The sequence below is a fragment of the Verrucomicrobiia bacterium genome (assembly GCA_035629175.1).
GTDB lineage: Bacteria > Verrucomicrobiota > Verrucomicrobiia > Limisphaerales > DASXHY01 > DASXHY01.
Genome location: DASPIL010000001.1, coordinates 1 through 115343, shown reverse-complemented (window position 1 = coordinate 115343; position 115343 = coordinate 1). Strand labels below are relative to the sequence as shown.

The following is a 115343-nucleotide window of genomic DNA, read 5'->3' as shown; positions in this document are numbered from 1 at the left end:
TAACTTCATAAAAACCTCCTGCCGGACTGGCCGGCGTTTGTTTTGGTAAGCAAAAGGCGCGAGGACTGACCTCGCGCCCGGTCAACACTCAAGCAAACACGTTGCTTGTGCGTTCAAACTTAATCGATTTTGTCCTGGATGCTTTCACCCGCATCTTCCATATCTTCGCCAAAACCTTCGGCGGTGCGGCATCCAGTGAAAGTAGCCGTCGTGGCAGCGAGCAACGCGAGGCACAGGATCATTTTCTTTATGGTTTTCATTTTACCTTTCTGTTCGTTGTTGTTGGTTTTATTTCCGACACGGATTCCTTCATAGCCTTCCAAGAAGCGCCAGAATGATGATCACTACCAGCAGCAGTCCGACGATCCCGCCCGGAGCGTAGCCCCATCCCGAACTGTAACCCCACGTGGGCAACACGCCTATTAGCGCGAGAATCAACAGAATCACCAGTATTGTTCCTAGACTCATATCTTTCCTGTCGTTTGGCCGGTCAGGGTTAATCATTACTTGACCAACCGATATTACGATACGCCCGCCATCCCAGACAGCCATAGGGTCTCATGCCCAAAACCCCCGTAAAACCGCATTAATCGAAGGCAGGTGTTACATCAACCCAGCAGGTGAAAGAAAAACGAAGAGGAGGAGTCTTGAAGTTTCCAGAAATGCCGCATCCTGACCTTAGGCGGGATCGCGGGCGCTTCACATGGCTTCGCGCACGAGGGCGTGAAAAACGCGGACGCGGCGCCTGGAACGCCGCGGCCGCAATTCGATCAGCTCTTCTTGAACAGGTACTCGGCCTGAAAATCACGACCTCCCTCGTCGTGAGTTACTTTGAAGCCCACCTTCTTGCTTACATGCTGCATGCCGAAATTATCCGCCATGATCATGGCCGTGATCCGCTTCAGCTTCTCGTCGCGGCCAATCTGCACGAGCCGCTTGAGCAACTCGGTTCCGAGACCATGCTTTTGCCAGGGGTCCCCGACGATCAGCGCGAATTCCGCCTCATTGCGTCCGCGCGCCTTGCTTAAGCGTCCGACCCCGATGATTTGCCGCTCCCGCGTTTTCGGATCCTTGAACTCGGCGACGAGCGCAATTTCGCGATCGTAATCGTTGAAACAGATCCTGACCAAACGCTCATGCGCAATCCGTTGGTCGAGTTTGATCTGGCTGAAATAACGGTGGTAAACGCTTTCCTCCGAGAGCGTCTGGTGGAACTTCACCAGGAGCGGCTCGTCTTCCGGCCGGATGGGGCGAATCAGCACAGATGTCCCATTCCTCAGTTTCCACGGCGTCGAATACTGCGTCGGATACGAGCGAATCGCCAGTTTCGGCAGCGCGTCTTCCTTGGTCTTTGCATCGTGCAGGATAACGCGGGCGTCCAATGCGACCAGGTCGTCGGCCGACGCAAACATTGGGTTGATGTCGATTTCCTTGATCCACGGCTGTTCCGCAACCAGCTGGCTGAACCCGACCATCAAGCGTTCCAGCGCTGGGAGGTCGACCGCCTTGCGTCCCCGAACTCCCTTCAGCGCCTGATAGATCTTTGTCGTCTCCATCATCCGCCGCGCCAGGGTGGTATTCAGCGGGGGCAATCCAAGCGCCTTGTCCTTGAAGATCTCCACCAGCTGACCGCCCATCCCAAAAAGGAGAACGGGGCCGAACTGGGGATCGATGCTGCTGCCGAGGATGATCTCATAGCCCTCGCTGAGCTTGATCATTTTCTGAACCGTGACGCCCTGGAAATGCTCGGCGCCGGCTTTTTCAGTGCAAGCGGTTTTGATGGCCTTGAACGCACGGCGCACGGCGTCCTCGTCCTTCAGGTTCAACTGCACCCCGCCAACATCGGTTTTGTGCGTGATGGTTTCTGAGTACAGTTTCAACACGGCCGGAAACCCGATCTCGCCTGCGATCTTCGCTGCTTCGCCCTCCGTTTTTGCAACGCGCGTGACCACGGTTGGAATGCCATAGCAGGCCAGCAATTCCTTGGATTCGGACTCCGTCAGGATCGTGCGCCCTGTCGTCTTCACCGTGTCCAGCAATCCCCTCGCCTTGGCACGCCCTGAGTCAAGGTCATCGGCATCCGCTGACGGCAGTGGCGTTTCGTAAAGCGAGCGCAGATTATCGGCGTAACGCCACATCTGGCTGAATACTCTGGCTGCCGTGTCGGGATAAGGAAACGTGGGGATTCCCGCTCGATTCAAAATGGCTTCGCCTTCCGCCACATCCTTCCCGCCCATCCAGCTCGCCAGCACAGGCTTGCCTTCGATGTGCCCGAACGCCTTGAGCTTCTCCGCCGTGGCCGTGCAATCCGTCATTGCCTGCGGCGTCAGGATCACAAGCAATCCATCACTGTTGGGATCGCGGCCCGAAATCTCCAGAGTCTTCGCGTAAGTTTCGGCACTCGCGTCACCCAGCACATCGATCGGGTTATTGTGCGACCACGCCGATGGCAGGATCTTGTTCAGCTCCTCGATGGTCTGTTTTGAAACATCAGCAAGGGCGCCGCCGCTCATGAGCAGAGCATCCGTTGCCAGCACGCCGGGGCCGCCGGCATTCGTAATCATCGTGAGCCGGTTGCCCCTGGGGCGCGGCTGGCGGCCGAGAACTTCCGACATGTAAAACAAATCCGAGATATTGTTCACGCGCAGCACTCCGCATCTCTTGAACGCGGCGTCGAGCACATCGTCACTGCCCGTCAGGGACCCCGTGTGTGAAGCCGCTGCTTTTGCAGCGCCGGCAGTGCGGCCCGGCTTGATCACGATGATGGGCTTGGTCAACGCCACTTCGCGCGCCGCGGAAAGGAATCCCCGGGCATCGCCAATGGTTTCCATGTAAATGACGATGCTCTTGGTGGCGGGATCGTCGCCCAGGTAATAGATGAGGTCGCCCCATCCCACATCGAGCATCGAGCCGATGGACACGAACGCGCTGAATCCAACGTTTTCCTTGAGGCTCCAATCAAGAACTGCGGTGCAGAGGGCGCCGCTCTGGCTGAGGAACCCGACATTGCCTGGTTTCGCAATGGTGGTTGCGAACGTTGCGTTCAACCCGTGCTGCGGCACCATTACGCCGAGGCAGTTCGGCCCCACGATCCGCATTCCAGCTTTCTGTGCGTCGGCGAGAATTTGCTTCTCAAGGGCAACTCCCTCCGCGCCGGTTTCCTTGAATCCCGCTGAAATGATAACGGCGCCGGGAATGCCTGCGCGGATGCATTCCTGGATGATTCCGGGAACCGTTTTGGCCGGCGTGCAGATGACTGCAAGGTCCACGCGCTCGGGCAGGGCTGACACACTGGGATACGCCCGGACGCTCAACACGGAGTTGCGCTTGGGATTGACCGGATACACAACGCCCTGGAAACCGCCGCGGCCCAGGTTCTGAAAGATTGTTCGGCCGACGCTGCCGGCATTTTCAGTGGCGCCGATCAGCGCGACGGACTGCGGCGCGAAAATGGGATCCAGCGGATGCGAGCGCGCGTGAAGAATGTCATGTGCGGACTCAACCGGCGAATTGGGTTTAACGATTTGCATGCTTCAAAAAACTTTCTGTTCATTTCCCCGGGCCATTAGCCTGAGGCGCACGTGAAAGGACACTGTGGGCCAAGTCCGTGCTGCGGGAAAGACTGTGGCGACCCTCCGCAGGGCGGGACTTCACCCCGGTTGGCAAACTTTGAACCCATATTGCCGGAATGTAGCCACACCGCAGCAAAATCTGCAAAGGAAGTCATCCGCCGATCGCGGGTTCCTCTCTTCAATTCGCGAAAATTTGGGTAATTCCCGTAAACCCGTTTCGTCTTTCCCGATTTGCGTCAAGAAGAGCGAAAAGAAGTTGCCTCACAGGCAGGGCAGGAAGAGCGCGAATAGAAGACGTTTAACAGGAGCACGCAGAGGTAGCAGAGAAAAGCAAAGAAGGTCGTTCCGATCCGTGTTCACCCGTCGTTCGATTTCATTTTCCACTGCTCTCTTTTCGTGTGGTTCGTGTGATTCGTGGTTAAGTTCCTCCCTTCAATTCGCGAAAATTTGCGCAATTCGCGTAAACCCGTTTCGTCTTTCCCGATTTGCGTCAAGAAGAGCGAAAAGAAGTTGCCTCACAGGCAGGGCAGGAAGAGCGCGAGTAGAAGACGTTTAACAGGAGCACGCAGAGGTAGCAGAGAAAAGGCAAAGGAGGTGGTTCCGATCCGTATCGATCCGTCTTTCGATTTAATTTCCGCTGCTCCCTTTTCGTGTGGTTCGTGTGATTCGTGGTTAAGTTCCTCTCTACAATTCGCGAAAATTTGCGTAATTCGCGTAAACCCGTTTCGTCTTTCCCGATTTGCGTCAAGAAGAGCGAAAAGAAGTTGCCTCACAGGCAGGGCAGGAAGAGCGCGAATAGAAGACGTTTAACAGGAGCCCGCTGAGGCAGCAGAGAAAAGCAAAGAAGGTGGTTCCGATCCGTGTTCACCCGTCGTTCGATTTCATTTTCCACTGCTCCCTTTTCGTGTGGTTCGTGTGATTCGTGGTTAAAGTTCCTTTCTTCAATTCGCGTAAATTTGCGAAATTCGCGGAAACCCGTTTTCGTCTTTCCCGATTTGCGTCAAGAAGAGCGAAAAGAAGTTGCCTCACAGGCAGGGCAGGAAGAGCGCGAATAGAAGACGTTTAACAGGAGCACGCAGAGGTAGCAGAGAAAAGGCAAAGAAGGTGGTTCCGATCCGTATCGATCCGTCGTTCGATTCAATTTCCGCTGCTCCCTTTTCGTGTGGTTCGTGTGATTCGTGGTTAAAGTTCCTTTCTTCCATTCGCGTAAATTTGCGAAATTCGCGTAAACCCGTTTTCGTTCCGGCCCTGCCGCACTGTGTGATTGGTGGCCGCACTGGACATTCTGCGGCGGCTTTTGTATCAACGCTGCACGTTCCACCTGACAGCGAGACAAACCGGCAGTGGCGCCTATGCGCGGCGTTGCATCGCAAAACCCATATCATACATGAACCAGCCTTCCCGGATTCTGCAGAAACTCATCGCCGCTCTCTCGGTTCTCATCGCGCAAGCGGCGCTGGCCGCACCCTCCCCCGCCCAGGTGCCAACGGCACTGCATCGCATGCCGCCGAAGTATCCTGTCCCCTATGGACCGACGAACGCCGCCGCCATCACTGAAGTCCTTCAGCGAATTCACGGGTATCTGGAAGCCAACACTCCCATTCGCGTGGTGAACCGCGAAACAGGCGCGGAGATCACGGATTTTTCGCAACCAGACCGGCAGGCGACGGTGGAGCGAGGGCATTTTCCAATCATCAGTTACGAGTGGGGAGTCACCTATTCGGGCATGTTGCTGGCGGCCGAAACCACAGGGGATTCACGATTCACCGATTACGTTTCGAAACGCCTGAAATTTATCGCTGCAAGGACACAGTACTTCCGCGCTCTCGACGAGGCGGGGATGACGGGGGAGCGCAATCCATTCCGTGCGGTGCTCCATCCCGGCGCTCTGGATGACGCGGGCTCGATGTGCGCGGCGATGATCAAGGCCGGGCGTGCGGGCCTGGTTGAGGCGCGGCCGTTGGTTGACCATTGGGCCGACTACGTGTTCACCAAACAGTTCCGCCTGGAGGACGGAACTCTCGCGCGCAAGCGTCCAATGATGAATTCCCTTTGGTTGGACGACCTGTACATGGGGGTGCCAGCGCTCGCGCAAATGGGCAGCCTGACGGGGGATGCGCGTTACTTCGATGACGCTGTAAAGCAAATCCGCCAATTTTCTCAGCGCATGTTCAACCGTGATCTCGGCGTTTACATGCATGGCTGGATCGCAGGGATGTCCGTGCATCCAGAGTTTCGATGGGCGCGGGCGAATGGATGGGCATTGCTGGCGAAAACGGAACTGCTCGACGCACTGCCGGAAAATCATCCGGGCCGGGCATTCGTGCTGGACCTCTTCCGCGCGCATGTCCGCGGCCTGGCGTCCTATCAGGGGCACAACGGACTCTGGCACCAGCTTCTCGACCGCAATGACTCCTATCTGGAGACCTCTGCATCAGCCATTTACACCTATTGCATTGCGCACGCGATCAACCGGGGATGGATCGATCCACTCGCGTACGGTCCCATGGTGCTGCTGTCATGGAATGCCGTTTCAACCAAGGTCAATGCGGCGGGGCAGGTCGAAGAGGTATGCGTCGGCACGGGAATGGGATTCGATCCCGCGTTTTATTATTACCGGCCCACAAGCGTTTTTGCCGCTCATGGTTATGGACCGGTGCTGCTGGCGGGCGCTGAAATGATCCGCCTGATAAAGTCGGATCGAGCAGTCATCAACGACAGCGCAGTCCAGTTTGATCGCCAGCCGGCCGACATGCGCAATGCGCATTGAGCGGTTTGACCGCCGCCCATTCCCCGCCATCGCGGCTTACTTGCCGATGGGCATCATCAGGCTGCGGTTCATGACCAGCCCCATGCGGCTGTTCTCAATGGCCTGCTTGCGAAATTCCTCAAAGCTCTTCAGTTCCTCGGCTGAGAGGAACGAGGTACTGCGCGCTGCCACCTTTTCGTAAACTCCCGAAAGGAGCTGGAGGCTTCGGTCTGCTTCGTTCTCGAAAGCAATGTTCCGGAAGTTGAGAATGGGGAGCAGTTGATAATCCTGCGGCAAACCAGCCTGCGTGAGCGCAGCGCGAGTCTCCTCGAGGAGAAGGTTGTAGAGCTGCTGTTTCTTCGCGTCCTTATCCTCGTTCTCGCCCGTGAGCTTGCCTTTGAACTGTTCCGAGCTCAGCAGCCCCACCAGGTTGCGCGTATATTCCTCGTACTCGGCATAGGCTTCAGGCTCGAGCATCGATTTCACTTTGTCCTTCAGACCCGCCTCCAACGCTGCAAACTTTTGCTCAACCTCCGCGGGCGTTCCTCCATCGCGCAGAACCGTCGTGATCAGGTCGACGTTTTCCATGATGTTGTCCGCCAGAAGATCGTTGAGCTGATCGGCCTTCTCCTCGGGCAGCTTGACGCGGCGTCCGAGCTCCTTGTAAAGCATGGACATCCCGGCCTTCTGTTGTTCGCGCATGAACTTGCGCGCCTCGGGGGTCTCGGTTGCCTTGCTCAACGCGGCGGTCCGCCCGAGCGTTGATTTCTCCTCCTGCAAACGGCCCACTTCGCCGCGCAGTTTCAGAACTTCGGAAGGTTTCTTTTTCAAGGTGTCGTTCTCCTCCGAAAGCGAAGCCAGCACTTGTTTCGCCTCGGCCTGTTGCTGTTCCAGTTGCGCGATCTGCGCCTGCAATGGTGCCTGTTTTTGTTCCAGCGCGGCAACTTCCTTCCGAAGCGCCGACGCTTGCTTAGCCTGGTACAGGCCTGCGCCAATCGCAACTGCCAACGCAGTCGTAATAATGGTTTTTTGGACGGTAGTCATAGCAATGATTTGTGTTGTTGTGGCAGCAGAAGCAGCGGTCCCCCCGAGAGCAGCGGCGCCCGACACTGCCAGGGCGAGCCCAGCCGGCGCCGCGTGAACAGCATGGACGCCCAGGATGATTCCCAGTGCCGCGGCAGTGGAAGTCACTCCCCTGCGGCGCAATGCGCCCTCCAGGCGTTCGAGCGCGCGATTCACCCGCATGCGCGCGGCATCTTCATTGGCGCCAATTGCCTCGCCGACGGCGCGGAAATCACGATGTTCAAAAAAACGCAAAACAATCGCGGTGCGATCCGCCTCGCTGAGTTCGTTGATCGCTTCGTCAATCATCGGCGCCATGGCAGAAAACTCCGGGCCGCCTGGATCACTGTGCAACGCATTCATTTCAACGGCATGCCTTTCCCGAATCTGACGGCGGCGCTCGGTCCGCATGATGTTCGAGGCGACAAAACAGGTGTGCCGATGCAGCCATCCGCCGAGCAGAACGTCCGGAGGCAGTTTGGAGGCCTTGCGGGCAAGATCGGCAAAGACGGTCTGGGCAACATCCTCGGCGCGGTGCGCATCGCCATCCACGAGCCGGCGCGCCACCGAATACACGAGGTCAATGTAGCGGCCGGCCAGTTCGCGAAAGGCGGTTTCCGAACCGGTTTCCCGAAAATCCGCCAGCAAGGCCTGGATGTCCGTCGTTTTCAATCACCAGTAAAGAGCCGCCCGTCATGCAAACCGAACAAACAAAGTTGCAGCTACAAATTTTGCATCTGCCGCGCATTCAACGCAAGACGGCGGCGGACCATCTCCCGGTTCCGCGCATCATGGAACTCAACCGGATTGTAGTCGTCGGTGAGCACACGGCCGTGCCCGGGATCCGTGCTCACCAGCGTCTGGAAGGCGGTCATGGCATCACCGCGGGCCTGTGGATGCATCGCGGCAAAATCCGGCGTTCGCAACGCCTGCGGCTCCGTCCTTTCCGTGGCGACGAAATATATCTGGCCCCCGCCAAAATGCATCCGCACGCCCTTGAACACGGATTGCAGCGTCTGGTGCAGCGAAGCCGCAAAGAAATCACGCCCCGGTTCGAGCTCGCAGAATGCGTTGATCACCAGCGTGCCACCCGGACGCAACACCCGCCGAATCGACTCAAACGCCTCCCGTGTCATCAAGTGCGCGGGCGACGAGTCTCCCAAAAATGCATCCAGAATGACGGCGTCGTAATCGTTCGTTGCGCGATTCAGAAAGTGCCGCCCGTCGTCAATTATGATCGTCATTTTTGATGGCTCCAGGTCGAAGAAGCGTTCCGCCACGGGAACGATCGCTGGATTGATTTCAACGACTTCCACACGGGAGCCTTCCCGCGCGAACTCCATGGGCACGATGCCGACGCCCATTCCGATGCACAGCACGCTGGATATGTTGGTCGTATAGGCGCGGGCCAGTCCTGACAGCATGTAGGTGAATGTGGAAACGCTCTGCCGCCGCACGGGATCATAAGTGTTCTGCACCAGATTATCGTTCGAATAAAACCGCAACTGGCCGTCGCGACGTTCAATGACAACGATCTCACCGAAATGAGAATTGCCATGAAACCGTTCCACGAAGGTGCCGTACTGTCGCCGTCCCTCCGTGAAGAAGAGCGCAGCCACCACAGCCAGGGATGCCGCGACCGCAACCACCGGCCGTTTCGAACCGCTCCGATAACGCAGAAAGTAAAAACCCGCCACGATCAGCAGCAGGGAGGCGGTGAGGTACATCGACGTCGAATTGGGAATCCACGGGAGCATGACATAACTCACGAGCAATGTTCCAAGGAAGCTGCCAACCGTTCCCACCGCCGTAAGGCGGCCCACGTTGCTGCCGACGCCGGCGACGTTTGACGTGATCACGCGCACAAGGAACGGGCCAGTCATCGCAAGCAAACCGAGAGGAACAAAGAACAAGAATGCGGATGCGAGCAAGGAGCCGACGGCGAGGTTGAAGTCGAGACACCAGTAAGCGACGGGCTCGCAGACGAGGACCGTAAGGACGAGGTAAACGGCTGCGCCAATGATTGCCCAGTAAAGGGTGTGCAGATCCTGCGATTTGTCTGCAAGCCGGCCGCCCGCGTAATAGCCGCAAGCAAGGGCGACCAGCGTGACAGCAATCTGCGCTGTCCAGACGAAGTGCGAGGTGCCGATGAACGGCGACAACATTTTTGCGCCCAGGATTTCCACGACCATGATTGCCGCACCCGTCATGAACGCGGTGAAGAAAAGGAACCAGCGTGGCGTGAGGGGCGCTGGCGAGGCACTGGGCACAGGGGTTTTCACGCGCCGAGTTTAGAAGAGCAACCCGCCCGGGCAATGTTTTCCGCTGTGGCGCACGGCGGACAATTTGCCTGCTCGGCTTCGACTAAACCCTGCGAGTTTGGAACCGCGCGACAGCCCGTCCTCCGTAGCAGCCTGCTGCAACGGTCAGGACAGGTGTGAAACCTGCGACACGACTTGTCCGAATCGCGGTAACCGAAGAGCGCCGTATCTCACCCGTTCCTAATCAAGCCCATCTCCGGGGGCGCGAACGCTGCAGACTTGCTGCTGCCGCCTGTGCATCTTAGTTTCCGGCCATGGTTGAACCCGGCGAATCCTTGCAAAGAAATAATTATCCGGGCGGTGCGTTTGATCCGAGCCTCGAGGGCGGGAGTGCGTCCGGCACAATCACACTCTCTGAAACGTTGGTGAACTTCGAATCGGGGAAAGGAACTGTTTCCCTGCCAGCTGACGCAATGAACGTGGAGGTCGGCGGCGTCAGCGGTGAAGTCGTTTTCTTCAAGCATCCAGCGCGTCCGCAGACCGTTATTCACACGCGAGAACGGGCCATCCTCGCGCACCCGCTTCTTGCGAATCGGTCCGATCTTGCAACGCAAAACCGAAACGATCGCCGCCGCCGCCGCACGCTTCTGACCGTCGCGCTTACTATCGCCCTGCTGTTTGTGGCAACAATCGTCGTGCTGATCGCCTCGAAGGACCGCATCGTCTCAGGCATTGCGGACTCGATCCCTGTTGAATGGGAGGTGAAGTTCGGCGACCAGGCCTTCGCGAGTTTGATCTCAGGCAAACGCGAGATTACGGATCCCGCAATCCAGCAACAACTCAAGCTGATCACTGCGCCACTGCTTGAAGGGGTGAAGGATGCGCCCTACTCCTTCCGATTCCATATCATCGAGGATCCCACGCTCAATGCATTTGCGGTTCCTGGCGGGCATGTCGTGATTCACACCGGCCTTCTGCTTGCCTCCGATGCACCGGAGGAGGTCGCTGGCGTGCTGGCGCACGAAATTGCCCATGTCACGCGGCGTCATGGGTTTCGCAACGTGATATCGACGCTCGGCCTTTATCAACTGGTTCAACTCGTGGTGGGCGACGCCAGTGGCATCATTGCCGTGCTGGCGAGCAACAGCACGTTCCTGCTCGAACGAAAGTTTTCCCGCGATTTCGAGCGTGAGGCGGATGATGCGGGATGGGATTACCTCATGCACGCCAACATTCGCCCGGATGGAATGATTGAGTTCTTCCGGAAGATGCGCAAGGAAGAGACCAAAGCTGCGGGGGCGGACAGCGGTGCGATGGCGTTGATGAGCACGCATCCAGCCACGGCTGAACGAATCGCAAATCTCGAGTCCCGCTGGCGGAACGTGGAAACCAAAAGCGGCTTTCACGCGTTCCCGATCAACTACCGGGAGTTCAAGGAACAGGTCCAAAATGCAGTCCGCAAGTGAAGCCCGGCTCAGGGAGATGGGCGGTTCCTGTATCGCTCGTAAAGCCGCGTATGCCGCGATTCGAGACTCACCTCGCGTCCGCCAATCCACATTCGCGTCACCCGCGAGCGCACATCAAAAATGCTGCCATCGCTCACAAAGAGGGTCGCCAATTTGCCTGCCTCAATGGATCCGAGCCTGTCCGCGACGCCAATGATTTCAGCAGGATGCAGCGTCAGCGCCTTCAGCGCTTCCCCCTGAGGCAAACCGAACGCGATCGCGTGCGCCGCCGCATACGGCAGATTGCGAAGCGAAGTGTTTGCAAATCCACCCGATCCGAACGCAAAGGCAACCTTCACGCCAGCTTGCCGCAACAGTTCGGGCGCGCTGAACTGCAGGTCATAAGCATCGGTGTCACGCGCCGGTTGGATAAATATACTTTCGTAAATCACCGGGACGCCGTTGGTCGCGAGCAAATCCGCGATGCGAACAGCGTCACGCCCCCCAGCTATCGCAATGCGGATCTGATTGGTGGCAGCCCAGCCAATGGCGCTGCGAATCTGTCGCACTTCATCAGCATGCACAAAAACCGGCAACTCGCCGCGCACGTAGGGAATCATCGCCTCCCACGCGGGCACCTTGGACACCGCCCCGCCATTGTCTTTCGCTGCCGCAGCTTTTGCGTAGGCCTTCGCCTCTTCAAAAAAATCCTCCATCGATTTGAGCCGCGAACGCCGCTCCTTCGCCTGGTCTTCAAGCGACTTCCACTTGCCGGTTTCGCGCGTTCGCTCCATCGGGCTGGTGTTTAACTCCATGCCTGGCCACGTCAGATGCAAGGCGGCGGGCGCCTTGAAAGTCATCTCCTCCGTCGTCCAGCCGCTGGCGGCCATCAACGCGGATTGGCCCGCCACGACGTTGCCTTTCGGAATGGGCTGGAAATACGCGATGCCATTTGCGCGGGCTACCGGAATCAATTCAGAATCCGGATTCACCGCAACCCACGAAACCACATCGGGTGTGTAATCGCCCACCTCACTGGAGTCCCGCGTCGCGCGAACGGCTTCGATTTCCGTAAGTCCCACGCCTGTGTCGAGCGCGATGATTCCTGGGTAAACGTGCTGTCCCTTTAGGTCGATGACTGTGACGCCGGCCGGGGCGGCAAAATCGGCCCGCAGTTCCGGCAGTTCGCGGATGCGATCACCTTCAATGGAAATCGCGTGGTTTGTCAGCACTCCCGATGTGACCGTGTGAATCACCGCATTGGTTAGAAGCAATGATTGCGCGCTGGCGAAAGGGGAAAGCGACACGCACAACGCGCCAACGCAGATGGCAAACCTCTTCAACCAGCGCGTTCTATTCACCGTCACACCTCCAGGAATGCTCGTGGCGCTGCTCCAGCGATACCTCAAAGAATGACTTTCCTCCCGCGGGGGCTTCGCCTCCGGCGCCTCCTGCATCGGATGCGCGGCGCGCCTTTGCGACGAGCGCGTCTCGTTCGCGACGCAACTGCTCAATCCGATCGGCGTCCGCTTCGCGATCGAAATAGCGGCGGCCCTCAATCCATGTCTGCAAACAAACCGTCGTGGAATCGAGCGGGGAGCGCGACCAGATCGCAAAATCCGCATCCTTGCCAGGTTCGAGCGAGCCAGTGAACGAATCGATGCGTAATTGCCGCGCGGGGTTGATCGTGATGAACTTCAAGGCCTCGTGCTCCGGCGTTCCTCCATATTTCACAGCCTTGGCGGCCTCGACATAAAGCCTCCGGGCCAGTTCGGAAAAATCCGAGTTGAACGACACCAGCAGGCCGCGCTCGCGAGCCACCGACCCGTTGTAAGGAATAGCGTCAAAGAGTTCGAATTTGAAACCCCACCAGTCGGAGAATAGTGACACGCCGATGTTTGCCGCAGCGAGTTCATCCGCAATCTTATATGCCTCAAGCGCATGCTGGAATGTGGCAATCTGAACTCCGAATCCCTGCATCAGGCGCGTGAGCATCAACATCTCATCCTGCCGATACGCGTGGCAGTGAATCCAGCGTTCACCGCGGAGAATGTCGGCGATCGCCTCCAGTTCAAGATCCCGCCGCGGCTCCGCCACACCCCCACCATTCGCGGCGCGAAACTTGTCCCAGTCGGCCTGGTACTGCTGCGCAGCGACGAACCGGTTTTGGATGAAGGTGCGAACGCCCATGCGGGTCTGCGGAAAACGCGTGGTGAACCGGTCTCCCCAGTTGGCCTGCTTTACGTTTTCCCCAAGCGCAAACTTGATTCCCGCGGGCGCATTCGTGAACAGCAGTCCGGCGGGCGGCTGGCCGTCGCGCAGCTTGATCACGCAACTCTGTCCGCCAATCGGGTTCGCCGATCCATGCAACAGGTTGATCGTTGTCACTCCGCCTGCAAGTTGCCGATATAAATTCTCAGACTCGGAGTTCACCACGTCGGCTATCCGCACCATCGCGGAGGAAGGAACTCCCATTTCATTGCCATTGCCGAGAATCGCGGCGTGACTGTGACAGTCAACAATTCCAGGCGTGACATGCAACCCGGCGCCGTCGATTACGAACGTGCCTTGGGCGACTTCGGTTTTGAAATGCCCGGCCTGCTGAATCTTCCCGCCGGAAACGAGAAGGGATCCATTGGTCAAAATTCCCTGCGGACCCGCAGTCCAAACTGTAGCGCCGCGGATCAGAAGTGATCCCGGATTCGTCGTGGCACCGCGCCGCTCAAGCGGCGAACGCGCGACACGTTCCTTTAACAGCTCACGCGGCGTGAGCTTCCGTTCCGGTTGAGCGGCTGCCGTCGCGCCCGCCGCGGAATTCGTCGCTGCAGCCGCAGTATCGGATGTTCCCGCCGGCCTGGGATGCGCCTCCGGCTCTTCCCGCGACGGCGTTGCATCCGGCTCCCGCGTTTGAACCGGCCTCGCCTTCTCGGTTTCGCCTGCGATCGGTTCACTGACGTCGCTGGGATAGATGCGCCCATCGATCCAGACCGCGCGCACTCGATTTTCGGGATTGAAGTAATTCGTTCCGTGGACCACCACGAGGTTGGCGATCTTGCCCGGCTCGATCGTTCCCAACATTTTATCCACTCCACAGATTCTCGCTGGAATCGTCGTCAACGCCGCCAGCGCATCCATCTCGCTCAATCCGCGATCAAGGGCCAGTTGCAGGTTTCGGCGAAAATGCTTTCGATCGTCAAGTCCATGCGTCGTCAATGCGACGCGCGCCCCGCTCTTCGCAAGAATTGCAGGGTTTTCGGCGGCCCAGTCCCATGCGCGCAACTGGTCGAGCGAGATCTGCTCCCAATCGTCTTGCGCCGGCAATTTCGGAGCGGCCGGAAAATTCACGGGAACAATATAGGCCGGGCCGTTTGTTTGAAGGAGGTCGGGCCTCCGCCATTCCTCTCCCGAGGCGACGAGATGATATGGAATTCCGAATTCGTGCGCGACCTGCGCCGCGCGTTCGTTCATCAGCGCGCTGCCCGCCTCGAACACCGCGGGAGCGCGGCGCTCCAAAGTTGCAGCAAGCGCTTCGAGGGAATCATCAAATGAAACGGAAAACGTTCTTGAACCGTTTGCGGCTGTGGTTCGAGCCTGGTGCTGCGCGTTGAAGAATGTCTGGCGCACGCTTGCGATCACGCCCATGAGCGACGCTGGGTAGACATTGGGTTCATTGTTCGATGTATCAAATGCAATGTGTTGAAACAGATCCGACTTCAGCACAACACGGCTCACGCTGTCCTCCCGCAATGAAACCAGGGAACTTCGACCGCGCAGGATTCCCTTCCCCGGCGCGAGCACTGCCGCGGTAAAACCCAATTCTCGAAGCGGCCTGAGAGAATCGCTGCTGGCGGTGTAACCATCGACTGAGCGCCGCTCTGGAACGAATCGCTCGTTGCCCTGGGTGGGCTCGTTCGGCCGTTCGTTCTGAACACCCGGCGCGCCATAGAAACGAGTGCCGCCCGCAGCCAGCGAGCTTTCATTCACGGGGAACGCCTCGGACGTCGACACCGGCGCGCCGCCCGCGTTGAGAATCAGGTAAGGTTCGATGAATCCTGCATAGATCGTCGTTCCTTGCATCGGCCACACCCGCGCATCCGCAGGCACCGCCAGGTTTGTGTTCACGGAATCGAAACGTCCGTCACGAATGACAATGGTAGCGGATTCCAGCACGGTCCCCGGCCGGACAACTACGGTCGCGCCGACCAGCGCGTGAACGCCGTGAGGCAAGGGGCGAAAGCCTGGAGGCAGCAACTCCGCGGCAGCGACACTGACTTGGCTGGCGCCAGAGAAGGCCATCCAGGCGAGCATCGCAAACCCGGTTTGGGCAATCGGAATCATCGCTGGCAAGTCTGTGTGCGCCGCAGCACGAGGGCAAGACGGATGCAGGAAGGTTGGTTTCGGATCGCAAAGGAGGAGTGCCTCTGCCGTCGAGTGTGCCCGCGCGGCAAAGTCATTCCAGATCTTCGACTTCGAGGAATCCGTGAAGCTGCCGAATGCGCGTCGGGTGCCGCATCTTTCGCAGGGCCTTGGCTTCGATTTGGCGGATGCGTTCGCGTGTCACGCGGAACTGTTTGCCGACCTCCTCAAGCGTGCGCGAGTAGCCGTCGCCCAACCCAAAACGCAGTTCCAGCACCTTGCGCTCACGCTCCGTCAGGCTGCAGAGCACGTCGGTCAACTTGTCCTTGAGCAGGCTGAAGCTTGTTACGTCGGAAGGATTCTCCGTCGATTTGTCCTCGATGAAATCTCCGAAGTTGGTGTCTTCGCTATCGCCCACGGGAGACTGCAGCGAGATGGGCTGCTGAGCCATCTTCAGCACGGCGCGAACGCGATCCACTGGCAGCTGCATTTCATCAGCCAGTTCCTCCGCGGTGGGTTCCCGTCCAAAATCCTGTATCAATCGCTTCTGCACGCGCATCAGTCGATTGATCGTTTCGATCATGTGAACCGGGATGCGGATCGTGCGCGCCTGGTCGGCAATCGAACGGGTGATGGCCTGGCGGATCCACCACGTCGCATACGTGGAGAATTTATAGCCGCGGCGGTATTCGAATTTCTCCACCGCCTTCATCAGGCCCATGTTGCCCTCCTGGATGAGATCGAGGAACGAGAGGCCGCGGTTGGTATATTTTTTCGCGATGGAAATCACGAGGCGCAGGTTGGCCTCCACCATCTCGGTTTTCGCCTGGAGCGCCTTCAACGCAAAAACCTTCAGCAGCTCGTACGCGCGCAAATAATCCTGGAAGGGCATCCGCACGAATTCCTCCAACGCCTTCACCTTGCGTTGCTCGGATTCAATGATCGCGCTGCTGGAAGGGGAAGGCCGGGTCTCGAGATCTCGGATCGTGCGAATGCTGAGCTGAATCTTGTCGTGAATGTTCTCGGCAACGAGCGCCATTTCCTCAATGACCTTCTGTTTGTAGCAGAACTTGTCGAAAGTCTTTTGCAGCTTCTGGTCGGCCCTGCGGAACTCGGCGTGCGCTGCATCGCGTTTGCCTTCCGGAGCCACCTGCCATTCGGCGAACTGCTCATCCACCTCCTGGTCGAGTTCGCGCACATGCTTCATGAGCTTGCGCAGGAATTTCACGTGCGACTCGCGCGTCTCCACTTTCTTGTCAATGACAACGCGGTCAAATCGTTCCTTCGGCGGCTCGGAGACAAGCTTCTCGGCAAGCGCAATGTGTTCCTTCCCGGAAAATCCAAAACCGTAGAGCACCTTCTTCGCTTCGTTTTCCGCGTCCTCGATCCGTTTCGAAATCTCCACCTCCTGCTCGCGCGTCAGCAGCGGCACCTGCCCCATCTGCTTGAGATACATCCGGACGGGATCGTCAAGGATGTCGAGCCGTGATTTATCCTCCTCCTCCTCGGGCTCGGGCTGCTTGACGCGGTCCACTTCAGCCTGGTCCACGATTTCAACATCGAGATTGCGCAGCTTGACCTGGATCTCATCGAGCTCCTCGGGAGAGACGAGCGTGTCCGGCAATGTGTCATTGATGTCGCCGTAAGTGAGATAACCCTGTTCCTGGGCGAGGCGGACGAGCTCCTTGATTTTTTCGGTGATCTCGGCGGCTTTGTTCTGTGCGACCGCTGTCGCCGGCTGGCCGTTCGTGGAACCGAGGTGTTGAACGACTGCGTCGGCAGCCTGGTCCGCTGTGAGATCCCGGTGATTCGCGGTGATGTCGGAGTTGCCCGCCTTCAATTTCTTCGTGCTTGCGCTCTGCACCGGCTTGCGGGCCTTGGGCTTCGACATACGGATCTTTGTTTCTAAAGGCTTCTACCCACGGAATCGGATGGCAATATGTGAACGCACCAAATGACAGTCAAGCCGGTACGGTTAAAAGTTTCCGCACAAGAATTTCCGAGTCTGATCGAGAAATTTTTCCGGCTGCTCTGCATGCACCCAATGGCTCGCCGATTCAATCGTCGCGATCTCCGCATGTGGAAAAAATTTCCGGATCAATGGCAAATCCTCGTGGCGCACGTAATCGGATTCGCCGCCGCGGATGAACAGCGCGGGACGATCGCACACGCGCCCGCCAGCGACCGCTTCCGTAAGTTCGCCGTAGCGTTGAAACAAGACCGGGAGATTGAAGCGCCACCGAAAACGTCCAGGCTCATCCTGCGCAAGCCCCTTCAACAGGAAGCGGCGGACGGCAAGGTCGGGAATATCTCCGGCCAGCGCCTGCTCGACTTCGGCGCGCGTCCTGAATGCTTCCAGTCGCAGCGCGAGAAGCGCCTGGAAAATTTCGTCATGACGCCGCGGATAACCGCGCGGGGCCATGTCCACCACCACCAGCCGATCGACATTTGCACACTCGCTCAAGGCAAACTCCATCGCCGCCTTGCCGCCCAATGAATGTCCGAGAATATGCGCCCGCTGAATATGATGTTCCTTCAGAAACTCCGAAACATCCCGCGCGAGGACCGGGAAGTTCATGTCAGGACTGTGCGGCGAGCTGCCGTGGTTGCGCTGGTCCAGCGTGAAGACCTTGAAGTTTTCGGACAGTTGCTGCGCGATGTGCGCCCAGTTCTCCAGCGACCCAAACAGGCCGTGCAGGATGATGAGTGGCGGACCTTCGCCCTGTTCTCGAAAGTTTAATGTCATCGCCGTGGCGATCACTTGCCGCTCGCGGCGGGCATCGGTGTTTTTGCCAGCGCTGTTGCGGCAGGAACGCGTTGGGCACCATAACCAGACATAACGCGTTCGTAAACCTCGAGCGTCCGGGAAGCTGTTGTATTCCAGTTGAACTGCTGCGCCTGTTCGAGGCCCGCGCGGCGCAACTGCTCGCGAACTCGCTCGTCCACCGCTACCGCAATCATCTGTTCGGCTATCGACTCCTCACGTTCGGGATCCACGAGGGCTGCTGCTTCACCCACAACCTCGCCGAGGGAACCGCGCGTGGAGCAGATCACAGGGCAGCCGCACGCCATGGCCTCAGTGGGCGGCATGCCAAAACCTTCATACAGCGAGGGATACACAAACGCGCCGGCTGCGCGATAAAGATCCGGCAACTCGCCATCCGGAACAAAACCGAGAAACCGAATATCCCCTGCGCAGGACGATGCGCGCGCGCGTTCGTGGATGGCTTCGGCACCGTGCCAGTCACTGCCTCCAAACACGAGTTGCCAGTCCAATCCAGTGGCCTCGCGAAAGCGCTCGAACGCGGCAATGACGCGCACGTGATTTTTTCCAGGATGCTCAAGCCGCGCCACATATAGAAAGAACGGCTTGCTCAACTGATGTGTGTGCGATGCCCATTCACGGGCCTTTTCACGCGAACCCGGATTGAAGCGGTCGTGCTCAAGGCCGTTATGAATCACCGTCGTGCGTTCCGGGCGAACCCTGAAGAACCTGCGCACGTCGTTCGCCGTATTCCCGCTGATTGCGATCACATGGTCCTGACGCGCAGCCAGAACCCGCGCCACCCACCTGCCATAAAGCATCCGCTTCCAATCATACTTTCCCGCGACATGAAAGGGCGCGAGATCGTGAATCGTCGCAACGAGGCGGCAGGGTCGCGGAAAAAGCATGCGGCGATAACTCGGCACATGCAGGACGTCGAGCTCCCATTCGCGAACCAGCCGCGGCAGATGAAACTGATGCCAGAAAATGTTCCTCACAGGAGGCCGGTACTGCTCCTCCACTGGAACCAGCCGCATGGCGGGGCGAACGAAATCGAACAGCGGCAGGTCGCGCTCGAGGACAAACAAGGTGAACGAATGCCCCGATTCGGTCCGAGCAAAACCGCGCAGCAGGGCGAACAGGTATTGCGCGATTCCAGTACGGCCCTGCTGAATGACAGAAGTGGAAATCCCGATGCGCATCGGAATCACTCGGCGAAGGCCCGTTCGGGTTCGCCGTTATGAACAGCATGAGTTTTGGCTGCTCGTGCGGCAACAGTGGGGTCGATCCGGCAGCAGCGAAGCACGCTCAATACAGCTGGAGACATCCCGGTAAATACCACCTGCCGCCCCGCCCGCACTGCCGTAGAGCACAAACGACGCATCGCGGCGGCTCCCGTGCTGTCGATGAAGCGCACCTGCGACAGATCCACTTTCACCTTTTCGGACGCCGCAAGGAGGCATCGTTCGCTCAGCGTCAGCACCTCGTCCGCGTTCGTGACCGTGATCTCCCCGCGCCACACAATCGGATTTTGCCCAACGACGGGAGCTGCCTTCTCCTGCTGCAGTGAGTCCTTGATTCGTTGCGCCTCGTCCAGGGTTTCGGCAATCCGGAAGAACTCGGTCAGCCGCATGAATTCAAGTTCGTTTCGCACGGAACGACTGGGGGCGAGCAGCACAAGTGTGCGCGAATCTTTGCGCAAGGCCCTTTGCAAATGCATCAACGCCGCGATCCCCGTGCTGTCAATGAACTTCACCTGGCGCAAATCAAGCAGGCAGTGCCGCGTCCCGTCGATCGCCTGCTTGAGCACGGACCCGTTCAGCCGAACCGCCTCGACATCGAAATGCGCCGGCAAGCCGACATGCTGCCAGTTATGCGTGCGCATTGTTCCGGCGCAGCCGCGTTCCCTGTCGCGCAACCACACGGCGCTCGATCGAAACCATTGGCAGAGAAACTGGGTGCCGAACACACCCATGTCGACGGCATAACGCTTGAACAGCCGCCGCGGCTCCTGCATCAGCCGATAAACCCACTCGAGCCCCGATCGTTGCATCCATCGCGGAGCGCGCTTCATCTGGCCTCCCAGAAAATCGATCGTCGCACCCACCCCAATCGAGACAGGCACGTTAAGCGACTGGTAGTTCATCGAGATCCACTTCTCCTGTTTCGGACAGCCGAACGAGACAAGCAAAATGTCGGGTTTCGCATCGCGAATCCGGCGGTTGATGTCATCGTGATCCATTTCAAGCAACGGCTTGAACGGCGGCGAATAGTGTCCAGCGATCTGGAGGTTTGGATGCTGGCGCCGGAGGTTCGCAACAGCGCGCTCTGCGGCCTCGGGTGCGGCTCCGAGAAGAAACAGGCGGTAGCCTTTTTCCGCCGCAACCCGGATCAATTCGGGAACCATGTCCGCGCCGGCCACTCGTTCCGGCAATGGATTGGCCAGCAGACGAGAGGCCCAAACCAGCGGCGTGCCGTCACAGAGAACGAGGTCAGCCTCGAAAAGGATTCGCCTCAACTCAAGGTCGGCCCGCGCCTGCACCACAAAGTCCATGTTGGCGGTTGCAATGTAATGCGGCCGGCGCGATGCAATCATATCCTCGATCCGCTGCAGGGTCTGCGGGAGCGTGACGGGATCGAACACCACACCCAGCAAAGCGACAGGGGCGCTGGTCGCGTCGCTCGGCAAAGCGGCGGGCAATGTTAGAGTTGCAGAAAGTTCACCGTTCATCGCGACCGATTCTGCATGGTCGCTTCAGCCACTTGCAGGGGGTGAATTGCGTGGGGTATCCGTCTGCCGCCGGATGGGGAACAATACTCCCTGCGCCTAATTGTTCCCCGATTGAAACACGGTCTTCAGGTAGGCTGAGTTGGCGCCGAAGTTGCCTTTGACATTGCGGGAGTCACTCGCCTTGCGCGATCGCTCAATCACAAGCCAGCCACGCCATCCCATGTCATCGAGAGCCGCCTTGATCTTCTTCATGTCAACGGCTGGGTCATCCTGCAACCAGACGCCGTCCTGGTTGGTGCAATGAATCTGGCAGATGCGGTCGCGCCCCAGAACGCGCAGCTCTTCGGAGACGTCGCGGCGATTCTGTATGGCATTGGCAAAGTTGTAATAGATCTTGATCGCGGGTGAACCAACATCGTCGAGCAACTTGACCTGCTCGGATGCCGGAAGCTCGGTTTCGATTCCGATGATCACCCCCGCTGCCTGCGCCTTTTCGCCCGCCATTTTCAGGCGTTCGACGACTGCCGCGCGCAGGTTCGGATGCCGCGCAGGATCACTCATCACACCGAGCGGCAGGAATGCGACCTTCACGTTCATCTCCTTCATCGTCGCAATCGTGTCGTCGATCATCCGCGGCACAGTCGGCCGTTCAGCAAACGATTGCGCGTAGAAGCCCGACATTGCAATGGAACAAATTTCCAGGTTCAACTCCCGTGCTTTTTCAAGGAACTGCTGGCGCACTTCCGGCTTGGCCAGCTGGTTGTCAAAGGTGTCGAGCTTGCCAAGGCTGCCCATGTCGAGCTCCAGGCCGTCCGCGCCAATCTCCCTCGTCAGCGCAAACGCCCCGAGCTTCTGCCGCTTGAGAATCATCCAATCACAAACCGCGATCCTGTATTGGTCTTTCGATTGCGCCTCAGGCGGAATTGCGGAAGGCAGCGCCGCAGCAATGGAGGGCAGCAGGAGCGTGGCGCCGAGTGCAAGGAACAGGTGGTGTCGGATTCTCATAAACTTCGCGTCGTTACTGTTTCAATGCGCCATCAAGCCGGTACTCGCGATTCTTGCGGGTGTTGAGTTCAACCGTTTTAACGCCGTACCGCAGCTTGCATTTTTGCCCTGCCGCCGAGCGGATGACGCATTCCTCGAGCGCGCCGTTTGCCCATCGCAGATCGATTTCAAATCCACCGCGCGCGCGCAATCCCCGCACGGATCCGGTCTCCCATGCCTTGGGCAGCGCCGGGAGCAGGTCGATCACGCGCAATTCGCCGCCATCTTCACGCTCCTCCGTGATGTGGCTTTGCAACAGCATCTCAGCAACCCCTGCAGGTGCGCCAAAGTTCCCGTCGATTTGATACGGACCGCATAGGTCGAAGAGGTTGGGAAGGGTCCGTTTCTGCAACAAGCCGTTGAACTGGCGCAGCGCGAACTCGCCATCCCCGGCCCGCGCCCAAAGCGGCATGCGCCACGCAAAGCTCCAGCCCGTGCTTCCCTCACCTCGCCATTTCAACAGCAGTTTTGCAGCGTCGTAGATCCTGGCGTCGGCAGGCGTGATCCCCCATCCCGGATACAGCGCGAAGAGCGGCGACATATGGCGATGGTTGTTGTTGGGCGCATCCACGTCCTCGAGCCATTCCTGCAATTGCCCATGCTTCCCGACCCTGTTCGGCGGCAACTTCCGGCTGAGTTCCGCGAGTTGCTGGCTGAATTCAGAATCGACGCCCAGCACCTTCGCAGCGCGCTGTGTGTAATCAAACAACGCACGAATCAATTGGTTGTCCATCGTCGGCCCTTTCCCCAGCAACGGCCGGTCGGGCGGAGGCTGCTCGGGTGAATGCGAAGGAATCGTGACCAGGTAGCCCGTTTCTGGATCCTTCACCAGGAAATCCACGAAAAACAACGACGCCTGTTTCATCGCGGGATACGCCCGTCGGCGAAGGAAATCCTCGTCGCCACTGAACAGGTAGCGTTCCCAGAGATGATGACAAAGCCAGGCGCCACCCGTGGGCCAGATGCCGTCGATGTTATTGATCGGCGCGGTGCCCCGCCAAAGGTCCGTGTTGTGATGCACCACCCAGCCGCGCGCGCCGTATTGCTTCTTCGCCGTGCGCGCCCCGCTGATGACCAGGTCATCAATCATGTCGAACAACGGTTCATGGCAGGAACTGAGATTGCAGAGTTCAGCGGGCCAGTAATTCATCTGGCAATTGATATTGAGCGTCCACTTGCTTTCCCACGGGGGATTCAACTCCTCGTTCCACACGCCCTGCAAATTTGCCGGCTGCGTTCCGGGACGGCTGCTGGCGATCAGCAGGTAACGGCCATATTGGAAATGCAGCGATGCGAGCGCCGGATCCTTTTCCACTCCAGTGGCCTTGATCGCTTGCAGCCGTTGATCGGTCGGCCAGTCCGCGGCAGCCGTGCGGCCGAGATCGAGGCTCATGGTGCGAAAGAGCCGTTGGTGATCCGCGATGTGACGGGCGCGCAGTTCTGCAAAATCCCGGCGCAACACCTTTTCAAGATCGTGCGCAGCGCGAGGAGCGGGATCCGCGCTGATATCCAGGAAATGTTTGAAGCTGGTTGCCGCGGTCAAATAAACAACGGCTGAATCCGCATTCTCCACAACGATGCGGCGATTCGATACGCGCGTCTTTCCGCCAGTGCAGACGACCTTGACCCGCGCATCGAAACGCACGCCGCCTGTGTGAACCTGGCCGGTCAGCGCGAGGCCGTCCGAACCCATCACATGGTTCTGCGAGTTCGTATGCGGACTGTCCACGCCCAGCGAAAAATTCAACCGCCCGCGATGATCGGCGGCAAGGCGGATAACGATCGCGCGGTCCGGATAACTCGCGAAGGCCTCGCGCAAATAGCCCACTTCATCAACGCGATAGAACGTCCGCGCGACGGCAGAATCAAGGTCGAGCTCGCGCCGGTAATCGGCCGCTCGCTCATGCCCCGGAAATTCGAAACGGAGGTCGCCGAACGGCTGGTAGGGCCGTTGCCGAACGGGATTGCTGAGAAATCTTTCGCGCGCAATCTGCTGCGCCTCAATTGCCTTTCCGTCAAAGATCAGTTGCCGGATGATCGCCAGTTGATCCCCTGCCCCTTCGCGCACGTAATCGTGAGGTTCACCGCGCCAGAGCGTGTCTTCATTGAATTGGATCCGCTCGTTGGTGATGCCGCCAAAGATCATCGCGCCCATCCGGCCGTTGCCGATCGGCAGGGCTTCGGTCCAATTCGCCGCGGGCTGCTCATACCAAAGGGTGAGCGTGTTCGACTGCGCCGCCGCAGCCACCGCGAGGCCAAGCCACAGAGTCGAGAGCGCAAGGGTTATCGGTTTGGACAACGTCTGGAAATGAAGAATAGTTCGCATGCTAAAACGGCTTCGCGCGGGGGAATGTCTGCGGTTCAGAGAGGGATGGGATCAATCACTACGCGGTAGAGTCGCACTCCGGAATCAGCGCCACCCGGATGCGACAAAGTCAGCGTCCCTCCGTTTCCTGCCACGGCGTCGCCAGCATTTTCCCACGAGATAAAATCGCCGGAGTGCTGCAGCAGGAAGGTGTGCCCTTCAAAACCGGGAACAGAAAGTTTGAAGTCACTGCCTTCCAATCCTGCTTCATGAATGATGATCGCGCTGCGATCCAGGATTGAGCCGCTGTTGACAAGGTCCGGCGGCAGCGATCCCTGCCAGGAAATCACATCCAGCACACCCGCGTTCGTGAAGGTCCCGCCTGGAACGAATTGTGCGGACCCCTTGAGGCGGAGGGTGCCGGAGTTGACGATTCCGTTCGATACAATCAAACCACCCGAGGATTGCACCTGCACGACACTCTCGGAATCCACCATGAGTTGTTCTGCAACCCGCAGCCATCCGTTGCTCAGGGACAGCGTGCTGCCCACCAGCTGAAGCGTTCCAGCATGCTGGCCAGGCGCGTCCACTCTCGCGGTCTGATTGCTGATGATGACCGAATCGAACCGGCTCGGCTGCCAGTGCGAGGAAGAAATCACCGTTCCCTTTCCAGCCACCGTCACGGGCACGCCGCTGACAGACCAGTTGAAAATTTCCGCGTAACGCTGGCTGACGGTGTTGTTGAAGATGATGACGCCGGGCGCCGGAAACGCAGCGCGTTCGTGCAGATACTCCTCCAGATCGGTGTAGCCATCCGCATCAAAATCGCTGTTGTGGTTCGTCACGGCGGGATCGAGCCCATGTTGAATTTCCCAATAATTGGGGATTCCATCCGCGTCTTCATCCCACCCCTGCGGATGGTTGAACGGCGCAATCCCCGAAATCGGATCAGCCCGCAACGCGAGCAGGCTGCGCCACTCGGTTCCCTCATCGAGGCTGGGGTCGAATGGATCGTCCGCCCACGCGATAATCCGGCCAGTGCCAGTGTAGGTTTCGTGGATCAGCCGCTCGTCAATCGTATCGATGGCATTCGTATTTCCGGCAGTCACGATGTAATCGCGCTCCCACCATCGCGATCCCACCTGCCTCAGCACGTGGTGAAAGGCATTTGTAGCGATCAGTGTCACGCCCTGGCTGATGTCATATGCAGAGGCCTGGAGTGAACTGGAAGTGTAATCAGAATCCGCGATAGCCGCGTCCCTGGCATCTCCATCACGATTCGTGTCCTTCACGTTTCCGCTGCGATAAACGCGCGTTGCGGTCGCGGAGGCTCCGGAAAAAATCCCGGTCCCGCCGTTGGCTGTCTGCAGCTGAAAGTTTGTGCCGCCAATCGGACGCTGGCCTCCGGGACCCGCAAGATAGAAGTTGTGCAGGAAGTTATTAAAGCTGGGCTGTCCCGACGCGCCGCTGCCGGCCGTGCCGAACCAATTGTAAAAAACATTGTTCCGGAATTCGTTGAACGCGCCCGTGCCCACCTCGCTTCCGACCCGTGGCAAGCGTCCCGCCTGGTGAGCGTAAAGATTGTTCAGCACGCTGATCTTCGCACCCGAGCCCGCCTGCAACAGGTGAGCCAGGGCGTGGCCCGTGTAGCGCACGCCTGACGCTTCGGCATCGGCCTGCGGATAATTCTGCCCCTGCGACACGTTGGAATTCTGAATCGTCAGATCCGCCGCCAGCTCGTTGCAGGAGATGGCTTCGTCCGTGATGTAAACCACCGTCAGGTGATCCATCATGATGTTCTGACCGCTGATATCGATCGCGTCATAAACATAGGAATCTGGAAAGTCGCCAGGGGTTGGGGGCTCGGGCGGCTCGTGAAAATTCTGCATGCCGTAACCCGGCGCAAACATCACGTTGCGGATGATGGTGTTCGTCCCGCCAGCTTTCGTGACACCGCCCATGATGATGACGGGGCCGGGCGCCGATTCACCCGCGACAGTCACATTGCGCGGAAGATTGTAGCGCGACTGGCCTGAGTTCCAGCCGTTGTCATGTCCGTTCTCCGCGCCATAGCGCCCCAGCCAAAACACGCCCGCGACATCGAACACAATCGTCCGGCGGGTGTTCGGCGGGAAATTGCCATCAGTCAATCCGTAGCGCAGTGTTCCCTCGCTGGCATCGTTGAAATTGCGGTCCAGTTTCGTCACGTGATAGACAACGCCGCCGCGGCCTCCCGTGGCAAACCGCGCGGCGCCATCCGCGCCTGGAAACGCGGGGAGCGGTTGTCCACCGCTCTGCATTGCAGCTAGAGAGACAACGAGCCCGAGCAGTCCCCCAGCGAAAACATGAGCCTTCATTCTGAATTCTCAACTCGCCTGTCGCGGATCCACGTTGTTCCTGAGATCCGTCCAGTCGACCTTTTGCCCGCGGGGATCCAATCCATTGATGAAATCCTCAATGTTCGTGTACCCGTCCCCATTCAGATCCTTCGCAGCGTCGGCAGCATCGCGGGGATTCAAACCGTTCTTTGTTTCCCAATCGTCTGGCATTCCGTCGAAATCGGAATCCTGGTAAGGCGTGCCCGCATAAGTCGGGTACCCGCCGACTTCGTCCGGATGCGTGATCAGTCCGCCATCCACCATCGAAACAATCGCATCGATGGTTTGCCTGGAATAACCCGCGCTCCCCAGCCGATCTTGAATGTCGGCACCTGGTTTCGCGGTGACATTACCGGTCCGCACCGTCCGCACAATGCGCTCATCGACAGCATCGCGGCGCGGCAGTGTGGCGCCTGAGTTCGCGAGCACGTCTTCATACGCCTGCGCGGCGGGCTTCAAATCCAGTGGAGCGTGGGCGTACGGCGAATTGGTCCGAATCGATTTCAAAGCGGCATCCAGGGAGCCCACGGTCTCGGGCTGCACGCCGCCATCCCAGTTGTCAGCGGTGACGCGCGCGTTGCCCTCCACCACGTTTCCCGCGACGAACGCCTTGCCGAAGTTGTCCACAACCTCCTTGCTGCGCTGCGATTCCGGCTTGAGAACGCGGTATGCAATGGGCTGATCTTTTGGCGTCACGGGCCCGGGTTTGAAATAGTTGCTCGTGATGGTGTAATAACTTCTGTGATCTCCGCCATCAACGGTCCGATGCCTCCAGTTGAAGATCACATTGTTGGCGAAGGTGAAGTCTCCCGTCATGCCCACGCTGGGATTTCGTCCCGAATTGCAGGCCCACAAATTGCGATAGAACGTGCTGTTCAACCCACCGATCGTGCTGCCGAACGCGTGATTATAGGTGTTCAATGCCTCGCTGAAGATTGAATTCTGGATGGTGATATTCACGGTTGGAAGCTTCAGCGCCTGTCCGCCGCCGGGCGGTTGATACATGTGCCGATACATGGACATGTTTTCATCGAGCCCCCAGCTCGCGGAGACATGATCGATCATGATGTTGCCGACAGGATTTCCGCCGAGCGAGTCATTGCGATCCCCCACCCAGGTTTCGCCGCGCCGAAAACGAAGGTGCCGTATGACAACATCGTGGGTTTCGAGCTCGACTGTGTCACCCGCGATGCACACGCCGTCGCCAGGGGCCGTGTTGCCCGCGATCGTGATGTAGGGCGCGCGAACACGAATGCGTTCCTTCAGCCGGATGATGCCGGCGACATTGAACACAACCACGCGAGGTCCACCCGCTTCGAGTGCTTCCCGAAAGCTTCCGGGTCCGCGATCGTTCAGGTTGTTCACCACGAACACCTTCCCGCCGCGACCGCCAAACGCATACATGCCGCCACCCCACGCGCCGGGGAACGCTGGAATCTTTGCCTGCGGGAGATCCCCGGGCCTGGCGGCGCCCGGCAAATACGGCCTGCCCTTGCGCTCCCATTCCTTGATCGCTGCTGTTGCGTTCTGAAACGCTTCGTCCGAACGGCGGTCGGACTCGGCCTTCCGCCTGGCTGCTTCCGCCTGCACGGACCCGCTCAGGGAGGGATATTGTGCATGGACGGAAACAATGCCCGCCGCGAGACTGGCAACAACGCCGCGGAAAAGATTTTTGGTATTCATCATGTTGTTTTCTTTTCGGACCTGCCATGCGCGCAAGGCTGGAGCGCGTCAGGCATCAAAGGTGACTGGGATTAGGACGGCACCACGCAAGGATGGTTACCTTCGAAGGTTCTGCTCGGCTTTCTTCAAGTCGTAACCGGCGCGGGACAGATAATTGTTGATGCGGCCTTTGTACTTTCCAAACACGGCGTGCTTCTCACCAGCGGAGCCCTGGTCCATCGCCAGCTCCCGGGCTTCGACCAGCCACTGCCGAATCTGCGCCTTCTGTTCATCATTCAGATCGGGGAACATTTTCATGTAAGCGTTCCACGTCACGTTCAGCACTCCGAATGTCATTCCGTCCTTCACCTGGTCGATCTGTGCCTGGTTCAAATCGCCGGCCAGCTGGCCCAGATAATGGGTGTGCAACTGGTCCAGCTTTGCTTTTGCGTCTGCCTGAATCGCTGCGACGGCTGCACCGGCGTCCTCTGTTGCCGCGCGTGCATTCTTGATCGATTCGTCGCGCCGATCGTGAATCGCGCGAAGATTCCGATAGTGTGTGACGATGATTCCCTGCACGCGGGCTGCGGTCGTCTCATTGGTCAGCCCGAGGGGCGTCGTGATGCGCATTGCGCGCTCTTCGATTGCACGGGTGTAAGCTGCTTCCGATTCAGCCTTTGAATCCGTTTGAGACCAGGACGGCAACGCGCACAGCAGGAGGGCGATCAGCATTCCGGCGCGGTATTTCATGACTATTGTTTCGCCGCATCCACTGCACGCCGTCAAGAATCCAGGGCGGATCCGCCTGCCAAATATCTTGAGAAATTTGCCAGCGCTCCTTCACGGAGGCGCATCCGCGCGCGCCTTGCCGGAGGATTTCCGCACGCCATGGTCTGGATGCTGCTGAAACGGCTGGTGCGTTGCCATGCTGCTGCCATTCATCGAATTTGCTCGCGGGATCCAGCCGATCCCGCTGCGGCACGTCCACAATCGAGCTTCGTTTGGACGGGATATGGACACAGCGGCACTGACTGGCGCTACTCTGATTATTTATGACGACCTTTGGGCTGCTTGCCGCCGTGCTTCAACTCAGCGTGCCTTCCTACGCGTTCCGCCTCGTCCGCCGGTTCGGTGCGCAGCAGGTAGGATGGTTTGTTGTCACCTCCTTTTGTTGTCTCGCATTGTTTCATCTGCTGGCGCCACTGGGCCGGCTGGCGATCACGCCTGAGCTTCCATTGCACGCTGCGCTGGCAATCACGTCGGTATTGCTGGTGGTGGGCATGGGGCATGTGGAAGCCGTGTGGAGCGAACGGGACAAGGCCCGCCGCGCACAACACGAGGCGCAAACCGAATCGGAAACCCAGTTCATTCATCGCACCCATTCACTTGAACGCACGAATCACCTGTTGATCGCGGAACTCCAGCAACTTCGAGAGCGCGAACAGGCCCTTGCAGAATCCGCGGCGCAATACGACCTGCTGTTCCGCGCAAATCCACAACCGCTCTGCGTAGCCGGGCGGACAACCGCGGAACTGCTCGCGGTCAATGCATCGGCGCTGAAGCTGTTCGGGTGGTCCGCCGAAAACGTCGCGCGCACCTGCTTCGACTGCATCACGGCCGACAGCGCGGAATTCTTTGAGGTTCAACTTCGTCCCGATTGCCCCGAGCCCCGCAGCCTCGGCCAATGGCAGCATTGCCGCAGCGACGGCACCCTTCTCGACATTGAAATCAGCGCGGTGGATCTCACCTTTGCGGGCCGCGCCGCCCGGCTCCTCGTGTTTCACAACGTTTCAAACGCCTGCGAACAGCGTGAACGCGAAACGCGGAATGAACTGCTCGCGCGAGTCAGCCGCATCAGCGGGTCACTGGGAGAATCGCTTGCCGACACGCTCAACCCGATTGAGCAAAACACGGCACGGCTGCTGGCGCGAATTCAGGATGGCGCATGCACCGAATTGCTCCGTCAGGTTTCGACGGCCGCCCATCGCGGATTGGGTTTGAGCCGTCAGCTGCGGGCAATTGGTGGCTGTCATCCCATGACGCCGGAGGTGGTGGACATCAATGCGTTGCTCCGCACAATGAATCCCCTGCTCGCCCGGCTCCTGGGCGAACGGATCATCCTGCAGAATGCATTCGGACCCTTCGCGGCACCGGTCCTGGCGGATTCCAGGCTTATCGAGCATGTCATCGTCAACCTGGTGCTGAACGCGCGCGACGCGATTTCCAGCCAGGGTAGCATCATGCTGAGCACTGCCTTGTTCAGGGTCGAGGCCGCGCCACTTCCGGGAATCGCCGCCGGCCCGTTCGTTCGCATTTCGATTCGTGATACCGGAAAAGGATTGGACGCTGCGGCGCGCGAACACCTCTTCGAGCCATTCTTCACAACCCGGCCATCGGGAGCGTTGGGCCTTGGCCTGGCTGGATCGTTTGGCCTTGCCCGGCAGCACGGCGGATGGATTGAGTCCAATCCAGATTGCGGAACGGGAAGCGAATTTTTTGTCTACCTGCCATGCGCGCCCGCCGCGGCGAACGAAACCGCTGCAGCCGCAAGGGATGGCACTCCCACCCTCGGAACAATCTTGCTGGTGCAGGCCGATGATCGAGTCCGGGCTTCGGCGCGCTGCGCGCTCACCTGGAAGGGATTTCGAGTGATCGAAGCCGACTCAACCGCGCTCGCATTGCTATTGTGGGAAGCGCAGGCGGCAGCGATTGACGTGTTGCTGACCGACGCCAGCCTTTCTGATGGCATCACCGGCCGCGCATTGGGAGAACAACTCCAGGCTTCCAAACCCGGTCTCGCAGTGGTTTGCCTGGCCGACGTGGATGCCACGCCTGCGGAAACACAGGACCGTTGGCGAACCCTGGCGAAGCCGGTGACGTCGGAGGAACTGGTCCTGCAGGTCGAAAAACTGGTCGCCCGGACCGATTGACCCGCTGCCAATCTCCCAAACTTCAGGCGTTCGCCATCATGCCAACGTCCGCGCTCAGCTTGTTTGCTGCTTCGGCATCGACCCAGCGAACGAGCGCAATAAAGTTCAGCAAGGTCGGGCTGTTCGGGTTCGCCCGAAACATGTTTTTCAAGCTGTTCATCACCTTGCTGTAGGTCGACGCGTACTTCTCGTGCGTCAACCGATGCACGTAGGTTTCCATGATCGCGCGGGCAACCGGATCCGTCGACCCATCAGCGAGATACGGCAACTGGCAAAAGACGCGAATGAATGAGATCGGATCCGCTTCCGTCAGCGTCACCCAGCTCTGCTTGATTTCATCGGCCTCATACTTGGCGTGCAACCGTGCGCGCATCGCGTTGGCAATCGTTCCAGGCTCCGATCGGCTCGTGATCAATCCCTTGATCTTTTCCCATGCGAGCTGCCGTTCCATCTCGGGTGTTATTGTGACTTCCGGCTTCAGCTGGTCCAGATTCGTCAGGCCGAGCTGCGTGCCCACCGCCTTGCCGAGCGCCTCCGCGTCTTCCTTGCGCAAGCGGTCGGTGTCCATGATCGCGCGAACGACGAGCCGTTGCATGTCATCATTGATGAGCCGCAGAACCCCCGCTATCGCGGCGGCGGAAGGAGAACTGTTCGGCGGGATGAGATGCTTCACGAACTCGGGAATGACCTGGTGCATGACATCATCCGACGCCGGCATTTTTTCCGCGCGCAGCGTGAGAACGTATCTCAGCGTGCGTCCGTTGCCCCCGCCTTTTCCGATATTGTTGACCACCGCGTGGCGGTAATCGGAATTGAGAACGAACGACAGCAGGCTTTCCGCCTCCTCAATCAATTTCACGTCGAGATGTTCCTGCCCTGCCGGAAGCACGAACTGTTCGATCAGCACGGGCAGGCGCTGGGCAAAGATGACATCGGGAGCTTCCGTGCTCTGGTTTTCGTAATAGTGGATCAGATCCAAAATGAACGAGAGTTTCTGAAATACGCTGCGCTGGGCACGGGCCGTGTCGGATGCTCCCTTGCTATTCTGCACCCGGCGATATAGCTGCGCGAGCGCGTCTCGTTTGCCGCCAAGGACAGCCCCGTTCTGCTGAAGGAGCGTTTCGAAGTCATTGCGAAAACCGAGCACGATCTCCTCCGTGCGCGGGTTTGGATTGAGCTTTTTGTCAGTGGTCAGGTCGTTGAAGAACGCCAGGGCCTCCTCGCCAAATTCGCGGACGATCCGCTCGCGCGGCACCTGGCCTTTGATGTAACAGCGCGTGGCACGGATCACCCGTGGTGAAAAGAAAGTTTCCGGCTGCGCTGGCAGGTTGTTCAACAGCCCAGGTTCGAGCGGCGCCTCGAGCCGGATCAACTCTTCCGCAAGGGGCTTCAACGCACTGATCAATTCACGCTTCGTCTGGTCCAGCGCTTTCAGAACCGCCGGCTGCGGCAGCGCCGATTCCATCTTGCCCTTGGCCAGCACCCCGCAAACTTCGGTGACATGGGCGTTATGCTCGATGAGTTTGGAAACAACCACGCCAATGTCATTGATGGGCAGCTTGCTGACGAGTCCCGTGAGCAGGAGAATCAATTCGCCGTGCGACTTCTGCCGATGTTCGATGACCCGCTCCAGCAGTGAACGGAGCTTTTTGTTATCGTGCTCCAGTACATCCCGCTCCACTTCCAGTTGTTTTACTCGGAGCACCAGATCGTTCCAACCCTGCTGGATTTCCTCAACCGGAGCTACTATCGAGGTCGCGCCTTCGGTTTGCGTCATATGACTAATCTGCATCAACCCCGCCTCTGGTTTCCACCGAAAACATTTGACCGGGATCAAAGCGAAGGAAGCCCGGCTCCTCCACAATGAGCGCGTGAACATGAATGCATCCCGAACGGCATCGGGCGCGGAATTCGCCCGGAACACGACCGACCACAGCGATCGTTTCACCGACCGCCGCCTTGCCCGGGGATGGAAAACGATGCTGGCGATGATCCGTATTTATTGCCGCGGAAAGCACGGGAAAGGTGACGTGCTCTGCGACGAGTGCCAGGATTTCACTGATTACGCCGCCAATCGTCTCGACCGCTGCCGTTTCGGAGCCGAAAAGCCGACCTGCGCCAATTGCCCCGTCCATTGCTATCAACGCCACCATCGTGACCAGGTGAAGGTGATCATGCGCTACGCGGGGCCTCGAATGCTTTGGACGCATCCGGTGTTGAGCCTGTTCCATTGGCTCGACGGATACCGCAAGGCGCCGTCCCTGAACTGAGGACGGGCACGGTCGGGGATCAAGAACTTCAAAACGTGAAGTACTTCAACACCTGCATCTCCTTCTTGAAGATGATCTGTATGTGGTTGTCCTTGAAATGCACGCCCAGCGGCGCGCGCTTCTGGTAGTGGTCCCAGCGGATCCGGCCGTCGTCAGGATCCAGCCGCTTGATCCGCACATACGACGGTGTTTCCATGCCTGTCGCAAAGGGGCTGTCCTTGAGGTCATCCGCGTCGTTCCAGCTCGCGACGTAAAGGAATTTTCCGGAGAGATACGAAATAAAGCCGCCTGCCTGCGTGCTCCAGAGCGATTTGCCGGTTTTGGAATCCACCTTCACGATGACCGCACTTGCGCTGCTCGTCACATCAATCTGCCGCGAATAGCGTATGGATTCGGGACTGGCAGTCGTTGTGTTGACGTAGAGCATTCCCTCGTGATCGAACAACAATCCCGCTATCCCCACCGTGGGAAGCCGCCAATGAACGTTGCCCGACGCCGCATCAACGCTCGTCAGCATGGCAAGGTCGCAGATATAAATCCGGCCGTCGCGCTCAGCGCACGGAAGCTGTCCATGCATGGATTCGTCATCACCCAATTCGCCACCGCCTGAAAGATTGTTGGCGAACGACGCCTCCCAAAGCTTTTTGTTTTTTCGATCGAGGGCGATGATCGATTTGTTGCCCGCGACGAGCGTGATCGTCTGCAGGGGCAACAAACGCGGCCTTCCGATCACTTCTCCACTCCAATCAGGCGCGCCGCCGTCCATGGCGTGGACCGTCACCCGATAACGGCTTTCGTTCTCAACAACCTTGTCTCCGCCGCGATTGCGCTGCATTTCGTTCAGCAGCTCGTTCGCAATTTCCTGCGTCTTGGACGCATTCACTTCCCCGTCCAACGCGGAGGTCTTCGGCGCCTCTTTCATCGCGACCCGTTCGACAAGGCGTTCCTCCAGCAGCCGGACCGCAAAGCCGTAATCTCCATTTGGATTTGGAACAAACGTAACGCTGTCTCCCGGCGTGATCGCACCTCCAAAAACGCGGCGCAGCTGCACAGGATCGGGTTCGTCCCCGTCAAGTTCGCGAAAGATCCTTTCCTGGTTCATGGCATTCGCCACGATTGCAGGGAGCGCGATCTTCTCCGGCAGCGACAAACGTTGGGCGTCCGCAGCCACGCGGGCGGGGTCCATCGGTACCCGACGATCCGCTCCAGCGCTTCCCGGCAATCCGGCGCCCGCCGGGACAGAGACCGCAATCCGGCCCGGCGCCGCGGGCCGGCCGGCTGCCCGTTGTCCCGCTGCCGCCGCCTGAACGGGTTCACCCACCGTCTCCATGCGATGCTCCCCGCTTGCCAGGTTCACATGCGTGATCAGGCGCTGCCCCACATCGTTGCCGGCCCGGATCGTCAATTTTTCCGATGCACGGGAAACGGCCTGGCCGTGTCCAGGCACGGCAATCTCTTTTTCATCCGCACCTGTCTCCCAATTCAAGAGCACCAGTTTTCCGGAATCCCCAAAATTCAGCCACACGTTGGATCCTTGAACGAAAACATCGAACGAATCCGCCGCCGCCTCATAGGTTCGCTCCATCATGTCCTCTTCGGTGGGAGGAGCGGGGATTCGATCCCAGCCGGCTTCGCGGACGGATTTGAAGAACGCCTCCACGTTGCGGTTTTCCTGCTCTTTGAATTCCTGCAGCCGGCTTGCGGATATCAACTCGCGCGCCCAGACCTCCTTCTTACCCTTGAGATCGTAACGAGACAGCGTCACGCCATGGAGGAATATCATTTGATCGGGCCCGCAGAACTCGGTTTGTGCGTTGAAGACGCCATCGGGAAATTGAACTGCAAAGTGCGGGCTCGGGCGGGAGGCGAACCATTCATAATAAACCCACGAACCCAGCAGCAGCCCAATCATTCCCGCCACGGCCGCAGTCACCCATCCGACTTTCCTCCACAACCGCGCTTCACTGACAGACTTCTGGCCCGCATACACAGGCACCTTCATTTTTCGCGCTTCGGCTCGGGACCGGCAGAATGGAGAGCAGACGTAACCAAACAGTTCCATGCATTTGGGGCACATTGCCTTGCTGCAAACGAGGCACTGGTGAGCGATCGGTTGCCCGGCGTGTTTGACGCACGACCCGCCCGGCGCAGGATCCTCAAGCGTTGCGGCCTTGGCCGGTTCAGAAAGGGCGACGTGAATCCGCGGAGCAGCAAGCCGGGGCGCGGCGCTGGGAGGCTCCGGGTTCGCTGGAGAACCCACGATGCTCGACGGTTCGGCGGATATTGTGGCTGCAGAAAGCTCCTGTTGAATCAGCTGGTTAACCGCTGTAGATGAATCCAGGCCGCACGCGGGACAGATGAATTGCACCGGCTGCCGCTCCATTTCCGGTGTGACGTCGATGACAAATTTCGCGCCGCAGGAACAGAGGATTTTCATAGGATCAATCAGGGTTCAACAACACGACCTTCGGGCCGAAGCTAAGATCGAACGGCGACACAGCAGAACTCGTCTCCAGGCGCCCATCCGTGAAAAGGAAATTTCCGCCGAATTCATGATGATTGTTTCCCGGCGCTTTGCCGTTCGCGGAGAACACCGCTGTCTGCAAGGCCTTGCTCTGCGCGTTCACCTGCTCATCTGACAAGAGCACTTCACTCCCTTTATCCGCGCGACGCCCCATGTAATAGGAGTAGCTGATGTGGCGATTCCGGATGGATTCCCCGGCGGGCAGCGCGGCGTCCTTGCTGCCCGGACAAATGAAGATGCTGGTGTCCACGCTGTATTTGGGGACCAGCACGTGCAAGGCGCCGGCCGGCGTGGTTGCGTCCGACACAAACGGAAAGTCCCCTTGAAAGTCGCGGGCGTAAATCTCCATCGCCAGATAGAGCTTCTGAAGATTTTCACGGCAGCGGCGCTTTTGCTTTTGCTGGTTGCTGGGCGATCCAAATCCCCAGAGCATCACGGACATGACGATCAAAAGCGCCAGCGTGATGAGGAGTTCAACGAGGGAAAAGCCGCTGCAGGCGGGACGGGAAAGCGGAACCTTGCTGAAAGCCTTGGGCCGAACGCTGCGGGAGCGGCTGTCACCAGAATTCCTCACGCACCCCGTCTTACCCTAAAAACAAAGCGCCCGGCAATGTGATTCTGGAATCGGGTAGGAGGTGAGGGATAAACCTCACCGTCCTCCCACACCACCGGACGTACGGTTCCGTATCACGGCGGTTCACAAAGACTTGGCTGCTCGCAGCGCAGTCTGCCTGACCACTTCCTCACCCAGCAACTGCAAGCCCAGCCGCCGAAAATAGGCGGTCGGCAGCGCCGCATTCATGTGTGACGCTCCGGCATTCCACCATGGTCCATGGCCATTGAAGGCACTGGCCCGGGCTACATTCCCGTCCAGTCCCAAAGCGATCAGCCGTTTGCATCGCGTCCTGCCGCGCTTCCATTTTCTCCATTCCAGGCAACGCAGTTTCCTGCGTATCCACTGGTCCAGTTCTTCGAACACGTTGCGCGTTTGAACCACACTGAAGTAGCTGGCCCAGCCGCGCAACAGCGGTTTCAGTTCTTCGAGGAGCTTCCGCAGGTTGCGGCCTCTTCCGGCTCGGAACTTCTCCCGCATCTTGTCTTTGAACCGTTCCACGCTTTGCGGCGCCACTCGCACCCGGCTTTCCTTCTCCGCCGTCAGTGAATAGCCCAGGAACTTTCTTTTCCATGGACGCTCCACTGCGCTCTTGAGCTGGTTGACCGTGAGCTTGAGTTTCTCCCGCAGGAACACAGTGAGCGATTGCATCACCCGTTCTCCGGCCCGCCGACTGCCTACGTAGATGTTGCAGTCGTCGGCATACCGACAGAACCGATGCCCACGCCTTTGCAGTTCCTTGTCCAGATCATCCAGAAGGATGTTCGAGAGCAGCGGTGAAAGCGGTCCGCCTTGCGGCGTGCCTTCCACGCGCTGCTCCACTATTCCTCCCAGCATGATCCCACTTTCGAGATAGCGTCGGATCAAGCGGAGCATTCGCTCGTCTTTGACCCGCCTCGCCACCCGCGCCATCAATGCGTCGTGGTTGACCCGATCAAAGAACTTTTCCAAATCCATGTCCACAACCCAGCGCTTGCCGGAGCGAACGTGTCTTTGAGCTGCTTTGATCGCCTGCTGCGCACTGCGTCCGGGCCGAAACCCGTAGCTGTGCGCCGAAAACACCCGCTCCCATATCGGACCCAGTGTTTGATGGATCGCTTGCTGGATGAACCGATCCAAAACGGTCGGTATGCCCAGCATGCGTGTGCCTCCTCCGGCTTTGGGTATGTCCACCCGCCGCACGGGGCGTGGATGGTAAGTGCCCTTGAGGATTTGCTCTTTGACCCTGTCCCAGTGCTCCAGCAGATACCGGCGGAGCTGGCTCGTTTCCATGCCGTCGATTCCCCCGGCACCGGCGTTGCGCTCCACGGCCTGCAAAGCCCGGATCAGGTTGCCTCGTTCGAGCATCGTCTCGATGAGGTCTGGCTTTCTGGGATCGGCTTGTTCCTCGGTTCCCGGGAAGTTTGCGCCGCTGACCTGCATCCTTCGCAGCTTCCGGCTGGAACCGTGCAGATCAACTTCCGATATCTCAATCGTCTTTTCTGGCGCTGCTTCTTCCATCGAAAACCAAGGCTTCCGTTCCTGTCTTTCTGTTCAGCCCTTCGGCGACACAAGGCCCGCCTACTACGGCTTCTGCTGACTTCTCCAGCGGCATCGTCGCGACCTTTCGGCCACGCTAGCTTTATCGCAACCACTGGAGATCTCCCCGGGTAATGCGCACTGACTTCCACGCTTATGTCCGCCCGATATACGCTCGCGACTTCCGTGCAAGAACTGGACTTTGAGTCATTTTGCCCTCTTGTCCGTCGCGTTTCGCCTCGTATCGGGTTTCTGTTCGTCAGACCAGCGCTTTGCTTACAGCTTCCTTCAGATTCCACCTCGCGGCGGACACCCTTGCTGTTCGGCTAGCAGTTCCCCTTGCCGGGCCTGCGTTGGACTTTAACCAACTAGTCAGTGCGCCCTGCCGGGCGCACAAAGAAAAAAGCGCCGGACCGAAGTCCGACGCCGAACTAACTGGAGTAGTTCAAACTAAACGCGCCGCAAGGCGCCGTGTTGCGAAGAGGCCAGGCCGATCAGAACACCAGGCGCAGTCCCGCGCGCAACAGCAAGCTGTCGCCGCTGTCATCGGGCCACAAATACCGGGCGTCCGCAAAGATGCCGGTGATCGGGTTAGGCCTGAATTCAAGTCCAATTCCTGCGTGGCCTGCCCATTCCCAATGCCTGTCCGTCAACCGCGTGCCGCCGCCAAAGATGTACGGGGCCAACCCGACGGACTCGATCGGGAACCGCGCGATCAAGCTGCCTGAGGCACTGTCGATGAAGTTGCCATCGTTATCGGAAATATTGAGGTCACCACCGAACCCGATTTCCCGGGTCAGGAAGTAATTCAATCCGATGCCGCCACCCCATGTGCCCCGGCGAATGTTTGTGTCAAACACATCTTCGACTTTTTCCTGGCCGGCCCAGTAGCTGCCGAACAAATCGAGGTTCAGTTCGTGCGCCGTGAACTTCGAAGTATTTTGGGCGTCGTACACGAAGTGGTTTCCCCACCAGCCGCGGGGATCGTTCCAGACGTGTGCGGTATCCTGCGCCTGGGCGACCTGCCCGACCAGCGTTACCGCAGCAGCAACTGTCAGGATTTTCGTTATTTTCATAGTTATGTCGTACTTGTTGGTTGTTACTTGTTCCTCACTCGCTCCAACCTACGTGACGAGCATTCATTGTCAGTAGGGTCAAAACCCCAAAACGCTGTCACGGATTTTTGTCTTCGCGCGCTCCGGCACCACGGTGATTCGGTCCCCCGGCACGCTGGCGGGCGCCCCCGCGGCCCGCGGGCTTCACGCCCGAACTCTGCCGTCTCGATCTTTCCATCCCTGTGCCAGACTCAGACTGCGCCAGCTTCTGTTTTCCAGCAGCGCGGCGCGAACGCGTTCTCGTGAGAGTGGGCTTGCCGCCCGGTCGTCCTTTGTTTGCTGTCATATTACGTTGTGCTTGGCTCGTTACATTCGTCGTTCAAGGTAATCCTCCGCAGCAATGACTTCGTCGCCGTCGAGCATCCGGCGTCGCGATCTCGATGCGAGAACGGGTCCCAGTTTGCTCACCATCTGCCATCCGAGGAACGCCAGTGCGCTCCATTTCCGCGCCCCGCGGCGTTTTGCGATCAGCGACGTGAGCATCGGGATGCCAAAAGCCAGGAGCGGGTTCCCTCCGCGGAACGAAGTCATCCGGCGTTTTGTCTTAATCCCGTAGATGCGGAAATTCTGGAATTCGAGTTTCAGAGTTTCCCGATATACCGCCGCCTCTGCCATGAGCAGCTTCTTTCGTCGTTCCAGATCATTCACTGAATGCCTCCATGAGTTCGCTGTCCTTTTTGAATTCGTTCAGCGTGTCGCCGAAAGGTACGCGCTTCAGCAAGGCTTTCAGGCTCATGACGGCCCAGATCGTTCCTGCAAGATATAGCACCGCAAAGCCGCCAACCGCCCAGAGGCGATATTCCTCCGGCACCACGAAGATCACGGCACCGGTTACCAGAAGAGCTGTCATGATTGAGAGAAACACTGCCAGAACCCCGCGGATGATCAGCTGAATCAAACGCGCCTTCTCCTCCTGCAACTCGACCATGAACAGTTCGCCGCGGTTTTGCAGCGCACCCAATCCTGTCGCCATCGTCTTCCGCACCAGCGTGCTCAGGCCAGGGCCTGTATCGTCATGCGATCGGTTCATGGCAGTTGCGGGTTAACGGCGGCCTGCGAGGACGCCGATCAAAAGACCAAGGCCGAATGCAACGCCAATGGATTGATAGGGATTCTCGCGGATCATTCGGTCTGCAGCCTTCGCCCCCTCCATTGCGCGCTCCTGCAAGCGCCGCTGGGTCTCACGCGCCACTTCCAGTGCCGCCGCAAGCTTCTCCCGGGCCGCGTTACCGCGCTCACTCAAATCTTCGGCCCCCGCTTTCAGCAGTTCCTCACCGTCCTGCACCACTTCGCGCAGATCCTGCAAAAGCTTCTCTGTTGATCGTTCAATGTCTGTCTCACTTCGTGTTTCCATAGAATTCCTTTCTTTGCGGGTGAATAACTCAGCGTGATCGTAAAAGTGCGTCAAGCACGACGATATGGGGTATTGTGCTGAACGCACCCCTGCCGCGGGCTTATCCCGGAAAACTCGTTTCCGGCCCGCGCGATGTCGAACCGGGCGGACGGCTGGTGTCTGAAGTTCCGGCTGCGTCCAGCGATGCCGAGCCGCGCAGGTCGCCGTGCCGAATCTCGCCGCGCCAGGAACCCGTTTCGGTGCCGCGATGCTGGATGAAGTCCTTAAACTTCCTCAGGTCGGCTTCCACCCGCCCGGAAAGCACCCCCATGGCGCTGCCAATGTTTTCCATCGCCCCCTCGGGTTCATAGCTCAGGCGCAAGGTCACCACCGTGCGATTCTGGTCGGCCGGGCGGAAATGAACCACGCCCGAATTCGGAGCTCCTGACGTACTGCGCCAGGCGATGCGATCGTCGGGGATTTGCTCGAGGATCTCGGCATCCCATTCTTTCACGCGGCCCGCAACCTTCGCCACCCAGTGCAGGTGCTTGTCGTCCAACTGACGCACTTCCTCCACGCCTTCCATGAAGTGCGGGAATTCTTCAAATTGCGTCCACTGATTGTAGACCTGTCGTACGGGCGCCTCCACCTCAATTGATTTTTCGATAGTTTCCATAAGTTTCAAATGTTTTGATGATCACCGCCTCACTGCTGCAGTGTTGCATCAACCTACGTGCGGCCCGGGCGGCGTCGAGGCGCGTCGTGATGGGGTATTTCCCGGGCAAACCGGCTGCGCGTGGCATCCAGAAGTTCCTCTCGGCATAAATTGCAGGGCTCGCCCGCTGGCAGGGAAAAATGTTCCCAGAGTTTCCGCTCAAGTTTTCCAAAAATCCAAATTTTCGACGCGGCGGCCGCAATTCCAGCCGTGCCGCTCAACTTTATAACGTGTGGCAGACCACCTGCTAAACCGTGTCGCAGTCGCATGAAGTCGTTGATGATTCTAGGGTCAATAGTCGGATTCGTGGTGGGTGCCAGCTTTGCGCTGGCCAGCCAGAGTTCATGGCCAACCTCCCTTTGGCGCGCCTCCGCCGCAGCTCTGGCGGGTGCGCTCCTCATTCGTTGGTGGGGCAGGATGTGGATCAATGGCTTGCGCGACTCCCTGCAGCAACGCCGCTACGCGCGGCCGTCAACACCGGCAACCAAACCTAACAACAAGATATGAAACCCCGTTCCAGCGCGACCGAGTCTCCGTCCGTCGCAACCGAAGTCCGTCCGACACCGCAGGAACTCTGGAAACGCTACCATCGCCGCAACGATCCCACTGTCGAGAACGCGCTGGTCGAGCAATACATCCCGCTCGTTCGCACCGTCATGGGCCGCCTCGCCATGACCCTGCCGGAGCACGTCGACCACGACGACCTCAACAGCGCCGGTCTGATCGGCCTGCTGCAGGCCATGCGCAACTTCGACCCCACATGCGGCACGTCCTTTGAAACCTACGCCCGGCTGCGCATTCGCGGCGCGATGCTGGATGAACTTCGCCGAATGGACTGGGTGCCGCGGACGATCCATGAGAAGGCCCGGCGCGTCCAGGAAGTCCTGAACCAGCTCGAACAGAAGCTTGGCAGGGCGCCCAACGAGGAACAGATGGCTCATGCTCTCAACATCCCCGTGCGCGAATACACTGAACTGCTCGACGAAATCCGGCCCGCCGCGTTTGTCTGCCTCGATTCCAGCGCGAGTTCGGATGGCAATGACAGTGGCAATCTTTACGAGGTGGTGGCCAATCCGCACAGCGACAACCCTGTTGATGAAGCTTCCCGGCGCGAGTTGAAGGATGTCGTCTTGAAACGGTTGAACCAACTGCCCGAGATTCAGCGCAAGGTTCTCGCGCTTTACTACCACGAGGACCTGCACCTGCGCGAAATCGCTGAAGTGTTTGGCCTGACCGAATCCAGGATCTGCCAGATTCATTCGCAGGCCATCATGTCCATTCGCGCTTATATCCAACGCTATGAAGCCGGGATGGCCGGCAATGCCACTCCTCCGAAGCTGTCATGATCATCATCATCGGCATCATTGTTGTCACTGGCTCGATTATCGGTGGCTTCATCATGGGCCACGGAAACGTCTCCGCCTTGTGGCATCCCAATGAGCTGATCATCATTGGCGGCGGCGCGCTGGGCGGATTGATCATCATGTCGCCCAGGAAAGTCCTCATCGACATGGTGAAGGGCATCATCACCTGCTTCAAGGGAGCGCCCTACAACCGCCCTGCCTACGAGGAGTTGTTGAAAGTGCTGTACGAACTGTTCCTCCTCGGACGCCGCAACGGCATGATCGCACTCGAGGAACATGTGATGGAGCCGCAAAACAGCGTCATCCTGAAACGCTATCCCCTTTTCGCAGGCAACAAACACGCGGTGGAGTTTCTCTGCGGCAGCCTGCGGCCCATCATTGATGGCAAGATCAAGCCCGACCAATTGCGCATGTTGCTGGACGTCGAGATCCAGCGCATGGAGATGGAGCACCACGCGCCTGTCAGCGTGCTCACGAAAACCGCGGACGCGATGCCCGGCTTCGGAATCGTCGCGGCCGTGCTCGGAATTGTGATCACGATGGCGTCGATTTCCGGCCCTGTGGAGATGATCGGCCAGCACGTCGCTGCAGCGCTCGTCGGGACCTTTCTCGGAATTCTGCTTTCCTACGGCTACATGAATCCGCTCGCCACGAACCTCGAGTTTATTGGCGAAGCCGAATTGGATTACACCAAATGCATCTCCGCCTGCGTGGTGGGTTTTGCCAACGGCATGGCTCCTGTCACGGCAGTCGAGATCGGACGCCGCGGCTTGAGCAGCGATCTGCGGCCTTCCTCTGAAGAGCTCGAGCAGATGCTGAAAGCGCTCAAGGCGCCCGCCAAAGGTTGATTCATGCCGAAAAAACATGCTCATCACGGTGGATCCTGGAAAGTCGCCTATGCCGACTTCGTCACGGCCATGATGGCACTGTTCCTCTGCCTCTGGCTGACGGCGCAGGACACGAAGATCAAGGATGCCGTCGAGCGTGCGTTTCGCAATCCCTTCTCGGCGGTGAACAAGGAATCGACGGGCATCCTTCCGAACCAGGACAAGGACGCCAGCACGCAGAAGAAGAACAGCGGCGGGCAATTTCAATCGGCCAATGCCGTCGAAATGGAGATGCTGCGCCACATCACTGAGGATCTCTCGCGCATGCTTGCCGACATGGAGGACGCGCAGAACACTGTTCAACTCGATCTCACTCCCGAAGGGCTGCGCATCAATGTCTTTGACCGGTCGCAAAAACCCGTGTTCGAGCAAGGCACCGACGTGTTCACCGTTTATGGCGCATGGGTGTTCTCCACATTGGCGTGGGAAATTTCACGCTACCAAACGTTCCGCATCGAACTCGAAGGACACACGGAAGCCACGCAGCAGACGGGCCGCGAGTCGCACAGCAAATGGGAGCTCTCATCGGAACGAGCCAACGCCGCGCGCCGCAAGCTCCTGCACAGCGGAGTGGCGTCAAAACAGATTTTTAAAATTTCCGGCTTCGCCGACACGCAGCCGATGCCAAATACCGAACCGAACGCGGAAGTAAATCGCCGCGTCACCGTGCTGCTCAAGGTCAACCCGCCGCAGCCGCTCGTTTCCTCCGCTTCCCAGGACCATGAATCCCAACCGTGAATTTGTGCCGCTCTCGACGGCGGCCACTGTTTCAAACGCGGGTGTTTCCGCCAGCGTCACGGTTCTGCCCCAAGCGGCAAACGCCCAGCCGTTCCGCCCGCTCGGCCAGTCTGCTCCAGCCGTCGCGGCGACGCACGGCGCGGCCTGCGAGCCGCGCGTCACCCTTTTGCGTGAAGGCGATCGTGTCACGACGATTCAGGTGAACTGCGGCTGCGGCCAGCTGATCGAACTAGCCTGCGTCTACGGGTCGTAGTTCGCGCAGGCGTATTCTGCCTGTCCGTTCCCGTTCCCGCCTTGCCCCGGCAAAAACTGCTCCTGCCCCGGAAGGTTCTTCCGCTTTCCACTTCATTTTCCTGCAAAACGGCAGCTTTTAACCAGTGGCACATCCGCTGCTAAACAGCCCCTGAATGAATGTCAGCCTCTACCAGGCATCTGCCGCGATGAACGCCCACTCGCGCTGGCAGGAACTCATTACGCATAACCTCACCGCGGGTTCGGTCCCCGGATATCGCAAGCGTGACATCTCCTTCAGCGCCGTTGAAGCCGGACATCCCGGCGCCGCCCTGAATGCATCGCAGATTTCAACGGTGATGCCCGCCGCGCGTCCTGGAACCAATTTTCAACCCGGCCAGCTCCGCCCCACTCGCAACCAGTTTGATTTCGCGCTGGATGGCCCCGGATTCCTTGAAGTTCAATTGCCAAACGGCAACAAGGCCTACACGCGCGACGGCGAATTGCACATGAGCGCGCAGGGGCAGCTCGTCACCAAACAGGGTTATCCAGTCGTCAGCGACAGCGGCCCCCTGCAATTTGATCCCAACAACAGCGGCGCCATCACGGTTTCGTCAAACGGTTTCGTCAGCCAGGGCGGCGACGTCAAAGGCACCCTGCGATTGGTTGAATTCAAGGATCCCCAGGCGCTCACTCCGATTTCGGCAGGTTTCTTCCTTGCCGACCGCCCGGAAGCCCAGCCCGAGGCCGCGCTCAACACGGAGGTGCGCCAGGGATACCTCGAAGGTTCAAATGCTTCACCCACCGTCGAGATGGCAAGCCTCATCACATCGATGCGCATGTTCGAGGCAAACCAGCGCGTGCTGCAAATGCAGGACGAACGCATGGGCAAGGCGCTCTCCGAATTGACGCAATCGTGATATGAATTTCCTGCAGCCCATCAACCTGGTCCCCGCCGCGAGGCGTGGTGTGTTCCTTTCCGCACCACGCCCCGTTCGGCCACAAATCTGAAGTATGCTCCGCTCCCTCTATTCCGCCGCTGCCGGCATGCAGTCGCAGCAGATGAACCTCGACGTCATCTCGAACAACCTCGCGAACGTCAACACCACGGGTTTCAAGAAGAGCAAGATTGAGTTCCAGGAATTGCTCTATCAAACCACGCGGGCGCCCGGCGCCGAACAGGGCTCGGGCAATCTCCTGCCCACTGGCATTCAGATCGGCGAAGGCTCACGCCCTGTCGCCACGTCGCGCATCTTCACCTCCGGCGACCTTACTCAAACAGGCGAGCGGCTCGATGTTGCCATTCAGGGCGACGGATTTTTCGAAGTGCAGCAGCCCGATGGCTCCCGCGCCTACACGCGCGACGGCGCTTTCAAGACCGCTGCCGATGGACGCATCGTCACGAGCGACGGCCTTCCGCTTCAGGGCGGATTCCAGCCCGTTCCTGCCGGAACCACGAACATCACGATCGGAGCCAATGGCGACGTGACTTACAGCGGTGCAAACGGCACAACCAGTTTCCAGGTTCAGCTAGTCCGCTTCAACAATGCGGGCGGCCTCGAAAGCATGGGCAGCAACCTTTATCGCGAAACCAACGCGTCAGGCCCTCCCGAACTCGGCAGCCCCGGCCAGAACGGATTCGGCACGCTCAACCAGGGTTACCTGGAAATGTCGAACGTGAAGGTCGTGGAAGAAATGGTGAACCTCATCCTGGCGCAACGCGCTTACGAAGTGAACGCCAAGGCCGTGCAGGCCGCGGATGAAATGATGCAGCAAAGCAACAATCTCCGACGCTAAGCGCATGATGCGATTCGCCACTCAGTTATTGATCCTGATCACCGCCCTGTCTTTGGGCAAGCCGGCGCTGCGCGCGGCCGACACTGCGAAGGCTCCCGAAACGCCCGCGCCAGCCACACGGCAGTTCTCCGAATCCGACCTGCTCGAACTGCTCACGTCATCGCTTCAGGACGAATACATCAAGGACCGCGGCGAACTTGAACTACGCTTCACGCGTCCCGTGCCGGCGCGCCCTGTTCCCGACGAACCGCTCGCCATCAAGGTGCTGGACATGCCCGCGAACGGCGTTACGCCAACTTTCATCATTCGCTTTGAACTGCGCACAGACACGGAAACCGTTGCAAGCTGGCAATGTTCCGTCCAGGCGCGGGTCTGGCGGGAAGTATGGGTCGCCCGCTCAGCTGTCAAACGCGGCGAACCTATCGCGCAGGCAGATCTCGATCGTCAACGCCGCGACGTGCTCACGTTGCGCGAACCGCTCGCTGAGTTCGATGCCGGCGATCCCACGCTGGAACTGAACGAACCCTTGCAACGCGGCGCTCCTGTGCTGGCGCGCTCCGTTAAAGCCCGCCCCGTGATTCGACGGGGGCAAACAGCTGATGCGCTTGTCCAGGACGGACCCCTGAGCATCACCATGAAGGTCGAAGCCCTCGAAGACGGGGCGCCCGGCCAGATCATTCGCGCGCGCAATCCCCAAACGCGCCGCGACATCCGCGGAAAGGTCCTGAATGAACAAACTATCCAACTCCTGCTCTAAGCTCCCGCGCGCGCCTCGCGCACGCCGTCACCTCAACAGCCTCGCAGTCGCCGCCCTCCTGGCTGGCCCCTGCGTCGTCCCTGCTCAATCCATCTGGCAGGATCGCGCCACTCCCATGTATTCCGACAAGCGCGGAACCGCCGTCGGAGATATCATCACCATCGTTGTCCAGGAGAACACCACGACGTCAAAGGACAACAAGACCGCGACGAGCAAACAATCCGCCATGGACGCGAGCATCGCATCGTTCCTCTACAGCCCTGCTGCAAGCGGGTTGCTGACAAAAGGCGGGCAGCTGCCTGCGATCAAGATGAGTTCGAAGAATGATTTCAGCGGCGGCGGCACCATCGCCAACACCGAACGAATGATCGCGCGCGTCGCAGTGCAGGTCATCGATGTCCTCCCCAATCGCAACCTGATCGTGGAAGGCAAGCGCGAGACTTCGTTCTCGGGCGAAAAACAAACGGTCGTGCTGCGCGGCGTGGTTCGCGAAAACGATGTTTTGGCCAATAACACGGTGTTCAGTTACAACGTCGCAGACGCCACCATCCAGATCGTTTCAAAGGGAACGATCAGCGATACCCAGCGCAAGGGCTGGTTCAGCCGCATCTGGGACAAAGTCACCCCTTTCTAACATGCCTCTCGTTCCACGCTCCCTTCGTTTGAAAACCGGCTGCCGGGTCCCGGCGCATGCGGCCATGGTGTCGGCTGCCCCCGGTTTTGGCGGCTCTGCGGATGGTCACTGCCATAGACCCAGCAGTGATGCTGTTTCTGCAAAGGCCGCGACAACAAAAGCGAGCACCCTGTTTACGAGCGCATACGGACTGCTCTTCAAGCCATCCCTGCTCGCGTTCATCGGATGCCTCCTGTGCCTTGCGAATGCGCAGGCAGCGGGCGTGCGGGTTCGCGACCTCGTCATGGTCGCAGGCGCGCGTGATAACCAGCTCGTCGGTTACGGCCTCGTCGCTGGCCTGGCTGGCGACGGCGACAAGGATCCGGTTTACACCAAGCAAACCGTTGCGAACATGCTGCAGCGCTACGGCATCAATGTCCCGCCGACAACGCTTTCATCAAAGAATGTCGCGGTCGTGATGATTACCGCGGATATCCCGGCGTTCATCAAGTCTGGAGGACGTCTCGATGTGCAGGTTGCGTCCATGGGAGATGCGAAATCATTGCAGGGCGGCGTGCTCCTGCAAACGCCTCTCTTTGGCGCAGACAACAAGGTTTACGCAGTCGCGCAAGGACCCATCTCCGTCGGCGGATTCTCCGCAGGCCAGGGCGGCGGCGGCGGAGCGACTGTGACGAAGAATCATCCCACCGTGGCCCAGATCATCGGAGGAGCCATCGTGGAACGCGAGATTCCGACCGTCATCGTTCGTGAAAACACGATCGAGCTCCTGCTGCGCGAACCAGGGTTCACATCAGCATCGCGCCTGGCATTGGCAATCAACAACGCCTTCACCAACAGCGCCTCAGCCGTGGACGCCACATCGGTCCGCGTGCGCATGCCCGCCGGCACGGAAGGTTCGCCCGTCGATTTCATCGCGCGCCTTGAAAACCTCGAGGTAACGCCCGAAATTCCCGCCCGCATCATCATCAACGAACGCACTGGAACCATCGTCGCCACTTCGCAAATCCGCGTCTCCAGCTGCGCTGTGTCGCACGGCAACATCACGATCAACGTCGCTTCCACACTCAACGTTTCGCAGCCCAGCCCGTTCAGCAACACCGGCAGCACGGTCGTCACTCCCACCACGACCACGGAAGTCACCGAAAGCAAGTCGTCACTCGTGCCGCTGCCTGAGATGCCGACGATCGAAAAGGTGGCATCAGCGCTCAACTCTCTCGGTGTGACCCCGAGGGACGTGATGGCGATTTTCCAGGCCATGAAGCAGGCGGGCGCGCTCCAGGCGGAGCTGATCATTCGCTGATATGAACGTTGCCCCGCTCCCTTCCGACCTCAATGCCGCTGAAGTTCCACTGGAACGGCTCGCCGCCAATGGATCGCTCAGCGAGGAACAGAAAGTCGGCGAAGCCGCCCGGCAGTTCGAAGCCATGCTCGTACGGCAGATTCTTGAGAGCACCAGCAAATCCGTTATCCCATCGACCTTCACCGAAGATTCCACCGCCAGCGGCATTTACCGCGACATGATCAACAACCAGCTCGCCGACAGCATTTCCCGGTCGGGCTCAGTTGGCCTGGCGCAGATTCTCGCGCGTGAGTTCTCGCGGCAGAATTGCGGCAAGGATGCCCCTCCCGCAGCGCTTTTGAATGAGTCCACCCAGGCGCCGGCCGCTGCCATCCAAAAATTTTTGACCTCTCCCAAATTCGCCAGTCCGACCCCGAGCTAATCCATGAAAGAGCTTTTGCAACATTTGATCGAATCACTCCGCGAGGAACTCAAGGAGTATGGCGAGATGCTCGCCCTGCTCGACCTGCAACAGGAATTAGTCGTGCATCGCAGACCCCAGGATCTTCTTGAGTGTGTCACCGCGATCAACTCCCAGGCAGAGACGATCGCCACCGCGCGGGAGGAACGCGAGCAACGCCGCCGGCATGCCGCCGTCCAGTTGAACCTCCACGAAGATTCGAGCTTCAACGTCCTTATTCCACATTTCCCGCCCGAATATCGCCCGCTCATCCATGCGCTCGTGCAGGAAAACAACGAGCTCCTGATACGCGTGCAGCAGCGCGCACGGCAAAATCACCTGCTCCTCAACCGCGTTGTCGAGCTGATGCAACGCTTTCTTTCCACGCTGTTTCCCGGCGCCGCGCCGACGACTTACAACGGAACAGGACATACCCTCAGCGCCGTATTGCCGCAACGCCCGCTGTACGACGCGATCGGCTGATTTATGCTCGGACTCTTCGGCACATTGAATCTAGGCACGCGCTCACTGCAGACGCAGCAGGCTGGCGTGGAAGTAACGGGCCAGAATCTGGCGAACGTTAATAACCCCGCCTACGCGCGGCAGCGCATCCAGATCCAGACCAGCCTGGCCATTCCGTCAGAGCATGGACCGGTCGGAACGGGCGCCGAAGCCATCGGGGTCGAACAACTGCGCAACGGCCTCATTGACGCGCAGATTCGATCCGAGCAAAGCGTCGGCGGCTACTGGCTCGCGCAACAGAGCGGACTGTCAAACCTGCAGCTTCGCCTGAGCGAATATCTCGATCGCGGAGCAGGCAGCGTCAACGGAAGTTCCGATCCGAGCAGTCCCGGTTCGCTGGGTCTTTCCAGCGCCCTCACAAATCTCTTCAACAGTTTTCAGGCGGTCTCGGCATCACCCGCCTCCCTGCCCCACAAGCAGGCCTTGATCAGCAGCGCCGAAACCCTCGCCAAGCGTTTCAACGAAGTCGCCGCTGGAATTGGGGGCGTGCGCGATGTCCTGAACACGGCGATCGCCGGCGATGTCAACTCAGCCAACGCATTGCTGGGCGACATCGCCACTCTCAATGATCAGATCGCCCGGGCGGAAATGCCCGCGGGCGGCACGGCAAACGATTTGCGCGACCTGCGCCAGCAGAAGCTCGAGTCCCTCGCCAAACTCGTGGATTTCGATACCGCGACGGCCAGCGACGGATCATTGACCGTCAGCATCGGCGGCACCGAATTCGTCTCCGGGAAACACGTGACGGATCGTCTTGCCACCTTCGGCCGGACGGGTGAGTTCAACGGCCCCGATGAGATCGTCGTGGTCAGCGCGAAAACTCAGGCAGTGCTCGGGATCCAGGGCGGCTCCATCGCGGGATCCATTGGAATGCGCGATGGATCGCTTGAGAAACTCCAGGAGGATCTCGACACCTTCGCTTCGGCTCTGATCGATGAAGTCAACGCGCTGCACAGTTCCGGACCTTCAGGCCTTGATTTCTTCACGGGCAACAGCGCAGCCACCATCGGCGTGAATGCAACGTTGCGTGACGACCCTTCTCAATTTCAATCCAGCGGCAGCGGAGCTTCGGGTGACAATTCCATCGCCCTTGCGCTCGCCCAGCTGGGAGGACAAAAACTGGGAGCGCTCGGGAATCTGACACTTTCCGACTTTTTTGGAAAAGTAACGGCTTCCGTCGGACATGCGTTGTCGGACGCCACGACGCAGGTGACCAACTTCGAAACGATCAGCAACGCCCTCCTCCGCCAGCGAGATGCCATCAGCGGTGTTTCGATCGATGAGGAGATGACCAACCTGCTCACCTATCAGAAGGCATACCAGGCATCCGCAAAGATCGTCAGCACCGTCGACGAGATGCTCGACATCATCATCAACCTGAAACGTTAAACTGAAACATGCGCGTTACTGGCAACTCCTTCACGACAAACTTTCTCAGCCAGGTTGGAAAGCTCACGGCCCGGCAGCAGCAACTGCAAACCCAGGCTGCCACGGGGCAGCGCGTGTTCTCGCCCGGCGACGATCCGGCGGCCATGCAGCGCGCCATGGCACTGCGCGCCGAGCAGGGTTCGCTTTCCCAGTACAACAGCAACATCGCGGTCCTGCGGGATCGCGCGAGCAACGCCTTTAACTCGCTCAAGAGCATCAAAACACTTTCGGACCGCGCCGGAGAATTGGCGACGCTCGCGGACGGCACCCGCTCACCCGCGGAACTGACCAGTTTCGCAACGGAAGTCTCACAACTGATCAAGCAGGCCGTCCATACGATGAACGCCAAATATGGCGATCAGCATCTCTTTGGCGGCACCGCCGGCGATCAACCTCCGTTCAGCTTCGAAGAGGATGCGAACGGCAACGTCGTGAGTGTCACGTACCACGGAAACACGTCTGTGCCCGAGACCGAGATTGCTGCGGGATCGACGCTTGCCGTTGACACGCCCGGTGCCAACGCGGCAGGCACAGGCGCGCGCGGGGTTGTTTCCGATGCACGCAGCGGCGCTGATTTCTTCAACCACCTGATTTCCCTCCAGGATCATCTGCTCGCCGCCGACACAGCCTCCATCATCAACAATGACCGCGCGGCACTGCTGCGCGACGAGGAAAACTTTCTCTATCAGCTGAGCAACAACGGCGTTCTTCAGAGCCGCCTCGAAACGGCAAAGACGGCTGCCGCGATGCGCTCGGAATCGCTTGAAGGGATGCTGTCCAAGGAGGCGGATGCGGACCTTACTGAAACCCTCGTGCAACTCAGCCAGGCTCAAACATCGTATCAGGCCGCATTGCAAAGCGGCGCAAGCCTGATGCGCTTGTCGCTGATGGATTACTTGCGTTGAGAGACGCTCGAGCCGGGATCCCTGGCTCCATGGCGCGTTCTCCGCAAGATCGGCCGGTCTTATTTTCCGGCCGTTCTTACCGCTAGCAAACAACGAGGAGCCGCGTTGCGGGAAGAGCCTTCCGCGTCCTAAGTCGCGTAAGACGACTTACTTAAGGAGTTGACTTTGAGGCGGCAACTTGGCTGATTGGCGCGCATATGATTGAAAACATCTCCTCTAGCAAGTTACGCAGGGCAGCTGCCATCCAGGAAAAGATCGAATCGCTGCAGAGCGAACTCGCTAGCCTCCTCGGGAGTTCTGGCCAGGCACAAGCCTCGAGCACCAGCAGCAACACCGAATCATCCGGCCGTCCAAAACGCCGCTTGAGCCCTGAAGGCCGCGCCCGCATCGCTGCCGCGCAACGGCGCCGCTGGGCAAAGGCAAAGCAGAAATCCCAGGGCAACTAGGTCGTTTTCAGGCAGCACGATTGACACCGCGGCCGGGTCTCCACCCGGCCGTTTTTATTTCATCCCCTTCCGGCACGAGGTCTCCTTTAGGCTTTTGAGCGGCTGAATTTCCGCTACGCTCTGCCGCAATTTAATTCATTCGTTGATGAAGAACATCGTGTATTTCGATCTGGAAACCCAGAAGTCTGCGGACGACGTCGGCGGCTGGGACAAAATCAGCAACATGGGAATGAGCATCGGCGTCACCTACAGCACGGCTCGCGGCGACTACCGGATCTACAGCGAAAAACAAGTCGATGACCTCATCCACGAACTGCAGCGGGCCGACCTCGTCGTGGGTTTCAATAACCTGCGCTTCGATTATGAAGTGCTGCACGGTTACACCGCACTCGACCTTCGACAGCTTCCAACACTCGACATGATGCTCGACCTGCAGGCGACCCTGCAGCATCGGCTCTCGCTGGACTCCATTGCCACTGCGACGTTCGGGGTCGAGAAAACTGCGGAAGGACTGCAGGCGATCGAGTGGTATCGCGCAGGCAAGCTGATGAACATCGCGGAGTATTGTTGTTACGACGTGAAGATCACCCGTCTCGTCCACGAATACGGCTGCTCCAATCGCCAGCTGTTCTATCACAACCGGTTCGGAAAGAAGCTCAGCGTCTCCGTTGGTTGGAATCCTTAGTCCTCCGAATTTTCGTCAAATAGCCTCACCCCATGAGGCGCCTTGGGATCGCCCCGTCTCCGTTGGGGACATCACCCACATGTTCCCCGCGCCTTTCTGCACTAGCTTCAGGGCAGAAACAAACAACTGGCCGCTGCCGCAGCGACGTTAGGAACGAAGCGAGGCGAATGGCCGAAAGACGGAGGTTCTATGCTAAACTATGCACTGTTATTCCTGGTGGTCGCGCTGATCGCTGGAGCGCTCGGCTTCTTCGCCGTCGCCGGCCTCGCCGCAACCATCGCGAAAGTCCTGTTCGTTGTGTTCCTGGTCCTGTTCCTCGTCTCGCTCATCAACCGCGGCCGCCGCGGATCAGGAGTGTAGCTCGATCGGGAAGCCGATTACGGGCGCCCGGACACTCGCGCCAGTTCCTTCGGGAACCAGGCCACGTCCGGGCGCCCTTTTGTATATTGCGGCGGCGCTGTTCCGCCGCCCGTCAATTGCTCTGAATGTTTTGCTTGTGCGGGATGAATTCGCTCCGATGAACAGGGAGCTTTTTGGGATGGGTGTACGAGACGCACGGGGGACATTTTCAAGAACTTAATTTTCGGACGGTGAAGTTTTACTACTGGCATTGGATGCACAGCCCGTGCACGGTAGAACGTGTTGGCGAAGAACGAGAAAACCGATTTAAGAATGATGTGGCATCAGCTGCAACCTGAACGCGGCGAACCCGCGGATTGGCTTGGCAACTGGCACCCGCTCGCTGAGCAACTGGGTTCCACCAACGGCCTTGCCGCGCTGCGCGATGTTTCGCTTTCCATGCAGGTGCCGATTGTCCACGATCTCGCCTCGCTGCAATTATTCCTCGAGACCTACCAACGCCAGATTCTGGTTCCGCACGAGCTTCCTGCGATTCAACGCGCCTTCGATCACACCTGCCGCCACGAGGTTCGCGAACTCTGCGCCTATGACCGGGAGATTGCTCTGGAACCGGCGCTCCAAGCGTTCGCAGAAGCAAGCCGCCGCGTCGGCCAGACTGAATTGCAGAAACTGCGCCCGCTTCGTGACGAGCGGATCATCCGCCGTTACTCGGACGCAGTGGAACGCAACGAGGCCAACGCCTGGCACACGCTCGTGTATGGTGTGACCCTTGCGATCTATTCCATGCCGCTGCGGCAGGGCTTGCTCGGTTACGGATATCAGACCACCCGCGGGTTCATTTATTCTGCCGCCCGCCAGCTGCAGCTTTCCGAAAAGGAATGTCGCGATTTGCTCGACCAGCTCTGCGCCAGTCTTCCCGAAACGATCGAGGCCCTGATCGCCCAGCGCGCCGCCGCCTGACGCGCATCTGATGGTGTGCTGCGCTCTCGCCGCGCATCGCCGCGGAACAAACGGGTTCCACCCCCCTCCCCTTCGCGCGATTCACGCGAACCAGCGTCGCTGCTGCGACGAGAGATTGCACTGCGATGCCTCTGAACCGGCGCCGAACTTTGATGTTTGAACTTTTCGCAGGAACGTTCAGATTCTTTCGAAAAAGAAAAGGTATCTATGGCAGCGATGCACGAAATTGACTTCACGATCCACGGCAATGACATGCAATTCGTGGAGATCGAACTCGACCCAAATGAAGCCGCGATCGCAGAGGCTGGCGGCATGATGTACATGGACGATGGAATCCAGATGGAAACCATCTTCGGCGACGGCTCCCAGCAGAACAGCGGGTTTCTCGGCGCCCTCATGGGCGCGGGCAAACGCCTGCTCACGGGTGAATCGCTCTTCATGACGGTTTTCCACAACCGCGGCCAGGGCAAGAAGCGCGTTGCATTTGGCGCGCCTTACCCGGGAAAAATCATTCCCGTGCACCTCGGCGATCTCGGCGGCGAAGTCCTCACGCAAAAGGACTCATTCCTTTGCGCTGCCAAGGGCGTCAGCGTCGGGATCGCATTCACCAAGCGCCTCGGTGCTGGCTTCTTTGGCGGTGAAGGTTTCATTCTTCAGCGCCTGCAAGGTGATGGCCTCGCGTTCATTCATGCGGGAGGCACGCTTCTGCAACGCGACCTCGCCCCCGGCGAACTGCTCCGCGTCGATACCGGCTGTATCGTAGGCTTCCAGCCAACCGTGGAATACGACATCCAGATGGTCGGCGGCATCAAGAGCGCGTTCTTCGGCGGCGAAGGCTTGTTCTTCGCGACTCTGCGTGGGCCGGGCCGCATCTGGCTGCAATCCCTGCCCCTCAGCCGCCTCGCTGGCCGCATCACAGCTGCATCCCCGGCAACGGGCCGGGGCGGACGCGAGGAAGGTTCGCTTCTCGGCGGACTGGGACGCTTGATCGACGGCGACGAGTAATCCGCGGCAATTGCCCGCGATCGCAGCCAATCGCTTGCCGGCGTGGCATGAGGTTGTTAGCCTCGCGCCACTGTGCTCAGGCGCCTCTTCATCCCCGCGGTCTTGCTGCTTGCAATGGCCGCTTTCACCTCGTGCGGGCGCGGTCCGTCGCCCGAACTGGTTTCGGGCACCGTGCAGGTGGATGAAGTGCGGGTGGGTTCCCGCCATGGCGGGCGCGTGGAGAAAATCCTGGCGCAGGAAGGCGACACACTCAAGGCGGGCCAGTTGCTGATTCGTTTGGACGCCGCCGAACTCCCCGCCCGAAAACAGCATGCGGCAGCAGTATTCGCTGAACTTGAAGCGGGTCCGCGCAAGGAGGAGCTGGCAGCGGCCAAGGCGGATTGGGAATCGCTTCGAGCCGAACTGGAGCTGGCGCTGACGAATTCCAAACGCGCCGAGGAACTCTTCGCCAGCAAAACAATTTCGGTCACCGAACGCGACGCCGCCGTCACGCGTGCGGCGACACTCGAAAAAGGTGTGGCCGCGGCGCGCAGCCGCTATGACCTGCTCCTTGCAGGAACACGCCCGGAGCGGATCGCGCAGGCGCGCGCTCAACTCGCGGAGATCGAATCCCAACTCGCCGAGACAGAAATCAAGTCGCCATCCGACGCGGTCCTCGAGGTGTTGAGCGTCAAGGTTGGCGATGTGCTTGCCCCGAATCAGCCCGCTGCAACACTGATCCTGCCGCATCACATCTGGGTGCGGGTTTATGTGCCCCAACCCTGGCTTGGCCATATCAAACTGAGGGATACAGTGCGCGTGCGCGTCGACGCCTTTCCCGGCCGCGCATTTCAGGGCGAGGTGGAACAGATTCAACGCGAGGCCGAATTCACGCCCCGAAACGTCCAAACGGTCGCCGAACGAATCAAGCAGGTTTTCGGAATCAAGGTCCGGCTCGATAACTCAAGCGGCGACCTGCGCGCCGGCATGTCGGCGGACGTGGAATTTCCGGGCGTTACGGAATGAGCGCCGTCGACACCGGCCGGCCGATGATTGAGTGCGCTGGTCTGACCAAGCGGTTCGGCCGTTTCACCGCTGTGGACAACGTCACGCTGCAGGTCGGCCGCGGCTCGATCTTCGGGTTTCTCGGACCCAACGGATCTGGCAAATCCACCGTGATTCGCATGCTATGCGGCCTTCTCGAGCCCACCGCGGGCACCGCGCACATCGGCGGCTTCGATGTCATTCGCGAGACCGACCGGATCAAAAGCCTCATTGGCTACATGTCGCAAAAGTTTTCGTTGTACGACGAACTCACGGTCTTTGAAAACCTTCAGTTCTACGCGCGCTTATACGGCCTGCGCGGAGCCGAACTGGACAAGCGGCGCGATGAACTCGTCGCGCTCACGCATCTCGAACCTTATTTGAGCCGGCGCGCCGCATTGCTCTCGGGGGGCTGGCGGCAACGGCTCGCGATGGCATGCTCGCTCCTGCATCGGCCCAGTGTTTTGTTCCTCGACGAGCCCACTGCCGGGATTGATCCTGTCGCGCGCCGCGAGCTTTGGGATTTGCTGTTCGAGTTTTCAAGCCAGGGCATGACGCTCTTTGTCACCACGCATTACATGGATGAAGCGGAACGTTGCTCGCACGTCGGTTACATCCACATGTCGAAGCTTGTCGTCTGCGGCGTGCCCGACCATTTGAAAACAATGGCGTCCGTTAATCCTCCCGGAACGCGCAGGCTGGATGTGGCCTGCGAACACGTCACAACCGGCCTGCAAGCCATGCGACACATGGATGGCGTCCTCAGCGCAACGGTGTTCGGCCAATCGATGCACCTGCTCGTCGACGACAACCTTGACGAGGCGGCGATTCGCGCACGGTTGCGCCAGGCCGGCATTGAGCACGCGGACATTCACCCCATCGGTCCCTCGCTGGAGGATGTGTTTGTGGCTTTGACGTCGGCAAGCAATGGCACCCCGAAATGAACGCCAACCCTTTTCGCGGTTTCCGCGCCATACTTTACAAGGAGTTCATTGTGGTCCTCCGCGATCCCGCCACTCTGTTCTTCATGTTCTTCCCGCCATTGATCCAGATGATCGCATTTGGGTTCGCGCTGGATACCGACGTGCGGAACCTGCCGATGGTCGTGTGGGATGAGGATCAAACCGTCGAAAGCCGTCAAATCGTTGATCGATTCGTAAACACCCAAACCTTCCGCGTCGTCGGCCATGTGCATGGCGCGGACGAACTGGCGCTCCTGATGCGTCAGGGGAAGGCTGCGGTGGGTTTGCAGATCCCGCCGGGCTTCACCCGCAACCTTCATGCGGGCCGCAGCGCGCGCCTGCAGATGCTGATCGACGGATCGAATTCCACCACTGCGTCTGCCGCTCTGAATACGTCCATCGGTGTCGCCTTTCGCGAATCGATCCTTCAGATGCCGGGGATGCCGGGCGCGCGCGAACTGGCTGTCGAGGTGCGGCCCCAGATCCTTTACAACCCGGCCATGCGCAGTCCGAATTTTTTCGTTCCGGGTGTGATCGGGCTTGTGCTCCAGATCGCAACCGTGTTTGCCACGTCGATGTCCCTGGTGCGGGAGCGCGAACGCGGCACGATTGAACAACTGCTGGTCAGCCCGCTTTCCCGCTGGGGATTGATGCTCGGCAAAATCACTCCGTATCTGCTCATCGGAATGGTGATGGCCTGCGGCCTGTTTGCGATCATGCGCTTCGTCTTTCACGTTCCCATTGCGGGAGACGTGTCCGCGCTTCTGATATCCTCCTTCCTTTACATCTTCGCGCTGCTCAGCCTCGGGCTGCTGATCTCCACCCGCGCGCAGAACCAGATGCAGGCGCTGCAGATCTCGATGATGTTCATGCTGCCATCCGTGTTCTTCTCAGGATTCATCTTCCCGCGCGCGACCATGCCATGGATTTTCCAGGCGCTCGGCGCGCTGCTGCCTGCGACCTATTTCATCGAACTGATGCGCGCAATCATTCTTCGCGGGGCAAGCCTCGTGGAATTCTGGAAACATCTGGCGGTGCTGGGAGCCATGGCAGCGGGGCTCTTCGCGCTGTGCGCTCTGCGCTTTCGCCGAAAAATTGCTTAACGGGCGGATCAGTCTCGGTTCGCCGCGTGCTCGGGAACACGTTCTTCACGCGCCACACCGCCGCCTGTCGAGGACTCCAGCGCTATTCCAGTTTCCTGTGGCATGTATGTGATCAATCGCGCGCTGCGTTTGAATGCGAAGTACGAGTATCCCCATTGAAAGAGCACCGCGATTTTGTTTCGGAAACCAATCAGGAAAATCAGGTGAACAAACAGCCAGGCGAGCCAGGCCAGCAACCCTGAAAACTTGAACTTCCCGATCCACGCCACGGCCGCAGACCGGCCGATCGTTGCCATCGTTCCCTTGTCCCGATATCGAAACGCGCCGCGGCCCGGCCTCTCCGCGCCTTTGTCGATGTCTTCCCGGATCAACCGCGCGACGTGGCGTCCCATCTGCATCGCCGCCGGCGAAACTCCGGGCACCGGCTTTCCATCGTCCTGCAACACCAATGCCATGTCGCCAACGGCGAAGGCCTCCGCAAATCCCGGGAGGCTGAGGTCTGGATTGACTTTCACGCGTCCAGCCTTGTCCAGCGGAACGCCCAGCTTGCGCGTCAGCGGATTCGCCGCGACGCCCGCGGCCCAGATGATGTTTGCAGCGCGGATGGTTTCTCCACTGTCCAGGCACACTTCACCTTCACGGATATCTTTCACACGCGTCGCAGTCTTCACTATGACTCCCAATTCGCGAAGTTGACGGGTGGCGCTGCGGCTGAGATCCGGCGGCAGGTGCGATAGAACTTCGGGTGAACCTTCGATCAGGATCGTGCGCGCCTTGGATGGATCGATCCGCCTGAAATCGCGCGCCAGGACCGTGCGCGCAAGTTCTGCCAGCGCACCCGCCATCTCCACGCCTGTCGGCCCGCCGCCAATCACCACCGTGGTCATCAAACGCTCATCGTCGGCAACGTCGATCGTGCCCTCAGCCCGTTCATAGGCGAGAAGCACCTGGCTGCGGATGCGCAATGCGTCGTCGAGAGTCTTCAAGCCAGGCGCATAACGCTCCCATTCCGGATGGCCGAAGTAACCCGTCTGGCTTCCCAGCGCCATCACGAGGTAATCATATTTCAGGACGTTGCAGCTGAGCATCACCTGCTTCGCCGAAAGGTTCAGGTCGGCGACCTTGTCGAACAAAACCGTGATGTCTTCGCGGCCGGAAAGAATTCCTCGTATGGGCTGGGCGACATCGGGTGCGGACAGGCCGCACGTGGCCACCTGGTAAAGCAGCGGCTGGAATAGATAATGATTCGTACGGTCCACAACCGTAATCCGCGCCTGCGGATGGCGAAAGTGCTTGCAGAACTCAAGCCCGCCAAAACCGGCGCCCAGGACCACAACATGAATGGGTTTCTGCTCCGCCATGCGCCCAATCTCTGTTAACTCGTCAAAATTGCAATCGGGCAATTTTCCGTTGGTCCTGCTCGACGATCTGCTTGGCGAGAGGAGCTCTGGCTGCCAGTCTGCCGGCTTGCAAATGAATCCAGCAACGCCACGTCTTCGCCTTCGGGTTTCGCCTGCGGCAGAATCGCAGCTGCGCGCTGGGCATCCCTGGCTTTTTGCGGACAGCATCCGCGAGCAGAATCGGCCGGGCGAGACAGGCGAACTGGCCGTTGTCTATGATCGAAAGGATCGCTTCCTGGCGGTCGGCCTGTTCGATCCGGATTCGCCAATCCGCATGCGCGTGCTTCACCACGGAAAGCCGCAGAAGATCGATGCAGCGTGGTGGAAGGCGCACCTCACTGCCGCGCTGCAGCGCCGCGCAGGACTCTTCGAAGCCGATACCACTGGGCACCGCTGGATCAATGGCGAGAGCGATGGCTGGCCCGCGCTGGTGCTGGATCGCTACAGCGCAACCCTCGTCCTGAAGATCTATTCGGCGGCGTGGCTGCCGAGACTTTCAGAGGTGATCGCCCTTCTTCGCGATTCCCTTGCCCCCGAAAGCCTTGTGCTTCGATGGAGCCGGAATCTCCGAATCAATGCGCAGCGATTCTCATCAGATACGCCTTCGACGATTCCTGCGGGTGAGGATTTCGTCGTTTACGGTTCCCCCATAACTGCGCCTGTGGAATTCCTGGAACATGGAATTCGCTTCGAAGCCGACGTGTTGCGCGGCCAGAAAACCGGTTTCTTCCTGGACCAGCGGGAGAATCGGCGGCGCGTTCAGCATCTGGCGCGCAGCAAACGCGTGCTCAACGCGTTCAGCTTCTCGGGAGGATTTTCGCTTCATGCCGCCCGGGGCGGGGCGGCGTCGGTGACCGATCTGGACATCAGCGCGCATGCCTTGGCGAGCAGCGCCCGCAACTTTCAATTGAACAAGAATCATCCAGCAATCCGCGAATGTCACCAGGAACGCGTGCAAGGGGACACATTCGCCTGGCTGGCGAATGCGGAACACCACGAATTCGACCTCATCATTCTCGACCCTCCGTCGTTCGCGAGACGCGAAAACGAGCGCGCGACAGCCATTCACGCCTATGAACGTTTGGCGACTCTTGGGCTGCAGCGGCTGAACCGCGGCGGCGTAATGGTCGCCTGCTCGTGCTCCGCCCACGTCACAAACGACGAGTTCTTCGGCGCGATTCGCGTCGCAGCGAAAAAATCGGGGCGTCGATTCGAAGAGCTGCAAACGGCCGCTCACCCCGCCGATCATCCCGCAACCTTTCCCGAGGCAGCCTATCTGAAAGCCATTTATCTGCGGGTTTACTGAGCTTATTCATATTGCCGCAACCGCAGGTTTTTCCGACACTCAACGCCCTATACCGACCACACAAGACTATGGAAACGAAACGAGTTGTTGAAAAAGATCCGGCACTGAAGAAGGACGATCTCATTGTGATCACAGGCGGCGGCGGCTTTATCGGAGGCAATCTGGCTCTTTATTTCAGTAAGAAAGGTTTCACGCGGATTCGTGCTGTCGACAAAAAGCCGCTCTACGAATGGTATCTTCATGTTCCGGATGTGGAGAACCTCTCCCTGGATTGCAGCATCGAGGAGAATTGCCGGCGCGTTTGCGAAGGCGCCGTCGAAGTATACAACCTCGCCGCCGACATGGGCGGGATGGGATTCATTGAACGTTTTCGCGTTGAATGCCTGCGCAGCATCCTGATCAACACGCACATGGTGGAATCCGCCTACCGCGCCGGCGCCCGCCGCTATTTCTTCTCCTCCTCCGCATGCGCCTACAACACGCTCCTCCAGCAGGATCCCGACGTCCGCGCCCTCAAGGAATCCGACGCGTATCCCGCAATGGCCGAGCGCGGTTACGGCTGGGAAAAACTCGTTTCCGAAATGTTCTGCGAGGAATATTGGCATGAAAGGGGCATGAAGACCGCCATTGCTCGCTTCCACAATGTTTACGGACCCAATGGCACGTGGACGGGTGGCCGCGAAAAAGCACCCGCCGCGATGTGCCGCAAAGTCATCGACGCCATGGAGACGGGCAAGAAGGAGATCACGATCTGGGGCGACGGCAACCAGACCCGCAGCTTCATGTATATCGACGACTGCGTGAAAGGGATCGATATGATCATGCACAGCGATGAGTTGATTGCGACGCCGATCAATCTTGGCTCGAGCGAACTTGTATCGATCAACGAGCTTTTGTCGAAGGTGGAGAAGATCGCAGGCGTGAAGCTCAAGCGGACTTACGATTTGAACGCTCCCCGTGGCGTGGCAGGACGCAACAGCGACAACACGTTCATCAAGAAAGTGCTGAAGTGGGAGCCGAACACGCCTCTCGATAAAGGTTTGGCCGCGACCTACAAGTGGATCCGCGAGCAGTATCGCAAGCAGAAAGCTGGCGAACGCGTCGGCATTGGATAAAACGCCGCGCGCCGTTCACGGCGCTTCAACGCTGGCCAGCGGACGCGCAGGCAAGTTGTACGCGTCAGCCCAGCAAACCGAAGAAGCGTTGCTGGTAACATTGCCGATGACGAAACCCAGCGAATGGGCCCACGCCGTTAAAATCGTTACGCAGTAATCGCGCGCGAGCGGCAAAAAATTAGGCATTGCATTCATCCGGTCTCCAGCTACCTTACGGCGCTCGACTTTTCTGGATTTTACCTTGAACGCTGAACTTACAAAAAAGGCTTTGGAGAAGGTTGGAAACCCCAACGTTCTGATCAATCTGGTGTCGCGCCGCGTGCGCCAGCTCAACTCCGGCGCCGGTGCCATGAGCCGTCCGCTCATCACTGAGGTCGGAAACCTGGGCGTGGCGGATATCGCCCTGCTCGAGATTATCGAGGAGAAGATTGGATTTGAGATGCCCGAGCTTGTGGAGCTGACGCGGCCCACCGCCAAGAAAAAGAAAAAGGCCTGACCCCGGGCTACAAACCCGTTTTCCTGTCCAGCCAGAGGGGCGACCTTCTGGCTGTTCCCATTTATGGCTGACATTGTCACCAACCCGAAAGCCCGGCGCGATTACCACATCCTCGAAACCTTCGAGGCGGGGATCGTGTTGAAGGGCACCGAGGTGAAGGCCCTCCGCGCGGGCAAGGGCCAGATCAGCGACGCGTTTGCGCGGGTTGAGAACGATGAGGTCTTCCTGCACAACGTCCACATTGACGAATACACGCACGGAAACCTCAATAATCATCAACCCAAGAGCGCCCGCAAACTCCTGTTGCACAAAAGCGAGATCCGCAAGCTCTTCGGTCTCGCATCCGTGAAGGGCAATGCGATCGTGCCGTTGTCGCTCTACTGGAAGAACGGCCGCGTCAAGGTCGCGCTCGGTGTTGGAAAGGGAAAAGCCGAGTTCGACAAGCGCGAAGACCTGAAGAAGAAGGAGGCGGATCGTGAATTGAAGCGGGCCACGATGCACCGCTTCAAAGCGCGTTGAACAAAAAAGCGAGGCCGCATGACCTCGCTTTCGAATTTCAGTTGGAACGAAAATTACGCCTTGGCTTTCGGCGCGTCTTTCTTCCAGGTGCGCTTTGCGGCTTTGGTGACCAGCCCTTTCTTGATCGCACTGGCGGCGACGCGGACGTAGCGGACTTCGCCGTTCGGCATGACAGCCTTGACGCGCTGCAGGTTGGGCATGAAGCGGCGCTTGGTGATTGCGGTCACGTGCGTGCCGATACCACCCGACTTCTTCGACTTACCACTGCGCCAGATGATACTGCCCTTCATCGGCCGCTTACCCGTCAATTCACAAATTCGTGCCATAAAAGCTCTTTCTCAAAAAAGGAGCCGAGAACCTATCAGTGAAAACCCATGTTGCAAGCCTATTTTCCAGGTCAATAGACCACTTTGTTCAATGGATATTCAATGATCCCCTCCGCGCCCGCTGCCTTGAGCTGCGGGATGAGTTCCCGCACCACGTGTTCGTCGATAATCGTTTCAACCGCCACCCAACCCTTGAGGCTCAAGCCCGAGATCGTTGGATTGCGCAACGCAGGCAAACTTCGGAGGAGGCTTTCCAGGTTCTTCTCGGCAATGTTCATCTTTAACCCGACCTTCGCCTCGGCATCCAGCGCGCCCTTGAGCAGCATGGCCAGGGTCTCGATCTTCTTTTTCTTCCACGGATCCTTCCACGTATCCATGTTTGCAATCAGCCGCGGTGTCGAGCTCAGCAGTTCGTCCACGATGCGGAGCTTGTTCGCCTTGAGCGAGGAACCCGTTTCCGTCACCTCGACAATTGCGTCCACCAGTTCGTGCGCCTTCACTTCGGTGGCGCCCCACGAGAACTCGACCTCTGCCTGAACTCCGTGCTTTTTGAGATACTTTTTGGTGATGTTAACCACCTCAGTTGCAATGCGCTTTCCCTGAAGATCTTTCACGGACTTCACAGGTGAACTTTCGGGAACGCACAAAACCCAGCGAGCGGGGCGTCGGGAAACTTTGCTGAACAGAAACTCGCCCACCTCGTGCACCTTCGAGCTGTTCTCGACAATCCAGTCGTGCCCCGTGATGCCGCAGTCGAGATAGCCGTGCTCGACATAGCGGCTGATTTCCTGGGCGCGAATCAAACGAATTTCCATCTCGTCGTCGTCCACGTAAGGGATGTAGGAGCGGCTGCTCACGGAGATGTTGAAACCGGCCTTGGCCATCTTCTCGATGGTGGCTTCCTGGAGGCTGCCTTTGGGCAGGCCAAACCGTAACTTTTTCGTACTCATGTTTTCAGCGCACGCTGGGGCCCCGCGAGAACATCAGATGCAGCGGGCTCAGGCTTTCCGGAATTTGCTGTCCTGCTGCCGCGGATTGCCGTTGAAGCAATCGTGGCCCACGAGGCGGGGCGCGAACGCACTGTTTGCCAGCTTTCGGTTCGGGGCGCGACCTTTTTTTGGTCAAAACGCGTGTCGAAGGCTGCCGAATCGTCCCAAGTGACGGGAGACAACTGCGGCATGCGCCTGACGGGCAAAATCGGTTGCGATTTTTCGCGGGCACGGGAAGAGTGGGCCATGATTTTTGTTTGCACACCGATGATTCGCCTGCTGCTGGCAGGCGTCTTGTCGCATCTCATGCCTGTCTTTCTTTTTGGCGCCGACTCTCCGTCCGCGACAGGCGGTGCGCCAGCCCGAACCATTCTTGTGCTGGGCGACAGTCTCGCGGCGGGACACGGACTGGAACCGGACCAAAGTTTTCCCGCGCTGCTGCAGGACAAGATCCAGCGAGAGAGATGGAATTTCAAAGTCATCAACGCGGGGTTGAGCGGTGACACTTCGGCGGGCGGTTTGCGGCGCCTGAACTGGCTGCTGCGCCAAAAGGTGGATGTGCTCGTGGTGGAACTCGGCGCGAATGATGGTTTGCGCGGGATTCCGCCGCTTACGACTAAATCAAACCTGCAGGCGATCATCGACCAAACGAAGGAGAAATATCCCGGAACGCAGGTGGTCATCGCCGGCATGAAGATGCCGCCCAACATGGGCGAGACGTACACCAGGCAGTTCGAGCAGGTGTTCAAGGAACTCGCCGAGACCAACAAGGCAGCGCTTGTTCCATTTCTACTTGAAGGCGTTGGGGGGCGCCCGGACCTGAACCAGGGCGACCGCATTCACCCGACCGCAAAAGGCCAGGAGATCCTTGCCGAGAACGTTTGGAAAATCCTGCGGCCGTTATTGCAGCGATCGGTCGAGAGTTGACCGGGCGACTTACACGTCCTGCAGTTTCCCGTGGAAATAACTCTCGAACGCGCTCAGGTCCAGCAGGCCATGCCCTGAAAGATTGAACACGATCACGCGCTTGCAGCCGGCTTCGCGCGCTTCGATCGCCTGATCAATGGCACTCGCTATCGCGTGCGCGGATTCGGGTGCGGGGACAAGTCCTTCGGTCCGCGCAAATAACGCAGCAGCTTCGAAAACTTTCGTTTGCGCGACAGCCTGCGCTTCCATCAATCCCAGGCGCAGCGCGTGACTGACCATCGGCGACATTCCGTGATACCGCAGGCCGCCCGCATGAATTGAAGGCGGCATGAACTTGTGCCCGAGGGTGTACATCATCATCAACGGAGTGGTCTCAGCAGTGTCGCCGAAGTCATAACGCAATTTGCCCTGGGTCAGTGTGGGACAGGCTGAGGGTTCGACGCCGATGATCCGATATTGCTTTTTCTGGTGGAGCTTGAGTCGCATGAACGGGAACGCGATACCCGCGAAGTTGCTCCCGCCGCCGCAACAGCCAATGATCACGTCAGGCTCTTCTCCCGCCAATTCCATCTGGCGAATGGTCTCCTCTCCGATCACCGTCTGGTGAAGGCAGACATGGTTCAGCACGCTTCCAAGCGCGTATTTTGTGTCGGGATGCGTGCCGGTGTCCTCGATGGCTTCACTGATCGCAATTCCCAAACTGCCGGGGCAATGCGGATCCTGCGCGAGCAGCTGGCGTCCATACTGTGTGAGATTGCTTGGGCTTGCGTGGACCGTTGCTCCCCACGTGTGCATCAGCATGCGGCGGTAAGGTTTGTGGTCGTAGCTGACCTTGACCATGTAGACATTGCATTCAAGGCCGAAGAGGCTGCAGGCGAACGCGAGCGATGCGCCCCACTGCCCTGCCCCGGTTTCGGTCGCCAGCCGTTTGGTCCCGGCGATTTTGTTGAAATATGCCTGCGGGACGGAAGTATTCACCTTATGGCTGCCAGCGGGGCTGACACCTTCGTACTTGTAATAGATATGGGCGGGAGTATTCAGCGCGCGCTCCAGCCGCACCGCCCGCAACAGCGGTGTCGGCCGCCATAATGCATAGATTTCACGAACCGGCTCAGGGATCTCGATCCGCGGTTCAACACTGACTTCCTGTTCGATCAGGTTGGCCGGAAAAATGGCTTCGAGCCCCTGCGGCGGCATCGGTTCACGCGTTGCCGGATGCAAGGGTGGCGGCATCGGTTCAGGGTAGTCGGCGAGCAGATTGTACCATGTTTTGGGAATGTCCGACTGCGTGAGATCAAATCGCGTTTGCATGTCAAAATAGCCCCGAATGGCGGCTTGCAGGATTCTGGAGAATTCCCCCGGAGGCGTCACTAGACACTTTTTGTCCGTATGGCCAAGATTTGTCTTCCGGCGTGTTGCCTGATTCGCCTTGCAGCACGGTGCCGCGGTTTGTAGAGTGGCGCCGCCCTATGGCAGCTATCGGTCGATTCCAAAAAGGCGACGAGATATTCTACGCGAAGGCTGTGGATGGGGAACTGTTCAGGGTACGGGGAGATGTATTCGGCTCACCTTCATTTGATCGCAAGCCCACTCCGCTGAAAGGCGTGCGCACCTTGACCCCCGTTGTGCCATCGAAGGTCATCGCGATCGGGCTGAATTACGCGGATCACGCCCGCGAGCTTCAGCAAGCCGTTCCCAAGGAACCCCTCTTCTGGCTGAAGGCAACCACATCGCTCATTCCTGACGGGGGCAAGATCGAAGTTCCGTTTCAGAATCATCGAACGGATTTCGAGGCCGAACTCTGCATCGTGATAGGACGCCGTGTTCGAAACGTAACACCTGCCGCCGCCGCGCGTTACATCTTTGGTTACACCTGCGCCCAGGATATCAGCGATCGCACCATTCAAAATGCCGAGAGCCAGTGGACGCGCTGCAAGTCATTTGACACCTTCACGCCGCTCGGGCCGTATGTGGAAACGAAGATCGATCCGCATGACCTGACCATTCAATTATTCCAAAACGGCCAACTCCGCCAAAATTCGAACACCAACCAATTGATCTTCAATTGTTACGACATCGTGAGCTTCGTCTCCACGAACATGACGCTGTTGCCAGGGGACGTCATCCTGACGGGCACGCCGTCAGGTGTGGGCCCAATCGAATCGGGGGACCGCCTCGAGGTGAGAATTCAGGGGCTTGCGCCCCTGGTGAATACGGTCAAGTAACCGGGATCTACTTCGCAGACGGTGAATTGCTTCGCTGCAGTTGTTGCTGCTGCTGTTGCATCTTCTTCACGTCTTCAGCCTTGATCACTTCGATCTTCGCGCCTTTATCCAACTCTTCCTTCGATGGCACTTTGATGATGTCGCTTGTCAACGGCTGAGGCGCTTCGAAGCTGACGAGTTCGAGGTCATACACAACGACACTCCCGGGTTCCACATTCGGCGCGCCCATGTCGCCGAAGGCCAGGGAGGGCGGAAGGAACAGCTGCCACTTTCCGCCAGCCTTCATTTTTTGGAGCGCCTCCCGCACACCTGCGAGCGGGTAGTGCTTGAGAACGGTTTGCATCGGCTGCCCGCGCCGCGTGGAGCTGTCGATTTCCTTGCCATCAATCGTTTTTGCCGTGTAGTTGAAAGTGACGACGTCGTCGGGCCGGGGCGATTCCCCGTCGCCTTCCGCGACCACCTGGTATTGCGCTTCACCGCTGGATCCATCCGGGGCGCTTGCGGCGAGGGTGCGAATGCCGGCCTTTTGCTTGTTCTCGGCGAGGAACTTCTCCGATGCGGCCCGGTTTTTATCCGCCAGTTGCTGGCGTTCCTGATCACGCTTCGCGCGAAGTTCCTGCTGGTGCGCCATGATTGTTTGTTGCGCCTCCTGCTCGGTCATCTTCAATTCGGCACCAGAGAGAACCTCTTTGATGGCACGGCTGACAATTTCCGGATCCACTTCAAAACCAGCGCGTTTGATGCTGGATCCAATGCTCATGCCAATGCTGTAGCTGAGTTTCTCGCTGGAGTTTGTGGATGCGGCGGGAACGTCGGCGGCGTTGCAGAGAGTGGCAGCCAGGACAACAGAAACACCTAAACACTTCGAAAGTCCGGATTTCATATGGATTGGATGGGTAATTGAATGGCTCTTCCTTATCGGAAACGCCCAACAGAGGCAAGCGTTGCGATTGCGCGCGCGCGGACCGCCGCTCGCGGGTCCGCCTTGCCTCGAGCGGCGAACTGTAGGATGTTCCGCGGACCTGTTTACAAACTATGGAATCATTGCCAACGGTCATTCTTAAACCCGGCGAAGCGGATCGCATCGTGGCCGGACATCCCTGGGTCTACCAATCCTCCATCCTGCGCATGACGGCGCAGGCCGGCGACGGCGAACTCGTCCAGGTGAAGGATCATCGCCAGCGACTGCTCGGCGCAGGTTTCTTCAATTCGCGATCGCGCATTCACGTGCGCATTCTCGCTCCCGATCGCATCACGGTGGACGAATCCTTCTTTCAACAACGGTTTGATGATGCCATGGCTGTTCGGGCGCGGCACATGCCCGAGGCCACGTCGTTCCGCGTTGTGAACGCAGAAAGCGACTTCCTCAGCGGTCTGATTGTCGACAAATACGACGATGTGCTCGTCCTGCAAATCTCCGCGCTCGGCATGGATAAGCGGAAGCAAATGATCGTGAACGTGCTGAAGCGCATGTTTTCTCCGCGCGCCATTCTCGAACGGAGCGATGTTGCATCACGGAAGTTCGAGGGGTTGACGGAGTCGAACGGAATTCTGGATGGCGAGTTATCCGGAAAGGTCCGCGTGAATCTCAATGGTTTGTCGTTCGAAACGGATCTTCTCACCGGGCATAAGACCGGGATGTATCTCGATCAGCAGACGAGCTATAAAGCCGTCGCGCGGTTTGCAAAAGGCGGGCACGTCCTGGATTGCTTCAGCTTCGTCGGCGGCTTCGGTCTGCATGCCGCAAGCGCGGGCGCCGCTCACGTCCATCTTCTGGATCAAAGTGAAGACGCTGTCGCCGCCGCCCGCCACAATGCCGAAATCAATGGCCTAACAGGCAAGATTTCCCTCGAAGTCACCAACGTCTTCGACTGGCTGAAGGCGCAGACCAAGACCGGGACGAACGAGAAGCTCGTTCCGAAGTTTGACCTCATCATCCTCGATCCGCCGTCATTCACGCGAAACCGCGCGTCCGTGCCCGATGCCTTGCGTGGTTACAAGGAGATTCACTTGCGCGCGCTGAAGTTGCTGCGCCCGGGGGGCACGCTCGCGACCTTCTGTTGTTCGCATCACGTGGATGCCAGCCTGTTCCAGGACACCGTCCTGTCGGCCGCATACGACGCGCACAAAATCCTGCGGCGCGTGGCGACGTATTCGCAATCGCCGGATCACCCCATCATTCCGATGATTCCCGAAACGGAATACCTGAAGGGCTTCGCTTTTGAAGTTGTGAGGTAAACGGATTCACGGCGCGGCAGCGAGGATGTGCCGCCGCGCCGTTTGCGAAGAGTGCGAAAAGCAGGCTACTTCGTCTCGGCGTTCTGTTCGGTGGCCGGTTTGGCTCCCAGTTTCTTCAAGGCTGCCTCGGGAACTTCGACTTTGGTTGTTCCCACCGCTTTGATGTCGAACGTGCGGGTCATCTCAAAATCCTGCTCATCGCCGCCAAACGAAACGAGGCCCTTCAGGTGCGACTCAAATTTCGTCAGCGCTCCGTCCTTGAGCCAAAACTTGATGGATCCCTTGGCGTCCTTCGGCGCAGGCGCGCCAGTCTCGCGGCCAAAGTGAAGCAGTGCCGTGGCGCCTTCGCTCGTGTAGTCCGATGTAAGCACATCCCCTTCGGCTTTTAATTCCCTGGCCTTTGCCAGCATGTTGGTGGCTTCACGAGCCGCCGTCCCATTGCGCACAATCCAGCCTGCCATCATCGCGGGAAAACCTTCCAGCTCACCCGGAAGCCGCCAATCACCGTCCTGCTTCATTACAATGTTCGTCCCCTTGAACGCGACCTCCATGGTGTTGTCGCCGACGTCCTGGCGAATCAGTGTATAGCCGCCCTTCTCTGTCCTGGCCTCGACAGGTCCGGGTTCAAATGGCGAATTCGGCAGCTTGGTTGTCGTCGTCCAGCTGTAATTCGGGGCAGCCTCGAGCTTGCTGATTGCAGCCGTGACTTTTGCCGCGTCCGCGTTTTCTGCGGCATGGGCCGAAATGCCCGCCATCACGGCGAATGCGAGGAGGATTGTGCTTTTCATAGAAGTTGAGTTGCAGAGATTGGGTACAGTTTTCGTCCGTTGTCATCACTAAAGACCGAAAAGCTGGAAATTTGTTTCAAAGATTCCATCGAAACGGAGGCTCTGCCCGCGGCTGTGCGCATATGCACTTGATTTGACGAACATCGCTTTTAACTTCCCCGGATGTCAGATTCAGAAAGTTCGGCTTTTTCCGATTCCCTGGCGCATCCGGACAGTTTTGTTCGACGCCATATCGGCCCCTCTGCGGAGGACACCCGCGAAATGCTCAACCTGTTGGGCTACAACGATCTTGATCAACTTGTCGACGCCGCTGTGCCCAGGCAGATCCGTCTCACACAGCGGTTGAATCTGCCGCGCCCGCGAACCGAGCATGCCGCGCTCGCCGATCTGAAAAGCATTGCCGCGCAGAACCAGGTATTTCGTTCCTTCATCGGGATGGGCTTCCATGATTGTATCACGCCGCCCGTCATACAGCGCAACGTGCTGGAAAATCCGGGCTGGTACACGCAGTACACCCCGTACCAGGCAGAAATCTCGCAGGGCCGCCTGGAATCGTTGCTGAACTTCCAAACCATGGTCGCGGAACTGACGGGCATGCATATCGCCAACGCCTCGCTGCTCGACGAAGCCACCGCATGCGCTGAAGCGATGACCCTCTCCCAGGCGCTGAAGGATGGGCGGAATACATTCTTCGTGTCGGACGCGTGTCATCCGCAAAACATCGAAGTGGTTCAAACACGCGCGCGAGCGCTAGGCATCGAAGTGATCGTGGGCAGTCATGACCAATTTGTTTTCCATGACCAGGTGTTTGGCGCGCTGGTGCAATATCCTGACACGTTCGGTGTCATCCATGATTTCAGCGCGTTCGCGGAGAAGGCACACGCAGCGGGCGCAATGCTGACGGTTGCCGCAGATCTCCTGGCGCTGACATTGATCACGCCGCCAGGCGAGTTCGGGGCGGACATCGCCGTGGGCAACGCTCAACGTTTCGGCGTTCCGCTCGGATATGGCGGGCCCCACGCAGCGTTCCTTTCAACGAAGGATGCTTTCAAACGCATGCTGCCGGGGCGTCTTGTTGGTGTGTCGAAGGACTCCCGCGGGCGGCCGGCCCTGCGCCTGACGCTCCAGACGCGCGAACAGCACATTCGACGTGAAAAGGCGACCAGCAACATCTGCACAGCACAGGCGCTGCTCGCGAACATGGCAGCCTTGTACGCGGTGTATCATGGCCCCGAGGGATTGAAGAAAATTGCGAAACGTGTCCATGCTCTCACCGCTTTGTTCGTGGCCGGTTCGCAACAGCTCGGTTTCACCATCCCGCCGGCGCGGCGATTCGACACAGTAACGATCAATGCTGGAAAGGAGCGCGCGGCAGAGATTTTGCAAATCGCGAAGGCACATCGAATCAACTTGCGCCTGGTCGATGAGGGCGCGATTGGCATTGCGCTGGATGAAACAACGCGCGTCGAGGATATCGCGGAACTGCTGCAGGTATTCAATCACGACAAGACATTCCGCCTCGACCTGCGGGATCTCGCGCCAGGTTCGCAACCCGAAATTCACAACCGAAAATCCACGTTCCTCCAGCATCCGGTTTTCAACCGATACCACTCGGAAACCGAAATGCTGCGTTACATCAAGCGGCTGGAATCGCGCGATCTCTCCCTGACCGCATCCATGATCCCGCTGGGTTCGTGCACGATGAAGCTGAACGCCACAGCCGAAATGTTTCCCGTTTCATGGCCTGAGTTTTCAAGGATTCATCCGTTCGCGCCCCTGGAACAAACACGCGGTTACCAGGAGCTGTTCAAGCAGCTCGAGAGCTGGCTCGCCGAATGCACAGGCTTTGCCGGAATTTCTCTCCAGCCGAATGCGGGGTCCCAGGGCGAATACGCTGGCTTGCTCGTGATTCGGGCTTACCACGAGTCGCGTGGCGAAACGCATCGGACCATCTGCCTCATTCCCACCTCCGCCCACGGAACAAACCCTGCCAGCGCCGCCATGGCCGGGATGAAAATTGTGGCAGTCGCTTGCGACAAGGATGGAAACATCGATGTCTCCGATCTGCGCGGCAAAGCCGAAATGCATCGGAACGCCCTTTCCTGCCTGATGATTACGTATCCGAGCACCCACGGCGTTTTCGAGGGAAGCATTCGGGAGATTTGTGAAATCGTGCACGCGGCGGGTGGGCAGGTTTACATGGATGGCGCGAACATGAACGCGCAGTTGGGCCTCACAAGCCCGGGATTCATCGGCGCGGACGTCTGCCATCTCAACCTGCACAAGACGTTCTGCATTCCGCACGGCGGTGGCGGGCCAGGTGTGGGCCCGATCGGTGTGGCAAGACATCTCGTTCCATTCCTGCCGGGCCATTCGGTGATCTCTCCCCATTCGGCAGACGACAATCATCAGGTCGCGATTGGCGCCGTCAGCGCTGCGCCCTGGGGAAGCGCCAGCATCCTGCCGATTTCGTGGATGTATATCGCAATGATGGGCGGAACTGGACTCACGGATGCCACGAAGTTTGCGATCCTCAATGCCAACTACATTGCCCGGCGGCTGGAGAATAATTTCCCCACGCTCTATCGGAGCAATGGCCTGGTTGCGCACGAGTGCATCCTCGACCTGCGCGCGTTCAAGGGAGTCACTGCCGAGGACGTGGCCAAGCGCCTCATGGACTACGGTTTTCACGCACCAACGCTTTCCTGGCCCGTGGCGGGAACGCTGATGGTGGAACCAACGGAGAGCGAATCGAAGTTCGAGCTGGACCGGTTTTGCGACGCGATGATTTCGATTCACGAAGAAATGAAAGCCGTGGAAAGCGGCAGCGTGGACGCCAGGAACAATGTGCTGAAAGGTGCGCCGCACACGGCGGATATCATTGCGAGCGACAATTGGAATCGGCCCTACACTCGCGAGCAGGCTGCGTTTCCGGTGAAGAGTCTTCGGGACTACAAATTCTGGCCGCACGTGGGCCGAGTGGACAATGTGTTCGGCGATCGGAACCCGATCTGTTCGTGCGTGGGTATGGACGAGTACCAGGCTTGAGCGGCCCGCGCTCCGAAACGCGGCGTTCACGCCGCTTCAACGCTGGGCACTGAGATCGGCGTGGGCAAGTACCACACGTCCCGCATGTTTCCCGCTGAAGCAGGCTGAAGCCTGCGCTTCGAGCGCAAGCCGGCGATCTCTTCTACCGCAGTTGCGCCTGGATGGACATCAGTTCCGAACGATGCTCGGCATCGACGTGTTCCATGCGATTCGCGCGGCGATACCAATAACGCGCATTTGCAGTATCCCCTTCTATCTTGTGCAGCACGGCATGAATCCAGGCGGCCGTTGCGTCATCCTCGAGACCTTGCACAATGGTGTGCGCGTCTTCCCATTTCCCTGCGAGAGCGAGGTCAATCGCGCGCAGCAACTCCTGATGCGATGAGTTCATGGCCTCCTTTTAAAACACCGAACGCGTCCACAGCAACCTTCATCCCCTGCCTGTGTCCCACCTGGATATCGCAGGCGTCAGGGCAGCATTCTGGACGGGATATTGTTGACGCTTCGATTAGGAATTCGAACCAGCACCGGTGAAAGCTTCCTGCCGCCCGGCAGCAGCCTGGCATCCCTGCGGCCGACAATAGAGCCGTCCCAATCGCGATCCATTCGAACAGGGACCCGCTTCCAGCACGCGAACTCGTCGCTTGCACCTCGCGAGTATCCCCGTTGGTAACCGCTCGACCAACAAGCCCACAAAAGCCCAGCCAAAAACAGCAGGCTGAAGCATACGGTTGTCGCTTTCATGATGATTTCACTTTCACAATTGATTGCGCTCGGCGCGGTTTGGGGAGTCACTTTGCTGCAGCGTCAGAATCTCTAGTTGTTTCTGAGCACCCCGCCCTTCCCGCTCGCGGATTTCGCGCGGATAGGATCGATGCCGGCGGCGGCGCGAGCCGGATTTGTCGGGCAGAGTCAGGATAACCACGATCAGGATGAGCGGCATCATGATCATTCCAAAAACAATCAGCATGGGAGCGGCCAGGAAGATCAGCCGCACAAACGGCACAAACAGGATCGCCAATGGCATCACCGCTATAAAGATTAGCCCCTCGCTCCAGGCTTTCGCTTTCAGCCACCACCAGCACCCGCAAATCACGGAAACGTAACCCGCGAGAAAGACAAAAATGCCAAGCGCCTGTTGATCGTCGGACCGCTCGAACAATCCGAGCCAGACAAGTTGCAACACAACTCCGGCAGCCACGCCAAACAACCCGAAGTAAACGCCGATGACTGCGTTTCGACGGCAGCGTGTGAAATGATCGATTTCGGAATGGCGGCCGCGCGACGCCTTTTTCCCACCAGAGGAACTCGCACCTTTCAAATGGCGATACAACCAGATGAGAATGCATACGATCGCGATGGCGCCAAAGGCTGCAAAGCCGATCCGTGTGTGCGCGCGGGAGACCAATCCCCAGACATCTTCGTAGCGAGCCTGCCAATCGCTTCCGAATTCGCGTCGATACGACAGCTCACGCGATACTTCGGCCCAAATCGTTATGACGCACATGAGCAAGCCCACGCCGACGAATGCCATGATGAAAATCAGAACCCTGACCGTAGCGAAGAATGCGTACCCGTTCATGGAATTTTGGCCTCGGGCGGTTGTTTCCCGCCTCCGTCGATTTGATTTGTAGACAGGTTTCGATTTCCCTGCGAGAAAAACCTTCCATGGGCAGGAGCTTACGAAGGTGCTGCGCCCAGGAAGGCGTTAGTGGGCGCGAATGCGGAACACGCGGAGCGACTCCAGGGAGTCGACGGGAACTTCCCGGCGAAATCCGCCGCTTCCATCAAAAAGATTTGTTTCCAGCGGAATCCAGTCACTTAGCGGCAATGCGAGATTGGTCGCCGTCAGCAGATAATAAGTTCCCCCCGGTGCGCCGCCCGCCGCAGTCAGCACGATGTTTCCGTTCGTCCGTCCAATGCTGTTGAATGTCACTGCGGTGGCCGCCGCCACGCTGATGATTCCAGAGGTGTGCAGTGCGTTGGTGTTCCACGCCAGGCCGGCTCCAAGTGCGGGAAGTTGTATGGAGTCGAACACGCCAACCATGGCGCCAGCCTCGAACAATTGGAATTGCTGACCAGCGGCGAAGAGGGCCGGGTCAATGTTCGTTACGACCAGCGTCCCTCCGAAGATCAATGTGGCATCGACGAAGATCAAATCGCGCGCACCGTCAGCAGAGCGCACGTCCATCAAGATCGTGCTGCCGGCGTCAAGGGTGAGCGAATGATCGAATGTCAGTGTTCCAACGCCGTTGCTGCCAGGCTTCGCAAACGCGCCATTGCCCAGTTCAAACGCGCCGTTCACCACGCCGTCGCCTTCGATGGAACGCCCGGCATCCAAAACGAATGTGCCGCCCATCGCGACATCCAGCACCGCGCCAGCCGCTACATGCAAGACGCCGGCGTCTGCAAGAGCGCTCGAAGCCGCGGCCTTCAACCTGCCTTCAAGAATATGGACCGGCCCGTTGAAAGAGTTAACACCACTGAGAGTTACCGCACCTGAGCCGATCTTGGTCAGCCCGCCATCCGGCGCCGCGCCCAACGCGGGATCGCGGGTCAGCGCCTGCGAGATTCCGATGTCGAAGCCGTTATCGTCAATGCGCGCACCGCCCGTTTGCACGAGCGCGCGCTGGTTCGCGAATGCAGGCAGGAAATCACCGTGCGGCCCCCCCGCCTGCAACCAGCCACCGTTGAATTGAATGGTGTTGGTGTGGGTGCGGGTCTTGGTAAAGCTGCCTACCGTCAGCGCTCCGCCGTTCAGCCGCAAAGTAGTTGCGGCGTTCGCGCGATTCACATTATGCAGGTCGAAACTGTTTGCACCCGTGGAAAGCGCAGCATTGTTCTGAAGCGTGAGCGTCACCGAACCGCCCTGCCGCCCGCCGCCCATTGAGCAGACACCCAACTCAAGCACCGCGTTGTCGCGAATCGTGATGTTGGCGCTGCGATTGCCATCGGTGCTGTCCCGCCCGAGCGCCGTGGCTGCGCCCGTCGCGCTGACGACAGCGTTCGACGCGAAGTGAACCGCCCCGCGCGGAACGATGAAGTTGCGCGATCCCTGATGCGCGGCACCCGTGAAAACGAACGTTCCGCCATCGCTGCCAGGGCGCCAGGAGCCGCCCCCCAGGACGGTGATGTTCCCTGCCCACACACCCACGCCACTTTCCGCCCGCATCCCTAAATCTGTGGTGGCGCTGGTCAGGATAAAGTCGTTTGTGATCACGACATCCGGCCCGATGTATACGAGTCCTGAGCTGCTGTTGGTCACGGGCCCGAATCCCGCGGCGCTGCTGCTTGCAAATCGCAGGTTGCCGGAAGTGATGTTGATTCCACCCGTGAATGTGTTGTTTCCGCTGAGGGTCAGCGTGATTCCAGAGCTGCCCGTCAGCAAGCGGCCGGGTCCACCGATCGATCCGGAATAGGTCATTGCTCCAGCCGGTCGAAGCGCCACAACTGCGTTATTCGTGATGTCTCCCGCGGGAACACCGCCGTTGAATTCCAGCGTGCCCGATTCGACAATCGTCAGGTTGGTGTAGCTCTGGCTTCCGCTCAAGGTCAGCGCGCCCGCTCCTGTTTTGATAAACGTCCCAGAACCGCCGAAGTTTGCCGCGCTGTTCACTGAGCCGGGATTGGCGAAGAGAATCGTGCTGTTGTTCGTCACGTTGCCGCTGATGCTGCCATTCATCGCGATGCCATCGCCGAGTTGCAAAACACCTTCGTTGATAAACCCGCCCGCGCTGAATGTGTTGGTGTTGTTCAACGTGAGCCGGCCCGAGCCCGTCTTGAACAGCCGCGTTCCTCCCGCAAATCCAAATCCATGAAATGTATAATCCTGCTCTGACACCACGGACACCATCCCCGCATTGATGGGGGCGGCCAGTTGAATCGCGGGTGAATTCGAACCGCTATCGTCCAGGATGACGTTGTCGCCCGAATTGAAAACCACGGGCGCGCCGCCCTCAGCAAAGTTCAGCGTTGTTCCCACATCCCAAACGTTCGCCACACCATCGCCGCGCCAGACGAGATCAGCAGGCGTGGGCAAATCCGAAACAATGATGCTGACCCGATTCGTCAGATTCAATCCGTCGGCAGAGGTTACAGCGAACTGGAATCCGCCAAAGCCGGACATCCCCGCCGCGGGAGTGAATCGCGCCGTCCGGCCGTTCACGAGCGACACGACGCCGTTGCTCGAGTTCGCAAGGTGAAAGATTGGAAATGCATTCGTGAAACCGGCGGTGTACGTGGAGAGATCGATGTCAACAAACGTGTTGGTTCTCGTGAGCGCGTGCGGTTCGGCAAGCCAATGAAGGTAATGTTCAATTGCGGCGTAGCCACTCGCATCGATGTTTAGCGCATCGTTCCCGTTTGCGTTCGAACCCACCGCGGATTCCCAAAAATCGGGCATGCCGTCGGAGTCGGTGTCGAGCGGGAGCGGGCCGCCGTTGATCGTGCCAAAGCCGTTGTTGCCCAGGCCTGTGATGTTCTGACTGTTGGGCAAGGGATACGGCCCGAGGATTCCGATCGACCGCACCTCGCGCAGGATGATCTGATCGACCTGATCGCGCGGCCATGCGCCAGCCAGAGAGAGGGTCTGGCGGAAAGCTGCGGGCGCGCTTGCAGCCGGAATGAGAGGTGTCATCGGCGACCACGGAGAGGCGAGGACGACGACGCCCGATGGCGCGGTTGCCGAACCGTTAAGGACGCCGTCGTCATTGCTGTCCCGCAGGTTTCCAGCTGTGTAGAAACTCTGGTTGGCATTCATCTGGTACCAGCTGTTGCCCGCACTCGTCGTGGCCGGACCCGTGATGAAGTAGTTGCCAATCACGTCGTGGGAAAAGATGCCGCTAGTGTCGCCCGTGTCGTAGGCCGCCTGGTAATTGTAGACGACGTTGTTGATGAAGACCGTGTTGATCTTCGCCATGGGTTGCCGTCCATGGCCATTCGCAAAGATGTTCTGATACCACGTAATCTTGCCGCCGATCCGTTCCATGTGTGCGCCGAATTGCTGTCCGATGGGATCGGCAATCAGCGAGCGCATGATCGTCAGATTGTCCGCATTGACTCCTCCGACGTTGTTCCACGGGCCGAACTCGAGCGACACCTGGTCGAGAATGATATTGGTTCCGCGGATGTTGATGCAGTGCGCACCGGAGTCCGCGATGTTGCCGGGCCGAAATCTGACGTGGCGAATGATAATGTTGGTCGAGGACCCAGTGGAAACTTCCGCGCCGCGAATGGCGATGCCGCCGCCTGGCGCTGTTTCGCCAGCGATCGTCAGGTTGCGCGACATCGGGACTTCCGACGACAGCGTCATATAGCCGCCCACATCAAAAACAATGATCCGATTGGGCTGGCTTACACCGTCGCGGAATGACCCGGCGCCGCTGTTGGCGAGCGTGGTGACACGATAAATGGAACCGTTGCGGCCGCCGCTGGCAAACGCTCCGTGACCGACCGCGCCCGGGAAGGCAGGAGTCTGGCCATGCAGCGCAGTGCAGAAAAACCCTGCGGCCAGAATAATCGCGTTCGCGGCTAACTGATGTCTGTTTGCGGCGCTAGAGAAACGAAAATGACATTTCATGGAAAAAGTCCCTTGGCGCCGCGGCTATCTATGGATTCACGGCAGCAGTTCAAGACGGAAATACGCGCCGCCGGGAGCGGACACGCTGTTTGTGAATTGGAAGCTCCCGCTGGCATCAACAAAGTTGGTGAAGATCGGCGTCCAGAGCGACGGCGCCACGGTTAGATTCGTTGATGTCAACACGCGATACTTCACGCCCATGGATCCGCTTCCTGTCACGATCAACTGGCCGTTCGCGAATGAAACATTTCCCATCACAGGCGGAACCGATTCCGTTACAACCAGGCGGATCTGTCCTGGTGTCTGGGTGTTCACCACGCCCGAGTAGCCGGCCGGCATCGATCCGACCGAAAGGTTCCCGGGCATAATAGCGGGGGACGTAAACAAAGTGTAGGTGCCGGGGCCAAATCCATTCGTTGCACGCACGTGAATTACGCCGTTGGCGTTCAATGCGCCGCCGACCGTCACAAGATCACCGGCGGTGCCGAGATCGAGTTCGAGCAACGAACCGTTGTTGAGCGAGAGTGATCCCGTAAACTTGAGTGTTCCGACGGGGTCCCCGGGCGACAGCACCGCGCCAGCAGCGACTGTCGTGGATCCACTGATGGAGCCGGCGCCTGCGAGCGTGGCACCCGCGTGGACGGTCACCGCCCCGGTTCCAGTGGCGCTGCCGGATGTGTTGTTCACGGTGAGCGTTCCATTGCTGACGATCGTTCCGCCGGAATACGTGTTCGCGCCAGACAATCGCCAGTTGCCGGTCCCGACCTTGGTGACCGTGTTCGCGCCATCAGCGAGAATGCGGCCTGCGAACGTTGCGTCCTCGTTGTTCCAACCGACGCGATAGCTGCTGCCGCTCGATGTTGAATTCCCGGGACCAATTCGCGAACCGCCCGTGCCACCCAGCGCGCCGATTTCCACGGTGATCGCGCTGCCGCTGCGCGTGATCACGACATTGTTGTTCAGGAAGAGCGTTGCTCCTGCGTACCCTGACGAGTTTGCTATGCGGAATTCTGAATCCGCAACCAGGGCTGTGACGTTGATCAAGCCCGTGAACGCTGACCAGTTTCCGTTCAATGTGCCGCGCACATAATTCACCTCGAGGTTCAAGGTGCCCGAACCGCTGAGGGGAGCGCTCATGGTGTAACGCGGCGGCGTCAGAAGCGTTCCCGTTTCACCCTCGGGGACAATCATCGGCCGGCTGAACGTGCCGTAGCTGGGCGAAAAGCCCAGGCCGTGGCCGAAGAGCTTCAGCGTTCCACCCTGGAAAGTGACACTGCCCGAGCCCATCGCGTAGTTGTTGGCCGTCACGGTTCCGCCGCCCGCCGGGCCGCTCAGCGCCAGCATCCCCGCCTTCAGCACGGTTCCGCCGCTGTAGGAATTCCCAGCCGAAAGCGCCAGTGTTCCGGGCCCGCTCTTGATCAATGACCCCGAACCGGTGTTGGTCCCGTTCCACGTCACGGTTGCTCCACCGTTCACGACTTCGATCGTTCCTGATCCGAACAGCGTGGCGCCGCGATTTAACGATGCGGTCGCGCCTGAGTACCGCAGGGTGCTGTTGAACAATTGGAGGTTTGCAAAATCCGCCCCGCCCGCGCCAATCGAGCTCGGCACTCCCCCATTGGCAAGTTGTCCAACGGACACCACGCCGCCGCCGATGATCATCGGCCCTGTGAAATCGTTGGTGGTGTTCAGCGTCAGCGTGCCGGAATTCGTTTTGACGAGGACTGTTGTCCCGCTGATGCGCCCGCTGCCGCTGAATGTGTAATGAACATCGGCTGCCACGGTCACGGAGGCAGGCGCCAGCACGCCGTGGAGATTCACCGATGGCGCGGTGGAACCTGTGTTGTCGAAAAGAACCTCGTCGAGAAACGAGAAACGATCCGGCGCGCCTTCGTTCAGCCACACGACGTTCGTGCCCTCGTCCCAGATGTTGCTCACGTTGTCTCCGGCCCACAGGAGGAACGCTGGCGGACGTTGCGCGTCGACAACCATTGCGATCGATCCCGGCGGATTCGTCAGCGTCCCGCTCACGCCTGAGATCACAAGGTTTGCAAGGCTGCCATTCAAGTTGCCGCTGTAACGAATCAACGTGTAAACGCCATTTCCAGGCACGCCGTCCAGGAGGCTCACGCGAATCGCGTTCACTCCTGACAGGGTCAGATCGCCGATTACATCGACAACATCGTTCGTTTTCGTGGTGCCCGCAGCGTCATCGGAGAGGTCGAATCGATTCGTTACGCCGCCCGCCATCGTGAGTCCATTCGTGATCGTGAGAGTTCCGGCCGCACCATTGCCATTCCCAGGGACAATGCTTCCGCCATTGAAAACCGTGAGCCCGTTTCCAAGGGATCCGCTGCCGCCAATGGTGCCGCGGCTGCGAACCATGACCGGACTCGCAGTCAACGCGCCGTGAACGAGCAGCGTTCCATTGCTCACCGTCGTTGCGCCCGAATAGGTGTTCACGTTCTGAATGGTAAGCGTCCCGGAGTTGTTCTTCGTAAGAGCCATTGTTCCACCCAACGACCCGTTGCCTGCGAACGCATAATGGCGCGCGGCGTCAACTGTGACGAATCCAGGCTGGAGCACGCCCTCGATGCTCACCGCGGGATTGACCGAACCGTTGTCATCGAAGAGCACGGAATCGCCGTCATGAAACGGATACATGAGCGAAATGCCGTCGTGCCAATTGAAATCCCCGAGCCGATTCCATTTGTTCGCAATATCATCGCCCCGCCATACGGATTGAAACGGCTGAGCAGCAGGCGTGAAAAGCAGGTTCATCGTTCGCGTCAGCGGCTCACCATCGTCATCGTTCACCGTGAACTGAAAACCTGCCGAGCCATGCCATCCTGGGTCGGGAGTGAATTGAGCGAAGCAGCCGTTGATCAAGGCGACGCTGCCATTCACAGCGTTGCCGGCGCTCCAAACCGGGTTTCGATTCAGCACCACCCAGCCGCGCGTAAACTGGCGCAGGTCGATGACAACATTCGTGTTCATCAACGCGATACCATGCGGCTCCGCCAGCCAGTTCAGGTAATCCTCAAGCCGCGTATATCCGCTTCCACTCGGGCTGGCACTGTTGTTGTCCGCGACGTTTGGGTTCGATCCGGTCCCCGATTCCCAAAAGTCAGGCATGCCATCGTTGTCGGAATCCGGATAAGGCGTTCCATTGCGAACAATTCCAGGGCCGTTCATCGGCGGCAGCAACTCGGATGTAATCGTACCCCCCAGCGTTCCCCACGAAATCAGTTCTGTGATCAATCGTTCATCGACGCTGTCGCGGCGAAATGATGGGCCAACATCGCTGATGGCGAGCTTCAATGCGGTGAGCGGCGAATACGCTGTCGTTACGGGATACGGAAACGGCACGGACTGAAGGTCCATGGAACCGTAGTTCGGGATCGGCAACTCGGTGCCATCGAGGATGCCATTCCGATTTCCGTCGTACCAGTTGTTTGAAGCGTAGATGTGAAAGTTCAGATTGCCTCCGCCGATCGCCGTGGAACTGCTGGCCGGACCGCGAATGAAATAATTGTTGAACATGTTCACGAACGAGTCGCCCGCTGAATCGCCGCCCATGTTGTAGCCAATGGTTTCCCAATTGCAGATGACGTTGTTCACGAACTCGTTCTTGAATTTCACCTTTGGATTCCGCGTGTCGTTGTCCACATAGAGGCTCCGCAAAATGCTTACGCCCCCGGGTGTCTGGATCAGCCCGCCGGCGGAATGCGACTGCAAACCCTGCGCGATGATGGTCGATTGGATCGTGATATTTGTGATATTGCCGCTGATGGAGAATGTCTCATCGCGGCCCCACGACACCGCGAGATGATCGAAGATCATCGTGTGACCATTGGCAATGCCGAGCGCATCGGTGCCGCTGTCGCCCTTGACTCCCTGCCGCACGCGAAGGAATCGCACGATATTGTTGTTCGCTCCCGAGAAGGAAAGGCCGTTGCCGTAAAGCGTCACTCCGTCGCCGGGCGCGGTCTGGCCCGCGATGGTGATGTTTGGTTTGGGGGCGTAGCGCGGCGCCTTGTAATCAATCACGCCGCCGACGTCGAAGATTACGGTGCGCCCGGAAACACTGACCGCATCCCGAAACGACCCGGGTCCCGAGTCATTCGTATTTGTGACACGATAAACGGTTCCGCCGCGGCCGCCCGTGGCAAAGCGGCCGAAGCCTTCGGCGCCTGGAAACGCGGGCAACGGCGCGGCGCACGCACTGAAAGGATTTTGAAGAACGAACACCCCGAGAACGAGCGCATGGAACAGGCGTAGTCCGAGGGCAATGACTGGATCGGTAGAACTCATTTCAAATTGGGGCACAACGGGCTTCGCCCGAACGCCAGGAAGCAGTTATAGCAGGATTGTGCGTTGAAACTCCCACCTCTTTTCGGCACATCACCCCGTCAATTCTGCACCGCAGCCGCACCCGCCGGGGAACGAACCGCAGCTGCAGTGTCATCTGATCCCGAAGCATCTGCCAGCAGCGCGTCAGCTTTCCCATTCAGGTATTCCTCAAGCCGCGTGTAGCCGCTCGACGCCCGTTGGTTGCGATCAGCGGCGTCATTCGGATTCAAGCCAGCGCGCTTCTCCCAATCATCGGGCATGCCATCCCTGTCGGTATCCACCACTGTTTCGCTGGTGACGCGCGCTGGCATTACGGGAGCGTAAGCCATTTCGTTTGTGATGATCTGACCCGCGGTTCCGAACGAGCGGACCTCCTGGATCAGTGCCGCGTCCACTGCGTCGCGCGGCCACGCACCTGCGCGCCCCAGAACCGTTCGGAGCGCCTGCTGGGCATTCAGCACGCGCATTTGGGGGTAATCGAACGGCTGCTCGCGCCAGCTGACCACACCATAATCCGCCCGCGGAATCACCTGGCCGTTCAACGAGCCATCGCGATTGCCATCAAAGAAATTTCCTTCGGCGAAAATTCGGAAGTTCTCATTGCCGCGCGTAAACGGAGCCGCGCCTGTGTTGGGGCCTGCAATGAAATAGTTGTGCATCACGTTGGCAAATGATGGGCCGTCGGAATCGCCAAGGATGTAACATCCGCCGCGGCCCCAGTTGTACACCACGTTGTTCACGTACTGGTTCACACCCTTCACCTTCGGATTGCGCGTGTGGTTATCTGCGTAAAGCGTTCGGAGAATGCTGACGCCGCCGCTCGTCTGGATGAGCCCGCCAGCCGAGTGGTGCTGCAGGCCCTGCGCAACAATGCTGTCCTGGATGGTGATGTTTGTAGCGACTCCGTTGATCGAAAAATTTTCATCACGACCCCAGGCAATTGAAACGTGGTCGAAGATCATATTCCGGCCGCGGGCGAGCGTAACGCAGTCCTTGCCCGAGTCTCCCTTCACACCCATGCGAAAACGAATGTGCCGCACGATTGTTTCGTCGGAGTCCGTGAACGACACGCCATTCCCGTAGACCGTGACCCCGCCGGGAGCCGTCTGTCCGGCGATCGTGATACGCGGCGCCACGATGATCCGGCTCGAAATCGTGATCACACCTCCGGCGTCAAAGACGATCGTTCGATCGGGCTTGCTGACGCCGTCGCGGAAAGATCCCGGACCGGAATCATTCAGGTGCGTGACGTAATAAACCTCGCCACCACGGCCGCCTTTTGAAAAGCCGCCAAAACCCTCGGCTCCAGGAAACGCCGGAAGCTGCGCCGGCGCAGAGCCGCACGCCAGGAGTGTCGCGATCACGGCCAGGGTGTTGCTGATCCGGCGGCTGGCTGAACTGTTCTGCATCATACGCGCGGTTTCCTTCGGAGTGTCTTGTTAATCGTCGCAAAAAAAACGGCGTGTGGGGATTGCCTCACACGCCGTTGAATTCATTCCATTGCTCTTACAAGCCCTGGATGAGGAAGAACTCCTGCTGGGCTCCAGGCGTCACTGGAATATTGAGCGGCGGATTGATCATGCCGGCACCGTCGAAGAAGTTCGTTTCAACCGCCGTCCATGCGCTGATCGGGATTCCGAGATCCGTGGTGCGGCGTACGATGTAGCTGCCGTTGGGAGCACCGTTGCTGCCGCTGAACCCAATGAACCCATTGGCCAGCTGGCTGTAGTCGACTGCCGTAACGGACGGCCGTGGCAGAACGGAAACCACGCTGATGGTGCCGTTCACCGCGACATTGTCAGTGTTCCAGGTGTAGTAGTTCGGCAGAACAAAGCTGCTGAATGAACCTGAGAGCGTGCCATCGAACAGATCAAAGGTATCGCCAGCCTGCAACGCTCCACCCACGTTCGTGACGACCAGCGTACCACCCAATTGAATTGAAGGGGCCACAAGCCGTCCGCTGCTGGGGGTGCTGCCCCGGCTGACGCCCAAGATCGCAGTGCCGCCCAGGATGACGTTGTTGTTCACCGTCAGGTTGCCCGTGGGAAGGCCAGGGCTCACCGTGCCGCCCGCCTGCGTATCCAGCCCGCCGAGCAAGGTTCCGTTCCCCGCAAGGGTCTGGCCGAAATTGAGATTCAAGATCGGGCTCGAAAGCTTGGATACATCCAGCGTGGCTCCAGCGACAATCGTAATGAGCGAGCTTGCGCTGATCGCGCCATCCGTGACGCCGTCACCGAGCTGGAGAACACCATTGCTGACAGTGGTGGAACCCGTATGGCTGTTCTGTCCGGTCAGGATCCATGTTCCAGTTCCCACCTTGATGATGGACGTGGTTTCTTCGATCGTCCCGGCGAATGTGGCCGTCGTGTTTTTGCCGCCGATGCGCCATGTCGTGTTCGCGCCGCCGGCATTTCCAAGGGCGAGCCGGGCCAGGGCAGTGCCGGAGAGTTCGCCGATATCATTGATCGTGTTGGCGGTGTCTGCGCGATTCAGCGTGACGCCATCGTTGAGGATGACCGAGGCGTTCGGCAGGCCGAAGTTGTTGTTGATTCGCATTTCATCGCCCGTTCCGGCTTTCGACGTCACGTTGATGACGCCGCTGAACGCGGACCAATCGCCGCTGAGATTGTCGCGCACATAATTGACCACGAGGTTCAGCGTGCCACTTCCCGTCAATGTGCTTTGCAGGCCGGAGTTGCCTCCGCTGTTGGAGGGGCCGCGCGCGAACATCCGGAGCGTCCCTGTCTGCCCTGCGGGAACGATCAGCGGATTGCGGACGGTATTGTAGTTGTTGCCGACGCTCCCGTTGTAGCCAAAGAGTTCCAGCGTGCCGCCGTAGAAGGTCACAGGGGCATTTGTCGGCCCGAGTCCGCTCAGGCTCCCGGAGCTGTTCGCATCATTGCTGCCGAGCGCCAGAACGCCATTGCTGATTACAGTGCCTCCCGCGTAGCTGTTCGCTGCTCCCAATGTGAGCGTTCCCGGTCCAGTCTTGGTGAGCTGGGCCGTTCCCGGGACAGTCCCGCCGATCGTCAGGTTATCCGATTCGTTCAACACGTGGATGGTCACGTTCGTTCCATCCAGGGTGGCGCCGCGATCCGTGCTCGCACTGCTGCCGTCGTACCGCAGCGTTGAATTGATCAGAACGAGGTTCGTGGGTGAGCTTCCTGCACGCCCGATTGAGCTGTCCGACCCTGCGATCGCGACGGTCGTGATCGCAAGCGTTCCACCGGACACGAGCGTTGGGCCAGTGTAAGCATTGTTGGGTGTGACGATCGTCAGCGTTGCTGAATTGGACTTGGTAAGCGTTGCGTCACCCACAATGCGACCCGTGCCCGTAAAAGTATAATCCGTTGTCGAATTCACCACGACCGATTGAGGCGCGACATCCTGGGAAATATTTACGGTGGGGTTGAGCGCGCCAACGTTGTTGAACAAGGCGCGGTCGCCAGGCACAAAGGCCATCGAGTTTACTCCGCTGATCCAGTTGCTGCTGATCAGGTTGTCCCACTGATTCGCTCCGCCATCGCCCACCCAGGTGACGTCTGTCGGCGGACGCGTGGGCGTGCGCGTGAACACGATTGCGCCAGCGGGGTTTGAGAGTGTGCCCAGCGCACCCGAAACGTTCAGGTTTGCAAGGCTGCCGTTCAACGCGCCACTGTAAGTAATCAACGTATACGGCCCATCGGCGAGGGTTGTCAGGGCGTTGATCGAAATCGTCACATTGCCGGTAATGTTGAGGTCGCCGGTGACGTTGATGCGGTCGCTGGAAGAAGCCACGGCAGGGGTGCTCGACAGGTCAGCGGCGTAAGTGATGCCTTCCTGCAAGGTCAGCCCATTGGCAAAGGTCAGCGAACCGGCCACGTTGGCGTCGCCCGGGCTGATGACTCCGCCCGTGCCAGCGTTGAGCGCGCCTGTCACCGTGCCGTTGCCGGCGAGCGTGCCATTCATGACAAACGAAGGAGCGTTCGCTACCGCCAGCGTTGTGCCAGCGTTGAGCAGGATCTTTCCAATCACCTGCGCGCCTTCTTCCATCGAAAGCGTTCCCGAACCCACAAGGAACGTAATGCCAGCGGAAGTGTTCAGGCCCTGGTAGGAAAGCGTGTTCGAATTGGTCTTGATCAAGGTGCCGCCTCCCGCGATGCCGTTGGCGATCAGCAGGTTATCGGACCGATCGAAAACAAGGGAAGCTCCGTTGTTGATCGTGATCGCGCCTGTTCCAAGTGTTCCAGTGGTGCCGCCATTGCCAATCTGCAACGTGCCGCTGGTGACTGTCGTGGGCCCAGCGTTCGTGTTTTCGCCCGTCAGCGTCAGCTTGTTCGTCCCGACTTTATTAATGGCGACCAATCCTGACCCCGTCGTTCCGCTGTCGATGATCCTGCCTTCGAATGTGGTTGCGATGTTCTTGCCTCCAATGGAATACGTGCTCGTCCCGGAGCTGCTGGCACCCTGGCGGATGGTTGTGGAGGGGCCGCCCATCAATGCGCCAAACGTGACGTTGCCGTTTCGATTGCGCGAGAAAAACGAAAGTTCACCGGTGCCGAGGTCAAACGTGGCATTGGCGTTGCCTGTGTTGTTATTGCCGCCGCCGTTGTTGAAACGCAGCGTGCCGGCGTTGGTTCCCATCGAGATCGTTCCAGTGAAGGCGGTCATGCTGCCGCCGGCATTGCCGTTGCCGCCCAGGGTCAGCGTTGCGCCCGCATGCATGTTCATGACCTGCACAGTGCCGTCGCCCGACCACGCGCCCGTCAGCAACGCGCCGCCGGCCTGGCTGTTTACATCGACCACCACCGTGCCGGTCACGTGCTGCGGATTCAGAACGTTGATGGCGTTGGCACCAATTCTAAGCGTGGCGCCGTTGTTCGTAATGCCGCCGCCCGCTCCTGCTGCCGCCGCGGCATCCAGCTGCAGGACCCCGGCATTCAAGACGGTTCCGCCCGTGTAGGAATTCGCCACGCCAAGGACAAGCGTGCCGGCTCCATTCTTGGTGATCGAATTGGCTCCCGAGACAGCACCTCCAATGGTCAGCGTGCGGCCGGGGCCGACGTTCCATATTTGCGGCGCGCCAAGCACCAAGGCGTTGTTCAACGTGAGATCAGCGGTGGCGGTGCCCATCTCAATCCCCGATGCGCCAAGCGTCAGTGTGTTTCCAGCGTTGATTGTCGCCGCGTCGCCCGGATTCTCAATACGAATGCCCGCCCACGAAGCGTCCGCACCAAGAGAAGGGAACGTAACGGTCGTGACGACGCTGTTCCAAACGGCGACCTGCGTGCTTTGGGGCGGTACCCCACCCACCCAGGAGGAAGGCAGATTGAGGTCGTCGGAATTGTTCGCCTTGATGACGTCAGCGGCGCGGACGCCGATGGGCGCCAGCAGCGATGTGGAGGCAAGAAGTGCCAGTACTTTTGCGGGGTTCAGATACATAGATGCCGTGGGTTGTTGATTCAACAGATTCGGAAAGGCCAGTGATGGAAGAGAGCCTGCGACAGAATCAGGCCGCGAGGCAAGTCCCCGATTGAACGGCCGGGAAGGCCGAATAGACCGCAAACGGTTGAGGATTGCCGCTTCACTGTATTCAAATGCTGCGCTGCGAGCTGTTGTGGATGGCATCCTAATTACGCAGTGTCCGCCCCAAGTGCCATCCATCAATTGGTGTATTTTGGAGGACAGAGGACGGGGCTGAGACTACAGGACTACAGGACTACAGGACTAAAGGACTAAAGGACAACAAAAACAAATCACTTCAAGTACTTCACTACTGCCTCCGTCTTCGTGCTGACGTGCAACTTCTCATATATGTGATGAAGATGCGTGCGGACTGTGGCGTAGCTCAGGTAGAGGCGCTGGGCGATTTCCTTCGCAACGTAACCTTGCGCAAGCAATGCAAGGATTTCCTCTTCGCGGCGCGTGAGTTGGTCGAGCTCGGGATTCTTCACCACCTCCGGCTGGCGAAATGATTGCACCACCTTGCGCGCAATCTCGCTGCTCATGGGCGCACCACCCAATTTAATATCAATGATCGATTCGCGGATTTCCGCAGGCGCCGCACTCTTGAGCAGGTAACCGCTCGCGCCCGCTTTCAAGGCTTCAAAAATCTGGTCGTTATCCTCGTTGACCGTGTAGATCAGGATTTGCGTCTCGGGCAGAAGCGCCTTCAAGCGCGCGGTGCATTCGATGCCGGAGCGATCTGGAAGGCGGATGTCCATGATGACGACTTCCGGAGCCAGCTTGGGAATCTGCTTCAACGCTTTGGCCGCAGTGTCGCACACGCCAAGGCATTTCATGTCGGGAGTGTCCTGAATCAATTGCATCAGGGTGTCGCGCATCGGCCCGTTGTCTTCAACGATCGCCACAGTAATCGGTCCCGCCGATTTCGCATTGTCAGTTTCGGGCGCCATTCGCCGATGAAGCTAGCGGATCAAGATGCAAAGGGAAACGGATTTGCACTCGCGCGCCCGCGCCCCGATGACTCTCAAACGCAAAGGTTCCGCCAAGGCCCTCAATTCGCGAACGCATGTTGCGCAACCCGTTTCGCTCCGAGCGTTGCACCACCGATGACTCAACACCCCGTCCATTGTCTTCAATCACAATCTCGAACACGTCCCTGTCCATGCGGATCCGCAGCCACACCTCGGTCGCTCCCGAATGCCGCACCACGTTGTTCATCGCTTCCTTGACGGTGAGAAACAAATCATGCCGCACGTCGGGCGACAGCGGGTAGACGGGAATATTTTCCGCGACATCGAACCTGCAGCAGATGGGCGTTACCCGGCAGAACTGCTGCGAGAACTGGCACACATAACTCGCCAGCTTGTCGAGCGAGTCGTTCTTTGGATTGACAGTCCAAAGAATCCCGTCGAGCTCACGAACCAATTGCCGCGCGCCGAACACCACCTGGCTGAGATTTTTCTCCAGGCGATCCGGCGGAAGCGCAGGGTTGTTCGACATCTCAGCCAGCAGGGCAATTTGCGTCAGGCTGACGCCCAGGTCGTCGTGCAGGTCGCGAGCGATCCGCGAGCGCTCCTTTTCAAGCGCCTGTTGCGCTTCCAACCGTTGCAACCGCATCCGCAGGCGGCGATGAGACAAATACCGCACGGTGAGACCAATCAAGCCCACGAACGATGCAACGGCGGTGAGCTGAAACCAGACTGTTTGCCACCACGCCGGCAACACGACAAACGCGAGATCAATGGCCTCCTCGTTCCAAACGCCGTCACTGTTGCTTGCCGCGGCCTGCAGCCGATAGTTGCCGGCAGGCAGCCTGGGATATGCGATGCGCCGCGCGCCACCTGCTTCAACCCAGCCTGAATCGAACGGGTCCAATCGATGGCGCAACTGCACGCGCTCAGGCGCGGTGTAACTCAGGACAGCCAGCCGAAATTCGAGTTTGCGCGTATTGGCAGCGATCCGCAGCGGCCGGCTCAAGTCCACGGGCCGATTATCCGCCACAACTTCATTCAGCAGCACGGGCGGGGGCCGCTGGCTTCGCCGTTCTGCCGCAGTGTCGACCTTCAACAATCCCTGACGCGTTGCGAACCAGAGCTGGCCGTTCGTCAACGCCGTTGCAGTCGGCTGATACCCGCCCAGGCACGAAACACTGGCAAGGCCATCACTGCGTCCGAACATCGCCACGGGAATCCGATCGTCGGTTCCGCGCGCGCACGCCAGCAATCCCGCGCGGGACGCATGAAACAACCCCGCTGGCGACCCGAACCAGATGCGTCCCCGCTGGTCCGGGACGATCTGGAAAATCACATTTGCCGGCAACCCATGCGCCGTGGTGAGCCGCGCGAAACGTTCGCCATCGAGGACAAACAAGCCGCTGCCTGAAGTGCCTACCCAGACCAGCCCGTCAGGATCTGCCCACAGACTGCGAACCGAACTGCCAGGCCATGCGTGCTCGGGACCCATTGGATCGAACCTGCCATTGCGGAAACGCAAGAGTTCCCCATCTTCGGTTCCCACCCAGATTTCACCCGTGCTCGTTTCCGCGATCGCCCGGACATGATTCCCCTTGAACCCTTGAGCCGGGCCGAATTGCATGAACTCGCGACCGCGGAACCTGCCCAGCACGTCGGGATCGGCACCAATCCACACATCACCAGACTTCGCCGGAAAAATGACATGCACATCGCGAATGATGTTTTCTTCCATGCGTTGCGGGACCGTCTCACGATTTTGATTCCACCAATACAGCCCGGTCCGCGTTCCAATCCACGCGTTGCCCTCCATGTCTGTGTCCACGGAAAAAACACGGAGCCCGGGCCAGCCAGGTTTCTGGGTGAGCATCTCAAATGCATTCCCGTCAAACCTTGCCAATCCGCCGTCGCAATTCCCCACCCAAAGCCCTCCTTCGCGGTCGCTTGCGACGGAATAGCTGATGTCATCGGCAAGGCCGCGGCTGGCGTTGTAGAGATCGAAAATCTTCCGGCGAAGCCGATTGAGTCCGCCACCATGCGTTGCGACCCAGATGTTCCCCTCATAATCCTCATGGGTCATGTTAACCGACGCATGCGAAGTGGTGACGGGATCGAGGCGCTGGCTGGCGTATCGAAAAAGCCCGCGAGAGCTGGTTGCAATCCAGAGGTTGCCGCGCTGGTCCTCGAACAGGTGCCGCACGCGAACGCCAGACCATGGAGGGTCTTCGATCAGGATGCTCACCTGGCCGTTTTCAACCTTGCACAGTCGTTCATTGCTCGCGGCCCAGATGCCACCCGACCGCGCAGAGGCGATATACAGCCGATCTCCAAGGTTCTCCCGCTGCGGTACCAGGCGGCCTTCGGTGAATCGGCCGAGGAACGTACTGTTGGCAAACCAAAGGTGGCCTTCGCGATCGTACGCCCACGACGCCCATTGTCCCTTCAAGCCGTCCTCGGCACCCAGGGTTTGCACCGTTCCATTTTCCCAACGTTCGATTTCACCGCCCAAATAACCCACCCAAACGGCGCCACCGGGTTCCGCGAACAACGTGGCAATGGCATGCGGCTGAAGCGCGGCCGCCGCGGGATGAGGGATGAATCTCCGGTCGCGCAACCGCACCAATCCGCCAACATCGGGCGCGATCAGGAGGTCGCCAGAACTCTCCTGCACGATCGCCCGAATCCGTGACGTTTTCTCATTTGCAATCAGCGGTGACGAGAATTCCTTGAATTCGACTCCGTCGAAACGCACGAGGGCGGTTTCGGTCCCGAGCCAGATGTAGCCCGCGCGGTCTTGAAGAACCGAGTTCACCACCTGGTGCGGCAATCCATCTTCGCTCTGCCACGCTTGAACCAGGTAATCGGGCGGTTCGGATGCGTATGTGGGAGAAAAACACGCGGCAGCAAGGACAGCAAGAATCCAGCGGCAAAACAACGCGACTGGAAAGCGGCACGGCATGGGGAAAGTATTGCGAAAACCCAGCAAGCCGAAAGCCGAATCTGGGTCCCGCCAGAAGCCACAATGGAGGAGGAGCGCGGCGTTCACGCCGCTTGAGCGTGCGAATCCGCGGGGCAATGACTTCACACGACTCGATGCGCTCATTCAAGCGACCCGAAGGTCGCGGTCCGGGGCAGTGTCAGGATGCACTCAGCCGGGTTTGCTCTTTGCAATTGAGCTATCAGCCATCTCCAACCAAAGCTAACGTTCACGTATGAAACCGCGTGTGATCGCTTCGTGCCTGTGGATTGGCTTCCTGATCAGATTGGGGATAGCAACTGCTGGCGAGGTTCCCACCGGGGAAGCGAAGGCCGGAAGCCTTGTTCCCGAAAGTGCGAAGGTCTCCATCGAGTGTGACCGCACGGAATACTTCCTGGGCGAAAACGTTTTGCTTCACTTCGTTCTCGAAAATGCCGGAGACGCGCGCAGGTGCAACCGATCAGATCACATTCCTGTTGATCGGATGCGATAAAACGCGCCGGGTGGTGGCGTGGCCGCATCCTGGAATTCAAATAGACCGGCTTCGACTTCAGCCGCCGAACCGATCATGGACCAATCCTTCAAGTCTGCCGATCGCATTACTTCGTAACTGCCGTTCGCCGGTCCGACAAATTGAAGGCGCAGCTGGCTATGCGATGGAGCTTCGACCGCAACGATCACGATCGGTTGCGGTGCCACCTCAATCATTTGCCACGGCGCGAAGGCTCCGCCGGCGAACGTTGAGTCAATCGCCTGCACGGAAAAATAGTAAGTGCCGGGATCAAGCCCCCTGAGACTCCAGAAGAGATTCTCTCCGGCGTTTCCAGCTTGGACAACTCGTCGAAATCCGCTGGTCACATCAGCCATGGGTGAGGTCAGATTTCCGCCCCCAGGAGTTGTGGCGAGCACCACGTTATAGGTCAATCCCGACGCAGGTGTTTCCATATCGACCGCCGCCTGCCATTCAAACTGCGCGGTTCCACCAACGCCTGATCCGACGAGCGCGGTCGGCGCAGCTGGCGGGCTGTTCGTTGCGGAGGAAACATTCCCATACAGGCTCATCGCTCGCGTGTTCTGCCCATTCGGATCGTTGCGCCCGCTGACGAGCAGATCAAGATCACTATCTCTGTCGAAGTCACCCCAAACCGCCGAACTCCAAAAAGCGCCGATCAATCCAACAGTTAGTGCATTAAAGGTGCCGTCGCCATTGCTGCGATAAATCGCCGCAAAAGGCGCTCCGCTCCATCCCGTCAAGGCGACGTCGGGATTGCCGTCATTGTCAAAGTCGCCCCAGGCGATCGAACTTGCCGAAACATCGGCGAAAGAGTTGTTGATCGTTTCAAACTCCAGAGCGGTTCCATTGCGAATATTCCGGAACAATCGCGTGATGGAGCCTTCGCCAGTCGAGCCGCTCAGAAGCAGATCCAGGTCTCCGTCGCTGTCATAGTCCGCAGCCGCGAGCGCGCTCTGATAAACACCCGGCAGATTCAGATCGACGATTGTAAAGCTCCCCTCGCCATTGTTTCGATAGTAACAAGTCAAAGCCGTTTCTGTTGTGTCACGGCCCGTGAGAACAATATCGAGATCCCCGTCGCCGTCGAAATCACCTGACGCCACGGATCCTTCCGCCAAACCTGGGAGCCCCGCGTTGATGTCCGAAAAATGAGCGCTCCCGTCATTGCGATAGATTCGGCTCGTGGGAAATCCTCCCGCGTCCAATCCAGTGATCACGGCGTCAAGATCGCCATCATTGTCGAAGTCGAACCATGCTTGCGCGGACTTCCAGACGCCTGCTAGTCCAGCGTTAATGCTGGAGAAGTTCGTCCCGCCGTCATTGCGGTAAATGCGTGCGACCAACCCCGTTTGTCCCAGTCCTGTCAAAAGGATGTCCAGGTAAGTGTCGTTGTCGAAATCGCCCCACGTCGCTTCACTCCAGTTCACCGATGGCAACCCGGCATTGATGTCGCTGAATGTTCCGTTTCCATCATTCCGATAAACACGCGCCATGCTGGATGATTGACCCTGGCCGCTCATGAGAATGTCATGATCCCCATCGTTGTCGAAATCGCCCCAATCCAATGAACCTATGTCGACCGCGGGCAGCGTGGTGACAACCTGGGTAAACCAGCTTGTCACGAACGTCTGGTTCACGCCAAACGCCGTGCCCCACTGATTGCTCGCTGCTGCCCTGAAAAAGTAAGGCGTGCCGACGCTCAATCCATCCAGGACAGCACTCTTGATCGCAGTATCCAGGGCCGCATCCACAGTTTGGAACGCGGTCCGATTTCCATGATTCATCGTCGCCCCCCATTCGAACCACGCGCTGGTCTCCTGTCCCCTGGTCGAGATCTGGCTGTTGAGCTCCGCGCTGGCTGCGCCCACCGCATTCGCCTGCAGCGTCTCCACTCGCGGCAGGTAAGCCTCGACGTCTGGCGCAATGCTTCCAATCTCCAAAGTGACCGCACCCTGGTTGATTGACCATCCTTGTGAAACGGGATCTGGCGCCGCGGTTGAATCCTCAACGCTGCCAGGATTATAGGACGCAATGACGTTGGAACCGCCAACCTGGAACTCCACGCGCTGAAAATTCATCTGTCCCATCCCGGGCGAAGACCCTGAACCCCACAAGGCTTGATTCGCGTTTGCCGATGAAACGACGCCAGCCCAGCTGCCGATTGTTTTGCCGTCGACTCTGTATGTCGCAACGCCATTCGTGAAACTCAATTCATGCGTGTGATACAGCATTGCGGCAGCATTGGAGGCCACATTGATGACCGGCTGTCCTTCCAGCTCTGCAGTGAGCCGGCCGTTCGCATCGAGATCCCACCAAACCAGGTAACGGCGCGTTCCATTACCGTAAACGAACGTCATCGTGCGCAAGCCCGAAAAGTCCGTGAGCAGCCGCGACGTAATCAGGAACCGCCAACTGCTGGCCGCAGCCGTCCTTTGCGCGACGGCAAGGTTTGTGGAATAGGATAAAATCGAACCTGAGGCAGTGGAATCGTCGGTGATTTGCCATGCGTTGGGCACGGCGCCACTCAAGAGGTATGCGGAAGTCTGAAGTTCCTGATCGTTGCCGAACCGCACACCGAAGCTGTTGCTGGCGATGACCCGATAATGGTAAATCGAATCCACTTCCAGTCCCGAGATAACTGCGCTGAAATTCGTGTTCGCCAATCCGTTACCAATGTTCTGAATGAGCGTGCGGTTGCCATAGGAGGTGGTCGATCCCCATTCGAACCAGCCTGCACTGTCATCGCCATTCGGATTCGCCAGCGCGTTCAATTGCGCACCATGGGATTGCACCTCGCTTGCCCCGAAAGTCAAAGCGATCGGAACGAATGCGTCGCCGTCTGGCGCCAGGGATTGTTCGAAAAGGGAGAAGCCACCGGCGATTCGGGTCCAGCCCTGGCCGGCGGGCGTTGGAGGCGGAGCACCGTCCATGCCCGCGTGGTAAGAAGCGACGCGCCCCATTCCGGAAATGTCAAAGCTCACGGCATGATAGTTCATGCTTCCCTGACCGCCCGATGCGCCTGCGCCCCACTGAACCCGGCCCGCTGGACCGGAGATCGAACTGCCAGTCCAGCTCGTTATCGGCGAACCGTCAAAAAAATAGGTTGCGATGCCGTTGGTGTAGAGCACCTCGTGCGTATGATATTGTTTGGCGCCTAACCCATTCGCAGCCAGTTTGAATGGCTGCGCGATTCCTTCCACCTCGGCGAAAAGGTCACCGTTCAGGTCAAAATCCCACCAGACAAGAAAGCGTCTGGCGCCATGGCTGTAAAGGAGGTGCATGGTTTTGCTGCCCCTGATGTCGGCAGTCAACCGGGAGACCGCCGTGAAGTGCCATCCTGAATTGGTCGCCGCCTGATTCTGGCCCGCTGTGAGATTTGTAATATAGGAAAGGGTTGACCCAGAGGCCGTGGAATCATCTGCGATCTGCCATGCATTCAAACCTCCACCCGCAATAATGAAATCCTCCGTCTGGAACATGCGATCCGTACTCCGCCGAACGCCAAACTGATTACTTGATATCAAACGGCAATGATACGTCTGGTTGGGAGTCAAACCGTTGATCGATGCAGCCACGCCAAGGAAATTTGTCCCGGCGCCAATGCTCTGGGGCGCAGTGGAATTCCCATAATTTGTAGTCACCCCCCACTCGAACCACGCCCAGGCAGCGACACCGCCCGCGTCTGCCTCGCCCGTCAAAAGCATAGTGGAGCCATCCCCGCCAAATGAACCAAGCATCATTGGCTTGGGCATGATGGCATCGTCAAGAAACGAGAGAAGCAGCCCCGCGCCGTAAGTCACGGCGGCCGGGTATAATACGTCACCGTAAATTTGCAGCATCGATCTGCCTGAATTGAACTTGGAGCCATAGCGGGCCGCAAACCATTGCCGGTCATACTGGGCCGGAACCAGGGTGTCCGGGATTTCGTAGGAGTGCCCGGTTCCGCCACCGATATTCTCGATGTAAGCCAGCCCGGTCACGCAATAAGCGGACTTCAGAAATGGAGAGCCGCAGTATCCCTCGACCGTACAACTCATCATCCACCAATCCTGAGGGAATGAGCTCGCAGCGCCGCTGCACTGCCCCTGTGAGTAACCGATATCTTGAATCCACCAGGCCGCTGGCACTGTCGTTTCCTCAAGCGAGGGGAACATGGTCTTGAGCTCCCCGCTTCCACGATCATTGGAATTGTAAGTATCTTGTAGGACGACCTCAAACGTCGTGAAATCATAAACCTCGTTGGCAAGCTCGCGAACGAATGTGTAGCCAGGGTTCGTATCTCCACCCAATGGCGTCGCCACCCGCGGTTGGTTGTTGAAAATGTTTTCCAGGCCGATGAGAAGGTTGGTCCTTAAGGCCCACGATGCAGTATTCCCCTCGTCCGTGATGTAATCGTAAATGTTTTGCATGCCATCCCTCAGCCCGCACTCAGGACTCCATCCCCAGTTTTCAAAATCATCACCATCCGTGCACCCCGAGTCCGGCAACCCCGCCTGGGCATGGACATCGTTATGAACATGCGCAGGTGAGCTCATGTCGCCCAGAAGGTGCATGACCCGGCCAATACTGTGAAACGCTGCGTTGGTGTCGCCGCTGCGATACTGTGTTACGGCATCTGCCCAAAAGCCGCTGGCACGGGCTGGCGCGGTTTGTTGAACGAAATCCGAAGGCGTAAAACCGCAACCCGGAACGAAGTTGGGACGAGGCGTCGTATTCTGCCCCGTTTTCGGATCGTAAAAATGGCTCAAAAAATTTGGGCATGCGTCCTCGTCAATCGATCCCTGCCGAATCAGCAGGCGCCCGCTGTTGGGAATCAAACTGCCATCTTCCGGATGCGTTCGCTCCATGAAGAGCATGGCTCCAACTGTAAGGGCGGGATGCGTGTGCTTGTCTTCATGGACATGCAGCGGGCAATCCAACGAAAGGAACATTCCTGCAAGCAACAGCAATCCCCTTTTCCCCGATTTCACACTGCCGATGAAAGAAACACCCAGCGGCGGGAGTGCGTCGGATGTGTCGCGGCATTGATGTGGGATTGTCATGTTGGTGGGTTGAACATTATTTCCGCGGTTGCTCCATCGAAGAAGAGACCGGCGCCCGAGCGCCAGCATTCCACGACCGAGGGACGACGTCTCAAAGGTTTCTTCCACGTTGCAGGCGATGGAAGGGGCGGCTTTCCAAATTGGCAACGGGCAGCAAGGCGATGAGGTGCTGCGATTAACGCACTGCGAACCCGTTTCAGCAACCGGAATTGTTGATTAGTTTACAGTGCCTGCTTGAGATCGACCGCGATGACCTGAAGGGGCTTCGATGTTTCATCACCCTTGCCTGCTGAATCAATTGGTGCGGGCGGAAGCCGTTGCCTCCGCCCGCATGGCCTCATTCCTGAGCCGGCTTCGATGCAGCGATTTCATTACCCGCTGCCTTGCTTGGCTCCCTGGCTGCGTCGTTGTCCCTTGGGGTAGCACCCAGCGTGGCAGCGAGCCAATGATCGAGCTTTTCGTTATCGACCAACCCGAACTGCCGCAACGTTGGCACATCAATGATTCGTCCGGCGAATTCACGCACGGGCAGGAATTCGTTGATGTACTGCAACACCTGGGCGTGACTTGCTTCCCCCGGATCCGCTTCGGAGAACGAGTCCACATACTGCAGGTCGTCCTCCTTCCAGACCCGTTCCGGGCCAATCTCCGCATCATCCGTGATGTTTGCGCGCCGGAAGAAAAGCCGCGCGTCGTCCCGGATGAGGCGGCGATCACCGAGCAACCACACCAGCGCCGAGCCGTTCTTCAGGCTGGACCGAGCCCTGGTAACGAGCCGGGTGTTCGCGGAACGCTGGTTCAGCACTTCACGGATCACCAATGCCCAGTCGGCATCAATCTCACCGTCCCCCATCATTTCGAGGTGAATCTCCTTCGGCACATCTGCCAGCGAGTCTTCCAATCTGGCAACACGCTCAATGTAGTAGGTGTTGCCGTAATACAAGAGATCCAGCGGAAACCGGAGAAGCTCTTGCCCGTAATTTGTAACCATATCTAAAAAATGTTTGATTGTTCATTTTGAGGGGTTCACAGACGCGCGCGGCTCCTTGCGGGAGTTCACTGTCCGTTTGAGGCAACAAAAAACCCTGCTCACTTCTCAGCAAGCAGGGTTTGGAATTGTCGTTCGATGCCGTTACCTGCTTGCTTCCCGATGATCCAAATGCGTGTCGCGCACGGATCCGCCATACGACGCCGACAGTCCGTCGTTGAACACACAACCCTGGCTGGACCGGCCGTGACGGCGCGCTTTTGCGCCCACTGGCTGGCGGGACGGAGTTGATATGTTGATGCAGTTTCTCATCGCACGTGCTGAGACGAATATCACAAAAGGCGGGTTACGGTCCACTGATACATTCCGCACGACGGTAATTTCAATTCGAATATCCGAATCCATTGATGCTTCAGGGCTCGGGGTTTCGTAATCTAGTTTTGATGCAATTCAGTGACAGCGCGCGACAGGAATGCGGTTAACAAATGAAGCGCCGCACCTTCAGGCAAATTCGTTCCAAAACAGGCGCGGGCCTGCACCATCATGTTTACGTGATTCTGCTGAATCCCGCCGCTGCACGGGTTCGCAAGCTTCGGGCAGCCAATCCCGGCCGCAATCCCGAAAAGCCATGCGTGTACGTGGGGATGACAGGGCTTGATCCAGAACAGCGTTTCGCCAACCACAAGGCAGGAATCAAGGATGCGCCAATCGTGAAGAAGTTTGGAGTGCGTCTGATGCCGGAACTCTATGCCCACCTGAACCCGATGCCCTTCGAGGCAGCCGCACAAATGGAGGTTGACCTGGCAGAGGACCTGAAACGGTCCGGTTACACCGTCGCCGGCGGTTACTGAAGTCCCACCTCAGGATGACTTTATGAACTCAAGAGTCTTTCTAGATTGCGAAATCACAGTGGATCCATTGGCTGCCTGTTTGCCCGCGGCAGAGCGAGGCGCGTGGGATCAGGTTGGGTTGTCGTGACTTGTTTCAGCCCATTGATTGTAAGCTGCTGAACGCTTCCATCGGCGAAAGCAACGTTTCCCGCCTTTTCGTGAATCTTATGATTCCATCCCGCCGGTGCATTGGAGCTCACATTCAGGAGCCCAGCCACCAACCGCGTTCCGTTTGTAATGTTGCGGTCTCCCGCGAGAAGCGCTTCAGGATTGCTTGTTGAGGCGTCAGCCGAAAGGAAGTAGCTGGCATTCTCGTCACCGAAGTCCAGAAAGCTGCGGACCGAGACAGAATCAGCATCGGACGGACAATGTAGAATGTTTGGCGTGGAAAGCTCATTGGACAGATTGCGAAATGCCGCAACCAGATCGCCAGCCAACAGCGTTTCCATCGAGCCTCCTTCGATTGCCGGAACCTGGTTCGGCATGCGTTCTCCGTGATCCGCGGCCCACACGCGAAAGGCCAGTCCAACCTGTTTCAGATTATTGACGCAGTGAATGCGCGGCGCCTTTGTATGGGGGCCGCGGCTTGGCGGCAGCAGGAAAAAGGCGAGCACCCCGGCGACTGCTATCACGATGACGAGGTCCAAAAGGCTGAAGGCTTTGGTTTTCATTAGTCCTTGCTGGATAGCCCAGCATTACGCATTCCCACCCGGCACCCTGAGCCGATCCTGAAAGAAGGGACCATCATCGCGCTGGCTTGACGCATTCACGCGCCGGCTTCACGCGCAGATGAATTAGGAGGTAAAAAGCAAAACAATCTCAGAGCCTGTCTGAAAAAATAAGTGGGGTGCTGCGGCGGGATTTCGGCCGTGGCCGAGGCGGCGAGGTCCGAGCATCCCCGCAGCTGGCTGTAAGGACCGAGCCAACAAAGGCCATGGGCAAAAGGTCCGGCGCCTGGAGGGTTTTCGACTTTTAGCCTTTGGGTTTCAGCGTTCGGTTTGCGAATCCGTGTTCATCCGTGTTTGCTTTTTGTTCCTTCGTCTCTCGGTCCTTTAGTCTCTTGGTCCTTTAGTCCTTTAGCGAGCGCGTGGAGGTCAACCGCTTTTTAGATTTTCAACTTCCCCCGGCGAAACATCTGTGTAACCTCGCCCGCAATTCCCTGCATGACGTTGCTCGCCATCGCCGCCCCGACCGGACTCTGGCCCTTCGCCATCCTGGCGATTTCCGTCGCCACGATCATCCTGCTGATTGCGAAGTTCCGTGTGCACGCCTTCCTGGCGCTGATTGGCGCCGCGTTTCTCGCAGGCTTTCTCACGCCGGAATTTTCGGCCGCTCAAATCAACCGGCTGCCTGCCATGCTGCGCGCCGATGCGCAGGCCAATTCCTGGATCGCAGCGGTGGAGCTGACGGCTATTGAATTTGGTGCCGCCGCGGGGACCATCGCCATCTCAATTGGATTGGCGTCCATCATAGGGCTGGCTCTGTTGGAAAGCGGCGCAGCAGACAAAGTGGTGCGGCGTTGCCTTGCGGTGTTCGGCGAGAAACGCGCGGCCATTGCGCTTCTGATTAGCACCTACTTTCTCTCAATTCCCATTTTCTTCGATACGATGTTCATGCTGATGGCCCCACTCGCGCGGGCGCTGGGACTGCGCACCGGCAGGAACTACGTTTTGTATTTGCTCGCGATCTGTGTCGCGGGCGTGCTGACCCATTCGCTGACTGTGCCGCATCCCGGGCCGCTGGGCATGGTCGATAATCTGCGCGTGGACGCCGGTTTTTCGATTTTGTGGGGATTGATCGCCGGACTCCTGCCTTGCGCGGCGGGGTATGGTGTCGCCGTATGGATCAACCGCAGGGTCATCGTTCCATTGCGTGAAATCTCCGGCGTCACAGAGAAGGAATCCAAACAAGTTGTGGAAATGCCAGAGGAGCAGTTGCCCTCGTTCTTTTGGAGCGTCCTGCCGGTGGTGCTGCCTATCGCACTGATCACGCTGGCATCCGTGTTCAAAGTTGCGCAAAACGCGCCGGCGGCAGTGCAGGCCCTTGGCGGACCAGAGATTTTTCAGCCGGTGGCCAAGTCATTCCTGTTTCTCGGCAACAAGAACATCGCAATGCTGCTGGGCACCGCGATCGCCCTTTGGGTGCTGGCCCGCCAGCGAAACCTGAAATTGGCTGCCTTGGGTGAGTTGATGGGAAAACCCATTGAAACGGCTGGCGTGATCATCGTGATCACTGCGGCGGGAGGAGCGTTCGGCGCGATGTTGCGTAATGCAGGCGTGGGCGATGCCATTAAGTCCGTCTCGCAAGGTTACCAGGTGAACCTCGTGATCCTGTCGTTTTTTGTGGCTATGACCATTCGCTTTGCGCAGGGATCGGCGACAGTCGCGATGTTGACCACTTCCGCCATGATGTTTGAGGTGATCCAAGGCGTTGAGCTGCCGTATAACGTCATGTACATTTTTCTCTCGATTGGGTTTGGAGCCTTCAGCATTTCATGGATGAATGACAGCGGGTTTTGGGTGGTGAGCCGGCTGTCTGGAATGACCGAACGCGAAACGCTCCGCACCTGGACGGCCGCTTGTTTCGCCACGGCAATCTTCGGCTTTATCGAAGTGTGCCTGTTTTCAGTGCTCCTGCCGATGAAGTAGATCGTTGCGTTGCGTTCCAGCTCAACGCGGGCGAACCAACATCTCTTCCACGACGACATGTTCCGGCAGGTTGAGGCAAAACACCGCGCACTCCGCCACGTCTTCGGCGCGCATCATCCTCGCGCGCGCACTGGCCTCGGGTGGCGCAGGGCGTTTGTCCAGCAACGGAGTGTCGATGTCGCCCGGGAAAATCGCACACGCGCGAATGCCATTGGCGCGTTCTTCTGCATTGATGCTTTGGGTCAGGCCGGCCAGCCCAAACTTGCTCATCACGTAGGCGGGTCCCGCCTTCGGAGACGCTTGTTTGCCGGCTTCCGACACGATGTTGATGATCGTTCCGTTCCTGCGCGCGCGCATTTGCGGCAGGAACGCCTGCACGCAGTAGTAAGCGCCATTAAGGTTCGCCCCAATCATGGAGTGATAATCTTCCAGCGAAAGGACTTCGAGCGAGCGGCGGGGCGCATTGGTCCCCGCGGAATTTATCAGGGCATGAACGTCTCCGCACTCTGCGAGCACAGCTTTTCCCAGCGATGCCACCGCTGCAGCATCCCCGATGTCGCATTCGTGCTGTGTGATGACAGGCGAGCGATTCCCCGCGAGTTCAATCGTTTGCTGAAGCATGTCTCGGCGCCGTCCCACAATCACGACGCGCCAGCCCTGGCTTGCGAGTTTCAGCGCGACCGCGCGGCCGACGCCGCTGCCGCCACCTGTGATGACTGCTGTCTTGTTCATAAATCCACCCATTGCCGTGTTGAAGCAGATTTAACCGCTGCATCCATGACCGCCAATGCGCGCGCGCCGTCGTGAAAGCTCGGCACGCATGGACGCTCATTGCGAATGGCATCGACGAATTCCCACGCTTGGTCGTAACGAAACGACACCAGCGGATCGCCTTGCGTCGAATCACGCGGTGCTCCAGGGGTTTTCCAGAACTCGCGCGGAATTTCTATGGTCTCGAGTCCGGGTCCTCCAATCTTGCCGGTTTGAAGTTTGTTCCACTCGCCCGTGATAAAAACGAACGATCGTTCGCTGCCGTTAAGTTCGACGTAATCCAGACTGCGCCAGCTTTCATTGCGGCCGCTCGCGAGTTTGCTGCTTTCCAAAACGCCCGTCGCGCCGTTCTGGAATTCCGCGATGATCGCGACCCAATCATCCAGATCGTTGGGCTTTCCGCCTCTCGATGGATGCCACTGTTTCGTGTTGGCGACGAGCCGCTGCATCGGACCGGCCAGCAGATGCGCGAAGTCAATCCTGTGGCTGAGCATGTCGCCGAGCTCGCCTGTGCCGGCGAGTTGTTTCACTTGCCGCCAGCCCAGGTCCCGCGTGCCCCAATCCTGCAACCGGCACGAACGGAAATGATACGGCTGGCCGAGGTCACCGCGCTTGACGAGATGCGTGAGATAACGCATTGCGGGCACGAATCGATACGTAAATGCGACCATGTGCCGCACGTTCGCCCGATCAGCGGCGTCTGCCATGGCCCGGGCGTCTGCGTGGTTCAAAGCCAGCGGCTTCTCGCAAAGCACATGTTTGCCATTCGCAATCGCGAGCATGGCGATCGGCGCGTGCGTGATGTTCGGCGTTGCAATCACCACCGCGTGAACGTCATCGCGCTTTAAGATTTCCTCGTATTGCGTGCTGATGATGGCTGCGCCGGTTTGCTGACGTCCGCGTTCCAGCGCAGCGGAGTCCGCATCGCACAGCGCCACGACTTTTACGTCCGGGCACATGGACAGGCCGGGTACATGATTCTGCAGGGTGATTCCACCACAACCAACGATGGCGACGTTGAGGAATTTGGACGTTGGCATGATGCGGCACAGTATGGAGATACACTGGTGAACGCACAGTCCAAATTAGGACTTCTGCGGAACCAAAACGTGTTGCGTGGTTCTCAAACGCGGCGCGAATCAAAAATACGGAAAGAGAGGTCTGCAATAACCGCACGACAGGGATGGCTCCGCCTTGTTTCGTGTGGTTCGTGTGCTTCGTGGTTGGAACCCCTTTTTAGCAGCAGGAACGCAACGATTTGCGGGACCTTGCGATGACCGTGCGTTTCAAATGCCTGGCTCGCTGTCCGTCCGGGCCCCTTGGGCGCACCATCGCTTCAAATTCGCGAACACATACGCGTGTTCAGATGTGACACCCCACCGTTCCAGCGGACGCCAGTACCATCGCGGGTAAAGACGCGTGCCAATAGTGGTGTGGCGGACAACACGGGTGCCTCCATCCACTGATGCGAATTCATAATCCGCGTCGATGAACGTGAGCCAGCGACGGCCGGGAAGGGTGTTTCCCGTGACGCGAAAAGCCATTTTAGATGGGTGTTGCCATGTCGTGACCTCCTGTTCAATCGCACCTTGATCAAAGTAGCAGACCCTTTCCCCGCCGACACTTGAGCTCCGTAATTCACAGCGGTTCGGAACTGGCAATCCCGCCCGCAACAGGAACGGTCGCGGGCCATCCAAGCGATCCATCGCCGCAACAAGCTCCCATGCTCGTTCGGACAACACGGGTAGCAAAATTTCGGACGCGACGACTCCCAGAAGCATCCCACGAAATCCGTTGCTGTGTTTCAGTTGCATTGTTTGGCCAGCAGGCGATGGCCGCGAAACATTATTGTTCGAGAGAAAACCGCTTCTTAAATCCATTCGTGCAGACGGTGCAGAGCTTCATTTCCTTGGCGTCATGCTCGGGCAGGCTGTTGGCATATGCCCTCGCGCAAGTGGGATGACCGCAGCGCGCAATTCCAAACACCAGGCCTATGTTGCTCAAAGCTTGCTTCACCGCCCTTGCCTTGAGGCGATCCCGATTCGGCGGCTCTTCAGTCACTGCAGCAGCGTAGCGGCAAAAGGAAAAGATCCCGCAGTTTGCGCCGATCCCAGCGACTCCGAACACAAAACGGCTGTTGTTCGAGAACAGATCGACCCGCGTCACGTCGAGGTATCCGACGCGGGAACCTGCGACGGGATTGACCTGTTTCGACATCAGCATGAGAAGGTTTTGAGCTTCCCATTGCTTGCCGAGGCGCCGCGGGAAGGCAGTTTCGTCCCGGAACACTCTTGCCTGCTCTTGAGTCTTTGGGTCCGAACGAAGCGAAGCTTCAACAACCCGAAAGCCTCGTCGTCGTTGAAGGCGCTGGTGGCCAGTTTCAGGCTTCGAAGAAACGCCTCGAACTGCGGATCCTTTCGCGCATTCGATATGACCTTCCGCAGTTCATCCGCGCGTTCGTGGAGGGGATCGCGCTCGGGTCCTGGCATCGGGAACAGAGCGGACCTGAAAAACACTTGAGGCAGCACCGGTCGTTCCTTGGTTTTAGTCATAGGATTGCGAGACGCGGAGTCTGCCAAACCCTCGTGCATTGGACAAGCTTCGGGGCAGCCGAATGAAAAAAAGCCGCCATTTCGTTGAGAAATGGCCGCCTTTGAAAACTGGTTGCGGGGCTAGGATTTGAACCTATTACCTTCAGGTTATGAGCCTGACGAGCTTGTTCGAGGTCGTCACCTTCGCCATCGCCAATAACCGCGGGCTTTTCATCGCCCTCCGTGCCCACTGAAACTACTTCCAAATCGTCGTGTGTATCACTTTTGTATCACTTGGCACTCAGGGAGGAATTGCCGACAGCTCACCAAGGAGCGCAGGAAAGGAATCGGAGGTGCCTCTTTCCTGGCGCGCGAGCCTCGAGGGTTCAAGGCGGTTCAAGGCTTCGCCAGATCGTTCCTCAATTGCTTCGCGGCGGCGTTCAGTCCATCGAACACCGAATCAGCGATCAGGTCAGGAAAACCTTTTGGAATTTGCGATTGCGCATGCCGGATCACCTGCGGCGTAGTGGTGATGACCTCCTCGATTACGGAGCGCATTTCGGCGATGCCGCATCGTCTTGCGGTTTCGATCCAATGCCGGGCTTGAATCTCCTTCCAGCGGTAGTGCCGATTCTTTCCATGCACAGCCATTGCCATTCTGATTTTTTCCGGAGCAAGTTTGCCGCGACCGTGACCCATCACCGGATACGCGGAGAGAACGTCGTAACACGGGGTCAGGCGGTACGAGCCGCCAGGAAGTAGAAAGATGCTGAAATTTTTCGCGTGACCGTCAATCGCCGCGAGCAGCCAAAAGATCACCTGGGCGCGCATGAACTGACGTCGGTCCTGTTCAGCCTGCTCGGATCCGATTAACATCTCCATGATCCTCAGAATTCCAGGCCCGCCGTCATTTTCATATTTTAGCGCCGGCGGAATTCCGCAGGCCTGACAGAAATCCTCCTGTGGCAACCGCATATACCATTTGCGATCCGATGAGAGCCTCCGGTCGAACCGCTCCACCACCAGCACTTTGAACTCACCAAATGTTTCGATCGTGCACCCGGCCACCGGCAGTCCGTAGCCCTTCACGATCTCGGAACAGAGCCATTCGTTTTCAACCGAGCTGGACAGATCAATCCCCTGAGGGTTAACGCCGAGAGGAAGTTTCAGGATGTGGGTTGTCGGTGTGGAGCCGGTCGGCAGACGCCAGGAACCATTTCGGAGTAACAACGCCGTTTTCTCTTGAGCGCCTGCCAGGGAGATGCGCAACGGTTCATCAGAATCCATCCCGCCTGCCAATGGATTACCGACCGTCTGACTCAAGAGTTCCGCGACCTGTTCGGACGAAAGTTTCTTCGACGTGATCTGCTTCACGTTGGGAGGTTCCTGATCTTCTGGCAGGAGCTGGAGTGCTCCGACGCAGTCGCGACCGATCTGCGACAGAAGATCAAACGCGTTCACGGAGGGAACGCCAAAGCGCCGTTGAATCCGTTCGAGGATTTGTCGGTTGTCCGGCAGGAGATTTTCAAAGAAGGCGGCAACGTTGTTCCGGTAAGGTTCTTTGGAGGGACGAAGCGGCATCGAGAGCGAGAGCGGTCTTGCAGCTGGCGACGCAAGCCATGTTTCAGCATAAAGAAACTCCTGACCTCCACTGGCGGGCCGGCGCCATTCGCCAACCCGTTCCCCATTCATCCAGACGACCAGCGTCCGCAATGTGCCAGATCTTCCCATACTACCACTCAGACGGTTTGGAGGCTGCCTCGCGCGGTCTCACAACCAAGTCGAGTTCCAGCGCGGAAACCAGCTTGAACACACGGGCCAGCGATGCCCGCTGCGGGTCCTTTTCGAGCAATGAGACAACCGTCTGAGCGACCCCGAGTTTGGCACCCAGTTCCACCTGAGTGAGGTTTCGTTCCTTTCGATAACCCGCTAGGATTGCTCCCAACTGTTGAGGCGTCTTGACAGTGTACTCCGACATATGACGTAAACGTTATAGACCATTTCTATAATGTAAACAATATAATCCTGTTCTATTCGGTATGAGTAATATTGCGTGCTGCCGCACACAGATTGGTAAGGGAACCTCGGCCTGCATTTCTGAGTCGTGCGTAGCTGGCAGCCGGGCAGCAGGCGGCATTGAAACACTTGGACAAGTGTCCGCGCACCACCGCGGGCAGGAGCAGAACCAGAACCGCGGCCTCCCGGTCAGTCAATCTCCTGTCGTTCGTGAAAGCGACGGATCTTCTCATCACCGCTTCGGGCAATCGCGGCTAGCGGAACGATGTGGGACCAATCGATCTGGAACTTCTTGGAGACCTTTTTGGCACGTTGATTGGACGTCAATTTCATGGCTTTTTGCTCGCGACGTTCAACCACTCCCGTGCGGTCAGTTCTCCAGAGGCGACCTCTTTAAGTAGTTCCTCCAAGAATGCGCGGACACATGGAACAAGAATTTTTAGGTGCGTGGAGAGCTTTGAGGTCCTTCTCGGTCGTCAGATGACGCTCCGCCCAATAATTGACGGCCTGCCCTCCCTGCCCAACCCGGACCTGGCCACCCAGCAGGAACAGCTCAACACCATGCTGATCAACCCCGCCTTACCCCGCCGCCGGCCCACAACGGCCGACCCCAGATGCCCGACATCAACCCAGACGAACTGAATGGGTAAATAAAGGGAATTTATTGCCCTAATGCCAGTCAGCGGGACGCTGAATCGGGCCATTAGGGACGTGCCGGGAGATCAATAGGTCAAAGTTGCCACGGGTGTTCCGTCGGTCGGCTGAATTCATGGGATGGAAAAGCATCGGGAGCGGCTGATTCAGAGGTTCATAACGCGCTGCCGTATTGGTCCGGATCAGCACGCGAGTTTCATACGGGAGGTCACTTTGCACCGGCATCGCTCTCATGATCTCCATCAGCGTGGGATTTTTCAGAGTGACGGCTTGAGGGGCTGCATCAGCTTTTGACGGATCCGTTCGCCGTCGAAATTCTTCCAGGTTTGACCAGCCATCTCGATCCGGATCTTTGTAACCGTCGAGCAATCCTGAATCTCCTGTGTCAGATCGCACCGGATCGGTTTCAGTCGCGAGAACCTCGTAAATATCCGGCAGTCCATCGCCATCGCTGTCTTCGGCCCAGCCAGCGGTAAACTCGGGCTCGAACAGTCCAGGCGTAAACCGCACCAGCGACAGCGCCATTGGTCGTTGTCCGCCAATCATCATGCCTTTGGGATCGGCGCGAAAATGGACCGGATTGGTGTTGGTGCCGGATTCAAAATAGCCACTGGCGCGCCACCTCGGATGATTCCTGTCGCGGACCAGCAGCAAATACCGCGCATACGGAATCGGGTGCAAAGCGACCAAATTGTAGCCATTGGTGGTTTGGTTCACATTCACCGCCAGCCGGGTTTCGCGGATACTTGAAGCGTCCACCCGGTTCAAGAACGCGCGCAGGGGAGGAACGAAGTGAGCCCGCACGCGATATAGAGGCTGAAACAAGGTGTCAACGTTGGTTTCCTCGTAGCTGTATTCCGAAATTCCCGGTCGCGTGTTCACTCGTCCCACAGTTTTGAATGGACCGGTAATCATCGAAGGTTCGCCCGGCCGGAATCGAGAACCATTTTGAACGGGACGACGAATAGGAGGCGGGTTCGTCGGGGAGCTTCGTTGACCCGGAAACGGAACCGGGCGCCGATACCGTGGATCTTCCGTGGGTGGACGCAGAGTTCGCTCAGCCCGGTCGATGACGAAATACTCAGGCAAAACCCCGCTCGTGTTTTGAAGTTTGAGAACAGCCTTGCCCTGCCGTAGCGAATTGGTTTGCGAATAGAAGCTCACACTAACCCTTGGATCCGGCGGGCGATCGGCTCGCAGCGGATCGGTGTTGTTCGACAACTCCTGCAAATTCGCCCACCCGTCTCCGTCTGGGTCGCTGTATCCGTCATCAGCGTCGCCCGATACCGGATCGGTGCGCGTCACAAGATCTTCGTACGTGTCCGGCAAGCCGTCCCCATCGCTGTCATCGCCAAAACCGGCAACCAACGTCCAGCGGGAGAGATTTGGGAGAGTGAAACCGGAAAGCTTCGGGTCCGGCTGAGTCTGAAATTCATAGCTGATGGTCGACGAGCCGTTCGTGCCTCCCAAGATCTGCGTGATTCGAATCCAATGACCTTCAGGGCCGTTGGTGCGGGCGAAAATATCATAAACGCTTTCCGGGCGGACTGGCGTAACCGTTAGCGCTATCCGGTTGTTTCCTAAAGCACGAACGTTCAATCTCGGGGATTCAGCCAACGCTGAAGCGCTCACAAAAATCGCCAACGCCATGAAATTTAACAGGTGATCGGATATCTTCATCGCCACCCATTAACGCACGTTCGAATCCGCCGGCGTTTCTCTCAGTTTCTTCAGCGCCTGTTTTACGTCATCGGACAACGTCAGGGTCTTCTGATCCAGCCGTTCGATGCCACTGGAGTAAGAATAAGGGCACGTCGGATCGGTGCTGCGGGGGATGCGGAGTTGTTTCAGGCTCGCGGGAACCAACTCTTTGGCCATCCGTTCAACCAATCGTTGGCGGGAGTCAAAACCCTGCGGATTCAGTTTTCCGAGCATCATGGCGTAGGACATCAGTCCCTCGTGGAATCTCGGATCGAATGTTCCCACGCTGAAAACATAATTGTTGTCGTCCCCGTAAATGTTCGCCTCGGTTACTCCCACATACATGGTTCGACTGTCTCCAGTTCGATGCGGATTCAGATGCCGATTCAGCGTCTGCATGTAGGTATCTACGCGATATTGACCCGGCTCCGCCTTTATCTTCGTCACCAGATCTGTTCCCCAGTATTGCCAGGCGGCGTCCTGCGACTTCAGAACGTTGGTCAAACCATGGAAATAGCGATCCTGATTCCAACCGCCAAAGTTGATATTCGTTTTGGCCAGTTGAACCAGAATGCCCTCCACCTGTCGTTGCCGCGCGATCCGGTCGGGGGAGCCCCACCTCCATTCGCTATCCAATCGCCGGACCACTACGGGCACCTCGGTCATCCGCTGATACGTGCTGGCGACCTCTTCAAGCAGCCAGGGGCTGCACGGGGCGATAGGAAGGAGAACGACAGTCAATCCAGTGTCGTTTGTGCTCAGCACCGGAATCTTGTCCAAGGTAGGGGTCTCAACGCCGAGAAAGCTGCCTGCTTTGCTGATCTGGCTTGGGTCTTCGGCATTCTTGAATACCACCTTGGCGCTGTTTGTTGCCGCTGTGAGATCCGAAGTGTTTTCCATGAATGCAAGGTGGGCCTCATAATCGAATGGCGCCGTGGCAAGCAGATTCTTCAACACGACCAGCGCTTCCTCCTTCTCGCCCTTTTCCAACAAGGCAAGGGCGTGTTTTCGAATGCTGTTCTGCCAGTGACCCATCGAAATATTTCCTGCGATAAGTGCCTCGTTGTAGCGCTGCCTTTTTACCAGGCTGAGAAGCTTGGAAAAGTCGGGGGGGAAGTGGGCCGGCGCTTTCGGCAAGGTGGAACACGTCCAGACATGGACCGAATGCGGCAGCACAAAGACGAACAATTCCTGCGTGACATTGGTAAGAACGACATTCGCGTGCAACTCGGTTTCGGTGATTTCCAGGAAGGCGCCTTTGTTGGTCGTGATCGCCAGATTCAGGTTCCCCAGGATGTTGTTGAAAGTCGTGCGGCAGGCAGGCACGTCGCCTCTGACGCTCTCAATTGAAATCATCTCGTTCGCACCGGCTGAATAGAGGAATTGCGTGACACCGTTGGTCTCGCGTTCATTGACGAAAACCAACGGGCTAGTGCGGCTGGTAAACACCGGCCGGTAGTAATCCGGCAGGAAGGAAGGGAGCCGCAGTTCAGCTGCGGAACCCAATGTGGTCATCGAAACCATGAATGTGATCAAGAGTGACGCGTGTTTCATATTTTGTCGGACAATTACCGTTGTACGTTCTTTCTCCAGACTACATCCGGTGCACCGAGATTGATTCGACCTTGTTCAGGGCAGCTTTGGAGAATTTCCAGTTCTGGAGCGAATCAACCGCTGCGAACTGCCATGCCAGTACAATGAGCCAAAATACAAACTGGTAACTGCCCTTGGAGCATTTGTGCCGCAACCGTCGCTGCGCGAGAAAACCACCTGGCCATCCACCCAGCAAATCCAAAAGGCGCAGCCGCGCTTCGGGCACGCGCCATTCACCATTTTCTGCCCGGCGCTTGTCGCGTGCATACATCCAATAAGTGAACGTACTGATTACCGGTACATACGCCACCATCCACCGGAAATCCAAGCCGCTGCGAACTACGGCGATTGCCGGCAGCACCAGTAGACCCAGAGTCACCAGGATACTCATTTGTTCATATCCTCCGCGATGACCTCGATACCCATCTCACGACTTTTCATGGAAAACAGTCCGCATGGAAGCGCCGTGCATAAACCGCGTGATTTCCGATCGTCGACATCCATAGGTCTACCACGCAGAACTGTCAGGATTTCACGTGGCATTTTCATGGATCGGGATTTGCACGAAATGGTTTGGATTTTTCACTGGAACATTTGCTTGGTGTCAGGACGCGAAAACGGATCTCGGAAGAATTTCTCCACCGTTCGGTTGAACACTTGGGGATCTTGCTCTGGAATCATATGAGTCGCTCCCGGGAAGATGCACAGATGTGCTTTGGGTAGTGCATTGAAAATCTTCAATGTATGCTCACCGCGAATAACGTCCCTGTCGGCGGCCATCACAAGAGTTGGTGCTGCAATCTTGCTTAGTTGCTCGACCAGGATGTTCGGCTGCTTCCCCAGCAGGTCTAAACGTTGCCGGTAAATGTGCCAATGATTCGACGAGTTGCCGCTGGCCGCCAGAGCGTCGATCTCCCTTTCACGTCTTGAAACCCATGAAAGCGCCCAATCATATGCGCCTTGTGGATCCAGGTTCGCGCCCATCACGGCGAGTTTGTCAACCTTCTCGGGATATTTGCTCGCCAGCAGAAGTCCAATGATGCCTCCGTCGCTCCATCCCAGTACATGCACTTGCCTTAGGTTGAGAGTATCCAGCAGCGCATTGAAATCCTCCGTCATCCGCTCGTACGTCAGCCGGGCCGATCCCATCTCGGTCCTGCCGTGTCCTCGGCTGTCGGCCACGATGACTCGATAATGCGTTTTGAAAAAGTTGATTTGGTGGCGCAGACCGAAAATGCTTTGCCCATTTCCATGGATCAGAAGCATCGGACTGCCTTCACCGTAAGTCTCGTAGTAAAGCTTAATGCCGTTCAGCTCGACGAAGCGGCCAGCCGACTCATTTTGCCCGTACGCCAAATCGGATCTCGATGAACTCGATGTTTCAGCGCCTTCCGAGAGCAATGAATGAAAGAAGATTCCCGCCAGCAGAAATCCTGAAAGAGCCATTCTGGTTTTGGATGCCATATTTATTTCATTCCAGCTTTTTGATAATGTTTCCGATCCGATTAAACTCCATCTTGCCACAGATGACGGAGACGCCCCTGGTCTGAGGCGAGCACCATTCCCGACATCATGTGAAGAACCCGCAATAATTACCAGTTCGGGGCGTAAAACGCGGCAGGCCCGAACCAGTTCATCACCTTTTCCGTCGTTCGAGTCATAATCAACAGTTCTTAGCGCTCGGCTCTCAATGCCTCTCTTAAGTTACAAGTGTCGGCTTTGTAAATCACTCAATGCCAACCCACCGGCACAACTCGAGATGAGTCTTCTGTCAATAAGTGCTGGGGCGCTTGCCTGGGAAAAGAGCGACGTCTCGAATTGCGTCCCGATCTGATTCCTTTGTTGTAGGAATCCCCCGAGCGCGACAGGCAACGATTTGCACGATAAGATAGCCCATTGTCTGAAAAAGGGGCAGCGTCACCATCATTTGGGGCGGGCTGCATGTTCTTCCAGTCAACCCCAGCCCAACGACAGACTTCCTTGTGAGTCTTTGTTCCGTAGTTGGGCGGCCATCGATAAGGGTAAAGTTTTCCGGACTTACGCAGGCGGGCAAGTGCTTCCTTGGTAATTGGAATACCAGCGTTGACAAGACAGTGATTCGTTCTCGTCGAAAGTCCGTTTTGTAAAATTTTGGCCTTCACGTATTCAAAGGATATTGGCCGTGGCGATTGCGATGTCGTCCGGGAATGCGCCGGATTTGAGCCGTACCAATTGAGCGAGTTCCTGGGCCAGAAACTCCGGTGCTGCTGTTCGAAGTTTCGTAAGCGGTAAGCGGCGGGCGTCCTTCTTGAGCGAGCCGGGATGGGTTAAGGTTGCGGTCAATGCAAAGATCAACAAAAACAAGACGAGCCCGTTACAGTGCAGAGGAGCGACGAAGCTTCGTGACAGAGTGGCGGCAGAG

92 protein-coding genes are annotated in these 115343 nt (G+C 58.5%); 37 read left to right on the top strand and 55 right to left on the bottom strand.

The window, feature by feature from the left end:
• Positions 1-119 precede the first annotated feature (119 nt).
• The 3 genes from VEH04_00460 to VEH04_00450 all read right to left on the bottom strand — a co-directional run bounded on the left by VEH04_00460 (position 120) and on the right by VEH04_00450 (position 3530).
• A complete protein-coding gene (locus tag VEH04_00460) occupies positions 120-260 on the bottom strand; it encodes an entericidin A/B family lipoprotein (GenBank protein HYG21222.1) in 141 nt (46 codons plus the stop codon).
• 49 nt (positions 261-309) lie between these two features.
• Positions 310-468, bottom strand: coding sequence for a DUF3309 family protein (locus VEH04_00455; protein HYG21221.1), 159 nt, complete (start codon positions 466-468; stop codon positions 310-312).
• A gap of 302 nt (positions 469-770) precedes the next feature.
• Entirely contained in the window at positions 771-3530 is a 2760-nt protein-coding gene (locus tag VEH04_00450; protein HYG21220.1) for a bifunctional acetate--CoA ligase family protein/GNAT family N-acetyltransferase, read from the bottom strand.
• 1429 nt (positions 3531-4959) lie between these two features.
• Between VEH04_00450 and VEH04_00445 the strand changes: the two genes are divergently transcribed.
• Complete coding sequence (locus tag VEH04_00445; protein HYG21219.1) at positions 4960-6342, top strand: glycoside hydrolase family 88 protein; 1383 nt, start codon at positions 4960-4962, stop codon at positions 6340-6342.
• 36 nt (positions 6343-6378) lie between these two features.
• On the opposite strand, the gene VEH04_00440 is transcribed toward VEH04_00445, so the two are convergent.
• Both VEH04_00440 and VEH04_00435 read right to left on the bottom strand, forming a co-directional pair.
• A complete protein-coding gene (locus tag VEH04_00440; protein HYG21218.1) occupies positions 6379-8055 on the bottom strand; it encodes a sigma-70 family RNA polymerase sigma factor in 1677 nt (558 codons plus the stop codon).
• Positions 8056-8105: 50 nt separating this feature from the next.
• Positions 8106-9665, bottom strand: coding sequence for a fused MFS/spermidine synthase (locus VEH04_00435; GenBank protein HYG21217.1), 1560 nt, complete (start codon positions 9663-9665; stop codon positions 8106-8108).
• A 293-nt stretch (positions 9666-9958) separates the two neighbouring features.
• On the opposite strand from VEH04_00435, the gene VEH04_00430 reads away from it, so the two are divergent.
• Positions 9959-11110: a M48 family metallopeptidase gene (locus VEH04_00430; GenBank protein HYG21216.1), complete on the top strand. Its 1152-nt coding sequence runs from the start codon at positions 9959-9961 to the stop codon at positions 11108-11110.
• Positions 11111-11118: 8 nt separating this feature from the next.
• On the opposite strand, the gene VEH04_00425 is transcribed toward VEH04_00430, so the two are convergent.
• From VEH04_00425 to VEH04_00375, 11 genes are all read right to left on the bottom strand, one after another.
• Complete coding sequence (locus tag VEH04_00425) at positions 11119-12450, bottom strand: amidohydrolase family protein (protein HYG21215.1); 1332 nt, start codon at positions 12448-12450, stop codon at positions 11119-11121.
• Positions 12443-15427, bottom strand: a complete 2985-nt coding sequence (locus tag VEH04_00420) for an amidohydrolase family protein (protein ID HYG21214.1) — start codon at positions 15425-15427, stop codon at positions 12443-12445. Before VEH04_00420 ends, VEH04_00425 begins: the two co-directional genes overlap by 8 nt.
• Before the next feature lie 112 nt (positions 15428-15539).
• Positions 15540-17336 (bottom strand): RNA polymerase sigma factor RpoD, encoded by a 1797-nt coding sequence (rpoD, locus tag VEH04_00415; GenBank protein ID HYG21213.1) that lies wholly within the window; start codon positions 17334-17336, stop codon positions 15540-15542.
• A gap of 84 nt (positions 17337-17420) precedes the next feature.
• Positions 17421-18191 carry an alpha/beta fold hydrolase gene (locus VEH04_00410; GenBank protein ID HYG21212.1) on the bottom strand — a complete coding sequence of 257 codons (771 nt, stop codon included), beginning with the start codon at positions 18189-18191 and terminating at the stop codon, positions 17421-17423.
• A gap of 11 nt (positions 18192-18202) precedes the next feature.
• The gene (locus tag VEH04_00405) at positions 18203-19411 is read right to left on the bottom strand and encodes a glycosyltransferase family 1 protein (GenBank protein ID HYG21211.1); all 1209 of its coding nucleotides are present in this window, start codon (positions 19409-19411) and stop codon (positions 18203-18205) included.
• Between the two features lie 5 nt (positions 19412-19416).
• Entirely contained in the window at positions 19417-20940 is a 1524-nt protein-coding gene (locus tag VEH04_00400) for a WecB/TagA/CpsF family glycosyltransferase (protein ID HYG21210.1), read from the bottom strand.
• Between the two features lie 96 nt (positions 20941-21036).
• Positions 21037-21945 carry a sugar phosphate isomerase/epimerase family protein gene (locus VEH04_00395; protein HYG21209.1) on the bottom strand — a complete coding sequence of 303 codons (909 nt, stop codon included), beginning with the start codon at positions 21943-21945 and terminating at the stop codon, positions 21037-21039.
• 13 nt (positions 21946-21958) lie between these two features.
• On the bottom strand, positions 21959-24310 hold the full coding sequence (locus VEH04_00390) for a glycoside hydrolase family 95 protein (protein HYG21208.1): 2352 nt from the start codon (positions 24308-24310) through the stop codon (positions 21959-21961).
• A 35-nt stretch (positions 24311-24345) separates the two neighbouring features.
• Complete coding sequence (locus VEH04_00385) at positions 24346-26646, bottom strand: hypothetical protein (GenBank protein ID HYG21207.1); 2301 nt, start codon at positions 26644-26646, stop codon at positions 24346-24348.
• 9 nt (positions 26647-26655) lie between these two features.
• Positions 26656-28350 carry a polysaccharide lyase gene (locus VEH04_00380; GenBank protein ID HYG21206.1) on the bottom strand — a complete coding sequence of 565 codons (1695 nt, stop codon included), beginning with the start codon at positions 28348-28350 and terminating at the stop codon, positions 26656-26658.
• Positions 28351-28446: 96 nt separating this feature from the next.
• Positions 28447-29079 (bottom strand): DUF3826 domain-containing protein, encoded by a 633-nt coding sequence (locus VEH04_00375; GenBank protein HYG21205.1) that lies wholly within the window; start codon positions 29077-29079, stop codon positions 28447-28449.
• A 302-nt stretch (positions 29080-29381) separates the two neighbouring features.
• Here VEH04_00375 and VEH04_00370 point away from each other — a divergent pair, with 302 nt between their 5' ends.
• Positions 29382-31259, top strand: coding sequence for an ATP-binding protein (locus VEH04_00370; GenBank protein HYG21204.1), 1878 nt, complete (start codon positions 29382-29384; stop codon positions 31257-31259).
• A gap of 22 nt (positions 31260-31281) precedes the next feature.
• On the opposite strand, the gene VEH04_00365 is transcribed toward VEH04_00370, so the two are convergent.
• Entirely contained in the window at positions 31282-33036 is a 1755-nt protein-coding gene (locus VEH04_00365) for a hypothetical protein (GenBank protein ID HYG21203.1), read from the bottom strand.
• 100 nt (positions 33037-33136) lie between these two features.
• Between VEH04_00365 and VEH04_00360 the strand changes: the two genes are divergently transcribed.
• Positions 33137-33529, top strand: a complete 393-nt coding sequence (locus tag VEH04_00360; GenBank protein ID HYG21202.1) for a nitrous oxide-stimulated promoter family protein — start codon at positions 33137-33139, stop codon at positions 33527-33529.
• A 28-nt stretch (positions 33530-33557) separates the two neighbouring features.
• Here the strand turns inward: VEH04_00360 and VEH04_00355 are convergent, their stop codons facing one another.
• The 8 genes from VEH04_00355 to VEH04_00320 form a co-directional block, all read right to left on the bottom strand.
• On the bottom strand, positions 33558-35966 hold the full coding sequence (locus tag VEH04_00355; GenBank protein HYG21201.1) for a PQQ-binding-like beta-propeller repeat protein: 2409 nt from the start codon (positions 35964-35966) through the stop codon (positions 33558-33560).
• Positions 35967-35970: 4 nt separating this feature from the next.
• Positions 35971-36627, bottom strand: coding sequence for a type II secretion system protein (locus VEH04_00350; GenBank protein HYG21200.1), 657 nt, complete (start codon positions 36625-36627; stop codon positions 35971-35973).
• Between the two features lie 123 nt (positions 36628-36750).
• The gene (gene ltrA, locus VEH04_00345) at positions 36751-38166 is read right to left on the bottom strand and encodes a group II intron reverse transcriptase/maturase (GenBank protein HYG21199.1); all 1416 of its coding nucleotides are present in this window, start codon (positions 38164-38166) and stop codon (positions 36751-36753) included.
• Positions 38167-38678: 512 nt separating this feature from the next.
• The gene (locus VEH04_00340; GenBank protein HYG21198.1) at positions 38679-39260 is read right to left on the bottom strand and encodes a hypothetical protein; all 582 of its coding nucleotides are present in this window, start codon (positions 39258-39260) and stop codon (positions 38679-38681) included.
• Between the two features lie 345 nt (positions 39261-39605).
• Entirely contained in the window at positions 39606-39947 is a 342-nt protein-coding gene (locus VEH04_00335; GenBank protein HYG21197.1) for a hypothetical protein, read from the bottom strand.
• Positions 39940-40329, bottom strand: a complete 390-nt coding sequence (locus tag VEH04_00330) for a phage holin family protein (protein ID HYG21196.1) — start codon at positions 40327-40329, stop codon at positions 39940-39942. Before VEH04_00330 ends, VEH04_00335 begins: the two co-directional genes overlap by 8 nt.
• A gap of 12 nt (positions 40330-40341) precedes the next feature.
• A complete protein-coding gene (locus VEH04_00325; GenBank protein ID HYG21195.1) occupies positions 40342-40653 on the bottom strand; it encodes a DUF883 domain-containing protein in 312 nt (103 codons plus the stop codon).
• A 100-nt stretch (positions 40654-40753) separates the two neighbouring features.
• Complete coding sequence (locus tag VEH04_00320) at positions 40754-41308, bottom strand: SRPBCC family protein (GenBank protein HYG21194.1); 555 nt, start codon at positions 41306-41308, stop codon at positions 40754-40756.
• A gap of 306 nt (positions 41309-41614) precedes the next feature.
• Here VEH04_00320 and VEH04_00315 point away from each other — a divergent pair, with 306 nt between their 5' ends.
• The 22 genes from VEH04_00315 to VEH04_00210 all read left to right on the top strand — a co-directional run bounded on the left by VEH04_00315 (position 41615) and on the right by VEH04_00210 (position 58893).
• A complete protein-coding gene (locus VEH04_00315; protein HYG21193.1) occupies positions 41615-41854 on the top strand; it encodes a hypothetical protein in 240 nt (79 codons plus the stop codon).
• The gene (locus tag VEH04_00310; protein HYG21192.1) at positions 41851-42693 is read left to right on the top strand and encodes a FliA/WhiG family RNA polymerase sigma factor; all 843 of its coding nucleotides are present in this window, start codon (positions 41851-41853) and stop codon (positions 42691-42693) included. Before VEH04_00315 ends, VEH04_00310 begins: the two co-directional genes overlap by 4 nt.
• Entirely contained in the window at positions 42690-43559 is an 870-nt protein-coding gene (gene motA / locus VEH04_00305) for a flagellar motor stator protein MotA (protein ID HYG21191.1), read from the top strand. The genes VEH04_00310 and motA overlap by 4 nt, the downstream gene beginning before the upstream one ends.
• Positions 43560-43562: 3 nt before the next feature.
• Positions 43563-44336: a flagellar motor protein MotB gene (locus VEH04_00300; protein HYG21190.1), complete on the top strand. Its 774-nt coding sequence runs from the start codon at positions 43563-43565 to the stop codon at positions 44334-44336.
• Positions 44320-44589: a hypothetical protein gene (locus VEH04_00295; protein ID HYG21189.1), complete on the top strand. Its 270-nt coding sequence runs from the start codon at positions 44320-44322 to the stop codon at positions 44587-44589. The genes VEH04_00300 and VEH04_00295 overlap by 17 nt, the downstream gene beginning before the upstream one ends.
• A 154-nt stretch (positions 44590-44743) precedes the next feature.
• Positions 44744-45487 carry a flagellar hook-basal body protein gene (locus VEH04_00290; protein ID HYG21188.1) on the top strand — a complete coding sequence of 248 codons (744 nt, stop codon included), beginning with the start codon at positions 44744-44746 and terminating at the stop codon, positions 45485-45487.
• Positions 45488-45581: 94 nt separating this feature from the next.
• Positions 45582-46364 carry a flagellar basal-body rod protein FlgG gene (gene flgG / locus VEH04_00285; GenBank protein HYG21187.1) on the top strand — a complete coding sequence of 261 codons (783 nt, stop codon included), beginning with the start codon at positions 45582-45584 and terminating at the stop codon, positions 46362-46364.
• 4 nt (positions 46365-46368) lie between these two features.
• Entirely contained in the window at positions 46369-47121 is a 753-nt protein-coding gene (flgA, locus tag VEH04_00280; GenBank protein ID HYG21186.1) for a flagellar basal body P-ring formation chaperone FlgA, read from the top strand.
• Positions 47093-47755: a flagellar basal body L-ring protein FlgH gene (locus VEH04_00275; GenBank protein HYG21185.1), complete on the top strand. Its 663-nt coding sequence runs from the start codon at positions 47093-47095 to the stop codon at positions 47753-47755. The genes flgA and VEH04_00275 overlap by 29 nt, the downstream gene beginning before the upstream one ends.
• A gap of 1 nt (position 47756) precedes the next feature.
• Positions 47757-49055, top strand: a complete 1299-nt coding sequence (locus tag VEH04_00270; GenBank protein ID HYG21184.1) for a flagellar basal body P-ring protein FlgI — start codon at positions 47757-47759, stop codon at positions 49053-49055.
• 1 nt (position 49056) lies between these two features.
• A complete protein-coding gene (locus tag VEH04_00265; protein ID HYG21183.1) occupies positions 49057-49476 on the top strand; it encodes a rod-binding protein in 420 nt (139 codons plus the stop codon).
• 3 nt (positions 49477-49479) lie between these two features.
• Positions 49480-49977, top strand: coding sequence for a flagellar export chaperone FlgN (flgN, locus tag VEH04_00260; protein HYG21182.1), 498 nt, complete (start codon positions 49480-49482; stop codon positions 49975-49977).
• A gap of 3 nt (positions 49978-49980) precedes the next feature.
• Entirely contained in the window at positions 49981-51405 is a 1425-nt protein-coding gene (gene flgK, locus VEH04_00255; GenBank protein ID HYG21181.1) for a flagellar hook-associated protein FlgK, read from the top strand.
• Positions 51406-51413: 8 nt separating this feature from the next.
• Positions 51414-52349, top strand: a complete 936-nt coding sequence (gene flgL / locus VEH04_00250) for a flagellar hook-associated protein FlgL (protein ID HYG21180.1) — start codon at positions 51414-51416, stop codon at positions 52347-52349.
• Between the two features lie 197 nt (positions 52350-52546).
• Positions 52547-52795, top strand: a complete 249-nt coding sequence (locus VEH04_00245) for a hypothetical protein (protein HYG21179.1) — start codon at positions 52547-52549, stop codon at positions 52793-52795.
• 145 nt (positions 52796-52940) lie between these two features.
• On the top strand, positions 52941-53480 hold the full coding sequence (locus VEH04_00240; protein HYG21178.1) for a ribonuclease H-like domain-containing protein: 540 nt from the start codon (positions 52941-52943) through the stop codon (positions 53478-53480).
• A 189-nt stretch (positions 53481-53669) separates the two neighbouring features.
• Positions 53670-53840 (top strand): DUF1328 family protein, encoded by a 171-nt coding sequence (locus tag VEH04_00235; GenBank protein HYG21177.1) that lies wholly within the window; start codon positions 53670-53672, stop codon positions 53838-53840.
• A 312-nt stretch (positions 53841-54152) separates the two neighbouring features.
• Positions 54153-54800 (top strand): urease accessory UreF family protein, encoded by a 648-nt coding sequence (locus VEH04_00230; GenBank protein ID HYG21176.1) that lies wholly within the window; start codon positions 54153-54155, stop codon positions 54798-54800.
• 207 nt (positions 54801-55007) lie between these two features.
• Positions 55008-55805 carry a TIGR00266 family protein gene (locus VEH04_00225; protein HYG21175.1) on the top strand — a complete coding sequence of 266 codons (798 nt, stop codon included), beginning with the start codon at positions 55008-55010 and terminating at the stop codon, positions 55803-55805.
• Positions 55806-55877: 72 nt separating this feature from the next.
• On the top strand, positions 55878-56810 hold the full coding sequence (locus VEH04_00220) for an efflux RND transporter periplasmic adaptor subunit (protein HYG21174.1): 933 nt from the start codon (positions 55878-55880) through the stop codon (positions 56808-56810).
• The gene (locus tag VEH04_00215) at positions 56807-57772 is read left to right on the top strand and encodes an ABC transporter ATP-binding protein (protein HYG21173.1); all 966 of its coding nucleotides are present in this window, start codon (positions 56807-56809) and stop codon (positions 57770-57772) included. The genes VEH04_00220 and VEH04_00215 overlap by 4 nt, the downstream gene beginning before the upstream one ends.
• A complete protein-coding gene (locus VEH04_00210) occupies positions 57769-58893 on the top strand; it encodes an ABC transporter permease (GenBank protein HYG21172.1) in 1125 nt (374 codons plus the stop codon). Before VEH04_00215 ends, VEH04_00210 begins: the two co-directional genes overlap by 4 nt.
• 8 nt (positions 58894-58901) lie before the next feature.
• On the opposite strand, the gene VEH04_00205 is transcribed toward VEH04_00210, so the two are convergent.
• Positions 58902-60254 carry an NAD(P)/FAD-dependent oxidoreductase gene (locus VEH04_00205; protein HYG21171.1) on the bottom strand — a complete coding sequence of 451 codons (1353 nt, stop codon included), beginning with the start codon at positions 60252-60254 and terminating at the stop codon, positions 58902-58904.
• 112 nt (positions 60255-60366) lie between these two features.
• Between VEH04_00205 and VEH04_00200 the strand changes: the two genes are divergently transcribed.
• Complete coding sequence (locus tag VEH04_00200) at positions 60367-61599, top strand: class I SAM-dependent methyltransferase (GenBank protein ID HYG21170.1); 1233 nt, start codon at positions 60367-60369, stop codon at positions 61597-61599.
• A 68-nt stretch (positions 61600-61667) separates the two neighbouring features.
• Positions 61668-62714 (top strand): NAD-dependent epimerase/dehydratase family protein, encoded by a 1047-nt coding sequence (locus VEH04_00195; protein HYG21169.1) that lies wholly within the window; start codon positions 61668-61670, stop codon positions 62712-62714.
• A 15-nt stretch (positions 62715-62729) separates the two neighbouring features.
• Here VEH04_00195 and VEH04_00190 read toward each other — a convergent pair whose 3' ends face one another.
• The gene (locus tag VEH04_00190) at positions 62730-62909 is read right to left on the bottom strand and encodes a hypothetical protein (protein ID HYG21168.1); all 180 of its coding nucleotides are present in this window, start codon (positions 62907-62909) and stop codon (positions 62730-62732) included.
• A 46-nt stretch (positions 62910-62955) separates the two neighbouring features.
• On the opposite strand from VEH04_00190, the gene VEH04_00185 reads away from it, so the two are divergent.
• Together VEH04_00185 and smpB are read left to right on the top strand one after the other, a co-directional pair.
• The gene (locus VEH04_00185) at positions 62956-63210 is read left to right on the top strand and encodes a DNA-directed RNA polymerase subunit omega (protein ID HYG21167.1); all 255 of its coding nucleotides are present in this window, start codon (positions 62956-62958) and stop codon (positions 63208-63210) included.
• A 63-nt stretch (positions 63211-63273) separates the two neighbouring features.
• Positions 63274-63729 carry an SsrA-binding protein SmpB gene (gene smpB, locus VEH04_00180; GenBank protein HYG21166.1) on the top strand — a complete coding sequence of 152 codons (456 nt, stop codon included), beginning with the start codon at positions 63274-63276 and terminating at the stop codon, positions 63727-63729.
• A gap of 53 nt (positions 63730-63782) precedes the next feature.
• On the opposite strand, the gene rpmB is transcribed toward smpB, so the two are convergent.
• A complete protein-coding gene (rpmB, locus tag VEH04_00175) occupies positions 63783-64055 on the bottom strand; it encodes a 50S ribosomal protein L28 (GenBank protein ID HYG21165.1) in 273 nt (90 codons plus the stop codon).
• A gap of 71 nt (positions 64056-64126) precedes the next feature.
• Positions 64127-65005 (bottom strand): ATP phosphoribosyltransferase, encoded by an 879-nt coding sequence (hisG, locus tag VEH04_00170; protein HYG21164.1) that lies wholly within the window; start codon positions 65003-65005, stop codon positions 64127-64129.
• Positions 65006-65290: 285 nt separating this feature from the next.
• Here hisG and VEH04_00165 point away from each other — a divergent pair, with 285 nt between their 5' ends.
• Positions 65291-65971 carry an arylesterase gene (locus VEH04_00165; protein HYG21163.1) on the top strand — a complete coding sequence of 227 codons (681 nt, stop codon included), beginning with the start codon at positions 65291-65293 and terminating at the stop codon, positions 65969-65971.
• Between the two features lie 9 nt (positions 65972-65980).
• Here VEH04_00165 and VEH04_00160 read toward each other — a convergent pair whose 3' ends face one another.
• Entirely contained in the window at positions 65981-67282 is a 1302-nt protein-coding gene (locus VEH04_00160) for a TrpB-like pyridoxal phosphate-dependent enzyme (GenBank protein HYG21162.1), read from the bottom strand.
• 158 nt (positions 67283-67440) lie between these two features.
• Between VEH04_00160 and VEH04_00155 the strand changes: the two genes are divergently transcribed.
• Complete coding sequence (locus tag VEH04_00155) at positions 67441-68196, top strand: fumarylacetoacetate hydrolase family protein (GenBank protein ID HYG21161.1); 756 nt, start codon at positions 67441-67443, stop codon at positions 68194-68196.
• Between the two features lie 7 nt (positions 68197-68203).
• On the opposite strand, the gene VEH04_00150 is transcribed toward VEH04_00155, so the two are convergent.
• Positions 68204-69079, bottom strand: a complete 876-nt coding sequence (locus tag VEH04_00150; GenBank protein HYG21160.1) for an FKBP-type peptidyl-prolyl cis-trans isomerase N-terminal domain-containing protein — start codon at positions 69077-69079, stop codon at positions 68204-68206.
• A 152-nt stretch (positions 69080-69231) separates the two neighbouring features.
• On the opposite strand from VEH04_00150, the gene VEH04_00145 reads away from it, so the two are divergent.
• Positions 69232-70434 carry a class I SAM-dependent rRNA methyltransferase gene (locus VEH04_00145; GenBank protein HYG21159.1) on the top strand — a complete coding sequence of 401 codons (1203 nt, stop codon included), beginning with the start codon at positions 69232-69234 and terminating at the stop codon, positions 70432-70434.
• Positions 70435-70499: 65 nt separating this feature from the next.
• On the opposite strand, the gene VEH04_00140 is transcribed toward VEH04_00145, so the two are convergent.
• A complete protein-coding gene (locus VEH04_00140) occupies positions 70500-71222 on the bottom strand; it encodes a hypothetical protein (GenBank protein HYG21158.1) in 723 nt (240 codons plus the stop codon).
• A gap of 162 nt (positions 71223-71384) precedes the next feature.
• Between VEH04_00140 and gcvP the strand changes: the two genes are divergently transcribed.
• Complete coding sequence (gene gcvP / locus VEH04_00135) at positions 71385-74270, top strand: aminomethyl-transferring glycine dehydrogenase (GenBank protein HYG21157.1); 2886 nt, start codon at positions 71385-71387, stop codon at positions 74268-74270.
• Between the two features lie 142 nt (positions 74271-74412).
• Here gcvP and VEH04_00130 read toward each other — a convergent pair whose 3' ends face one another.
• From VEH04_00130 to VEH04_00085, 10 genes are all read right to left on the bottom strand, one after another.
• On the bottom strand, positions 74413-74661 hold the full coding sequence (locus VEH04_00130; GenBank protein ID HYG21156.1) for a hypothetical protein: 249 nt from the start codon (positions 74659-74661) through the stop codon (positions 74413-74415).
• A 366-nt stretch (positions 74662-75027) separates the two neighbouring features.
• Positions 75028-75852 carry a hypothetical protein gene (locus VEH04_00125; GenBank protein HYG21155.1) on the bottom strand — a complete coding sequence of 275 codons (825 nt, stop codon included), beginning with the start codon at positions 75850-75852 and terminating at the stop codon, positions 75028-75030.
• Positions 75853-75978: 126 nt separating this feature from the next.
• Positions 75979-79848, bottom strand: a complete 3870-nt coding sequence (locus VEH04_00120) for an autotransporter-associated beta strand repeat-containing protein (protein ID HYG21154.1) — start codon at positions 79846-79848, stop codon at positions 75979-75981.
• Positions 79849-79884: 36 nt separating this feature from the next.
• Positions 79885-84162: an autotransporter-associated beta strand repeat-containing protein gene (locus VEH04_00115; protein HYG21153.1), complete on the bottom strand. Its 4278-nt coding sequence runs from the start codon at positions 84160-84162 to the stop codon at positions 79885-79887.
• A 98-nt stretch (positions 84163-84260) separates the two neighbouring features.
• Positions 84261-85613 (bottom strand): pectate lyase, encoded by a 1353-nt coding sequence (locus VEH04_00110; GenBank protein ID HYG21152.1) that lies wholly within the window; start codon positions 85611-85613, stop codon positions 84261-84263.
• A gap of 94 nt (positions 85614-85707) precedes the next feature.
• The gene (locus VEH04_00105; GenBank protein HYG21151.1) at positions 85708-89622 is read right to left on the bottom strand and encodes an autotransporter-associated beta strand repeat-containing protein; all 3915 of its coding nucleotides are present in this window, start codon (positions 89620-89622) and stop codon (positions 85708-85710) included.
• Between the two features lie 314 nt (positions 89623-89936).
• The gene (locus VEH04_00100) at positions 89937-90596 is read right to left on the bottom strand and encodes a response regulator transcription factor (GenBank protein HYG21150.1); all 660 of its coding nucleotides are present in this window, start codon (positions 90594-90596) and stop codon (positions 89937-89939) included.
• The gene (locus tag VEH04_00095) at positions 90580-93576 is read right to left on the bottom strand and encodes a two-component regulator propeller domain-containing protein (protein ID HYG21149.1); all 2997 of its coding nucleotides are present in this window, start codon (positions 93574-93576) and stop codon (positions 90580-90582) included. Before VEH04_00095 ends, VEH04_00100 begins: the two co-directional genes overlap by 17 nt.
• 483 nt (positions 93577-94059) lie before the next feature.
• Positions 94060-99150, bottom strand: a complete 5091-nt coding sequence (locus VEH04_00090) for an FG-GAP-like repeat-containing protein (GenBank protein ID HYG21148.1) — start codon at positions 99148-99150, stop codon at positions 94060-94062.
• Positions 99151-99487: 337 nt separating this feature from the next.
• Positions 99488-100141, bottom strand: coding sequence for a hypothetical protein (locus VEH04_00085; protein ID HYG21147.1), 654 nt, complete (start codon positions 100139-100141; stop codon positions 99488-99490).
• A gap of 482 nt (positions 100142-100623) precedes the next feature.
• Between VEH04_00085 and VEH04_00080 the strand changes: the two genes are divergently transcribed.
• Positions 100624-100989 (top strand): hypothetical protein, encoded by a 366-nt coding sequence (locus VEH04_00080; GenBank protein ID HYG21146.1) that lies wholly within the window; start codon positions 100624-100626, stop codon positions 100987-100989.
• A 53-nt stretch (positions 100990-101042) separates the two neighbouring features.
• Here the strand turns inward: VEH04_00080 and VEH04_00075 are convergent, their stop codons facing one another.
• Positions 101043-101699: a hypothetical protein gene (locus tag VEH04_00075; protein HYG21145.1), complete on the bottom strand. Its 657-nt coding sequence runs from the start codon at positions 101697-101699 to the stop codon at positions 101043-101045.
• A gap of 492 nt (positions 101700-102191) precedes the next feature.
• On the opposite strand from VEH04_00075, the gene VEH04_00070 reads away from it, so the two are divergent.
• Entirely contained in the window at positions 102192-103676 is a 1485-nt protein-coding gene (locus VEH04_00070) for an SLC13 family permease (GenBank protein ID HYG21144.1), read from the top strand.
• Positions 103677-103697: 21 nt separating this feature from the next.
• Here the strand turns inward: VEH04_00070 and VEH04_00065 are convergent, their stop codons facing one another.
• The 4 genes from VEH04_00065 to VEH04_00050 all read right to left on the bottom strand — a co-directional run bounded on the left by VEH04_00065 (position 103698) and on the right by VEH04_00050 (position 106670).
• Positions 103698-104408, bottom strand: a complete 711-nt coding sequence (locus VEH04_00065; GenBank protein ID HYG21143.1) for an SDR family oxidoreductase — start codon at positions 104406-104408, stop codon at positions 103698-103700.
• Entirely contained in the window at positions 104405-105487 is a 1083-nt protein-coding gene (locus VEH04_00060; protein HYG21142.1) for a Gfo/Idh/MocA family oxidoreductase, read from the bottom strand. Before VEH04_00060 ends, VEH04_00065 begins: the two co-directional genes overlap by 4 nt.
• A 246-nt stretch (positions 105488-105733) precedes the next feature.
• On the bottom strand, positions 105734-106261 hold the full coding sequence (locus VEH04_00055; GenBank protein ID HYG21141.1) for a hypothetical protein: 528 nt from the start codon (positions 106259-106261) through the stop codon (positions 105734-105736).
• Between the two features lie 31 nt (positions 106262-106292).
• Entirely contained in the window at positions 106293-106670 is a 378-nt protein-coding gene (locus tag VEH04_00050; protein HYG21140.1) for a hypothetical protein, read from the bottom strand.
• Positions 106671-106756: 86 nt separating this feature from the next.
• Between VEH04_00050 and VEH04_00045 the strand changes: the two genes are divergently transcribed.
• Complete coding sequence (locus tag VEH04_00045) at positions 106757-107065, top strand: hypothetical protein (protein ID HYG21139.1); 309 nt, start codon at positions 106757-106759, stop codon at positions 107063-107065.
• Between the two features lie 309 nt (positions 107066-107374).
• Here the strand turns inward: VEH04_00045 and VEH04_00040 are convergent, their stop codons facing one another.
• The 8 genes from VEH04_00040 to VEH04_00005 form a co-directional block, all read right to left on the bottom strand.
• The gene (locus VEH04_00040; protein HYG21138.1) at positions 107375-108709 is read right to left on the bottom strand and encodes a type II toxin-antitoxin system HipA family toxin; all 1335 of its coding nucleotides are present in this window, start codon (positions 108707-108709) and stop codon (positions 107375-107377) included.
• Between the two features lies 1 nt (position 108710).
• Entirely contained in the window at positions 108711-108956 is a 246-nt protein-coding gene (locus VEH04_00035; GenBank protein ID HYG21137.1) for a helix-turn-helix domain-containing protein, read from the bottom strand.
• 227 nt (positions 108957-109183) lie between these two features.
• Positions 109184-109327 carry a hypothetical protein gene (locus tag VEH04_00030; protein HYG21136.1) on the bottom strand — a complete coding sequence of 48 codons (144 nt, stop codon included), beginning with the start codon at positions 109325-109327 and terminating at the stop codon, positions 109184-109186.
• A gap of 336 nt (positions 109328-109663) precedes the next feature.
• Complete coding sequence (locus VEH04_00025) at positions 109664-111328, bottom strand: hypothetical protein (protein ID HYG21135.1); 1665 nt, start codon at positions 111326-111328, stop codon at positions 109664-109666.
• A 9-nt stretch (positions 111329-111337) separates the two neighbouring features.
• Complete coding sequence (locus VEH04_00020; protein HYG21134.1) at positions 111338-112903, bottom strand: hypothetical protein; 1566 nt, start codon at positions 112901-112903, stop codon at positions 111338-111340.
• 40 nt (positions 112904-112943) lie between these two features.
• Positions 112944-113333, bottom strand: a complete 390-nt coding sequence (locus VEH04_00015; protein HYG21133.1) for a DUF1294 domain-containing protein — start codon at positions 113331-113333, stop codon at positions 112944-112946.
• Positions 113334-113524: 191 nt separating this feature from the next.
• On the bottom strand, positions 113525-114406 hold the full coding sequence (locus VEH04_00010; protein ID HYG21132.1) for an alpha/beta hydrolase: 882 nt from the start codon (positions 114404-114406) through the stop codon (positions 113525-113527).
• 681 nt (positions 114407-115087) lie between these two features.
• Positions 115088-115343, bottom strand: a 256-nt coding sequence (locus VEH04_00005) for a hypothetical protein (GenBank protein ID HYG21131.1), incomplete at its 5' end; no start/stop codon positions are given.

What these genes read in the sequence shown, in the direction of transcription:
- VEH04_00165 (HYG21163.1), top strand. Translation starts at nt 65,291, where the DNA reads ATGATTTTTGTTTGCACACCGATGATTCGCCTGCTGCTGGCAGGCGTC.
- VEH04_00340 (HYG21198.1), bottom strand. Translation starts at nt 39,260, where the DNA reads ATGAAAATAACGAAAATCCTGACAGTTGCTGCTGCGGTAACGCTGGTC.
- VEH04_00400 (HYG21210.1), bottom strand. Translation starts at nt 20,940, where the DNA reads ATGAACGGTGAACTTTCTGCAACTCTAACATTGCCCGCCGCTTTGCCG.
- VEH04_00235 (HYG21177.1), top strand. Translation starts at nt 53,670, where the DNA reads ATGCTAAACTATGCACTGTTATTCCTGGTGGTCGCGCTGATCGCTGGA.
- VEH04_00270 (HYG21184.1), top strand. Translation starts at nt 47,757, where the DNA reads ATGCCTCTCGTTCCACGCTCCCTTCGTTTGAAAACCGGCTGCCGGGTC.
- VEH04_00375 (HYG21205.1), bottom strand. Translation starts at nt 29,079, where the DNA reads ATGAAATACCGCGCCGGAATGCTGATCGCCCTCCTGCTGTGCGCGTTG.
- VEH04_00095 (HYG21149.1), bottom strand. Translation starts at nt 93,576, where the DNA reads ATGCCGTGCCGCTTTCCAGTCGCGTTGTTTTGCCGCTGGATTCTTGCT.
- VEH04_00075 (HYG21145.1), bottom strand. Translation starts at nt 101,699, where the DNA reads ATGAAAACCAAAGCCTTCAGCCTTTTGGACCTCGTCATCGTGATAGCA.
- VEH04_00330 (HYG21196.1), bottom strand. Translation starts at nt 40,329, where the DNA reads ATGAACCGATCGCATGACGATACAGGCCCTGGCCTGAGCACGCTGGTG.
- VEH04_00215 (HYG21173.1), top strand. Translation starts at nt 56,807, where the DNA reads ATGAGCGCCGTCGACACCGGCCGGCCGATGATTGAGTGCGCTGGTCTG.
- VEH04_00380 (HYG21206.1), bottom strand. Translation starts at nt 28,350, where the DNA reads ATGAATACCAAAAATCTTTTCCGCGGCGTTGTTGCCAGTCTCGCGGCG.
- VEH04_00455 (HYG21221.1), bottom strand. Translation starts at nt 468, where the DNA reads ATGAGTCTAGGAACAATACTGGTGATTCTGTTGATTCTCGCGCTAATA.
- VEH04_00055 (HYG21141.1), bottom strand. Translation starts at nt 106,261, where the DNA reads ATGCAACTGAAACACAGCAACGGATTTCGTGGGATGCTTCTGGGAGTC.
- VEH04_00210 (HYG21172.1), top strand. Translation starts at nt 57,769, where the DNA reads ATGAACGCCAACCCTTTTCGCGGTTTCCGCGCCATACTTTACAAGGAG.
- VEH04_00240 (HYG21178.1), top strand. Translation starts at nt 52,941, where the DNA reads ATGAAGAACATCGTGTATTTCGATCTGGAAACCCAGAAGTCTGCGGAC.
- VEH04_00290 (HYG21188.1), top strand. Translation starts at nt 44,744, where the DNA reads ATGAATGTCAGCCTCTACCAGGCATCTGCCGCGATGAACGCCCACTCG.
- VEH04_00385 (HYG21207.1), bottom strand. Translation starts at nt 26,646, where the DNA reads ATGAAGGCTCATGTTTTCGCTGGGGGACTGCTCGGGCTCGTTGTCTCT.
- flgN (HYG21182.1), top strand. Translation starts at nt 49,480, where the DNA reads ATGAAAGAGCTTTTGCAACATTTGATCGAATCACTCCGCGAGGAACTC.
- VEH04_00450 (HYG21220.1), bottom strand. Translation starts at nt 3,530, where the DNA reads ATGCAAATCGTTAAACCCAATTCGCCGGTTGAGTCCGCACATGACATT.
- VEH04_00085 (HYG21147.1), bottom strand. Translation starts at nt 100,141, where the DNA reads ATGGTTACAAATTACGGGCAAGAGCTTCTCCGGTTTCCGCTGGATCTC.
- gcvP (HYG21157.1), top strand. Translation starts at nt 71,385, where the DNA reads ATGTCAGATTCAGAAAGTTCGGCTTTTTCCGATTCCCTGGCGCATCCG.
- VEH04_00100 (HYG21150.1), bottom strand. Translation starts at nt 90,596, where the DNA reads ATGGCGCCCGAAACTGACAATGCGAAATCGGCGGGACCGATTACTGTG.
- VEH04_00020 (HYG21134.1), bottom strand. Translation starts at nt 112,903, where the DNA reads ATGAAACACGCGTCACTCTTGATCACATTCATGGTTTCGATGACCACA.
- rpmB (HYG21165.1), bottom strand. Translation starts at nt 64,055, where the DNA reads ATGGCACGAATTTGTGAATTGACGGGTAAGCGGCCGATGAAGGGCAGT.
- VEH04_00410 (HYG21212.1), bottom strand. Translation starts at nt 18,191, where the DNA reads ATGACATTAAACTTTCGAGAACAGGGCGAAGGTCCGCCACTCATCATC.
- VEH04_00405 (HYG21211.1), bottom strand. Translation starts at nt 19,411, where the DNA reads ATGCGCATCGGGATTTCCACTTCTGTCATTCAGCAGGGCCGTACTGGA.
- VEH04_00445 (HYG21219.1), top strand. Translation starts at nt 4,960, where the DNA reads ATGAACCAGCCTTCCCGGATTCTGCAGAAACTCATCGCCGCTCTCTCG.
- VEH04_00325 (HYG21195.1), bottom strand. Translation starts at nt 40,653, where the DNA reads ATGGAAACACGAAGTGAGACAGACATTGAACGATCAACAGAGAAGCTT.
- VEH04_00070 (HYG21144.1), top strand. Translation starts at nt 102,192, where the DNA reads ATGACGTTGCTCGCCATCGCCGCCCCGACCGGACTCTGGCCCTTCGCC.
- VEH04_00065 (HYG21143.1), bottom strand. Translation starts at nt 104,408, where the DNA reads ATGAACAAGACAGCAGTCATCACAGGTGGCGGCAGCGGCGTCGGCCGC.
- VEH04_00430 (HYG21216.1), top strand. Translation starts at nt 9,959, where the DNA reads ATGGTTGAACCCGGCGAATCCTTGCAAAGAAATAATTATCCGGGCGGT.
- VEH04_00460 (HYG21222.1), bottom strand. Translation starts at nt 260, where the DNA reads ATGAAAACCATAAAGAAAATGATCCTGTGCCTCGCGTTGCTCGCTGCC.
- VEH04_00050 (HYG21140.1), bottom strand. Translation starts at nt 106,670, where the DNA reads ATGCTGATGTCGAAACAGGTCAATCCCGTCGCAGGTTCCCGCGTCGGA.
- VEH04_00200 (HYG21170.1), top strand. Translation starts at nt 60,367, where the DNA reads ATGAATCCAGCAACGCCACGTCTTCGCCTTCGGGTTTCGCCTGCGGCA.
- VEH04_00295 (HYG21189.1), top strand. Translation starts at nt 44,320, where the DNA reads ATGAATCCCAACCGTGAATTTGTGCCGCTCTCGACGGCGGCCACTGTT.
- VEH04_00115 (HYG21153.1), bottom strand. Translation starts at nt 84,162, where the DNA reads ATGAGTTCTACCGATCCAGTCATTGCCCTCGGACTACGCCTGTTCCAT.
- VEH04_00035 (HYG21137.1), bottom strand. Translation starts at nt 108,956, where the DNA reads ATGTCGGAGTACACTGTCAAGACGCCTCAACAGTTGGGAGCAATCCTA.
- VEH04_00105 (HYG21151.1), bottom strand. Translation starts at nt 89,622, where the DNA reads ATGTATCTGAACCCCGCAAAAGTACTGGCACTTCTTGCCTCCACATCG.
- VEH04_00390 (HYG21208.1), bottom strand. Translation starts at nt 24,310, where the DNA reads ATGCGAACTATTCTTCATTTCCAGACGTTGTCCAAACCGATAACCCTT.
- VEH04_00090 (HYG21148.1), bottom strand. Translation starts at nt 99,150, where the DNA reads ATGACAATCCCACATCAATGCCGCGACACATCCGACGCACTCCCGCCG.
- VEH04_00150 (HYG21160.1), bottom strand. Translation starts at nt 69,079, where the DNA reads ATGAAATCCGGACTTTCGAAGTGTTTAGGTGTTTCTGTTGTCCTGGCT.
- VEH04_00040 (HYG21138.1), bottom strand. Translation starts at nt 108,709, where the DNA reads ATGGGAAGATCTGGCACATTGCGGACGCTGGTCGTCTGGATGAATGGG.
- VEH04_00365 (HYG21203.1), bottom strand. Translation starts at nt 33,036, where the DNA reads ATGACGCAAACCGAAGGCGCGACCTCGATAGTAGCTCCGGTTGAGGAA.
- VEH04_00265 (HYG21183.1), top strand. Translation starts at nt 49,057, where the DNA reads ATGAACGTTGCCCCGCTCCCTTCCGACCTCAATGCCGCTGAAGTTCCA.
- VEH04_00120 (HYG21154.1), bottom strand. Translation starts at nt 79,848, where the DNA reads ATGAAATGTCATTTTCGTTTCTCTAGCGCCGCAAACAGACATCAGTTA.
- VEH04_00205 (HYG21171.1), bottom strand. Translation starts at nt 60,254, where the DNA reads ATGGCGGAGCAGAAACCCATTCATGTTGTGGTCCTGGGCGCCGGTTTT.
- VEH04_00125 (HYG21155.1), bottom strand. Translation starts at nt 75,852, where the DNA reads ATGAACGGGTACGCATTCTTCGCTACGGTCAGGGTTCTGATTTTCATC.
- VEH04_00015 (HYG21133.1), bottom strand. Translation starts at nt 113,333, where the DNA reads ATGAGTATCCTGGTGACTCTGGGTCTACTGGTGCTGCCGGCAATCGCC.
- VEH04_00155 (HYG21161.1), top strand. Translation starts at nt 67,441, where the DNA reads ATGGCAGCTATCGGTCGATTCCAAAAAGGCGACGAGATATTCTACGCG.
- VEH04_00315 (HYG21193.1), top strand. Translation starts at nt 41,615, where the DNA reads ATGAAGTCGTTGATGATTCTAGGGTCAATAGTCGGATTCGTGGTGGGT.
- ltrA (HYG21199.1), bottom strand. Translation starts at nt 38,166, where the DNA reads ATGGAAGAAGCAGCGCCAGAAAAGACGATTGAGATATCGGAAGTTGAT.
- VEH04_00360 (HYG21202.1), top strand. Translation starts at nt 33,137, where the DNA reads ATGAATGCATCCCGAACGGCATCGGGCGCGGAATTCGCCCGGAACACG.
- flgK (HYG21181.1), top strand. Translation starts at nt 49,981, where the DNA reads ATGCTCGGACTCTTCGGCACATTGAATCTAGGCACGCGCTCACTGCAG.
- VEH04_00225 (HYG21175.1), top strand. Translation starts at nt 55,008, where the DNA reads ATGGCAGCGATGCACGAAATTGACTTCACGATCCACGGCAATGACATG.
- VEH04_00395 (HYG21209.1), bottom strand. Translation starts at nt 21,945, where the DNA reads ATGAGAATCCGACACCACCTGTTCCTTGCACTCGGCGCCACGCTCCTG.
- hisG (HYG21164.1), bottom strand. Translation starts at nt 65,005, where the DNA reads ATGAGTACGAAAAAGTTACGGTTTGGCCTGCCCAAAGGCAGCCTCCAG.
- VEH04_00010 (HYG21132.1), bottom strand. Translation starts at nt 114,406, where the DNA reads ATGGCATCCAAAACCAGAATGGCTCTTTCAGGATTTCTGCTGGCGGGA.
- VEH04_00190 (HYG21168.1), bottom strand. Translation starts at nt 62,909, where the DNA reads ATGAATGCAATGCCTAATTTTTTGCCGCTCGCGCGCGATTACTGCGTA.
- VEH04_00195 (HYG21169.1), top strand. Translation starts at nt 61,668, where the DNA reads ATGGAAACGAAACGAGTTGTTGAAAAAGATCCGGCACTGAAGAAGGAC.
- VEH04_00300 (HYG21190.1), top strand. Translation starts at nt 43,563, where the DNA reads ATGCCGAAAAAACATGCTCATCACGGTGGATCCTGGAAAGTCGCCTAT.
- flgG (HYG21187.1), top strand. Translation starts at nt 45,582, where the DNA reads ATGCTCCGCTCCCTCTATTCCGCCGCTGCCGGCATGCAGTCGCAGCAG.
- smpB (HYG21166.1), top strand. Translation starts at nt 63,274, where the DNA reads ATGGCTGACATTGTCACCAACCCGAAAGCCCGGCGCGATTACCACATC.
- VEH04_00230 (HYG21176.1), top strand. Translation starts at nt 54,153, where the DNA reads ATGATGTGGCATCAGCTGCAACCTGAACGCGGCGAACCCGCGGATTGG.
- VEH04_00145 (HYG21159.1), top strand. Translation starts at nt 69,232, where the DNA reads ATGGAATCATTGCCAACGGTCATTCTTAAACCCGGCGAAGCGGATCGC.
- rpoD (HYG21213.1), bottom strand. Translation starts at nt 17,336, where the DNA reads ATGTCGAAGCCCAAGGCCCGCAAGCCGGTGCAGAGCGCAAGCACGAAG.
- VEH04_00245 (HYG21179.1), top strand. Translation starts at nt 52,547, where the DNA reads ATGATTGAAAACATCTCCTCTAGCAAGTTACGCAGGGCAGCTGCCATC.
- VEH04_00080 (HYG21146.1), top strand. Translation starts at nt 100,624, where the DNA reads ATGAAGCGCCGCACCTTCAGGCAAATTCGTTCCAAAACAGGCGCGGGC.
- VEH04_00030 (HYG21136.1), bottom strand. Translation starts at nt 109,327, where the DNA reads ATGAAATTGACGTCCAATCAACGTGCCAAAAAGGTCTCCAAGAAGTTC.
- motA (HYG21191.1), top strand. Translation starts at nt 42,690, where the DNA reads ATGATCATCATCATCGGCATCATTGTTGTCACTGGCTCGATTATCGGT.
- VEH04_00025 (HYG21135.1), bottom strand. Translation starts at nt 111,328, where the DNA reads ATGAAGATATCCGATCACCTGTTAAATTTCATGGCGTTGGCGATTTTT.
- VEH04_00110 (HYG21152.1), bottom strand. Translation starts at nt 85,613, where the DNA reads ATGATGCAGAACAGTTCAGCCAGCCGCCGGATCAGCAACACCCTGGCC.
- VEH04_00320 (HYG21194.1), bottom strand. Translation starts at nt 41,308, where the DNA reads ATGGAAACTATCGAAAAATCAATTGAGGTGGAGGCGCCCGTACGACAG.
- VEH04_00370 (HYG21204.1), top strand. Translation starts at nt 29,382, where the DNA reads ATGACGACCTTTGGGCTGCTTGCCGCCGTGCTTCAACTCAGCGTGCCT.
- VEH04_00355 (HYG21201.1), bottom strand. Translation starts at nt 35,966, where the DNA reads ATGAAAATCCTCTGTTCCTGCGGCGCGAAATTTGTCATCGACGTCACA.
- VEH04_00060 (HYG21142.1), bottom strand. Translation starts at nt 105,487, where the DNA reads ATGCCAACGTCCAAATTCCTCAACGTCGCCATCGTTGGTTGTGGTGGA.
- flgA (HYG21186.1), top strand. Translation starts at nt 46,369, where the DNA reads ATGATGCGATTCGCCACTCAGTTATTGATCCTGATCACCGCCCTGTCT.
- VEH04_00310 (HYG21192.1), top strand. Translation starts at nt 41,851, where the DNA reads ATGAAACCCCGTTCCAGCGCGACCGAGTCTCCGTCCGTCGCAACCGAA.
- VEH04_00140 (HYG21158.1), bottom strand. Translation starts at nt 71,222, where the DNA reads ATGAAAAGCACAATCCTCCTCGCATTCGCCGTGATGGCGGGCATTTCG.
- VEH04_00275 (HYG21185.1), top strand. Translation starts at nt 47,093, where the DNA reads ATGAACAAACTATCCAACTCCTGCTCTAAGCTCCCGCGCGCGCCTCGC.
- VEH04_00130 (HYG21156.1), bottom strand. Translation starts at nt 74,661, where the DNA reads ATGAACTCATCGCATCAGGAGTTGCTGCGCGCGATTGACCTCGCTCTC.
- VEH04_00160 (HYG21162.1), bottom strand. Translation starts at nt 67,282, where the DNA reads ATGCAAACGCGATTTGATCTCACGCAGTCGGACATTCCCAAAACATGG.
- VEH04_00420 (HYG21214.1), bottom strand. Translation starts at nt 15,427, where the DNA reads ATGATTCCGATTGCCCAAACCGGGTTTGCGATGCTCGCCTGGATGGCC.
- flgL (HYG21180.1), top strand. Translation starts at nt 51,414, where the DNA reads ATGCGCGTTACTGGCAACTCCTTCACGACAAACTTTCTCAGCCAGGTT.